This window comes from Allotabrizicola aquatica (SeqCode) (assembly GCF_965194375.1).
In the GTDB taxonomy this organism is placed as follows: domain Bacteria; phylum Pseudomonadota; class Alphaproteobacteria; order Rhodobacterales; family Rhodobacteraceae; genus Tabrizicola_A; species Tabrizicola_A aquatica.
In genome coordinates this window covers 1-109,891 of record NZ_CBDAEL010000008.1, presented here as the reverse complement: position 1 = coordinate 109,891, position 109,891 = coordinate 1, and the positions used below count along the sequence as shown (strand labels likewise).

At 61.4% G+C, this 109,891-nt stretch carries 98 protein-coding genes, 1 tRNA gene, 3 pseudogenes and 1 riboswitch; of the genes and pseudogenes, 45 read left to right on the top strand and 57 right to left on the bottom strand.

Going from position 1 to position 109,891, the window contains the following annotated elements:
* Nucleotides 1-757: 757 nt before the first annotated feature.
* The gene (locus AC72UB_RS11190; RefSeq protein WP_505189847.1) at nt 758-1,042 is read right to left on the bottom strand and encodes a hypothetical protein; all 285 of its coding nucleotides are present in this window, start codon (nt 1,040-1,042) and stop codon (nt 758-760) included.
* A 299-nt stretch (nt 1,043-1,341) separates the two neighbouring features.
* Between AC72UB_RS11190 and AC72UB_RS11185 the strand changes: the two genes are divergently transcribed.
* Entirely contained in the window at nt 1,342-1,578 is a 237-nt protein-coding gene (locus AC72UB_RS11185) for a hypothetical protein (RefSeq protein ID WP_505189846.1), read from the top strand.
* Between the two features lie 272 nt (nt 1,579-1,850).
* On the opposite strand, the gene AC72UB_RS11180 is transcribed toward AC72UB_RS11185, so the two are convergent.
* The 3 genes from AC72UB_RS11180 to AC72UB_RS11170 form a co-directional block, all read right to left on the bottom strand.
* On the bottom strand, nt 1,851-7,448 hold the full coding sequence (locus AC72UB_RS11180) for a beta strand repeat-containing protein (protein ID WP_505189845.1): 5,598 nt from the start codon (nt 7,446-7,448) through the stop codon (nt 1,851-1,853).
* A 263-nt stretch (nt 7,449-7,711) separates the two neighbouring features.
* Nucleotides 7,712-7,786, bottom strand: a tRNA-Asn gene (locus AC72UB_RS11175).
* A 114-nt stretch (nt 7,787-7,900) separates the two neighbouring features.
* The gene (locus AC72UB_RS11170; protein WP_505189844.1) at nt 7,901-8,776 is read right to left on the bottom strand and encodes an MBL fold metallo-hydrolase; all 876 of its coding nucleotides are present in this window, start codon (nt 8,774-8,776) and stop codon (nt 7,901-7,903) included.
* A 46-nt stretch (nt 8,777-8,822) separates the two neighbouring features.
* On the opposite strand from AC72UB_RS11170, the gene AC72UB_RS11165 reads away from it, so the two are divergent.
* The gene (locus tag AC72UB_RS11165; RefSeq protein ID WP_505189854.1) at nt 8,823-10,145 is read left to right on the top strand and encodes an ATP-binding protein; all 1,323 of its coding nucleotides are present in this window, start codon (nt 8,823-8,825) and stop codon (nt 10,143-10,145) included.
* A 45-nt stretch (nt 10,146-10,190) separates the two neighbouring features.
* Here the strand turns inward: AC72UB_RS11165 and AC72UB_RS11160 are convergent, their stop codons facing one another.
* Genes AC72UB_RS11160 through AC72UB_RS11150 form a run of 3 tightly spaced genes read right to left on the bottom strand, consistent with a single transcriptional unit; the run spans nt 10,191 to nt 13,668 of the window.
* Nucleotides 10,191-10,817 carry an ATP-binding cassette domain-containing protein gene (locus AC72UB_RS11160; RefSeq protein WP_505189843.1) on the bottom strand — a complete coding sequence of 209 codons (627 nt, stop codon included), beginning with the start codon at nt 10,815-10,817 and terminating at the stop codon, nt 10,191-10,193.
* Nucleotides 10,817-12,448, bottom strand: coding sequence for an ABC transporter permease (locus AC72UB_RS11155; RefSeq protein WP_505189853.1), 1,632 nt, complete (start codon nt 12,446-12,448; stop codon nt 10,817-10,819). The genes AC72UB_RS11160 and AC72UB_RS11155 overlap by 1 nt, the downstream gene beginning before the upstream one ends.
* Nucleotides 12,449-12,501: 53 nt before the next feature.
* Nucleotides 12,502-13,668, bottom strand: a complete 1,167-nt coding sequence (locus AC72UB_RS11150) for an ABC transporter substrate-binding protein (protein WP_505189852.1) — start codon at nt 13,666-13,668, stop codon at nt 12,502-12,504.
* 139 nt (nt 13,669-13,807) lie between these two features.
* Here AC72UB_RS11150 and AC72UB_RS11145 point away from each other — a divergent pair, with 139 nt between their 5' ends.
* The 6 genes from AC72UB_RS11145 to AC72UB_RS11120 all read left to right on the top strand — a co-directional run bounded on the left by AC72UB_RS11145 (nt 13,808) and on the right by AC72UB_RS11120 (nt 17,998).
* The gene (locus tag AC72UB_RS11145) at nt 13,808-14,413 is read left to right on the top strand and encodes a CDP-alcohol phosphatidyltransferase family protein (RefSeq protein WP_505189842.1); all 606 of its coding nucleotides are present in this window, start codon (nt 13,808-13,810) and stop codon (nt 14,411-14,413) included.
* Between the two features lie 133 nt (nt 14,414-14,546).
* Complete coding sequence (locus AC72UB_RS11140; protein ID WP_505189841.1) at nt 14,547-15,176, top strand: ATP-dependent Clp protease proteolytic subunit; 630 nt, start codon at nt 14,547-14,549, stop codon at nt 15,174-15,176.
* A gap of 116 nt (nt 15,177-15,292) precedes the next feature.
* Nucleotides 15,293-16,558 carry an ATP-dependent Clp protease ATP-binding subunit ClpX gene (clpX, locus tag AC72UB_RS11135; RefSeq protein ID WP_463290672.1) on the top strand — a complete coding sequence of 422 codons (1,266 nt, stop codon included), beginning with the start codon at nt 15,293-15,295 and terminating at the stop codon, nt 16,556-16,558.
* Nucleotides 16,559-16,704: 146 nt separating this feature from the next.
* Entirely contained in the window at nt 16,705-17,079 is a 375-nt protein-coding gene (locus tag AC72UB_RS11130; protein WP_505189840.1) for an NADH:ubiquinone oxidoreductase subunit NDUFA12, read from the top strand.
* A complete protein-coding gene (gene mlaD, locus AC72UB_RS11125; protein ID WP_505189839.1) occupies nt 17,079-17,549 on the top strand; it encodes an outer membrane lipid asymmetry maintenance protein MlaD in 471 nt (156 codons plus the stop codon). The genes AC72UB_RS11130 and mlaD overlap by 1 nt, the downstream gene beginning before the upstream one ends.
* Nucleotides 17,546-17,998 (top strand): DUF2155 domain-containing protein, encoded by a 453-nt coding sequence (locus tag AC72UB_RS11120; protein WP_505189838.1) that lies wholly within the window; start codon nt 17,546-17,548, stop codon nt 17,996-17,998. Before mlaD ends, AC72UB_RS11120 begins: the two co-directional genes overlap by 4 nt.
* On the opposite strand, the gene aat is transcribed toward AC72UB_RS11120, so the two are convergent.
* From aat to accB, 3 genes are read right to left on the bottom strand one after another with little or no spacing between them, the layout of a single operon-like run.
* Nucleotides 17,929-18,591, bottom strand: a complete 663-nt coding sequence (gene aat / locus AC72UB_RS11115; RefSeq protein WP_505189837.1) for a leucyl/phenylalanyl-tRNA--protein transferase — start codon at nt 18,589-18,591, stop codon at nt 17,929-17,931. The two genes, AC72UB_RS11120 and aat, sit on opposite strands and share 70 nt — an antisense overlap.
* A gap of 46 nt (nt 18,592-18,637) precedes the next feature.
* Entirely contained in the window at nt 18,638-19,984 is a 1,347-nt protein-coding gene (gene accC, locus AC72UB_RS11110; protein WP_463290667.1) for an acetyl-CoA carboxylase biotin carboxylase subunit, read from the bottom strand.
* Between the two features lie 6 nt (nt 19,985-19,990).
* Complete coding sequence (gene accB / locus AC72UB_RS11105) at nt 19,991-20,479, bottom strand: acetyl-CoA carboxylase biotin carboxyl carrier protein (RefSeq protein WP_505189836.1); 489 nt, start codon at nt 20,477-20,479, stop codon at nt 19,991-19,993.
* A 214-nt stretch (nt 20,480-20,693) separates the two neighbouring features.
* Between accB and AC72UB_RS11100 the strand changes: the two genes are divergently transcribed.
* Nucleotides 20,694-22,031, top strand: coding sequence for an NAD(P)-dependent oxidoreductase (locus AC72UB_RS11100; protein WP_505189835.1), 1,338 nt, complete (start codon nt 20,694-20,696; stop codon nt 22,029-22,031).
* A gap of 11 nt (nt 22,032-22,042) precedes the next feature.
* Nucleotides 22,043-23,341, top strand: coding sequence for an NAD-dependent dihydropyrimidine dehydrogenase subunit PreA (gene preA / locus AC72UB_RS11095; RefSeq protein ID WP_463290664.1), 1,299 nt, complete (start codon nt 22,043-22,045; stop codon nt 23,339-23,341).
* A gap of 46 nt (nt 23,342-23,387) precedes the next feature.
* On the opposite strand, the gene AC72UB_RS11090 is transcribed toward preA, so the two are convergent.
* The 11 genes from AC72UB_RS11090 to alr form a co-directional block, all read right to left on the bottom strand.
* Nucleotides 23,388-23,651: a hypothetical protein gene (locus AC72UB_RS11090; protein ID WP_505189834.1), complete on the bottom strand. Its 264-nt coding sequence runs from the start codon at nt 23,649-23,651 to the stop codon at nt 23,388-23,390.
* 107 nt (nt 23,652-23,758) lie between these two features.
* Nucleotides 23,759-24,415, bottom strand: coding sequence for an SDR family oxidoreductase (locus AC72UB_RS11085; protein WP_463290662.1), 657 nt, complete (start codon nt 24,413-24,415; stop codon nt 23,759-23,761).
* 88 nt (nt 24,416-24,503) lie between these two features.
* Entirely contained in the window at nt 24,504-24,872 is a 369-nt protein-coding gene (locus AC72UB_RS11080) for an iron chaperone (RefSeq protein WP_505189833.1), read from the bottom strand.
* Entirely contained in the window at nt 24,869-26,344 is a 1,476-nt protein-coding gene (purF, locus tag AC72UB_RS11075; RefSeq protein WP_463289436.1) for an amidophosphoribosyltransferase, read from the bottom strand. The genes AC72UB_RS11080 and purF overlap by 4 nt, the downstream gene beginning before the upstream one ends.
* A 102-nt stretch (nt 26,345-26,446) precedes the next feature.
* Nucleotides 26,447-27,058 carry a CvpA family protein gene (locus tag AC72UB_RS11070; RefSeq protein ID WP_505189832.1) on the bottom strand — a complete coding sequence of 204 codons (612 nt, stop codon included), beginning with the start codon at nt 27,056-27,058 and terminating at the stop codon, nt 26,447-26,449.
* 18 nt (nt 27,059-27,076) lie between these two features.
* On the bottom strand, nt 27,077-28,435 hold the full coding sequence (gene radA / locus AC72UB_RS11065) for a DNA repair protein RadA (protein ID WP_505189831.1): 1,359 nt from the start codon (nt 28,433-28,435) through the stop codon (nt 27,077-27,079).
* An 88-nt stretch (nt 28,436-28,523) separates the two neighbouring features.
* Nucleotides 28,524-28,961, bottom strand: a complete 438-nt coding sequence (locus AC72UB_RS11060) for a paraquat-inducible protein A (protein ID WP_505189830.1) — start codon at nt 28,959-28,961, stop codon at nt 28,524-28,526.
* A gap of 42 nt (nt 28,962-29,003) precedes the next feature.
* The gene (locus AC72UB_RS11055; protein ID WP_505189829.1) at nt 29,004-29,771 is read right to left on the bottom strand and encodes a DNA repair protein; all 768 of its coding nucleotides are present in this window, start codon (nt 29,769-29,771) and stop codon (nt 29,004-29,006) included.
* A gap of 214 nt (nt 29,772-29,985) precedes the next feature.
* On the bottom strand, nt 29,986-30,732 hold the full coding sequence (locus AC72UB_RS11050; RefSeq protein WP_505189828.1) for an ABC transporter ATP-binding protein: 747 nt from the start codon (nt 30,730-30,732) through the stop codon (nt 29,986-29,988).
* Nucleotides 30,729-31,505, bottom strand: a complete 777-nt coding sequence (locus tag AC72UB_RS11045; protein WP_505189851.1) for an MlaE family ABC transporter permease — start codon at nt 31,503-31,505, stop codon at nt 30,729-30,731. Before AC72UB_RS11045 ends, AC72UB_RS11050 begins: the two co-directional genes overlap by 4 nt.
* Nucleotides 31,506-31,516: 11 nt before the next feature.
* Complete coding sequence (gene alr, locus AC72UB_RS11040) at nt 31,517-32,566, bottom strand: alanine racemase (RefSeq protein WP_463289442.1); 1,050 nt, start codon at nt 32,564-32,566, stop codon at nt 31,517-31,519.
* Between the two features lie 227 nt (nt 32,567-32,793).
* Between alr and AC72UB_RS11035 the strand changes: the two genes are divergently transcribed.
* Both AC72UB_RS11035 and AC72UB_RS11030 read left to right on the top strand, forming a co-directional pair.
* Nucleotides 32,794-34,854 carry a hydantoinase/oxoprolinase family protein gene (locus AC72UB_RS11035; protein ID WP_505189827.1) on the top strand — a complete coding sequence of 687 codons (2,061 nt, stop codon included), beginning with the start codon at nt 32,794-32,796 and terminating at the stop codon, nt 34,852-34,854.
* A complete protein-coding gene (locus AC72UB_RS11030) occupies nt 34,851-36,446 on the top strand; it encodes a hydantoinase B/oxoprolinase family protein (RefSeq protein WP_505189826.1) in 1,596 nt (531 codons plus the stop codon). Before AC72UB_RS11035 ends, AC72UB_RS11030 begins: the two co-directional genes overlap by 4 nt.
* A 106-nt stretch (nt 36,447-36,552) precedes the next feature.
* Here the strand turns inward: AC72UB_RS11030 and AC72UB_RS11025 are convergent, their stop codons facing one another.
* The 7 genes from AC72UB_RS11025 to pyrC form a co-directional block, all read right to left on the bottom strand.
* The gene (locus AC72UB_RS11025; protein ID WP_505189825.1) at nt 36,553-37,503 is read right to left on the bottom strand and encodes a sugar phosphate isomerase/epimerase family protein; all 951 of its coding nucleotides are present in this window, start codon (nt 37,501-37,503) and stop codon (nt 36,553-36,555) included.
* Nucleotides 37,493-38,347, bottom strand: coding sequence for a phosphotransferase (locus AC72UB_RS11020; RefSeq protein WP_505189824.1), 855 nt, complete (start codon nt 38,345-38,347; stop codon nt 37,493-37,495). Before AC72UB_RS11020 ends, AC72UB_RS11025 begins: the two co-directional genes overlap by 11 nt.
* Entirely contained in the window at nt 38,344-39,342 is a 999-nt protein-coding gene (locus AC72UB_RS11015; RefSeq protein WP_505189823.1) for an Ldh family oxidoreductase, read from the bottom strand. The genes AC72UB_RS11020 and AC72UB_RS11015 overlap by 4 nt, the downstream gene beginning before the upstream one ends.
* Nucleotides 39,343-39,571: 229 nt before the next feature.
* On the bottom strand, nt 39,572-40,711 hold the full coding sequence (locus tag AC72UB_RS11010; protein ID WP_505189822.1) for a serine hydrolase domain-containing protein: 1,140 nt from the start codon (nt 40,709-40,711) through the stop codon (nt 39,572-39,574).
* Nucleotides 40,712-40,840: 129 nt separating this feature from the next.
* Nucleotides 40,841-42,337 carry a replicative DNA helicase gene (locus tag AC72UB_RS11005; RefSeq protein ID WP_505189821.1) on the bottom strand — a complete coding sequence of 499 codons (1,497 nt, stop codon included), beginning with the start codon at nt 42,335-42,337 and terminating at the stop codon, nt 40,841-40,843.
* Nucleotides 42,338-42,652: 315 nt separating this feature from the next.
* Nucleotides 42,653-43,330 carry an orotate phosphoribosyltransferase gene (locus AC72UB_RS11000; RefSeq protein ID WP_505189820.1) on the bottom strand — a complete coding sequence of 226 codons (678 nt, stop codon included), beginning with the start codon at nt 43,328-43,330 and terminating at the stop codon, nt 42,653-42,655.
* A gap of 76 nt (nt 43,331-43,406) precedes the next feature.
* Entirely contained in the window at nt 43,407-44,450 is a 1,044-nt protein-coding gene (gene pyrC, locus AC72UB_RS10995) for a dihydroorotase (RefSeq protein WP_505189819.1), read from the bottom strand.
* Nucleotides 44,451-44,574: 124 nt separating this feature from the next.
* Here pyrC and AC72UB_RS10990 point away from each other — a divergent pair, with 124 nt between their 5' ends.
* Nucleotides 44,575-44,886: an antifreeze protein gene (locus AC72UB_RS10990; RefSeq protein WP_505189818.1), complete on the top strand. Its 312-nt coding sequence runs from the start codon at nt 44,575-44,577 to the stop codon at nt 44,884-44,886.
* Here AC72UB_RS10990 and AC72UB_RS10985 read toward each other — a convergent pair.
* Nucleotides 44,883-45,824 (bottom strand): phosphoadenosine phosphosulfate reductase, encoded by a 942-nt coding sequence (locus AC72UB_RS10985; RefSeq protein ID WP_505189817.1) that lies wholly within the window; start codon nt 45,822-45,824, stop codon nt 44,883-44,885. The genes AC72UB_RS10990 and AC72UB_RS10985 overlap by 4 nt on opposite strands.
* 170 nt (nt 45,825-45,994) lie before the next feature.
* Nucleotides 45,995-47,026: a glycosyltransferase family 2 protein gene (locus AC72UB_RS10980; protein WP_505189816.1), complete on the bottom strand. Its 1,032-nt coding sequence runs from the start codon at nt 47,024-47,026 to the stop codon at nt 45,995-45,997.
* 227 nt (nt 47,027-47,253) lie between these two features.
* On the opposite strand from AC72UB_RS10980, the gene AC72UB_RS10975 reads away from it, so the two are divergent.
* From AC72UB_RS10975 to AC72UB_RS10965, 3 genes are all read left to right on the top strand, one after another.
* Nucleotides 47,254-48,138: an AAA family ATPase gene (locus AC72UB_RS10975; protein WP_505189815.1), complete on the top strand. Its 885-nt coding sequence runs from the start codon at nt 47,254-47,256 to the stop codon at nt 48,136-48,138.
* Nucleotides 48,139-48,208: 70 nt separating this feature from the next.
* A complete protein-coding gene (locus tag AC72UB_RS10970; protein WP_505189814.1) occupies nt 48,209-49,468 on the top strand; it encodes a vWA domain-containing protein in 1,260 nt (419 codons plus the stop codon).
* 117 nt (nt 49,469-49,585) lie between these two features.
* Entirely contained in the window at nt 49,586-51,646 is a 2,061-nt protein-coding gene (locus AC72UB_RS10965) for an OmpA family protein (RefSeq protein WP_505189813.1), read from the top strand.
* A gap of 99 nt (nt 51,647-51,745) precedes the next feature.
* Here the strand turns inward: AC72UB_RS10965 and AC72UB_RS10960 are convergent, their stop codons facing one another.
* Nucleotides 51,746-52,384, bottom strand: coding sequence for an HD domain-containing protein (locus AC72UB_RS10960; RefSeq protein ID WP_505189812.1), 639 nt, complete (start codon nt 52,382-52,384; stop codon nt 51,746-51,748).
* Nucleotides 52,381-52,929, bottom strand: a complete 549-nt coding sequence (locus tag AC72UB_RS10955) for a peptidoglycan-binding domain-containing protein (RefSeq protein ID WP_505189811.1) — start codon at nt 52,927-52,929, stop codon at nt 52,381-52,383. Before AC72UB_RS10955 ends, AC72UB_RS10960 begins: the two co-directional genes overlap by 4 nt.
* Before the next feature lie 231 nt (nt 52,930-53,160).
* Between AC72UB_RS10955 and AC72UB_RS10950 the strand changes: the two genes are divergently transcribed.
* Nucleotides 53,161-53,484 (top strand): 2Fe-2S iron-sulfur cluster-binding protein, encoded by a 324-nt coding sequence (locus AC72UB_RS10950; protein ID WP_463289460.1) that lies wholly within the window; start codon nt 53,161-53,163, stop codon nt 53,482-53,484.
* Nucleotides 53,484-54,161: an FG-GAP repeat domain-containing protein gene (locus AC72UB_RS10945; RefSeq protein WP_505189810.1), complete on the top strand. Its 678-nt coding sequence runs from the start codon at nt 53,484-53,486 to the stop codon at nt 54,159-54,161. The genes AC72UB_RS10950 and AC72UB_RS10945 overlap by 1 nt, the downstream gene beginning before the upstream one ends.
* Nucleotides 54,162-54,183: 22 nt before the next feature.
* Here AC72UB_RS10945 and AC72UB_RS10940 read toward each other — a convergent pair whose 3' ends face one another.
* Both AC72UB_RS10940 and AC72UB_RS10935 read right to left on the bottom strand, forming a co-directional pair.
* On the bottom strand, nt 54,184-54,609 hold the full coding sequence (locus AC72UB_RS10940; RefSeq protein WP_505189809.1) for a DUF1178 family protein: 426 nt from the start codon (nt 54,607-54,609) through the stop codon (nt 54,184-54,186).
* A 79-nt stretch (nt 54,610-54,688) separates the two neighbouring features.
* On the bottom strand, nt 54,689-55,174 hold the full coding sequence (locus AC72UB_RS10935) for an NUDIX hydrolase (protein WP_505189808.1): 486 nt from the start codon (nt 55,172-55,174) through the stop codon (nt 54,689-54,691).
* Nucleotides 55,175-55,319: 145 nt separating this feature from the next.
* Here AC72UB_RS10935 and AC72UB_RS10930 point away from each other — a divergent pair, with 145 nt between their 5' ends.
* The gene (locus AC72UB_RS10930) at nt 55,320-56,453 is read left to right on the top strand and encodes an acetoin utilization protein AcuC (RefSeq protein ID WP_505189807.1); all 1,134 of its coding nucleotides are present in this window, start codon (nt 55,320-55,322) and stop codon (nt 56,451-56,453) included.
* Between the two features lie 270 nt (nt 56,454-56,723).
* Here the strand turns inward: AC72UB_RS10930 and AC72UB_RS10925 are convergent, their stop codons facing one another.
* The 7 genes from AC72UB_RS10925 to AC72UB_RS10895 all read right to left on the bottom strand — a co-directional run bounded on the left by AC72UB_RS10925 (nt 56,724) and on the right by AC72UB_RS10895 (nt 64,991).
* Complete coding sequence (locus AC72UB_RS10925; RefSeq protein ID WP_505189806.1) at nt 56,724-57,944, bottom strand: 3-deoxy-D-manno-octulosonic acid transferase; 1,221 nt, start codon at nt 57,942-57,944, stop codon at nt 56,724-56,726.
* A 27-nt stretch (nt 57,945-57,971) separates the two neighbouring features.
* The gene (locus AC72UB_RS10920; protein ID WP_505189805.1) at nt 57,972-59,387 is read right to left on the bottom strand and encodes an amidase; all 1,416 of its coding nucleotides are present in this window, start codon (nt 59,385-59,387) and stop codon (nt 57,972-57,974) included.
* 130 nt (nt 59,388-59,517) lie between these two features.
* Entirely contained in the window at nt 59,518-60,543 is a 1,026-nt protein-coding gene (locus AC72UB_RS10915; RefSeq protein WP_505189804.1) for an extracellular solute-binding protein, read from the bottom strand.
* Nucleotides 60,544-60,585: 42 nt separating this feature from the next.
* Complete coding sequence (locus tag AC72UB_RS10910; RefSeq protein ID WP_505189803.1) at nt 60,586-61,395, bottom strand: ABC transporter permease; 810 nt, start codon at nt 61,393-61,395, stop codon at nt 60,586-60,588.
* Entirely contained in the window at nt 61,388-62,296 is a 909-nt protein-coding gene (locus AC72UB_RS10905) for an ABC transporter permease (RefSeq protein WP_505189850.1), read from the bottom strand. Before AC72UB_RS10905 ends, AC72UB_RS10910 begins: the two co-directional genes overlap by 8 nt.
* 2 nt (nt 62,297-62,298) lie before the next feature.
* Nucleotides 62,299-63,363, bottom strand: a complete 1,065-nt coding sequence (locus AC72UB_RS10900) for an ABC transporter ATP-binding protein (RefSeq protein WP_505189802.1) — start codon at nt 63,361-63,363, stop codon at nt 62,299-62,301.
* Nucleotides 63,364-63,434: 71 nt separating this feature from the next.
* Nucleotides 63,435-64,991 carry an amidase gene (locus AC72UB_RS10895; RefSeq protein ID WP_505189801.1) on the bottom strand — a complete coding sequence of 519 codons (1,557 nt, stop codon included), beginning with the start codon at nt 64,989-64,991 and terminating at the stop codon, nt 63,435-63,437.
* 50 nt (nt 64,992-65,041) lie between these two features.
* A riboswitch (cobalamin riboswitch) is annotated at nt 65,042-65,229 on the top strand.
* Between the two features lie 139 nt (nt 65,230-65,368).
* Between AC72UB_RS10895 and AC72UB_RS10890 the strand changes: the two genes are divergently transcribed.
* Genes AC72UB_RS10890 through AC72UB_RS10865 form a run of 6 tightly spaced genes read left to right on the top strand, consistent with a single transcriptional unit; the run spans nt 65,369 to nt 71,284 of the window.
* Complete coding sequence (locus tag AC72UB_RS10890; RefSeq protein ID WP_505189800.1) at nt 65,369-67,267, top strand: TonB-dependent receptor plug domain-containing protein; 1,899 nt, start codon at nt 65,369-65,371, stop codon at nt 67,265-67,267.
* A 1-nt stretch (nt 67,268) separates the two neighbouring features.
* A complete protein-coding gene (locus AC72UB_RS10885) occupies nt 67,269-68,117 on the top strand; it encodes an ABC transporter substrate-binding protein (protein ID WP_505189799.1) in 849 nt (282 codons plus the stop codon).
* Complete coding sequence (locus AC72UB_RS10880) at nt 68,114-69,094, top strand: FecCD family ABC transporter permease (RefSeq protein ID WP_505189798.1); 981 nt, start codon at nt 68,114-68,116, stop codon at nt 69,092-69,094. Before AC72UB_RS10885 ends, AC72UB_RS10880 begins: the two co-directional genes overlap by 4 nt.
* A complete protein-coding gene (locus AC72UB_RS10875; protein ID WP_505189797.1) occupies nt 69,091-69,840 on the top strand; it encodes an ABC transporter ATP-binding protein in 750 nt (249 codons plus the stop codon). Before AC72UB_RS10880 ends, AC72UB_RS10875 begins: the two co-directional genes overlap by 4 nt.
* A complete protein-coding gene (locus AC72UB_RS10870; protein ID WP_505189796.1) occupies nt 69,837-70,496 on the top strand; it encodes an adenosylcobinamide amidohydrolase in 660 nt (219 codons plus the stop codon). The genes AC72UB_RS10875 and AC72UB_RS10870 overlap by 4 nt, the downstream gene beginning before the upstream one ends.
* The gene (locus AC72UB_RS10865; protein ID WP_505189795.1) at nt 70,493-71,284 is read left to right on the top strand and encodes a cobalamin-binding protein; all 792 of its coding nucleotides are present in this window, start codon (nt 70,493-70,495) and stop codon (nt 71,282-71,284) included. Before AC72UB_RS10870 ends, AC72UB_RS10865 begins: the two co-directional genes overlap by 4 nt.
* Here AC72UB_RS10865 and AC72UB_RS10860 read toward each other — a convergent pair.
* Nucleotides 71,263-72,987, bottom strand: coding sequence for a response regulator (locus AC72UB_RS10860; protein ID WP_505189794.1), 1,725 nt, complete (start codon nt 72,985-72,987; stop codon nt 71,263-71,265). The two genes, AC72UB_RS10865 and AC72UB_RS10860, sit on opposite strands and share 22 nt — an antisense overlap.
* Before the next feature lie 94 nt (nt 72,988-73,081).
* Nucleotides 73,082-73,402: a DUF6476 family protein gene (locus tag AC72UB_RS10855; protein WP_505189793.1), complete on the bottom strand. Its 321-nt coding sequence runs from the start codon at nt 73,400-73,402 to the stop codon at nt 73,082-73,084.
* On the opposite strand from AC72UB_RS10855, the gene AC72UB_RS10850 reads away from it, so the two are divergent.
* From AC72UB_RS10850 to AC72UB_RS10820, 7 genes are all read left to right on the top strand, one after another.
* A complete protein-coding gene (locus tag AC72UB_RS10850) occupies nt 73,401-74,435 on the top strand; it encodes an RluA family pseudouridine synthase (protein WP_505189792.1) in 1,035 nt (344 codons plus the stop codon). The genes AC72UB_RS10855 and AC72UB_RS10850 overlap by 2 nt on opposite strands.
* A gap of 197 nt (nt 74,436-74,632) precedes the next feature.
* Entirely contained in the window at nt 74,633-76,618 is a 1,986-nt protein-coding gene (locus tag AC72UB_RS10845; protein WP_505189791.1) for a potassium transporter Kup, read from the top strand.
* 175 nt (nt 76,619-76,793) lie between these two features.
* Nucleotides 76,794-77,690 carry an RNA polymerase sigma factor RpoH gene (rpoH, locus tag AC72UB_RS10840; RefSeq protein ID WP_505189790.1) on the top strand — a complete coding sequence of 299 codons (897 nt, stop codon included), beginning with the start codon at nt 76,794-76,796 and terminating at the stop codon, nt 77,688-77,690.
* Between the two features lie 78 nt (nt 77,691-77,768).
* Nucleotides 77,769-78,461, top strand: a complete 693-nt coding sequence (locus AC72UB_RS10835; protein ID WP_463289482.1) for a phosphatidylserine decarboxylase — start codon at nt 77,769-77,771, stop codon at nt 78,459-78,461.
* Between the two features lies 1 nt (nt 78,462).
* Entirely contained in the window at nt 78,463-79,260 is a 798-nt protein-coding gene (locus AC72UB_RS10830) for a CDP-alcohol phosphatidyltransferase family protein (RefSeq protein ID WP_505189789.1), read from the top strand.
* Between the two features lie 70 nt (nt 79,261-79,330).
* Nucleotides 79,331-80,320: a Gfo/Idh/MocA family protein gene (locus AC72UB_RS10825; protein WP_505189788.1), complete on the top strand. Its 990-nt coding sequence runs from the start codon at nt 79,331-79,333 to the stop codon at nt 80,318-80,320.
* A 21-nt stretch (nt 80,321-80,341) separates the two neighbouring features.
* Entirely contained in the window at nt 80,342-81,280 is a 939-nt protein-coding gene (locus AC72UB_RS10820) for a capsular polysaccharide export protein, LipB/KpsS family (RefSeq protein ID WP_505189787.1), read from the top strand.
* Between the two features lie 85 nt (nt 81,281-81,365).
* Here AC72UB_RS10820 and AC72UB_RS10815 read toward each other — a convergent pair whose 3' ends face one another.
* Nucleotides 81,366-83,204 (bottom strand): M3 family oligoendopeptidase, encoded by a 1,839-nt coding sequence (locus AC72UB_RS10815; RefSeq protein WP_505189786.1) that lies wholly within the window; start codon nt 83,202-83,204, stop codon nt 81,366-81,368.
* 180 nt (nt 83,205-83,384) lie between these two features.
* On the opposite strand from AC72UB_RS10815, the gene AC72UB_RS10810 reads away from it, so the two are divergent.
* From AC72UB_RS10810 to AC72UB_RS10795, 4 genes are read left to right on the top strand one after another with little or no spacing between them, the layout of a single operon-like run.
* A complete protein-coding gene (locus AC72UB_RS10810; protein WP_505189785.1) occupies nt 83,385-84,797 on the top strand; it encodes a circularly permuted type 2 ATP-grasp protein in 1,413 nt (470 codons plus the stop codon).
* 6 nt (nt 84,798-84,803) lie between these two features.
* Entirely contained in the window at nt 84,804-85,748 is a 945-nt protein-coding gene (locus AC72UB_RS10805; protein WP_505189784.1) for an alpha-E domain-containing protein, read from the top strand.
* Complete coding sequence (locus AC72UB_RS10800) at nt 85,748-86,554, top strand: transglutaminase family protein (protein ID WP_505189783.1); 807 nt, start codon at nt 85,748-85,750, stop codon at nt 86,552-86,554. The genes AC72UB_RS10805 and AC72UB_RS10800 overlap by 1 nt, the downstream gene beginning before the upstream one ends.
* 29 nt (nt 86,555-86,583) lie before the next feature.
* On the top strand, nt 86,584-87,315 hold the full coding sequence (locus AC72UB_RS10795) for a proteasome-type protease (RefSeq protein WP_505189782.1): 732 nt from the start codon (nt 86,584-86,586) through the stop codon (nt 87,313-87,315).
* 55 nt (nt 87,316-87,370) lie between these two features.
* On the opposite strand, the gene AC72UB_RS10790 is transcribed toward AC72UB_RS10795, so the two are convergent.
* Together AC72UB_RS10790 and AC72UB_RS10785 are read right to left on the bottom strand one after the other, a co-directional pair.
* On the bottom strand, nt 87,371-88,306 hold the full coding sequence (locus tag AC72UB_RS10790; RefSeq protein WP_505189781.1) for an alpha/beta fold hydrolase: 936 nt from the start codon (nt 88,304-88,306) through the stop codon (nt 87,371-87,373).
* Nucleotides 88,303-88,593 carry an SCP2 sterol-binding domain-containing protein gene (locus AC72UB_RS10785; protein ID WP_505189780.1) on the bottom strand — a complete coding sequence of 97 codons (291 nt, stop codon included), beginning with the start codon at nt 88,591-88,593 and terminating at the stop codon, nt 88,303-88,305. The genes AC72UB_RS10790 and AC72UB_RS10785 overlap by 4 nt, the downstream gene beginning before the upstream one ends.
* Nucleotides 88,594-88,682: 89 nt before the next feature.
* Here AC72UB_RS10785 and AC72UB_RS10780 point away from each other — a divergent pair, with 89 nt between their 5' ends.
* The 5 genes from AC72UB_RS10780 to AC72UB_RS10760 all read left to right on the top strand — a co-directional run bounded on the left by AC72UB_RS10780 (nt 88,683) and on the right by AC72UB_RS10760 (nt 93,696).
* Entirely contained in the window at nt 88,683-89,216 is a 534-nt protein-coding gene (locus tag AC72UB_RS10780) for a tetratricopeptide repeat protein (RefSeq protein WP_463289493.1), read from the top strand.
* A gap of 27 nt (nt 89,217-89,243) precedes the next feature.
* Nucleotides 89,244-92,207, top strand: coding sequence for a helicase-related protein (locus tag AC72UB_RS10775; RefSeq protein WP_505189849.1), 2,964 nt, complete (start codon nt 89,244-89,246; stop codon nt 92,205-92,207).
* Nucleotides 92,208-92,525, top strand: coding sequence for an RNA-binding S4 domain-containing protein (locus AC72UB_RS10770; protein ID WP_463289494.1), 318 nt, complete (start codon nt 92,208-92,210; stop codon nt 92,523-92,525).
* A gap of 56 nt (nt 92,526-92,581) precedes the next feature.
* Complete coding sequence (gene fdxA / locus AC72UB_RS10765) at nt 92,582-92,920, top strand: ferredoxin FdxA (protein ID WP_463289495.1); 339 nt, start codon at nt 92,582-92,584, stop codon at nt 92,918-92,920.
* A 266-nt stretch (nt 92,921-93,186) separates the two neighbouring features.
* On the top strand, nt 93,187-93,696 hold the full coding sequence (locus tag AC72UB_RS10760; RefSeq protein ID WP_463289496.1) for a CarD family transcriptional regulator: 510 nt from the start codon (nt 93,187-93,189) through the stop codon (nt 93,694-93,696).
* 48 nt (nt 93,697-93,744) lie between these two features.
* Here AC72UB_RS10760 and AC72UB_RS10755 read toward each other — a convergent pair whose 3' ends face one another.
* Complete coding sequence (locus AC72UB_RS10755; RefSeq protein WP_505189779.1) at nt 93,745-94,503, bottom strand: adenosylcobinamide-GDP ribazoletransferase; 759 nt, start codon at nt 94,501-94,503, stop codon at nt 93,745-93,747.
* Nucleotides 94,504-94,574: 71 nt separating this feature from the next.
* Here AC72UB_RS10755 and cobT point away from each other — a divergent pair, with 71 nt between their 5' ends.
* Nucleotides 94,575-95,582, top strand: coding sequence for a nicotinate-nucleotide--dimethylbenzimidazole phosphoribosyltransferase (gene cobT, locus AC72UB_RS10750; RefSeq protein ID WP_505189778.1), 1,008 nt, complete (start codon nt 94,575-94,577; stop codon nt 95,580-95,582).
* A 9-nt stretch (nt 95,583-95,591) separates the two neighbouring features.
* Here cobT and AC72UB_RS10745 read toward each other — a convergent pair whose 3' ends face one another.
* Complete coding sequence (locus AC72UB_RS10745) at nt 95,592-96,053, bottom strand: Lrp/AsnC family transcriptional regulator (RefSeq protein WP_505189777.1); 462 nt, start codon at nt 96,051-96,053, stop codon at nt 95,592-95,594.
* Between the two features lie 132 nt (nt 96,054-96,185).
* Here AC72UB_RS10745 and hppD point away from each other — a divergent pair.
* A pseudogene (gene hppD / locus AC72UB_RS10740) lies at nt 96,186-97,279 on the top strand (4-hydroxyphenylpyruvate dioxygenase).
* A gap of 12 nt (nt 97,280-97,291) precedes the next feature.
* Here hppD and AC72UB_RS10735 read toward each other — a convergent pair.
* Nucleotides 97,292-100,300, bottom strand: coding sequence for a hypothetical protein (locus AC72UB_RS10735; RefSeq protein ID WP_505189776.1), 3,009 nt, complete (start codon nt 100,298-100,300; stop codon nt 97,292-97,294).
* A gap of 258 nt (nt 100,301-100,558) precedes the next feature.
* Here AC72UB_RS10735 and AC72UB_RS10730 point away from each other — a divergent pair, with 258 nt between their 5' ends.
* Complete coding sequence (locus tag AC72UB_RS10730) at nt 100,559-101,257, top strand: SIMPL domain-containing protein (RefSeq protein ID WP_505189775.1); 699 nt, start codon at nt 100,559-100,561, stop codon at nt 101,255-101,257.
* Nucleotides 101,258-101,310: 53 nt separating this feature from the next.
* Here AC72UB_RS10730 and AC72UB_RS10725 read toward each other — a convergent pair whose 3' ends face one another.
* From AC72UB_RS10725 to AC72UB_RS10700, 6 genes and pseudogenes are all read right to left on the bottom strand, one after another.
* Nucleotides 101,311-102,600 (bottom strand): O-acetylhomoserine aminocarboxypropyltransferase/cysteine synthase family protein, encoded by a 1,290-nt coding sequence (locus AC72UB_RS10725; RefSeq protein WP_463289063.1) that lies wholly within the window; start codon nt 102,598-102,600, stop codon nt 101,311-101,313.
* Nucleotides 102,601-102,718: 118 nt separating this feature from the next.
* Nucleotides 102,719-103,561: a calcium-binding protein gene (locus AC72UB_RS10720; RefSeq protein WP_505189774.1), complete on the bottom strand. Its 843-nt coding sequence runs from the start codon at nt 103,559-103,561 to the stop codon at nt 102,719-102,721.
* A gap of 321 nt (nt 103,562-103,882) precedes the next feature.
* The gene (locus AC72UB_RS10715; RefSeq protein ID WP_505189773.1) at nt 103,883-104,365 is read right to left on the bottom strand and encodes a recombinase family protein; all 483 of its coding nucleotides are present in this window, start codon (nt 104,363-104,365) and stop codon (nt 103,883-103,885) included.
* Nucleotides 104,287-104,709 (bottom strand): annotated as a pseudogene (locus tag AC72UB_RS10710) (DDE-type integrase/transposase/recombinase); the annotation flags it as partial. The gene AC72UB_RS10715 and the pseudogene AC72UB_RS10710, both read right to left, overlap by 79 nt.
* An 18-nt stretch (nt 104,710-104,727) precedes the next feature.
* Nucleotides 104,728-104,865: pseudogene (locus tag AC72UB_RS10705) on the bottom strand (IS3 family transposase); the annotation flags it as partial.
* 125 nt (nt 104,866-104,990) lie between these two features.
* Nucleotides 104,991-105,284, bottom strand: a complete 294-nt coding sequence (locus AC72UB_RS10700) for a transposase (RefSeq protein WP_505189772.1) — start codon at nt 105,282-105,284, stop codon at nt 104,991-104,993.
* A gap of 550 nt (nt 105,285-105,834) precedes the next feature.
* On the opposite strand from AC72UB_RS10700, the gene AC72UB_RS10695 reads away from it, so the two are divergent.
* Entirely contained in the window at nt 105,835-108,651 is a 2,817-nt protein-coding gene (locus tag AC72UB_RS10695; protein WP_505189771.1) for a calcium-binding protein, read from the top strand.
* A gap of 278 nt (nt 108,652-108,929) precedes the next feature.
* On the opposite strand, the gene AC72UB_RS10690 is transcribed toward AC72UB_RS10695, so the two are convergent.
* Nucleotides 108,930-109,544 (bottom strand): tyrosine-type recombinase/integrase, encoded by a 615-nt coding sequence (locus AC72UB_RS10690; protein ID WP_505189848.1) that lies wholly within the window; start codon nt 109,542-109,544, stop codon nt 108,930-108,932.
* 13 nt (nt 109,545-109,557) lie between these two features.
* Nucleotides 109,558-109,891, bottom strand: a 334-nt coding sequence (locus AC72UB_RS10685) for a transposase (RefSeq protein ID WP_505189770.1), incomplete at its 5' end; no start/stop codon positions are given.

Here is a 109,891-nt window from a genome sequence, read left to right as displayed (position 1 = left end):
ACCAACGCCCTCACACTGCCCATGGCGGCCAACCGCCCGCCGTGGTCTACTTTAACCGCATTGAAACCGATCAGCAGGTGCAGGCAGTAGCTTAAACAACCCGGAAAGCTGTCCAAGAGTTGGGGAGTAGCTCAACCTTCAAGAACTTTGCATGAGCCTTGACCGCATCAACGTGATACTTCTTCCCAAAGCGCTTCTGGTTAGCAACGTATGCGCTTAGAGCCCTCAACGTTCTGAAACGTTTCAAGTCTGACGTATCCGACATGTAGCACCTGCTTGGTTTGACAGTCTTAAACTGTCAGCACCTTAGCAGCCTGTCTAGGTCCTATGGATGCCCTAGCCGACCTTGGACCTCACACTTGTCATCAACTGTTGGTCCTTCGTGCTGACAGCGATCCCTAACCCGTTAAGGTACGCTAGGAGCTTGTTCTGTTGACCTATCAACTGGTTTTGCTTGGCTGGGTCACGTTCACGCTCGATCTGGTTGGATAGGTTTCGAACCTTTAGCACCAGACCTGCTGTCACAGCCTTCGTCCACAAAGGGTAGCTACCCTCGTTCAGGAATGTCTTGAACGTCTTCATGACCGTATCACAATCACGGACAACGACCCTTGGCGACTGTAACGGTCTAATGCCTTGTTAACGGTCTTGACATCTTCTGCTGTCAGCACCTCAAACACTTCTAGCTTTGGGTTCTGTAACGCTATGATCGACCTTGCTAACGAATGCTTGTTAGATGGCTTTTGAATGTTTGAAATCATATCTTGAACCTCTCTTCCCAATCGTATTCATCGTCAAACAATATGCTAACAGGCTGATCGAACTCTTGAATAGGTTTGGTACCTGTTACGGGCTTTGATTGCATTCTAATCAGCTCTTGAATACGTTTAGTGTCCTCAAGGTTCTTTAGCTCTTGTCTGCAATACAGGTCTAGAAGTCTGTTCAGGATGGATGTTCTAGAAATATGTTTGTAGGTGGCGATCAGGTCTAGGTTTCGTTTGAGATGTGTTGGGATGTTAAAGTTCATCAGCTGATATTCCATGGTTGCTCCTAATGTTGGCTTCGCAATGGGCTTGAGTAAGGCTTGGAGTATTGTGTTTAGCTATTCAATTATCTCCAAGTACCGTTAGAAAATACTTTAAATTAAAGGTCCAGACATGCTGGGACCAATGTGGGGCAGTTTGAATGCTGATTGGGCTTACTTGGAGTCTATACTCAACGAAGTTCGAAGCACGTGGAGTTCGACCAATCAATACAACTTGAATATTCTGTCTTGGTTCTTGTTTTCAGGCAATAATCAATCCAACCGAGCTCACGTTGCTCGGTTGTGGGAAGTTCGAAGTGGCTTTGCTGGTACCCGTAACGGGTGGAAGTCCAGCATTGCTGGGTAAGTATGATGAAGTCTGGGGCAGAGATGTGCTTTGGACGTTCGATCACACAATGGATGTGATGACGATGTATCTGGTCCTGCTCTCGGACGACGAACATCGACAGCTTGGTGCCGTAACGCTTGAACTTGGTGCCAAGGCACTTGGTGTTCAGGATGTTGGCGAAGTGGCGGAAGTTCTGTTCGGATAGAGTGTCCGTGATCCACTGCCCATCGACCACTTGGCGTTGGGTAAGCGTAATGTTCACAGGGTTGGGGACCCTGTGTTCGAGGTAGTAGGATTTGAAATCTGTGGGGGAGAGCATGGGTTAAGGTATTGTTGTTAATGGGACATACCTATTTATACGAACTTTACCTGATCTTGGGCTGCGTTTTGGGAAAAATGTGAAAAATAGTAAATGTTTATCCACTACACCCGTACCTAACTTTTACCATTTTTCAAAAAGGTCTGGGGTAGTTGGGCTTACAGGATGAAGTCTGATGCTGTGAGCGTATAGAGCCCGGTCAGACGGATCGCCATTTCGACGGCAGTGTCAGCATCGTTGTCGATCCAGATCATGGTGTAGTCGTTGGCGGTGCCAGTGTTGTTGAACTGTTGGTATCGAACTTCGCCTTGGGTTGTGCTGCTGAATGCCGCAGTATCCTTCCAAATGAAGGTGTCGTTCGCTCCAGCGGCAGCAAAGGCATCAATGGCACTCAGGTCGATCTTGTCCTGACCAATGATAAAATCAGTGATGACATCGGTTGCAGTGGCGGTAGTGCCAGATTCAGTAATCGTGTTGAAAATGAAGGTGTCATTGCCGTTGCCGCCTGTCATCGTGTCATTACCAGTTCCGGCAGTGATAAGGTTTTCACTACCATTTCCAACGATGACGTTTTTGAGCGTGTTTCCAGTCCCATTAATGGATGATGAGCCCGTCAAGGTTAAGTTCTCAAGGTTTGTACCGAGCGTGTAGGTAACCGACGATTGAACGGTATCAGTGCCGGCAGATGCAGCCTCAGTTATCGTATCCCCGCCATCTGTGACGTAGGTGTCGTTACCAGCACCACCGATCAAAGTATCTTCGCCAGTGATGCCGTCCAAGATGTTTGCGCCAGTGTTACCGGTGATGGTGTTGTTGCCAGAATTGCCTGAGCCGTTGATTGCCGACGAACCGGTCAAGGTCAGGTTTTCAAGATTTTCACCCAGCGTGAAGGATGCGGATGATTGGACGATATCGGTTCCAGCGCTTGCAGCCTCCGTAATCGTGTCACCACCATCGGTGATGTACGTGTCATTGCCCAGACCACCGATGAGCGTGTCTGTACCTGTGCCACCGCTGAGGGTGTTGTTCCCGCTGTTGCCGGTGATGACGTTGTTTAGCGTGTTGCCGGTGCCATTGATCGCTGATGTTCCTGTCAGAGACAGGTTCTCAAGGTTTGTGCCAAGGGTATAAGTGACCGAGGATTGAACAGTATCCGTTCCTGCAGAAGCAGCCTCAGTAATCGTGTCACCACCATCGGTGACGTAGATGTCATTTCCAGCACCGCCGATCAGTCTGTCAGTCCCAGTGCCGCCGTTGAGCGTGTTCGCAGCGCTATTGCCATTGATGACGTTGTTGAGCGTGTTGCCTGTGCCGTTGATTGCAACCGATCCCGTCAAGGTTAGGTTTTCAAGGTTTGTGCCGAGCGTGTAAGTTACCGACGATTGAACGCTATCAGTGCCTGCAGATGCAGCCTCCGTAATCGTATCGTCCCCGTCGGTCACGTATGTGTCATTGCCAGCACCGCCGATCAGCGTGTCAGTCCCAGTGCCGCCGTTGAGCGTGTTCGTAGCGCTATTGCCAGTCAAAACGTTGTTAAGTGAATTGCCGGTGCCGTTGATTGCCGACGAGCCTGTCAAAGTCAGGTTTTCAAGGTTTTCACCCAGCGTAAAGGATGCGGATGATTGGACGCTATCGGTGCCAGCACTTGCAGCCTCTGTAATCGTGTCACCACCATCGGTGATGTAGGTATCATTGCCCAGACCCCCGATGAGCGTGTCTGTACCCGTGCCACCGCTGAGGGTGTTGTCCCCGCTGTTGCCGGTGATGACGTTGTTCGCCGAGTTTCCAGTGCCGTTTATTGGCGCCGAGCCGGTTAGGGTGAGATTCTCGAGATTCGTTGAAAGAGTATAGGTCAGCGATGACTCTACCGTATCGGTTCCGGCATTGGGCGCCTCGGTGATCGTGTCGCTACCATCTGTGACGTAGGCGTCATTACCGCCCCCGCCAATCAGTGTGTCGGTGCCCGTACCACCGTTCAGCGTGTCGTTGCCGGCATCACCGGTGAGGGTGTTGTTGCCACTATTACCAGAGATGACGTTGTTCAGCGTGTTGCCCGTGCCATTGATGGCACCAGACCCGGTTAGTGTCAGGTTCTCAAGGTTTGCAGCCAAAGTAATCGTTGCAGAGGACTGGACCGTATCTGTCCCGGCACTTGCCGCCTCTGTGATCGTGTCACTGCCATCTGTGGCGTACGTATCATCGCCCAGACCACCAATAAGCGTATCGGTGCCCGTGCCACCGTTCAAAGTGTCGTTTCCATCTCCACCATTGAGGGTGTTGTTGCCGCCATTCCCGGTGATGACGTTGTTGAGGGTGTTTCCGGTCCCATTGATGGCACCAGACCCGGTTAGTGTCAGGTTCTCAAGGTTGGTACCCAAAGTGATGGTTGCAGAGGACTGAACCGTATCTGTCCCGGCACTTGCCGCCTCTGTGATCGTGTCGGATAGGCTGTCGACCACATAGGTGTCATCGCCCAAACCCCCAATGAGGGTATCGGTGCCATCGCCACCGTTGAGGGTGTTGCCGCCGCCATTACCGGTGATGACGTTGTTGAGGGTGTTACCAGTGCCATTGATGGCACCAGATCCCGTCAGTGTCAGGTTTTCAAGGTTGGTTCCAAGAGTATAAGCCACAGAGGACTGGACCGTATCTGTCCCGGCACTTGCCGCCTCTGTGATCGTGTCGGATAGGCTGTCGACCACATAGGTGTCATCGCCCGTACCCCCAATGAGGGTATCGGTGCCATCTCCACCGTTGAGGGTGTTGTTGCCGCTATTGCCGGTGATGACGTTGTTGAGGGTGTTTCCAGTGCCGTTGACGGCACCAGACCCCGTCAGTGTCAGGTTCTCAAGGTTGGCTCCAAGAGTGTAAGTCGCAGAGGACTGAACGGTATCTGTGCCTGCGTTGGTAGCCTCTGTGATCGTGTCGGATAGGCTGTCGACCACATAGGTGTCATCGCCCAAACCCCCAATGAGGGTATCGGTGCCATCGCCACCGTTGAGGGTGTTGCCGCCGCCATTACCGGTGATGACGTTGTTGAGGGTGTTACCAGTGCCATTGATGGCACCAGATCCCGTCAGCGTCAGGTTCTCAAGATTTGCAGCCAAGGTAATCGTTGCAGAGGACTGAACGGTATCTGTGCCTGCGTTGGTAGCCTCTGTGATCGTGTCGGATAGGCTGTCGACCACATAGGTGTCATCGCCCAAACCCCCAATGAGGGTATCGGTGCCATCTCCACCGTTGAGGGTGTTGTTGCCGCCATTACCGGTGATGACGTTGTTGAGGGTGTTTCCAGTGCCGTTGACGGCACCAGACCCCGTCAGTGTCAGGTTCTCAAGGTTGGCTCCAAGAGTGTAAGTCGCAGAGGACTGAACGGTATCTGTGCCTGCGTTGGTAGCCTCTGTGATCGTGTCGGATAGGTTGTCGACCACATAGGTGTCATCGCCCGTACCCCCAATGAGGGTATCGGTGCCATCTCCACCGTTGAGGGTGTTGCCGCCGCCATTACCGGTGATGACGTTGTTGAGGGTGTTACCAGTGCCATTGATGGCACCAGATCCCGTCAGTGTCAGGTTTTCAAGGTTGGTTCCAAGAGTATAAGCCACAGAGGACTGGACCGTATCTGTCCCGGCACTTGCCGCCTCTGTGATCGTGTCGGATAGGCTGTCGACCACATAGGTGTCATCGCCCAAACCCCCAATGAGGGTATCGGTGCCATCTCCACCGTTGAGGGTGTTGCCGCCGCCATTACCGGTGATGACGTTGTTGAGGGTGTTACCAGTGCCATTGATGGCACCAGATCCCGTCAGCGTCAGGTTCTCAAGATTTGCAGCCAAGGTAATCGTTGCAGAGGACTGAACGGTATCTGTGCCTGCGTTGGTAGCCTCTGTGATCGTGTCGGATAGGCTGTCGACCACATAGGTGTCATCGCCCAAACCCCCAATGAGGGTGTCAGTCCCCGTGCCGCCATCGAGCGTATTCGCAGCGCCATTGCCGGTGATGACGTTGTTCAGCGCATTGCCCGTGCCATTGATCGTTGACGAACCCGTCAGGGTCAGGTTCTCAACGTTAGCCGCTAGCGTATAAGTCACTGAGGACTGGACTGTATCAATGCCCTCATTCACCGCCTCGGTGATCGTGTCAACGCCATCGGTGACGTAGGTGTCATCCCCGCTGCCGCCGACTAGAGAGTCGTTACCACTCCCGCCGTCGATTGTATCGTTGCCATCACCGGAAAGGATTGTGTCATTACCTCCTTCACCTTTTACATGATCACCGCCACCTCGGGATATAATGTAATTTCCAAAATTAGAACCAGTTACTGTATCGCCTAAATTACCCAAATCAACATTCTCAATATTAATAAGTTTCGCTGAAAATCCGCTAAATTCCTGCAAGGAACCAGATGCCAAGTCGATTTGAATTGAGCGAGTACTATCAAACAACACCCAATCAGATCCATCTCCGCCATCTATCAAGTTTGATCCAGAGTTTAGCCATATTCGATCATCACCCGCCCCCGCATCGATCTCATTCGAGCCTGAGCCTGCATCTACTAAATCGTTCCCACCCTTAGAAAATACAACATCATTTCCAGTGAACGTGAAAATAGTGTTAACATCATCTGTACCAAATAAGCGATCATTTTCTGGCGTTCCGAAAAGTTGAGAAAGCAAAACGGATACTGTAACATAAGAGGAGCCATGCGAAACACTGATTACTCCCCCATCAGAATCTACATTTAATGTTCCGTTGAGGCTTATCATTGTGTCGTGGAGAAGATTACCAGCACTGTCATATCTTACAATTACTTGTTCTCTATAGTAATCCCCCCCATACTTTTGATCCGAGTAATAAAAAGAAAGTAAGAATCCACCATCTGGCGTGGCGATAGCATGAGGCGCTCGGAAATACACACCGCTAGGAAAATTCAAATTGCTAACTAGAAGTTGACCATCAGATGCAAAAATTGCACCCTTCAAAAAATTAAAAAAAGTATCACGATACACAACTAAAGTTGAGTCATTTGAAAGAGATGCATGCGTGAAATCCACGTATTTGCTGTCGCTGCTGTTCGGATTATTTTTTGTGTCAAAATATATTTCACGTGATAGGGGGTTTCCATCTAGATCAAAAAATTGAATATGAAGGTTATCTTGTATTCCGGCTGTGTAATAAGATGAATGCCCAACCCCGACAACCGAAATGGATTTGGATGTTGCGCTGATGCTTTGAATCTGAAAATCTAAATCTAGAAAATCCTCATATGTTCCATTATTCAAATTTATTCTGAGGAGATTGCTGCGATTTGCATCATTAAATTCAGCACCTACAAGCAGGTATCCTTCAATCAATGAAGCCACTGAATAATCTTTCATATCGAAAATAGATCCAGTGTAAGGATTAATGCCGTGCTGAAAAACTTTAGAAACTGCAAATGTTGTTAAATCGATTTCTAGAACATGCAGGTCTCCGCCTTGATAGGTGATGTATAGCTTGTCTTCATTAATTCCAACTGCTTGAATGTGGTTCACCCAAGACCCCACTCCCTCGTCAATCGCTAAGTGAGATGAGATTATCTCTCCGTAACTATCCAAAATGTATAGGTCTTTAGTTGCTCCCTGAATGTAGATATACTTGTCTGACCCCCAAGCGATAACTGCTTGTGATGTTGCGGATGTAAAGCTTCCGTCCAGAAAAAATTCAATTTCTGAAACAAAAGTGGGTATGATCGGAACGTAGCTAAACTCTGTCATGCGCCCGAACCCCAACTTATCCTTTGCGAGTTTTTGTCATTTTATCTTCAGTGTAGCAACTTAACAACAAAGCCAAGCTTTAAGTAAAAAATAGATACCACGCAGTTCAAGCATGTCACGCAAAATTCGGACTAGTGAGGACCCTGAAGCTTTGACTCTATCAAGCCCCACCCCCAAAATCACTTTATAACACGTTATAACTTTTCGTGAACAAAACAAAAGGCGCCCTAGGGCGCCTAAGTGTCTGATCTGTGATGGAAATTTGGCTCCGGCGGTAGGGATCGAACCTACGACCAATTGATTAACAGTCAACTGCTCTACCGCTGAGCTACGCCGGAACACGTGGGGGTCTATAGCAATGGCTCTGGGTGGCGGCAAGGGGGGATGGGGGCCGAAACCGGAAAAACTTTCCCGTGTTGGAAGCGTAGGTGTTGAGGCGCGTCTTTTCGCGTTCAGTGCGCAGAAAACTGCGTGGCGGCGGTGATCGGGCCTTCTGGGATGGCCATGTTTCTGTCTGAAAGATCAATGAGATGCGCCAAAACATTTCGGCTTGCAGCTGGCAGAAGGGCGGCCGGTGTGGTGGTGTAGATGCGCTGGGCCAGCTGGGCTGACGTGCCGGGCGCGCGGGCGAGTTCGGCCAAGACCTCGCCCTCGCGCGTTCGGCGGTGGCGCACGAGTTCGGTGAGCCGCGCGGCCGGATCTGGCACCGTATCGCCATGGCCGGGCAGCATCTGCTGCCAGCGCCTTTGCAGCAGGCGGTCAAGCGAGCGCATATAGGCGCCCATGTCGCCGTCGGGCGGCGAGACAAGTGAGGTGGCCCAGCCCATCGCGTGATCGCCGGAAAAGAGGTGCTCCTCGCAGGCAAAGCACAGATGCCCGCCCATATGGCCAGGGGTATGAATCGCCTCGACGCTCAGCGCGCCGACCATCAGGTGGTCGCCATCGGTCAGGGTGACATCGGGCGCAAAACCGTGGTCAATCCCCTCGCCGCCGCCTGCAAGGCCGGCTGCGGCAAGAGCTTGCATCGTGGCCGAGCGTCCATCCTCGGCTTTGCCATAGGCATAGACGCTTGCACCGGTGATCTGGGCCAGCTTTGGCGCCAGTGCGGAATGGTCCAAATGGGCGTGCGTGACGAGAATGGCCGTCACGTCCTCGCCGGGGGCAAGCGCGGCAAAGATGGCCGCCAGCTGCGCTGGATCGTCGGGGCCGGGGTCAATAACCGCAACCTGACCTTTGCCCAGCACATAGGTATTGGTGCCGCTGCCGGTCATGGCCGAGGCGTTCGCCGCCCGCACCCGCCGCACCATGGCCTTGATCGATTGGTTCATATCGCGCCCCTTTCGCCCCCGGCCTGATGCCGCTAATCTGTGCCGCATGCGCCAGTACCTCAAGTCCCTTTTGCCACGCGGCCTGTTTGGCCGGGCCGCCCTGATCCTTGTGGTGCCGGTGGTGACGATCCAGTTGATCGTGTCGGTGGTCTTTATCCAGCGCCATTTCGAGCGAGTCACGCAGCAGATGACCACCTCGATCCAGATCGAGATCAGCCATCTCGTGTCGGTGGTGAAATCCGCACCTGATCTGGCCACGGCGCGGGCGCGGGCCGAGGAGATTGGGGCGGCGTTGAAACTTGTGGTGATCTTGCCAAGCGACGATGCGCCCGATGCCGACCGGCGCGAGTTTATTGACTGGTCGGGTCGTGAGGTCATCTTGACGCTGCGCAGCCGGATGCCCGAACTGATTTCAGTCGATCTTGTGTCGGGGAATGCGCAGGTCTGGGCGTGGTTTCAAACGCAGCACGGGGTGCTGCGGGTCGCCGTCGGCCGAGGGCGAATGTCGGCGTCAAACCCGCATCAGCTTTTGGTGCTGATGGTGTTCACCTCGATCCTGATGACCGGTGTGGCTTATACCTTTCTGCGCAACCAGTTGACGCCCATTGCGCGCATGGCGCAGGCGGCTGAGGCCTTTGGTAAGGGCGAGATCGTGCCCTTCCGGCCTCGGGGCGCGACCGAGGTGCGTGCCGCCGGGCAGGCGTTTTTGGACATGCGCCTGCGGATCGAGCGGCAGATCGAGGCGCGCACGCAGATGCTGTCCGGGGTCAGCCATGATCTGCGCACACCTTTGACGCGGCTTAAGCTGGGGCTGTCCTTCTTGCCCGAGGAGGAGGAGGTCGAGGCGCTGAAGCGCGATGTCCAGCAGATGGAGCGGATGGTCGACGAGTTTCTGGCCTTTGCCCGAGGCGATGCGATGGAGGCCGCCGAGGAGGTGGATCCGACCGCGCTCTTGGTGCTGGTGGTGGCCGATGCGGTGCGGGCAGGGCAGGCGGTACGCCTCGGGGCGATGGACTGGCCGGGCGGCACGATGCGGCTGCGGCCCCAAGCGGTGCGGCGGGCGCTTGAAAACTTGTTGGGCAATGCCGCGCGCCATGCGAACCGGGCGGTCGTGAGCCTGTCGACCAATGACCGGCTGGTGCGCTTGGTTGTGGAAGACGACGGTCCTGGCATCCCCGAGGCTGCGCGAGAGGCCGCGATGGAACCGTTCCAGCGGCTGGATGCGGCGCGGGATCCGAACCGCGGCGGCGGTAGTGGTCTGGGTCTGGCGATTGCCGCCGATATCGCACGCAGCCACGGCGGGGCCTTACGGCTGGGCCAAAGCGAAGCACTGGGCGGCCTGCGCGCCGAGTTGACGCTGGCGCGATAACGCGCTGGACGACGACGAGCGGCGCAAGCCGACGAGGAGGAGTGCTTAGATCGGGTTGACAACCGGGCCGCCTGCAGCGCGGGCGTCTTCGGGGTCATGGGTGACCAAAATCACCGGCAAATTGCGGGTCTCGGCAAAGACCAGATCGCGAATTTGCGCCCGCAAGGTCTGATCCAGCTTGGAAAACGGCTCGTCCAGCAAGAGAGCGAGCGGCTCGGCCAGAAGCGTGCGCGCCAGTGCCACACGGGCACGTTGTCCGCCCGACAGGCTGGCCGGATCGCGCGGGCCAAAGCCGGAAAGGCCCATGCGGTCCAAGGCGGCTTCGACCCGCGCTTGCCGGTCTGCGCGGCTGCCGCCGGGGCGCAGGCCAAAGCCAAGGTTTTGCGCCACAGAGAGATGGGGAAACAGCACATCATCTTGAAACAAAATCCCAATCCGACGCTGGGCGGTGGGCAGGGTGGTGATGTCTTGATCGTTCAAGAGAACCCGGCCTGACAGGGTAAAGGCCGCAGGCAGCGCGCCGATCAGCGCAGCCAGAAGTGTGGATTTGCCGCTGCCCGAGGGGCCCATGACTGTCAGCACCTGACCGGGGGTCACGTGGGCGCTCAGCCGCACCAGAGGCGTGCCAGCAGGGTCGATCTGCAGGGCGTCCAACGTCAGGCCCGTCGCCATCAAGCGGCACTCCGTTCGGCCAGCATTGCGCGGCGGTGGCGAAAGATCAGGCGTGGCAGGCCCATTGCAAGGGCAAAGCCCAAGGCTGGCAGCGCCATTTGTAAAAGCGCCGTGGCCCCGATCAGGCGGCGATCACCGCCCGAGGACAGCGCGACGGCCTCGGTCGTCAGGGTTTCCACCCGCCCCCCGCCCAGCATCAGGGTGGGCAGGTATTGGCCGACCGACACCGCCACCCCGACGGATAGCGCGGTCAAAACGGGGGCCAGTAGCATGGGCAGGCGCAGCCGCCAGAAGATGCGTGCAGGCTTTGTGCCCATGGCGGCGGCGGTCAGGCCGATGCGCCCATCCCAACCGCGAAACGCTGGGGCCAGCGACAGCCAGACATAGGGCAGCACAAAGATCAGATGTGCAGCGGCCACGGTGGCCGCACTCCCTTTGGCACCCAGATGCAGCGCCATGACCTGAAGCCCCGGCAGAAAGGCCACTTGCGGCATGATGAGGGGCAGATAGATCAGCCATACGGCACCAATCGGTCGACCTTGGCGAGCCTCGGCCTCCAATGCCGCCAAGGCCAGCGCCAGCGCGCCAAGGCTGGCGGCAAGCGCAATGGCAAGGGTGGTGGCGCTTTGCTGTGCAAGGTCGGGCGCGGCCTTTGTCCATGTTTTCAAACTGAGGGTCTCGGGCAGGGCATCGGGAAACTGCCAGAGCCCGGCGAAAGACCACAAGGCCAGTCCCGTCATGCCTGCGAAAAGGCCAAGGGCGATCAGGCCTGCCATCAGCCCGGCCAACACGGCCATCGGCGCATCCAGCGCGCGGGCGCGCAGGCCCGCAGCGGCCAGTACCGGGATCAGGGGGGCAAGTACCACTTCGGCCCCAAGCCAAAGCGCCAGCGTGGCCGCGACAAGGGCCAGTTGCACCAAGGACCCTGCGGCGGCGGTGGACAGATGCTGCAAGCTGGGCGCACCCATCCAGTCGGTGATCTGCACCGCCAAACTGGGTGGCAGCGTTGGCCCAAGGATCATCGCCATATCGACATTGGTCATGCCATAGGCGAGCACGGCAAAGACGGGCAGCCGCAGGCCCCTGTAAAGCGCTGGCAGGGTCGACAGCACAAATCCCATGACCCGGCCATAGCCCAAACTGGCCGCGATCTGGCCGCGCTGGGCGATGTCGGTTTGCGGCAAGATTGCCAGCGCCATCAGCATCAGGAATGGCACTTCCTTGGCAACGAGTCCCAGCGTCAGGGCGATGCCCATGGGGTCGTTCAGGATCAAGAGATCAGGCGGGGTGTTCCAGCCGGTGGCCCAAGGCGAGATCAGCCGCACGAGCCAGCCCGAGGGCGCCACCAGAAAGGCCAGCCCCAGTGCGGCGGCGGCATGGGGCAGCGCCAACAGGGGCGACAGGACCCGGCGAAAGGCCACAAAGCCCGGCCGATCATGCAAGGCGGCAATCATCAGGACCGTAATCGCCAGCGCCGCCAGCGTCGAAATCAGACCCGTGCCGACCGACAAGGAGAGCGCGCGGGGCAGGCCGGGCCATTGGCCAAGCGTTGCAAACCCGTGGCCGGACACGGCTGGGGCCAACGTCCCGGCCAGCCCGGCTGCGATGGGCAGCGCCAGACCGGCCAGCATCAGGCCGGGCGCAAGGGCCAGCAACCCCACACCATGGGACCGGCCCGCAAAGCTCACTGCGCGACACCGTAGCGCTGCGCCCAATCCTCGGCGATCTTGACCATCCAGCTGGCATGCGGCTCGAGCAGCACCGGGCCCAGATCGGCGGGCGACAGCGTGGCCGGGCCAAGCGTCAGCGCATCAAAGGGCGCGCGATCCTCGGCGGTAAGGGCGTTGAGGTTCAGCACGGTCTGAAAGCCCGAGGTCGCGGGGTCTTGGGCTGCGGCCTGAATGGCCGGATCAAGGATCAGATTGGCGATCACCTGTGCGCCTGCCTGATGGGCGGCGTTGAAGGGAATGGCCACAAAGCTCGCATTGCCGATGGTGCCACCGTCCAGCACGAAGGTGCGGATGGTGTCAGGCAGGGTGCCCGCCGCGATCTCGGCGCTGGCCCGGCCGGGGTTGAAGGCAAACGAGATGCCAATCTCACCATCCGCCAAAAGCTGGCCCAAGGCCGGTTCACCCTCGGGGAAGGCCTGTGCCTGACGCCAGAGGCTGGGGTGGATGTCATCAAGGAAGGCCCAAAGCGGGGCCACGGTTGCCTCATAGGTGGCTGCGTCCAGCGGGGCCTGCAAAATCGCTGGATCTGCAAGCGTGCCGTAAAGCACCTGCTTGAGAAAGGTCACGCCCAGATAGTCGGGCGGTTGGGGATAGGTGAACCGGCCCGGGTTGGCCTTGATCCAGTCTTGCAGCGCGGCAAGGGTTTTGGGTGGGGTGGGCAGCGTCGCGCTGTCATGTTCAAAGACCAGTTGCGCCATCGCCCAAGGGGATTCGTAACCTTCGGTCGGCAGTGTGAAATCTGTGACCGTTGCAGGTTTGCCTAGAGTGTCGACCAAAGGCCAGTTCGGCAGCGCTTTGGCAAAGGGGCCAAACAACAGACCCTGCGCCTTCATGGCGGCAAAATTCTCACCGTTGATCCAGATCAGATCGACCGCGCCGCCGGTGGTCTGACCCGCATCGCGCTCCGCCAACACACGCGCCACCGCATCGGCGGTGGAGGCGAGTTTGACATGCTCCAGCATGACCCCATGGCGCGCCTGCGCCTCGGCCCCGATGAAAGCGATGAAATCGTTGATCTTCGGATCTCCGCCCCAGGCGTGCCAATAGACCGTCTGGCCCTTTGCCTCGGACAGAATCGCGTCCCAATCACCGGCAAAGGCGATGCGGGGGCCAACGGCCATCAGAGCCAATGTGGAAAGCGCGGTCTTGCCAAAGGAGCGGCGGTTCATGGTAACCCCTGTCAGAACTGTGATCGGCAAAGGGATAGGCGGCGCGCGCCGGTGCTGGCAAGCTGTCATACGCAAACGTGAGAGGTTCGTAATGTTTGATGCGAAAGTCAGGCCATGGATCGATGGCCCCTTGAACCGGGCAGGTCAGATGCTGGCCGAGCGCGGTATCTCGGCCCATGAGGTGACGCTGTTTGGCCTCTTCATGGGGCTCATCGCCGCAGCCTTGCTGGCGACGGGCCTGCCCGGCGTTCTGGCGCTGGTGCCGCTGATGATCGGGCGGCTGGCTGATGGAATTGATGGCGCCGTGGCGCGGGCCACAGAGAAGACCGATTTCGGCGGGCTGTTGGATATTGTCTGCGATTTCGTCTTTTATGCCGCCATTCCCTTGGCCTTCGCGCTGCGCGACGACGGAACCGCGCTGGCCGCGGCCTTTCTTTTAGCCGCCTTCTACATCAACGGGGCTTCATTTCTGGGCTATGCGATCATGGCCGAAAAGCGCGGGATCGAGACGCGGGAGCAAGGGGAAAAGTCGCTATACTATTCGGCGGGGTTGCTTGAGGGCACGGAAACCATTGGGTTTTTCGTGATCCTATGCCTTTGGCCCGATGCGTTTGTGCCCCTTGCGGTGATCTTCGGGGTCTTGTGTCTTTTCACCACCGGGGCGCGGATTGCCTTGGCGCGGCGGGTGTTCAGCTAATGGGCGCTCCCCAATGAACAGGGCCGCCCGGGGTGCAAAAAACCGCGTGCCCTTGCAGCCCCCGGCGCGCGACACTAAGACTCTGGCAAGCATCCGGCGATAAAGCTTCGAACACGAGACAGGCAGGTTTGACATGAGAGATCCGGTTTCCACCTTTTACAACTTCATCATCCCAACCGTTGAAGAGACCAGCGCGCGCGGATCGATCCGTTACGACATCTTCTCGCGCCTGCTGAAAGAGCGGATCATCTTCGTTTCGGGCCCTGTGCATGACGAGATGGCGACGGTGATCGTGGCGCAGCTTTTGTTCCTTGAGGCGGAAAATCCGTCGAAGGAAATCTCGATGTACATCAACTCGCCCGGCGGCGTGGTAACATCGGGCATGTCGATCTATGACACGATGCAGTACATCAAGCCCAAGGTCTCGACCGTGTGCATCGGTCAGGCGGCGTCGATGGGCAGCCTTCTGTTGACCGCTGGCGAAAAGGGCATGCGCTTTAGCCTGCCGAACAGCCGCATCATGGTGCACCAGCCCTCGGGCGGCTATCAGGGGCAGGCGACCGACATCCTGATTCACGCGCGTGAGACGGAGCGGCTGAAAAAGCGGCTGAACGAAGTTTATGTCAAGCACACTGGCAACGATTATGAGGCTGTGGTGGCCGCTTTGGAGCGTGATAATTTCATGTCCGCCGAAGAGGCCAAGGATTGGGGCCTGATCGATGAAATCGTGGCCCCGCGCGACAAATCTGACGCCCCATTGTAACTTAAGTGCTTTCCCCCCGATGGCCCAGCCTTGGGGGGTTTTCTGGTTGTGGAGGTCTGGGGGTTATCCTAGACTTCCCGTGACAGCCCGGTGACGGGGATTGGCAGAGGATACCCATGGCAACGAACTCGGGCAGCGACAGCAAGAACACGCTTTATTGCTCCTTCTGCGGCAAAAGCCAGCATGAGGTCCGCAAGCTGATCGCAGGGCCGACGGTGTTCATCTGCGATGAATGTGTCGAGCTGTGCATGGACATCATCCGCGAGGAGACAAAGACCACGGGGCTGAAGGCCACCGATGGTGTTCCGACCCCGCGCGACATCTGCAAAGTGCTGGATGACTATGTGATCGGGCAGGAACACGCCAAGCGCGTGCTGTCGGTTGCGGTGCACAACCACTACAAGCGGCTGAACCATTCCTCCAAGACAGATATCGAACTGTCGAAGTCGAACATCCTCTTGATCGGCCCCACCGGCTGCGGCAAGACGCTTTTGGCCCAGACGCTGGCGCGGATCTTGGACGTGCCCTTTACCATGGCCGATGCAACCACCCTGACCGAAGCCGGTTACGTGGGTGAGGATGTGGAAAACATCATCCTCAAGCTGTTGCAGGCATCCGAATACAACGTCGAGCGCGCGCAGCGCGGCATCGTCTATATCGACGAGGTCGACAAGATCACCCGCAAGTCGGACAATCCCAGTATCACGCGGGACGTGTCGGGCGAGGGCGTGCAGCAGGCGCTTTTGAAGATCATGGAAGGCACCGTGGCATCGGTGCCGCCGCAGGGTGGGCGCAAGCATCCGCAGCAAGAATTCCTGCAGGTGGATACGACCAATATCCTGTTCATCTGTGGCGGGGCCTTTGCCGGCCTTGAAAAGATCATCGCGCACCGCAACAAGGGTTCAGGCATCGGCTTTGGCGCCGATGTGAAAGACCCTGATGCGCGCGGCGTGGGCGAGCTTTTCAAAGAGCTGGAGCCGGAAGATCTGTTGAAGTTCGGCCTGATCCCCGAATTCGTCGGCCGTCTGCCGGTGATCGCGACGCTGACCGATCTCGACGAGGCTGCGCTGATCATCATCTTGACCGAGCCGAAGAATGCGCTGGTCAAGCAATACCAGCGTCTGTTTGAGATCGAAGGCGTCAAGCTGACCTTCACCACCGATGCGCTGTCGGCCATCGCCAAGCGCGCCATCAAGCGCAAGACCGGTGCGCGCGGCCTGCGGTCGATCATGGAAGACATCCTTCTGGACACCATGTTCGAATTGCCGGGCTTGGAGGGCGTCGAAGAGGTGGTGGTCAACGAAGAGGCTGTGAACAATGGCGCAAAGCCCTTGATCGTGCACACCGAGGCCAAGGCCAAGGAACCCGCTGCGGCAGGCTGATCGGGACGGTAAGCGAACCCAAAAAGCGGGCCTTTGGCCCGCTTTTTTCATAGGTTTTCCAGCGACTCTTTGCCATTCGCCGCCAACTCCTCTGGACCTTGGCCTGCCTTTCGGCCATATCAGGGCAAACGACCCCGGAGGCCATGATGAACTTCCTTCTTCGCCTGTTGACTTGGTGGAACGGCCAGACGCTGGGCACCCAGATCTTCACTGCCCGCAAGGGCGTGCGTGTGGGCGAGGATGATCAGGGCAATATCTTCTACCAAACCCGCGACGCGAAACGCCGCTGGGTGATCTACCACGGCGAATCCGAGGCGTCTCGCGTGTCGCCCGATTGGCATGGCTGGCTGCATTTCACGTGGGATCAACCGCCGACCAAGGCACCGCTTAAGCACAAATCATGGGAAAAGCCGCATCAGGAAAACTTGACCGGCACGGCGGCTGCCTATGCGCCGACCGGCTCGATCCGTGCTGGCGCGCCCACGGCGCGCGCCGATTACGAGGCGTGGCAGCCCGAATAATGGCTGAAAATCGCGCAGAGGTCTTGGCAGGTGCGGCGGTCTTGGCCGCAGCGATCGGGTTTTTGGCCTGGTCGGTTGGCGGTGGCACGCTCTCTGGCGGGCCGGAGCGTTACAGCCTGAGCGCCTCGTTCCGGTCGGCCGAGGGGATTCGCACCGGGTCTGATGTGCGGCTGGCCGGGGTTAAAGTGGGCACCATCACCGCGCTGACGCTGAACCCCGAAACCTATTACGCCGACGCCGTGATCGAGGTGGATGCGGCGGTGCAGCTGCCAACGGACTCCGCGATTTTGATTTCGTCCGAAGGGCTTTTGGGCGGCAACTTCGTGGAGCTTGTTCCGGGCGGCGCTGAAGAGCTGCTGGTTTCGGGCGATGAGATCGAAGACACCCAAGGGGCGGTCAGCCTGCTGACGCTCTTGATGAAATGGGTTGGCAGCAGTGGCGAGGATGACGCCGCCGGGGCTGCGCCATGAGATTGCTCGCCTTGGCGCTTCTCTGTTTGGCGGGGCCGTTGCAGGCCCAAGAGCTGGCAGAGGCGCCGGGTGCCAAGCTGCGTATTTTGGATAAGCTGACTGGCGAGGTGCAAGATGTCACCTTGGCGCGCGGTCAGGCGGTGGTCACCGGTCGGCTGACCGTGCAACTCGACTCTTGCCGCTCGCCTGCGGACAACACCGTGGCCGAGGCTGACGCTCATCTGACCATTCTCGATGCGGCCTCAACCGCGCCGGTCTTTGCGGGTTGGATGCTGGCCACGGCGCCCGCGCTTTCAGCGCTCGATCATCCGCGCTATGACGTTTGGGTTTTGGGCTGTGATGTGCCCGAACTCGCACTGCCCGTGGTGGAGGATGCGGTTCAGGAGGAGGGGGCCGATGCCCCAGCCGAAGCGACCACCGATCCCGCAACTGCTGACAGCGACGGCTGATAGCCGGGCGGGTCAAACTGGGCGGTTTGCGACAGCGCAGCGCGCAGCATCCGGTGATACTCCCCGCGTGACACCTCGATTGCGCCAAGGCTGGCCAGATGTGGGGTCCGGAACTGGGTGTCAAACAGCTGAAATCCCCCCGCCCGCAGCCGATGGCACAAAAAGGCCAGAGCGATCTTGGACCCGCTCGTCACCCGCGAGAACATGGATTCGCCAAAGAACGCCGCCCCAAGCGTCACGCCATAGACGCCGCCAACCAGCTGACCCTCGACCCGGACTTCAAGGCTATGGGCTTGGCCCATCTGGTGAAGCTCGCCATACAGTCGGAATATCTCGTCATTGATCCAAGTTTCCGGCCGGTCAGCACAGGCGCGCACCACGCCGTCGAAAGCGGTGTCAACGGTGATGGCAAAACCGCCGCGCCGAATGGTGCGGGCCAGGCTGCGCGAGATGTGGAATTGCTCGAGCGGAAAGATCCCGCGTCGCCGCGGGTCCACCCAATGGATTTCGGCGCTGTCGCGGGTCGCGGCCATCGGAAAGATGCCTGCGGCATAGGCGGCCAACAGGCGCTTGGGGGTCAGCACGCCCGTCATGTGGGCCTGTGCGTGACAGTCAAAGGGCGCCCGCAGGCGCCCTTGTTCAGCTGAACTTTGCTTCCAGCCATTTTTCCAACCAGTGAATGTTGTAGTCGCCGTTCTGGATCTCGGGCTCGGCCAAGAGCATGTGGAACAGCGGGATCGACGTATCCACCCCGTCGATGATCAACTCACCCAAGGCGCGCTTCAACCGTGCCAGCGCCTCGGGCCGGTCGCGGCCGTGGACGATCAGCTTGCCGATCAGGCTGTCGTAATAGGGCGGGATGCGGTAGCCATCATAAAGCGCGCTGTCGATCCGCACGCCAAGGCCCCCCGGCGCGTGATATTGCGTTACCTTGCCGGGGCAGGGCGAGAAGTTCGGGATCTTTTCAGCGTTGATCCGCACTTCGATCGAATGGCCGTTGATTTCCAGATCCTCTTGACCGAAGGACATCTCCATTCCCGAGGCCACGCGGATCTGCTCGCGCACAAGGTCCACGCCGAAGATGCTTTCGGTGACCGGGTGTTCCACCTGCAGGCGGGTGTTCATTTCAATGAAATAGAACTCGCCATCCTCATACAGGAACTCGATGGTGCCCGCCCCGATATAGTTGATCTTGGCCACGGCATCGGCGCAAACCTTGCCGATTGTCGCGCGCATCTCAGGGGTGATGCAGGGGCCTGGAGCCTCTTCGAACACTTTTTGGTGGCGGCGCTGCAGCGAGCAATCCCGCTCACCCAGATGGACCGCCTTGCCCTTGCCATCGCCAAAGACCTGAATCTCGATATGGCGGGGCTTTTGCAGATATTTCTCGATATAGACTTCGTCATTGCCAAAGGCCGACTTCGCCTCAGCCCGGGCGGTGCGGAAGGCGATTTCCAGCTCTTCGGCGTTCTTGGCAACCTTCATCCCGCGCCCGCCGCCGCCGGCGGTGGCCTTGATGATCACCGGAAAGCCAATCCCTGCCGCCACGCCAATCGCGGTTTCGAAGTCTGGCACGCCCCCTTCGGACCCCGGCACAACCGGAATCCCCAGCGCCTTGGCGGTTTCCTTGGCGGTGATCTTGTCGCCCATGATGCGGATATGCTCCGCCGACGGGCCGATAAAGGTGATGCCGTGATCTTCCAACGCTTGGGCGAAGCTCGCGTTCTCGCTCAAAAACCCATAGCCCGGATGCACCGCTTGCGCGCCCGTGATCTCACAGGCTGAGATGATGGCAGCCTTGGACAGGTAGCTTGCCGAAGAGGGCGCAGGCCCGATGCAGACCGATTCATCGGCCATCCGCACATGCATCGCATCGGTATCTGCCGTGGAATGCACGGCGACCGATTTGATCCCCATCTCGCGGCAGGCACGGATCACGCGAAGGGCGATCTCGCCCCGGTTGGCGATCAGGATTTTATCGAACATGGGGCGTCACTCGATGATCATCAGGGGCGCGCCGTATTCCACCGGATGCCCGTCGGTGACCAGAATGCGCTTCACCGTGCCCGACTTGGTGGCCGGGATATGGTTCATGGTTTTCATCGCTTCGATGATGAGAACGGTCTGCCCTTCGGTCACAGCCGAACCGACGGTGACAAACGGGGCAGCACCGGGTTCAGCGGCCATATAGCAGGTGCCGACCATGGGCGAAGTGATGGCGCCGGGGTGCTGCGCGGGGTCGTCATTTGCGACCACAGCGGCGGGGGCCGGGGCGGCTGCCACGGGGGCGGCGACATGCGCAGCCTGCATCACAGGGGCGGCCATCTGCACCACGTTGGCCTGCTTGACCACGCGCACGTCCAGACTGTCGTCTTCGCCATACTCGCGCTTGACAGACAGTTCAGTCAGTTCGTTCTTGTTCAGCAGTTCTGCCAGTGCCGAGATAAAGGCAACATCGGCCTCGGTGGTGTTCTTGCTCATTCCGTCCTCATCTGACGTATCGGGCCAATTCGGCCGCACCTTGGATCACGCGTCTGTATAAAGCCTTGGGGCAGGGGAAGGAAGCCCTGAATAGGGCGTTCGGGGGTGCCCAGCAGGCGCTTTGCGGGGTTCACAAAAAATGCAACCCAACTGATTTTACCGTTTGATAAAAAAATGAACCTATGGCAGCCTGATCTTAGAAAAAGCAAAGCCAATGGGAGGTTCCACCTTGTCCAACAGCCCGCTGACCAACGGCATTGTCGCCGCGCGTCTGCCCCAAAGCGCCTATCAATCCAACTTCGCGGATCACGAACCCGCGCTTGACCGGCACGAGGCCCGGGTGGCGGCAGATCGCTGCTATTTCTGCCACGATGCGCCCTGCATGACGGCCTGCCCGACGACCATCGACATTCCCTTGTTCATCCGCCAGATCGCGACCGGCACGCCCGAGGCGGCGGCCAAGACGATCTTTGACCAAAATATTCTGGGCGGCATGTGCGCTCGCGTTTGCCCGACAGAACAGCTTTGCGAAGAGGCCTGCGTGCGCGAGGCTGCTGAGGGCAAGCCGGTGGAAATCGGCCGCTTGCAGCGCTTTGCCACCGACACGGTGATGTCCAAGGGCGTCCATCCCTTCAAGCGCGCCAAGGCGACGGGCAAATCCGTGGCCGTGGTGGGGGCAGGGCCTGCGGGTCTGGCCTGTGCACACCGTCTGGCGATGAAGGGCCATGATGTGGTGGTCTATGACGCCCGTCCCAAGGCGGGTGGCCTGAACGAATATGGGATCGCGAGCTACAAATCGACCAATGACTTCGCCGCGCGTGAGGTGGATTGGCTCTTGAAGATCGGCGGCATCCGCATTGAAACTGGCAAGGCCTTGGGCCGCAATCTGGCTTTGGCCGATGTGCAAAAGGCCCATGATGCTGTGTTTCTGGGCATGGGCCTTGGCGGCGTGAACGCCTTGAGGGCGCCGGGTGAGGACATGAAGAACGTCCGGAACGCTGTTGATTTTATTTCAGAGTTGCGCCAGACAGGTGACAAGTCCACCCTACCAATCGGCCGCGATGTGGTGGTGATTGGCGGCGGCATGACGGCGGTCGATGCCGCCGTGCAGTCCAAGCTTTTGGGCGCGGAAAACGTCACCATCGTTTACCGTCGCGGCCAAGACAAGATGAGCGCCTCGGGCTATGAACAAGACCACGCCGCCAGTGCGGGCGTGCGCATTGTCACCCACGCCGCCCCGGTGGCGGTGCATGACGGCGCGGTCGAGTTTGCCTATACCGAAGAAGGCCCCAAGGGTCTGACCGTGACCGCGCAGACCTTCACGCTGAAGGCCGATCAGGTGTTCAAAGCCATTGGCCAAACCCTGGCCGGTGCGCCCGAGGGGCTGGCACTTGAGGGCGGCAAGATCGCCGTGGACGCGATGGGCCGCACTTCGGTCAAGGGCATCTGGGCCGGGGGCGACTGTGCCGCAGGTGGCGATGACCTGACGGTGACAGCTGTGAAAGAGGGCCGCGATGCGGCCGAAGACATCCATGCAAGCTTGATGGCGTAAGGGGAAAGATCATGGCAGACCTGACATCCAACTTCATCGGCATCAAATCCCCCAACCCGTTCTGGCTGGCATCCGCCCCGCCGACGGACAAGAAATACAACGTCGAGCGCGCGTTTGAAGCGGGCTGGGGCGGGGTGGTGTGGAAGACCTTGGGCTCGGAAGGGCCGCCCATCGTCAACGTCTCGGGCCCGCGCTATGGCGCGATCTGGGGCGCGGACCGGCGGCTTTTGGGGCTGAACAACATTGAGTTGATCACCGACCGCCCGTTGGAGGTGAACCTTCAGGAAATCAAAGAGGTCAAGCGCAAGTGGAAAGACCGCGCGATGATCATCAGCCTGATGGTGCCCTGCGAGGAGGACAGCTGGAAAGCCATCCTCAAGCAGATTGAAGATACCGAAGCCGATGGGGTGGAGCTGAACTTCGGCTGCCCGCATGGCATGGCTGAACGTGGCATGGGATCGGCCGTCGGGCAGGTTCCGGAATACATCGAGATGGTCACGCGCTGGGTGAAGAAATACAGCCGCATGCCCTGTATCGTAAAGCTGACGCCCAACGTCACCTCGATCCTGCCGCCCGCTATGGCGGCCAACAAGGGCGGGGCTGATGCGGTGTCCCTGATCAACACCATCAAATCGATCACCAATGTCGATCTGGATGCCTTCTCACCCTTCCCGATGATCGACGGCAAGGGCAGCCATGGCGGCTATTGCGGCCCGGCCGTGAAGCCGATCGCGCTGAACATGGTGGCCGAGATTGCCCGGCATGAGGAAACCCGCGGCTTGCCGATTTCTGGCATCGGCGGGGTGACGACATGGCGGGATGCGGCAGAATTCCTCGCACTGGGGGCGGGCAATGTGCAGGTCTGCACGGCGGCCATGACCTATGGGTTCAAGATCGTGCAGGAAATGATCTCGGGCCTGTCGCAATATCTGGACGAAAAAGAGATGGGGCTGAATGATCTCGTCGGTCGCGCCATTCCGAACTTTGTGGAATGGCAGCATCTGAACCTGAACCATGTCACCAAGGCGGTGATCAATCAGGATGATTGCATCAAATGCGGGCGTTGCTATGCGGCCTGCGAAGACACCAGCCATCAGGCCATCGCGATGTCCGAGGATCGGGTGTTCACCGTCAAGGACGATGAATGCGTGGCCTGCAACCTCTGTGTCAACGTCTGCCCGGTGGACAATTGTATCACCATGAAAACGCTGCCGCACGGCGCCTTGGATGAGCGCACGGGACGTAAGGTCGGCGATTACGCCAACTGGACGACGCATCCGAACAACCCCGGCGCGGTGGCGGCGGAGTAAGGGGCGGCTTTGTAAGCGATGGAAGGGCGGGCCATGTGCCCGCCCTTTAACTTTGTGATTGCCGCCGCTCGGCCAGATAGGCCGCGCGCGCGGCTTCGGCTGCGGCGCGACCGGCTTCAAAATCGGCGGTCAGCGCGGTGACAACCGGCGGCATCGCGACGGGCTGGGTCGGCACGATTTCGGTGGTAACCGGGCGGCTTGCCTCTTTGGCGGGGCCGGGTTGGGGTGGCTCGCGCAGCACATGGGGCTGCGGGGCCGGGGTATGGAAGGGCTGCACAGCGGCAACCGTCAGTGCTGGCGAGATAGTCATCTGCACCCTCAATCAACATGAACGCCCCCACAGTGTAGAATATCACACCGCGTCCTGGGCTTCACGCCAAGATTAGGAAAAACCTTAACGGTCGGGCCAAGAAGGCGTCAGAGCGCGTCCAAAAGGCGGGCAGCCTCGACCCGAATGTCGATCAGCGGGCTGCGGTCCTCGCCGGGGAAGAACCGGGCGCGGGTGGCGGTGGGCATGGGCCGCGGGACGGCAATAACCACGCGGGGGCCATGCTTGGCCGTCTCAAGCGCCCAAGACTGCGCCAGCGCGATTTGAGCGGCTTTGGTCGCGCCATAAGCGCCAAAGAACTTCTCGCCACCGCGCGGATCATCCAGAAACAGCGCCGTGCCGTTTCCTTCGATCAGCAAAGGTTCCACCAGCGGAATGAGGCTGCCAGTGGCGCGGACATTGGTCGCAATGGATTTGTCCCAATCCTTCATGTCCAAGGACCCTGCCGGCGCCAAAGGCGCCACATGGACTGCCGGATGCACCCAAAGCTGTACCCCGCCCCAGCGGTCATGGATGGAGCGGCAGAGGTGGCGCATCGCGTCCTCGTTCGTGACATCCATCGGGGCGAGCGTCAGGTTGCCCGCGCCGGGCAGGCCAAGGGATTTCACCCGGTCATCCAGCTCTTCCAAGGCCCCGACAGTCCGGGCGACAGCGACCACGTCCCAGCCCTTGACGGCCAGATGTTCAGCCATGGCCGCGCCAAGACCGCGCGAGGCTCCGGTGACGAGGGCGAGTTTTCTGGACATGGGGCGCTCCGTGGCTGGCCCCGGGGGTTTCACACCCCCGGACCCCCGTGGGATATTTGAGAACAGATGAAGGGGCAAGGGCCGGGGATCAGGCTTTGCGGCCGAAACCTGCGGCAATTTCGGCTTGGCGCGCTGCAAGAATGGCTTGGAGGAGCGCATCGGGCAGGGGAGTGTCGGGGGTGAAGAGGACACCGGATTTCGAGGTCTTGAAGGGCGTGCAGTCGATCTGCGGGATGACACGGCCGGAATGGGGGTAGAGGCCAAGGTGATGGGTGAAGGCCGCATAGCCGACGACCATCTTGCCCTTTGGGCCCGGCTGGCGAAGCCCCGGCATGGCGTAGGACATGACCTCGACATGGTCGGGCAGCAGCGCCAGAAGGCGCGCGCGCAGGGTGGTCAGGGCTTTCGCAAAGGCAGGCGTTTGCGCGTCGATATAGCGATCGACCTCAGCGCTCACTCAGCCGCCTTCATTTGGAAGCCTTCTTCGATCTTGTCCGAAGGGGCCACCGGGTAATCACCCGAGAAGCAGGCGTCGCAGAATTTTGGGGCTTTCGCATCGCGGCCCGCCGCTTCGCCTGCGGCGCGGTACAGACCGTCGAGCGAGATGAATTTGAGGCTGTTGACCCCGATCCAGTCGCGCATCTCATCCTCGGTCATCGTGGCGGCCAAGAGTTTTGCGCGTTCCGGCGTGTCGACGCCGTAAAAGCAGGGCCATGCGGTGGGCGGGCTTGCGATGCGGAAGTGAACCTCGGCGGCACCCGCATCAAGGATCATATCCTTGATCTTGCGGCTGGTGGTGCCGCGCACGACAGAGTCATCCACCAAGATCACCCGCTTGCCCTTGATCAGCGCGCGGTTGACGTTCAGTTTCAGGCGCACACCCATGTTGCGGATCTGTTCGGTCGGTTCAATGAAGGTGCGGCCCATGTACTGGTTGCGGATGATGCCCATGCCATAGGGGATGCCGCTTTCATGGGAATAGCCAATCGCCGCAGGCGTGCCGCTGTCGGGCACCGGGCAGACCAGATCGGCCTCAACCGGGGCTTCGCGGGCCAGTTCCACGCCAATTTGACGGCGGGTCTCATAGACCGAGCGGCCGCCGATAATGCTGTCAGGGCGGCTGAAGTAAACGTGTTCGAACAGGCAAAACCGGCTGGCGGCCGGGGCAAAGGGGCGGGTCGAGATGATCTTGCCATCTTCAATCACCACCATTTCGCCCGGCTCGATCTCACGGATAAACTCCGCCCCGACTATATCCAAGGCGCAGGTTTCTGAGGACAACGCCCACGCGTTGTCACCCAAGCGGCCCAGAACCAAGGGGCGCACGCCCAAAGGATCGCGCACCCCGATCAGCTTGGTGCGCGTCATGGCCACGATGGAAAACGCACCCTCAACCCGGCGCAGCGCATCTTTGATGCGCTCGGCGATGGTTGTCTGGATCGAGCGCGCCATCAGATGGATGATGCATTCACTGTCCGAGGAGGACTGAAAGATCGAGCCGCGTTCAATGAGTTCACGGCGCAGCGCGCTTGCATTGGTCAAGTTGCCATTATGGGCAATGGCCGCGCCGCCCATGGAGAACTCACCAAAGAAGGGCTGCACATCGCGGATGGCGGTAGAACCCTTTGATCCGGCGGTGGAATAGCGCACATGGCCAATGGCAAGCGAGCCCGGCAGGTCTTGCATCACCTCGGCTTTGGTAAAGTTGTCGCGCACGTAGCCAAAGCGGCGGACCGAGTTGAACCCTTGTTCGGCGTCATGGGCCACGATGCCGCCGGCCTCTTGCCCGCGATGCTGTAGCGCATGGAGACCAAGGGCCACGAAATTGGCGGCGTCGTTCACGCCGACCACGCCAAAGATGCCGCACTCTTCCTTCAGCTTGTCGCCGTCATCGAGGGGCAAAAACGGGTGGGCGGGGAAGCGGCGCATGGGCTCTCCGAATCCTGAGGGTGGGCTGGCCTTCGTTTAGGCGGAATGCGCCGCCCTGTCACCCCCAAAGCCGACGTGACATCGTCTTGCCGCGGCGCAAGATCAGTTCGACGGCGCCGTCGGGGTGGCCGGGGCTACCTCAGGGGGAGCGGCTTCCTCGGGTGCCGCGCAGGCCTTGGTCAGCGTGTTATAGCGCGACAGGATCCAGCCCGGCGCATCATCGGGCACAGCCGCGTCAATATTGGCTTGGAAGGACGCGAAAACCTTGGCCGAGCGCGACTCGTCCACCAGCGGCACGGTGTTCGAGGCCACCGCCCGATCATAAACCAAAAGCGCCACGCCGACCAAGACGATCCCGCGCAAGACGCCAAAAACAAAGCCAAGACCCTGATCGATGCCCCCAAGCGCCGAGCGCTGCACGATCGAGGAAAACAGCGGTGTGAAGAGCGAAGCCAAGATGAGACCAATCGCCAGAACCAAACCGAAGGCCACGATGATCGAAAGCTCACAACTGTCTTTCAGAAAATCGCCCAGAACCGGGATTTCCTTGACCAAGGGCTGGGCGCTTTCGGCAAAGACAAAGGCCAAGACCGCCGCCCCGACCCAGCCTGCGATGGCCATCGCCTCGCGCACCAGGCCACGCGAATAGGCGAGGATCGCCGAAAGCACGATGACGAGCGCAACCAGGCCGTCGATCAGGGTAAAGCCTTCCATCCAACTCTCCTTCGCGCGTCAGCCCGCGCCAAACATATCCCCGACAAAGGCGGTGAGATCGGGCATTTCCCGCACGCTCATCCCCTCGACGGCCACCAGCTTTGAGCGGCTTGGCGCAATCGCTTGTGAGAAACCAAGTTTTGCCGCTTCTTTCAACCGGTTTTCCGTCTGACCCACTGGGCGCAGGGCGCCAGAGAGGGAAATTTCGCCAAAAAGCACAGTTTCGGCGGGGATCGCAACATCCTCGCGCGCCGAGACAAGGGCTGCGGCCACGGCAAGATCGGCGGCGGGCTCGGTCACGCGCATGCCACCGGCCACGTTCAAGAACACATCAAGCCCGGTAAACGGGATGCCGCAGCGTGCCTCAAGCACGGCCAGAATGGTCGAGAGGCGCCCCGAATCCAACCCCACCACAGTGCGGCGTGGGGTGCCAAGCGGTGAGGGGGCGACAAGGGCCTGAATTTCGGTCAGCACGGGCCTTGTGCCTTCGATCCCGGCAAAGACAGCGCTGCCGGGGCTGGCCTGTCCGCGTTCGGACAAAAACAGCGCCGAAGGGTTCAAGACCTGCGACAGCCCGCCGCCCGTCATCTCAAAGACGCCAATCTCATCGGCGGGGCCAAAGCGGTTTTTTACCGCGCGCAGGATGCGGAACTGATGGCCCCGCTCGCCCTCGAAATAAAGGACCGTGTCCACCATGTGCTCCACCACGCGCGGTCCGGCAATCTGGCCGTCCTTGGTGACATGGCCGACCAGAATGATCGCCACGCCGCGCTTTTTGGCAAAGGTGACCAACTCATGCGCGGCGGCGCGCACTTGGCTGACCGAGCCGGGGGCGGCTTCGACTGTATCAAGCCACATAGTTTGGATGGAATCGATGATCGCCAAGCCGGGGCGTTCGGCATCCAGCGTCGTCAGAATGTCGCGCAGGTTGGTTTCGGCCCCCAAGGCCACCGGCGCATCGGTCAGCCCCAAGCGCTGGGCGCGCATGCGGACCTGCGCCGATGCCTCTTCGCCCGAGATATAGAGGCATTTCACGCCGTGGCGGGCAAAGGAGGCTGCGGCTTGCAAGAGAAGCGTCGATTTGCCAATGCCCGGATCACCGCCGACCAGAATGGCACTCGCAGGCACCAGCCCACCGCCAAGCACGCGGTCGAACTCCTCGATCCCGGACGAGGCGCGTGGCGGGGGGGCCTCTTCGGTCGCCAGATCGGTCAGGGCAATGGTGCGGCCCTTGGCGCCAAGCGCCTTTGGCCCGGCCGAGAGGGGGGCCTCCTCGACAATTGAATTCCACGCGCCACACGCATCACAGCGACCGGCCCATTTGCGATGGGCAGCGCCGCAGGACGAACAGGTGAACGATTGGGACGATTTGCTCATACGTCTTGTTGCCTTGAAACGCGCCCCTCCTCAAGCCCATACGGGCATTCGTCGGAAGAACGGCACCGGTTGCGCGCGAAGAGTGCCGTCAGGCTCGATGAGCCGCCCCGGAAGGTCCGCGATGCGACAGCACGAGCGAGGCCAGAATGCAGCCGGTGAACAGATAAAGCCCCCAAGCGGTTTCCACCGTCACCAGCCCCGCCCCTTTGATGAGAACGATGTAAATCGCCAACAAAAACACATCCGCCATCGCAAGTTTGCCCATCACCTGCAAGACCGGCATCACGCGCGGCGCCAGAAGCCCGAAATCCACCAAGGCGACGCCCACCACCTTGGCCATCGGCGCAAAGACGGCCAGAAACGTCACCACCAGCGCCAAGACCGCATCGGTGGCCCAAAGCGCTTGCAACCCGGTAATGATCGAGATTTCGTCCATGCCAAAGATCGGCAGCACGGCCGCGCGCATCAGGGGCGCGAACCACGCAATCGGGAACAGGACCAAAAGGCACAGGTTCAGGTATCTCATCCCCTGACCTCGCCGTGGGGCGGGCGCAATGTCAAGCGCGGGTTACTTGCCGGGTTTCGGCAGTTGCACCACGTTTTGCTCTCGGTGATCTTCAAGATCGAAATCATAACCAAGCGTGGGCAGGATTTCCTTAAGGTCAGCCTCCAGCCGCTTGATCTGGGTCTGGGCCTGCCGCTCTTCGGCCTCGACATCCTGCAACCAGCGGCGAAGCTCGGCGCAGGTGGTGCGGGCCGCCGCCAGACGGTCGGTCAGGGCTTGCACCTCTTGCTGGCGTTGGCGCAGAAAGTCCTTGGCGCGACTGACCTTTTCATTGGAATAGGTCTGCGCAAGCTCGCGCGTCTCAAAGCTCATTTGCGCCGCGAGCTGCAAAAGCTCGGGCTCCAGATGACGCAGGTCCGGGTGTTCGCGCAGATGCTGGAGCCGCGCCTTCATGCCCTCAAACTCGGACGACAGGCCAAACACGCCCTTGCGGTCAGAGGCATGGGCATGGGCATAGGCGCGCGCCACGTCATGCATATCCATGGCAAAGCTGCGGTGGCTGCGTTCCAGCCGGGAAATCCGCAGATTGGCGGGCAGATAGAACAGCAACAGGAGCATCAACCCCGTTAGGCCCAGCTGCAGCCACATGCCCGCTTGCGGCACCGCCTGCCCACCGAAAAAGAGGGCAATCTGCGGCCAAGGGATCACCTCGAAGGCGGCCAAAAGGCTGGCCACCACCAGCGCCGACGCCACGATCCCAACCAGTGACACGGACACAGCGTTCAAAACCGCGTGCGCAGCGCGCAAACGTCCGACGATCTTCCAAACCATTCCACACAAACCCCAAAATCTGGCCCAATAACAGGCCTGTTCCCGGCCCAAAATTCTTAGCGTGAGCATTGCGAATTAAGGAAAATTTGCAACGAAAATGGGGCAGGGCCTTGAAATCCTGCGACAAATTCCTGTGGAGAAGCTGCGTTGTTTCCGGCCTGGCAACAGTTGCGCAACCGGGGCGGGTAACGGCCATGCAACCCACAGAATCGCCCTAGCGCACCGCCGCAATCGGCCCTGTCGCCCGGCCATGGATGAACTGCTGCACATAGGGGTCAGGCGTGCTGTCCATCTCGCCCACGGGCCCGTTCCAGCGGATCAGCCCGTCATGCAGCATGGCCACCCGGTCGGCAATGGCGCGCACCGAGGTCATGTCATGGGTGATGGTGATGGCCGTCGCGCCCATCTCAGTCACGATCTCGCGGATCAAGGCGTTGATGACGCCCGCCATGATCGGATCAAGCCCGGTGGTGGGTTCATCGAAGAAAATGATCTCGGGCTCGGCCGCAATGGCGCGGGCCAGTCCGACGCGCTTTTGCATGCCGCCCGACAATTCGGCAGGGAACAGATCGGCGGTTTCGGGGCCGAGACCCACCCGGCGTAGCTTTTCAACGGCAATCTCGCGCGCTTCGTCTTTGGGCTGCTTCAAAGGCCCACGCATCAGGCGAAACGCCACGTTTTCCCAAACCCGAAGGCTGTCAAACAGCGCGCCGCCCTGAAACAGCATGCCAAACCGCGCCAGAAACGCCTCACGTTCGGCGGTCAGCACGTTCTGCCCCTCCAGCGTGATCAGCCCCTCATCGGGTCGCACAAGGCCCAGAATGCACTTCAACAGCACCGATTTCCCGGTGCCCGACCCGCCGATCACCACCAGCGACTGGCCCTTGTCCAGCCGCAGATCGATGCCGCGCAGAACCTGTTTTGACCCGAAGGATTTGGTGACACCCGAGAGTTCGATCATGGCGTGAACATCACCGATGTCAGAAGGAAATTCGCGGCCAAGATCAGGATCGAGGCGGCCGCCACAGCGGTTTTCGTGGCCCCACCGACCCCCATCGCCCCGCGTCCCGAGGCCATGCCGTGATAGCAGCCGATCAGGGTGGCGATAAAGCCAAAGACCGCGCCCTTGGCCAAAGACGAGATCACGTCGGCACTTTCCAGAAAGTCGAGCGTGGTCTGAATATAGGTGGCCTTGTTAAACCCAAGCTGACCGGTGGCGACCAGAAAGCCGCCCATGATGCCAATCACATCGCCCACCGCCACCAGCAAAGGCACTGTCAAAGTGCCAGCCAGAACGCGCGGAACTGTGAGATATTTCATCGGGTTGGTGGACAAAGTTACCAAAGCATCGATCTGTTCGGTCACCTTCATCGTGGCAATTTCAGCCGCGATGGATGAGGTCACGCGCGCGGCAATCATCAGGCCCACCAACACCGGACCCAACTCGCGCACCATGCCGATGGCGACGATCTGCGGCACCACAGCTTCAGCGTTGAAGCGCTGACCGCCGGCATAGATCTGCAAGGCGAGCGCCCCGCCGGTGAAGATCGCCGTCAGCCCAACCACGGGCAAGGACAGCCAGCCGACATGCAACAGCGCCGACAAGAACTCGCGCGTGTAAAACGGCGGGCGGACAAGATGGCTGATGGTCTGGGCAGCATAGATCGCCACCCGGCCAAAGGCCGCCAAGGCGGCCAGCACCGGACGACCAAGCGCGGCGAGCGCCCCGGTCACGACCGCCCCCGTCACGCGCGCCCCTCAAGATACCGGCGCGAATAGCGCGCGCCAAAATGGGTCAGGATCTCATAGCTGATGGTCTTGGCCATATCGGCCAGATCATCCACGCCCTGATGCGGGCCCAAGATATCCAGATAGCGCGGAACCTCGCGCAGATGGGTGATGTCGACGGTGATCAGATCCATCGAGACACGGCCGACCAAGGGGCAGGGCGTGTCGCCATCCCAGAGCACGGCCGTGTTGGACAGGGTGCGCATCAGCCCATCGGCATAGCCGGCCGCGAGTGTCGCGATGACAGAGGGCTGTTCGGCCACCCAAGCGCAGGAATAACCCACCGGCTGACCGGCCGCGATCTCGCGCGTTTGCACCACAGGGATCGACAGGGTCACCACTGGCAAGGCCGCTTCATAGGGCCAGCCGCCATAAAGGCCGATGCCCGGGCGCGTCAGATCAAAGTGATAGCGCGGCCCCATCAGAATTCCGCCCGTTGCCGCCAAAGACCGAGGCACCGCTGCGCCGTCGGTCATGGCATGAAAGCGCGCAAGCTGGGTTTCGTTCAACGGATGATCCGGCTCATCGGCGCAGGCCAGATGCGACATCAACAACTCGGGGCCTGCGTCCAGCAGATAGGGGGCCACGGCCTCCCATTCCATCTCGTCCATGCCCAGCCGGTTCATGCCGGTGTTGAGCTGCACGCCAAAGGCATGGCCGGGCAGCGATTCCAGATGACGCGTCACCTGATCCAGACTGTTGAGCATTGGTGTCAGGTCCAGATCGGCGATCATGTCGGTGTCGCCCGCCATGTGGCCTGACAGGATGTTGATCTGCGGTCCCGGTCCCAAGGCCTGCCGCACCGCGGCGCCTTCTTCGGCGGCCGCCACGAAAAACCGCCGCGCTCCGGCGCGCGCCAGCGCCTGCGACACCCGCTTGACACCAAGGCCATAGGCATCGGCCTTGACCACGGCGGCGGTTTGCACGCCCGAAGCCGAGGCGCGGTCAAGCGCGCGCCAGTTGGTGACGATTGCGTCAAGATCGATGGTCAGATGAGCTGTGGACATGGGCAGGGGTTTTGACTGGCGGGGCTCTGGGGTCAAGGGGGAATTTTGTATCAGCCTCGCCGTGGCGGCCCGCTTGTCAAGCCACAAGCCCCGGCGGGGCGGTCGCGGCAGAGGGCCGTCGTGGTCCGCCGCTGTCTTGAGTGCCCGCGACAGCTTTACACCCGGTGACGCCATGGTTACGAGTTTCATGCCAAGCGGATAGGGACACAAGGCGCAAAGGGCTCACCATGATCACGCTGGCCGCCGATGTTGGCGGAACCTTTACCGATCTGATCCTCACGATTGGGGCGGGCTCAGGTCGCCCTGCCGCCACCCATGTTGATAAAGTCTCGACAGGTGCGCGCGGCAGCACGGCGGGCATTGAGGCGGGTATTGCCAAGATCACCCAAGCTGCGGGTCTGTCGGTTGGGGATGTTGATCTTTTCGTCCATGGCTTCACGGTTGGCATCAACGCGCTTTTGACGCGGGCCGGTGCGCGCGCGGCGTTGATCGTGCCGCAGGGCCAAGGCGATGTGCTGGAAATCGGCAATCAAATCCGCCCCCGCACCTATGCCCTGTTCCAAGACAAACCCGCCCCTGTCATCCCCAAAACACAGGTCATCGAGATCGCTGAAGGCAGCGACGCCTTCGGCACGGTCACGCGCGCGCTGACGCAAGCGGCGATCATGGGCTGTTTGGACGACATCGACCGCCTAAAGCCCGAAGCTGTGGCGATTTCACTGAGCTTTTCGTTTCTGAACCCCTGCCACGAACAGGCACTTGCCGAAGGCATTAAGTCCAGATTTCCTGATCTGCCAATTTTCCTGTCGCATGAAACCGACCCCCGCCCCGAAGAGTGGCGCCGAGCCTCGACCACGGCAACGGTGGCCTATATCGGCCCGATCGTGTCGCGCTATGTCACGGGGCTTGAGGCCGCGCTGCAGCGCATGGGGTTTCGGGGCCGGTTTTTGTTGATGCGCTCCGACGGGGGCGTCGCGACCTTTGAGGCCGCGCAACGCAACCCCGGGCATTTGCTGACCTCGGGCCTCTCTGGCGGGGTGATTGCCGCCGAAGCGCTCTTGCAACGGGCGGGGCTCAAGGCCGCCGTGGCGTTGGATGTGGGCGGCACCTCGGCGGATCTGGCGGCGGTCAAGGCCGGGCGCACGGGCATCCGGCGCGAGCGGGTGATGGATGGCCAGCCTATCCGCCTGCCGACGATTGATGTTGAAACCGTCTCGAACGGTGGCGGATCCATCGCGTGGGTGGATGCGGGCGGCGCCTTGCGGGTGGGGCCTGCCTCGGCTGGGGCGGTTCCGGGGCCCGCCTGTTACGGCATGGGCGGAACCCGCCCGACGGTGACAGATGCGGCGGTGGTGTTGGGCTGGCTGGCGCCCAAAGACTATCTGGGCGGCGACATGACCCTTGATGAGGGCCTTGCGCGTCAGGCCTTATCAGAACATGTCGCGGCACCTCTTAAGATCGCAGTCGAGGCGGCGGCCTTTGGTGTCATCCGCGTTGCCAATGCCGCTCTTGTGCAGGCCGTGCGCAAGCTTGCTGTTGAGCGTGGGTTGGATTTGCGTCGCCATTACCTCATTCCGGCCGGAGGGGCTGGGCCGCTTTACGGCGCAATGATTGCGCGCGATCTCAAGATGGCGGGGCTCCTCGTGCCGCGCTATCCCGGCATCTTTGCGGCCGAAGGCCTGTTGGCCGCCGATCTTTGCCATCGCGATCAGATGCACTTTCACCACCCTTTGGCCACTGTCGCGGACGCGTTGGTGCTTGATGGCTTTGACACCCTGCAACGGCGCACCGCGGCGCTGTTAGACGCAGACGGCGTGCCGCGCCGTGACCAAGGCTTCCGCCTCAAGGCCGATATGCGCCACATTGGGCAATGGCACGATCTGGCGGTCGACATTCCGCGGCGTTTGCTGAAGGGCGGGGTGAACCGAGAGGGCCTTGCCACGCTGTTCCACCGCCAGCACCGCGAGCTTTACGGTCATTCTGACCCCTCCGCTCCGATTGAATTTCGCGGCCTGTCGATCGAGGCGACGGGCAAGCTGTCGCGCGCGGCACCAGCGCCAGTCGAGGTGGCATCTGCGTCGAACGTCCGCAGTCGGTCGATCATCTTGGAGGATCCGCTGCACCCTACGACCGTCTCTGTAAATGACCGCGCCAGCCTTGCGCCGGGTCAAAGGCTGAACGGCCCGCTTCTCATTTCCCAAAAAGACAGCACCACGGTCGTGTTCCCCGGCCAATTTCTGCAGGTCTTGGACGATGGGGCGCTTTTGGTTTTGGAGGGTCGCGCATGACTTTGTCGCCCATCGACCGCGATGTCTTTCAGCATGAGATTGCCTCAATCGCCGAGGAAATGTCCTCGACCCTGCGCCGCGCGGCCTATTCGCCCATCATCTGGGACATGATCGATTATGCCTGCGGGCTTTTGGACAGCGAAGGCCAACTGATCGCCCAAGCCCCCACGATCCCGGCGCAGCTTGGCATCATGTCCACCGCCTTTCGCCACATCACTCAAACGATCCCAATCAGCGGCTGGCGGGCTGGTGACATCATCATCTGCAACGATCCTTTTGCGGGCTGTTCGCACACGCCCGACATCGTGCTGTTCTCGCCTGTGGTCGTTGGGGGGCGTTTGGTCGCCGTGACCTCGACTGTCGCGCATCATGTCGATGTCGGCGGCCCGGTACCCGGAACCGAAAATGCCACGGCGCTTGAGGTCTTTGGCGAAGGGCTGATCCTGCCGCCGATGAAGCTGTATGACCGGGGCAGGCCCGATCGCAATCTTTTGGCGGTGATCGCGCGCAACCTGCGCGATCCGGCGGCGACCACGGGGGATTTGAACGCCCAGATTGCGGCCTGCCGCACCGGTGAGCGCCGGATCGCAGATTTGGTCGAGAAGTACGGGGTCGAGGGGTTCCTTGCCCGCAAATCAGCCGTCCTTGACCACAGCCACACTTTCATTCGCGCCGCGCTTTCCCCCTATCGGGGCAAGTCATGCCGTGCCGAAATCCTGATCGAGGATGATGCGGCTAGCGCCGAACCCATGCGTTTGGCGGTCGAGGTGACGATCGGCGACGGCACGCTGACCGCCAATTTCACTGGGACCGAGCCGCAGCGGGCGAATGGGTTGAATTGCCCTGTCGCCTCAACGATTTCGATGGCGCATTACGCGGTGCAGGCGGTTTTTGCCCCGGATCAGTTGCTGAATGACGGGTTCAACCGAGCGATTGAGCTGGTCTTGCCCAAAGACAGCCTCATCAATCCGCGCGCGCCGGCCGCTGTATCCTGTCGCCATCTGACCGAACAGGCGGTGGCAGATGTGGTGCTGAAGGCGCTGGCCCAGATCGCGCCAGATCTCTCGACGGCGGGAAGCCAGATTTCCTTTCCTACCTTTGGCATCGGCGGCTTTGACCACCGCCGCGCGGGCGAGCCGCGCTATTTCGTGACCGGCGACATTTTGGGCGGCGGCATGGGCGCAGGGCGTGGGTCGGCAGGTGCCAGCGGTGTCGATTGCCACGGATCGAACTGCGCGCTGATCTCGGGCGAGATTATGGAGATGACCGGCCCGGTGCGCGTGGTCGGCACCCGGCTTGTGCCGGGATCGGGCGGGGAGGGGGCCACGGCGGGCGGGTTGGCCATTGAGCGGGTCTATGAGGTCTTGGCCGATGGGTTGACCGTTTCGGGCTATTTGCAACAGACACGGCCAGAAACCGTGCCTTGGGGCATGGACGGCGGTGGCGCGGGTGCCCCGGCGGCTGTTTGGATCGAACGCGCTGGCGGCGGGTCTGAACCCTTGGTCAGCAAGTTTATCGGTGTGACCATGAACCGAGGGGACAGGCTTTACCTGCGCTCAGCCGGGGGCGCGGGCTGGGGGCGTGCGTCGTAGCGGAACGCGCCGCTTGATCGGCTATAGGCCGTTCACAGAGCATGATCACATCGCGCTTCGCGACATGGCTTGCCTTAAGCCCCGACCGACACCAGCCACCAAACCCTCAACTGGGAAGCACACATCCCAAATCGGTCAAGACCTTACGGAATGCGGCGGTCCCGCGCAGCAAGGCCTGATGCTCAAGATCGACCAACTGCTCCGGCGAGAGCCGCGATTGGTCAAGCACAAGAAAGGCCGGATCAAACGGCGGATCGGCGAAAGCAAACGCCCCTTCGCCCAGCGTCACGCCTGCCAACGGCACGCGGCTTGCGCGGATCGGTGCCGTGTAGGCCCAGACATTCTCAAACGTGATCCGCCGCAGACCTTGGTCCAGCAGGCGTTTGGTCAGGCGTGTCAGGGGCAGGGCCCCATCACCAACCGGCACGCCCGCCACCCTAAGCTGTCCCGCATCTTCGGGGCGCACCATCACGTGGTCCTTAAAATGGACGGAATACACATGGGGCAAGACCGCCTCTAACGCGGCTTCGGGATCTTCCAGCACCATCTGCGAGTTGCCATAGTCATAGAGGATCTTCAGCGCGGGATGCCCCACCGCCTCAACAATCTGGGCCAATTCCGGACCGGTGAAATCCTCGTGGTTTTCCAACACGATAACGATGCCAAGATCGCTTGCAACCGGGGCAACCGCGGCCAGATCGCGGATCGTCGCCGCCATCATCTCATTGGGGGTGCCCGCGTGGCGGGTATAGGTGCGCAGCGACGTGGCCCCCATGCGATGCGCCACCCCCAGAAGCTCGGTCATATGGGCGGGGTCTGTCCCCGAAGTGTCCACTTCCAGACTGAAGCCAAGCCCCTGTAGATGCGCCCGCAGGCGGTCCATCCGCCAAGGCTCTCGGCCGCCAAGGTGGCGATAACTGGCGTTGTTCAAAGATAGGCTGATGCCTTTGAACCCAAGCGCTGCGGTGAGATCCGCATAGGCGACGCAGTCAAAGCCGGGCTTATGGGCAAAGTGATGCCAGAGCCCAAAGCTGTGAATCGTGGGTTCAACCTGCATCCTGTGCATCCAGTTCTGTGAGTTCGGCGGCATAGGCCACCTTATAGCGGTCTCGAACCTCGGCCTCGGGCCGGGTTTCGGCGCGCCACAGGCAGTAGGCCGCCATACGCCACGCATAGAACGGGCGCAGGGCGAGATAGCGGGCCTTCAGGTCGGGGCGGGCAAGGGCGTGCCAGAACGCGTCCTGTTGGGACAGGGTCAGCTCCGCGTGTTCGCTTAAGATTTGGAAGGCGGGCGAAAGAAAGCTGTAGATATCCTCGGCCAAGTCCCCAGCCGCGGGGCATTGCCAGTCAATGATCCGCAAACCTGTGCCGTGGCCAATCAGATTGCCCGGTCCAAGATCGGTATGGATCAAGGACAGCCGCGCGGGGGGCGCCAGATCGCGCGGGGCGGGTCGCGGCGGAGGTGGCGCGTTGCAACGCGCAAAAAGCACGTCGCCCTCGGCCATGATATCGGCCGGGCTCAGCGGCACGTGACGAAACCCGTCGGGGTCTGCGGCCTCTTTGCGCAGCAAAAGCCGCGCAACATCGGCTGTGCCCGACTGCCAAGGGCTGCCCTCGACGTACTCGTAGATCATCATCGAGGCATCGGCCCAGAACCCCAAAAGGCGCGGCGCGACATCTAGCCCCTCCAGCCGCTTTAGGGCGCGCGCCTCATCTTCGGGGCGGTTGGGAAACAGGGTTCCCGTGGTCTCAGGCGCAAAGCGCTTTAGCACCAGCTTTGCCGCCCCGGTTTGGACCAAGATCACCTCGTTCAGATACCCGCCTTTAAGCGGGCGAAGCGTGACCGGGCCCTGCCAATGCCCGGCCTCTTGCAACAGGGTCTCTATGGAACTGTTGGTCATGCGAAGGCCTGCAACCGGGCCAAGAGCCCTGCCTCAATCTCCAACCCCTCAACCGCCAAACGCCGCTTGTTTGCGTCGCGCCGGGCATTGGGCAATCGCGCGCCCTCTTGTTCGGTGATCGAGGTCATCAACTGCTGAATGGTGGCGTCGAACCCACCGCCAGAAAACCCCTGCGGGTCGATGGCAATGAAGAACTGGCCATTGTCGATGGGCTGGCCGTCATTGTCGGTGAACGAGCCTTGCTGCAGCCCAAGCCTGCCCCCGGCAAGCGCGGCACACAGGACTTCGACCAGAAGGCCGATGGAGAACCCCTTCACCCCGCCCGCTGGAGCCATAGAGCCGGCCAGCCCTGCCTCGGCGTCGGTGGTTGGGGCGCCCGTGGCGTCCAAAGCCCAGCCCAAGGGAATGGCCTGCCCTTGATCTGCGGCGCGCTTGACGGCTGTCCATGCCACGGCCGTGGCCGATTGATCGACCAAGAACGCAATCTCGCCCTGAGGTGCAGGCACGGCATAAGAAATTGGGTTGGTGCCAATGATCGGGCGATGCCCGCCCACAGGCGCAACCGTCGGCACCGCATTCGTGGCCCCAATCGCCAAAAGACCCGCCCGCGCCAAGGTGCCGGTGTGAAACCCAAGTGTCGCGGCATTGTAAGAGTTGAAAACCCCCATCGCCGCAATCCCTTGGGCTTTGGCAGCTGGGATGAGTTGGGCAAAGCCCGCCTCAATCGCTGGATGGGCAAAGCCGTGGCGCGCGTCGACGCGGAAACTGCTCGCTGAAAAGGCGGTGACCTCGGGGTCTACTGTTCCCTTGACCTTGCCGCTGCGCAGGTGCTGGCAATAGTAGTCAAGCCAATAGAACCCGTGACCCTCAAGCCCTGAAAGCTCGGTGTCCAGAATGGCCTCGGTGAAATAGGGCGCGTGGCGCGGTGCAAGGCCGCTACCGGTCAAGGCGGATCGGATCAGATCGCGCGCAGCAGGGACAGTCAGAACCGGCATGAAGCGGCCTTTGCGGCTAGAGAGGCGTCGTCGCGTAAACAACGTTGCACCAGTCAGCCGTTTTCCCAAAGGCTCCGTCTATCCAGCAAACGACGAAGACCTTTAAAATCCGACCAGCCCGATGAATTGGCTTGGCTAAGCGGTGCCCAAGCCGCGCATTGGCATAGAGCCGCAGCTCACATCACCAGACGTTCGTTCGGCGGCACGCTATCTGCCCGCCTGACTGCCCCTAACGTGTGGCGCAGATCTCGGACAGCATGGAAATGATCGGGGGGTAGTAGCCAGACTCATATCCGTTCTCGTCATCCAGCACCGACAGGAACGCGGCGACCCGGCCGGTTTCGGGATTGGCCACCAGATACTGCCCGCCATAGCCGCCATGCCCAAACCAAACGCCATTGGTGTTCGTCTGGTTCGAATAGCGCAGATGCTGGCGCGGGGCGGCCATCGGGATGCCGCCGGCTTGGGTTTGCTGCAGGAAGGGGGCCGAACCAAAGGGTCGGCCATCTATGCCCTGACCCCGTCGGGCAAGCACAGCGCCATAGCGGCACAGATCCCGCGCAGTCAGGCAGATGCCGCCGTTCAGCAAAGGAAATCCCTGCCGATCCGTCGCAATGTGCAGCGCGCCTTCAAGACCGGCGGCATCGGCCAGATCGGCCATCCACTGCCCCATCGGCCGCCCCCCCCGTGCCTCGGCCACAAAGGCCAAGACATCGGTATTGGCGCTTTTGTACAGATAGCTGCCGGTGTCATTCCGGTTGTCGCGCGCGCCCACGGCCAGATTGATGCCCGCAAGGAAAGACCGGTTTGTCGGTTCTGCCCCTATGGGCAGGCGCATGCCGGTTGCGGCCTCATGCTGAAAGACCGAAGCCTCGGCATTGGCATAGTCTTCGTCATAGTCGTTCTGGACGTTCATGTTCAAAACGTCTTGCAGGCTTGCGCCAAAGTAGCCCGGCCCAATCCATGGCAAGATCGCGCCAATCGTCTCTGCCAGATCAAGTTTGCCGTCTTCCCACAGCCGCCCAATGAGCAGATTGGCCGACATCTTAGAAATCGACATGATCGAATGCGGGCGGTCGGGGCCGAAATCCGGGGCATAGCGTTCATACAAAACCCGGTTGCCCTCAATCACGGCCATCGCCGAAAACCAAGGCAGACTGGCCAGCCGCCGAACATCATCCCGCATCGCGATCGAGATTTCGCTGGATGGGCGCAAATCCATGACCTGCGCGGCGCGATAGCTTTGGGCATAGCGGGTCAAAAGATGCAGGTTGTGAAACCCCTGCCGCCGGAATGGTGCTGAATTCCAACGGGGGCGGTGGTCCTCACCCACCAAGAGGTCAGGGTTTGGATGGGCGTGCGGCGTCATGACGGGGTTCCCTTTTGCCGCAAGGATAGCCCTTTGACATCAAATGCAGCAAGGGTTTCGGAAAATGGCGTGGGCTGGCTGAAGCGCGATCAATGGCCCATAGGCAGGCGTGACGCGAACCCCGCCGCCTCAGAACCCAACGTCGCGGTTGGCCTGATAGCTTTGCACCAGATTGCCAAAGCGCGTGAACCGACCCTCGAACGACAGTTCAACCGACCCGATCGGCCCATGGCGCTGTTTGCCGATGATCACCTCGGCCTTACCATGCACCTGTTCCATGATCACCTGCCAAGCGGCCATTTTCTCCAGCTCATGATCGCCCGGCTTTTCGCGTTCTTTGTAGTATTCGTCCCGATAGACGAACATCACAACGTCGGCGTCCTGCTCGATGGACCCGGATTCGCGCAGGTCTGACAGCTGCGGGCGCTTGTCCTCGCGGCTTTCGACCTGACGCGACAGCTGTGATAGGGCGATGACGGGGATGTTCAGTTCCTTGGCAATCGCCTTCAGGCCTTGGGTGATCTCGGACACTTCCTGCACCCGGTTGTCCCCCTTCGACGATGAGCCTTTCAAAAGCTGCAAATAGTCGATCATCAAGACATCCAGCCCATGGGTGCGCTTCAACCGCCGCGCGCGGGCGGCGACTTGGCTGATGGGCAGGGCAGGGGTATCGTCAATGTACAAGGGGCAGCTTTCCAGCGCCTTGGCGGCATCGACAAAGCGGCGGAATTCGCCCTCGGTCATGTCCCCCCGGCGGATTTGTTCCGACGGCACTTCCGAAGCTTCTGACAAAATACGCGCGGCCAATTGCTCCGCGCTCATTTCCAAGGAAAAGAACCCGACGACCCCGCCTTCCACCGCGCCTTCGTTGCCATCATGCATCCGGCCCCGCTTGTAGGCCTTGGCGATGTTGAAGGCGATGTTGGTGGCAAGCGAGGTTTTGCCCATCGACGGACGGCCCGCAAGGATCAAAAGGTCAGACGGGTGCAAGCCGCCGAGCTTCTTGTCCAGATCAATCAGCCCGGTTGAGATGCCCGACAGACCCCCGCCGCGCTGATAAGCGGCATTGGCGATGTTCACAGCCTCAACCGCGGCCTTCAGAAAGGACTGAAACCCCCGCTCGGCCACGCCCTGTTCGCCCAGCTTGTAAAGCTGCTGCTCGGCCTCGGTGATCTGCTCGCGCGGCTCGGAGGCAAGGTCAACCTTGGCCGCCTTCGCTGAAATCTCACGCCCCAGCGCAATCAGCTCACGCCGCACCGCAAGGTCATAGATCATCTGCGCGTAATCGCGCGCGGCAAAGGCGCTGATGGCGGCCCCGGCCAGACGCACCAGATAGGACGGCCCGCCCAGCTCTTTCAGGCCCTCGTCATCCTCAAAAAACGGCTTCAAGGTCACGGGGCTGGCCAGCGCGTTCTTTTGGATGCGCGCCGAGGCCTTTTCAAAGATGCGCTGATGCACGGGGTCAAAGAAATGCTCGGCCTTCACCAAAGTCGTGATGCGGTCAAAGACATCATTGTTGGTCAGGATCGCGCCCAAAAGCTGCTGTTCGGCTTCGATGTTGTGGGGCAGAGCATCGGGTTCGGCGCTCGGGGCAGCGGCAATCGGCAGGCGGGCGACTTCGTTCATGATGATCCTCTTGACCGGACCCTGTTAGCCCATCCGCGCCAGACCGGGCAATCTGGGAATGTCTGGGGATAACTCCACCTCAGCCGCAATCGGCTGGTGGTGCCCACGCCTCACACTACCACATCTTGCGGCCATGTTGCAAAGCTTCAAGGCCCGGCGCGCCCGGGCCCAGACTTGTCCCCAATCCATCCACAGCCTGATCCCCAGCTGATTTCGCAGGCTCTGGATTTGCGCCTTTCGAAATACTCCGCGGGGGAAGCGGGATTGGCACAATCCCGCGCAGGGGGCGCGAAGCCCCCTTGTGACGCGCCGACCTTACTTGGCGCGGGCTGCCTGCCACGCGCGGGGATCGTGCAGGAAACTTTCGACCTCGGCCAAGGTCTTGGCATCAAAGGCGCCTTGCGCGCGCGCCTCGGCCAGCACGTCCCACCAAGTGCACAAATGGTGCAAGGCCACGCCGTGATCGGCCAGCCGCTGGGTGGTTTCGGGGAAGATGCCGTAGTAGAAAATCACCGCCGTATGGGCGCAACTCGCTCCGGTCTCGCGGATCGCATCGACGAAGGACAGCTTTGATCCGCCATCGGTTGTCAGGTCTTCCACCAAAAGCACCCGCTGCCCCTCGCTCATCGCGCCTTCAATGCGGGCGTTGCGGCCGTAACCTTTTGGTTTCTTGCGCACATAGGTCATCGGCAGCGCCATACGTTCGGCCACAAGGGCGGCAAAGGGGATGCCCGCCGTCTCGCCACCGGCGATGTTGTCAAAGGCCTCAAAGCCAGCGTTGCGCATGATCGTGATGGTCAGAAAATCCATCAAGGTCGATCGGATGCGCGGGTAAGAGATCAGCTTGCGGCAATCGATATAGGTGGGCGAGGGCAGGCCCGAGGCCAGCGTAAAGGGCGTCTCGGCATTGAAATGCACCGCCTTGATTTCCAAGAGCGCCCGCGCCGTCAGGCGGGCGATTTCTTCGGCGGGCGGAAAGGAGGTCGGGATCATCTGGGGCCTCGGGCAGGGTGGCGAGTTTTCGGTGCAAACTCGAATGAAGGGGCGGTGTCTTAGCGAAACAACAGGGTCAGTTTTCGACGTGCCAATGCACGGGGAAACCGGGATTGAACACAGTGACCGGACCAACCTCGGTCATGATCTTGTCCGGGAAAGCCTGCGGCATCTCGTGCTTGACCAACCGCAACTGGCCCTCATTGACTGGAAGGCGATAGAAGGCGGGTCCGTGAAGGCTGGCAAAGCCCTCCAACCGGTCCAAAGCGCCCTCTTCTTCAAAGACATGCGCCAAAAGCGGCATGGTGTTGGTGGCGGTGAAACAACCTGCACAGCCGCAGGAGTGTTCCTTCAGCGCGTCGGTATGCGGCGCGGAATCAGTGCCAAGGAAAAAGCACGTCTCGCCCCCGGTCGCGGCGCGGCGCAGGGCAAGGCGGTGATGTTCGCGCTTGGCCACCGGCAGGCAATAGTAATGCGGCTTGATCCCGCCCACGAGGATGTGGTTGCGGTTGATGATCAGGTGATGGGTCGTAATCGTCGCCCCCAGATTGGGGCCGCCCGCGCGGGCATAGTCCGCGCCTTCGACGGTGGTGATATGTTCCATCACGATGCGCAACTCGGGCAGGCGACGGCGCAGGCCGTCAAGGACGGTGTCGATGAACACCGCCTCGCGGTCAAAGATGTCGACATCATGGTCGACCACTTCGCCATGGGTGCAGAGCGGCAGGCCGATCTCGGCCATCTTTTCCAAAACCGGCATGACGCGGGCAATGTCGCGCACGCCGCCATGGCTGTTGGTGGTGGCCCCCGCCGGGTACAGCTTGACCGCCTTGATCAGGCCCGAGGCATGGGCGGCAGCCACATCGGCGGGATCAGTGGTTTCGGTCAGATAGAGCGTCATCAACGGCTCAAACACCGCACCTTCGGGCAGGGCGGCAAGAATCCGCTCGCGGTAGGCCGCCGCGTGATCGCCGGTCACCACCGGTGGCACAAGGTTCGGCATGATGATCGCGCGGGCGAAATGCCGGGTGGTTTCGGGCAAAACGGCCCGCAGCATCGCGCCGTCGCGCAGATGCAGGTGCCAGTCATCGGGGCGACGGAGCGTGAGGGTTTGGGTCATGGCGAAATCTCGTAACGCAAAGGTGTCTGGGTTTCCAGCCTTGTGCGCGAAGTCCCGCGGAATTCCCCTTTCTGCGGCGCAGCATTTGCGTCATGGTGGCATGAGTCTTTTGAAAGGTTGCCCGATGTTGCCCCTGACCCCACACGGCTACTGGCGCATTGTGCTGCAAGCCAGCCAGATCCTCACCGAATCACATACGGTCATTGCGCTGCGCCTGTCTGGTATGGCGGGGCTTTGGCCGATGGCGGAGGTGGAAAACCAACGGATGATCTCTGAAAAGTTGACCGCCGCCACCCAAGCCACCCATGCCGCGATCCGAACTGGGGCCGCAGGGGGCAGCCTGTCAGACATCGCCATGGCCGCGATGAGGCCGGTCGGACGGCGCACCAAAGCCAACGCCAAACGCCTGACCAAGGCCGCCCGCAAAACGCCCTAGCGCTGCGGCTCTTTCTCGCCCGTCAGCTTGGCCAAGCGGCGCGCGAAATGTGGGGCCTTCAACCGCCGGGTGACCGAGCGGCAAATCGCAATCGCAAGGCTGCGCCGTTTGGCACTTTCCACCTTGTCCAACAATGCTTTGAGATAGGGCGAGAAGGCCCGCCGCTTGCGCCATTCGCGCGCGAAAAGGTCAGGGGTCAGCCGCCCCTCCATCGCCGCCTCGATCAGGGTCGGCAAGACGCCCATATGGCGCAGCGCCCATTCAATCCGCTCCCCCATCAAGGGGGCCGAAAGCCGCGTGACCCAAGGCGCGCGGAACAGGGCGGACTGCATCGCCTCGTCGCGCAGGCTTAAATCATGGATCACCACAACCTTGCCTGCACCTTCCAACATCGCAGGCGCATAGCCATAACGGCTGGTGAAATCCAACCGCCGCGCCGCCAGATTGCGCCGATCCCAAGCCACGTCGCGCCCTGCAAGGCTGGCGCGTGGGTTCAAAGCCAAGACCTGCGCGCCGGGCGCCGTGACGGCATAGGCGCAGGCCGCATGGGCGCCGTGGCCATGGCCATAAAACAGCACCCGGTCGAAATCTTCGAAAAAGGCATCGTCCACCAGCCGGTCGAAATGGCGATAAATTGCGGTGTCGCGGAAATGGGTCTCACCCTCGGCGATCAGGCACAGATGCGACCAACCCCGGTCTTGGGCAAAGGCGTGACCCCAAGGCATGCCCGCCTCGCTGGCCACGATCGTATCAAGCTGATCGAATGTCACGATCAACGTCGTGCCCGCATCCTCAAAAAGCGCCCAATGACGCGCGCCGAGTGCCTCGAAATGCCCCTCATCGGCGGTCAAATCCTCCAACCGCTGCAGCAACGCCGCGCGTGCCGCCTCGCGCCCGGTGTCGGGAGGGGCGTCGTTGGAAGTTTCGACCTCAGTCATCGCCAACCTGCTTTCGTTGCCCGCCGCAAAGGGCAGACCGCAATGCTTTCAAGAATATCGCGTCAGTGTCCTGCGCGGGAACGTTGGAAGCAAGGCAAGATCAAGGCCTATTGTCGCGTCGGCAAAAACAACCCCGCGCGATTGTTTCGCATCTCGCTCATTTGGGGGCTTTAGCCCGCTTTGGGCGGCGCAGACCTTTGATAGGCGGTTAGGGCCGCAGCCATCTGCGGGGTCAGCGCGCGCGACGGTGGGGTCATCAACAGCCGACCAAACAGCGCGCGCCACGGCTCCTCTTGCATCAATTGCGCAAAACGGTCCTTGCGCCATTGAGCGGCGGCGGCATGCAAAGGGCCAAGCACAGGGTCGGCCAACAACTCCGCGCGCAGGGCCGAGCTGTCCAGCGCAAGAATGCTGCGATCTTCCACCTCGCTGAGGTTGCGCTCAACCCAATAGCCCATGTCCAACCCCGCCGCGGCACGGTTCGCCCGGCCCCGATCGCATTTGACCACATAGCTTTCCATCGCCCCCAAGGCGTAATGGTTCAACTGTACCAGCGCGTAATTGGGCCTTGTATAGTCGGAAAAGCTGCGCGTGCCCTCGGCCAGATCGGGCACCTCGCGGCCCGACCCGTCAAACCAGCGCGCGGCCTGGCCTGGCACGGCACTGCGAGGACGATGCACGCCCAGCTTGCGCCAAGGGCCTGCGGCGCGAAACAGCGTCTTGAACTGCTGGGCCCGCCATGGCCAAGCCAGTGTTTCGGGCGCCGCCCGGGTGAAGGTCTCGGTCACCGGGCGGTCGTCATAACCGACGACACCCGCATTGCCGAACATCCGCCATGTCAGGGCTATCGCGTCGGCCTGCGGCAGGGCGGCGAAAAGGTCGGGCAGGGTGCGGTTGCCGACATGGATGTTCACAAACTCATCAATATCGCAAAAGAGGACCCAATCGGCGGCGCCCTTCAAAGGGTGACGGTCCGCGGCCTTGAGCATGGCCCATTGCGGCCCTTCCTCATGCGGACCATCGTTGCGGACATGGGTGAGCCAGCCAAGCGCCTGTAACCGGTCCAGCATGGCATCGGTGCCATCACTGCACTCATTGGAAAAAACCAGCACATCGGTGAACCCCACGGCGCGGTGATGGGCCAGCCACTGGACCAGAAACGCGCCCTCATTCTTGACCCCCAAAATAGCCAGCGCCCGCATCGGAATCCCTTTCACCTGCTGCCGGCCTCAGACATCCAAGGCCCGCGCGCATCTCAAATATCTGTCAGCAAAATCCAAACCGCGCTTTCATGAGTATTTGGGCCAAGATGAATGGCCAAGGGAAGCGCAAATCGCACCCCCGCCTTTGGTCGCAAGCGGCACCGGTGCGGGTTGACCACGGCGGGGTGGGCCGCCAACGTGGGCCAGGCTTTGAGGGAGGCTGCAGAATGACCGAAGGTCCAGGCTCGATCGACGCGGTCGAGGCGCTGCTGGAAGGCCAAGGCTATGTCGCCGCACGGTCGCTGGCCACGGTGGTGTTTTTGTCCCTGCGCCTTGGCAAACCCTTGTTTCTCGAGGGCGAGGCGGGTGTGGGTAAGACCGAGATCGCAAAGGTGCTGGCGGCCGGTCTCGGTCGGCGGTTGATCCGACTGCAATGCCATGAAGGGCTGGATGCCAGCTCGGCCGTTTCGGAATGGAACTTTGCCGCCCAGATGATCGCCATCCGCGCCGGCGAGGCTGCAGGCCGCGCGGGTGTGTTTTCCGAAGATTTCCTCATCGAACGCCCGCTTCTGGCTGCCATGCGCCCCCAGCCGGGTGGCGCGCCGGTCTTGCTGATCGATGAGCTTGACCGCGCCGATGAACCCTTCGAGGCCTTCCTTCTCGAAGCCTTGTCGGATTTTCAGGTCACCATCCCCGAACTTGGCACCGTCAAAGCCCCCGAGCCACCCATCGTCATCCTCACCTCAAACCGCACCCGCGAAGTGCATGACGCGCTCAAACGCCGCTGCCTCTATCACTGGGTCGACTACCCCGCCTTCGACCGCGAGCTGGCCATTCTGCGCGCCCGCGTGCCCGAAGCCTCCGCCCAACTCAGCCGTGAGGTTGTGGCCTTCGTGCATGCGCTGCGCGGCGAGGATCTCTTCAAGCGCCCCGGTGTGGCCGAAACCATCGACTGGGCCAAATGCCTCATCGCGCTGGATGTCGTCTCGCTGTCGCCCGAGGTGATCGCCGACACGTTGGGCGCCATCCTGAAATACCAAGACGATATCCAGAAACTGCAAGGTCTCGAGACCACCAAGATCCTTGCCGAGGTCAAGAAGGCGCTGGTGTGACCTTGCGCCTTTCATCTTGGCCAAAATACTCCACGGGGGTCCGGGGGTGTGAAACCCCCGGGGCGCGGGCATGATCGCGCCCGCGCCAGATGAGGGCCGTCTGGCCGAAAACATCGCCCATTTCGCCCGCGCTTTGCGCCGCGCCGGGCTGCCGGTCGGCCCGGGGCGCGTGGCTGATGCCATCCGCGCCGTCGCGGCCGCCGGCTTTACCCAGCGTGAGGATTTCTACTGGACGCTCCACGCCGTCTTTGTCGCCCGCCCCGAACAGCGGGTGATCTTCCACCAATGCTTTCGCCTCTTTTGGCGCGACCCGCAGTTCTTGGAACATATGATGTCCTTCATGCTGCCTCAGATCAAAGGCACGCAGGAAGACCGCCGTGCTGAGGCGGGGGAAAAGCGCGCGGCCCAGGCGCTCCTGGGGGACGCCCGCCCTGAACCGCCTCCCGTGCCCGAAGGCCTCAACGAGGCCGACCCGCAGATCGAGATTGACGCCACCGCCACGCAATCCGCCGAAGAGCGGCTGAAAACGCTCGATTTCGAACAGATGTCGGTTGAGGAGGTGGCCGAGGCCAAACGCATGCTGACGCGCCTGTCGCTGCCGGTCACCCCTTTGCAATCGCGTCGCCTGCAGGCCGCGCCCCACGGTGCGCGCATCGACCCCCGCGCCACCATCCGCGCTGCCCTGCGCCACGGCGGCGAGGTGATGGCGCTGCACCACCGCAAGCCCCGCATCCGCTGGCCGAACCTTGTGGTGATCTGCGACATCTCGGGCTCGATGAGCCAGTATTCCCGCATGGTCCTGCATTTCCTGCATGCGGTTGCCAATGCGCGCGGGCAAGGTTGCGCCAAGGTTCACGGCTTCACCTTTGGCACCCGGCTGACCAACATCACCCGCCACCTTGCCACCCGCGATGTCGACGCCGCACTGCGCGCCGCCGGGGCCGAGGCGCAGGACTGGGCCGGTGGCACTCGCATCGGCACCTCACTCGCCGCCTTCAACCGTGATTGGTCGCGCCGTGTCTTGGGACAGGGGGCGGTGGTCTTGCTCATCACCGATGGGCTGGACCGCGACGATACCGGCACCCTCTCGCGCGAGATGGAGCGCCTGCACCTGTCGTGTCGCCGTCTGATCTGGCTTAACCCGCTTTTGCGCTGGGAAGGCTTCGCCCCCAAGGCCTCTGGCATTCGCACCATGTTGCCCCATGTCGACAGCTTTCGCGCGGGCCATTCCGTGGCCTCACTCGAGGCGCTGGCCGCCGTGATTTCTGACCCCACCGACCACGGCGACAAGGCCCGACTGATGCGCTTGATTTCGCCTATCAACGGCTGATCTGCGCCATGTTATCGTCTAGCAGGCCAGCTTTGGCCTAAATGGGGCTGACCGGTCGTGCTGACTGGCCCTGACGGGATTCGGTGTCGGCCCCTCGTGCCGCGTGAAAGGATTGCTATGAGACGTTTGCTCACCACGACCACGGCGCTGTCAATCGCGCTTGCCCCGGTCAACCCATGGCCTCTGCTGGCCCAGACCCTGACGGAAACCGGGTCCATTGTGGCCGAAGATGGCACGGTCTTGTGCGAACCCACCGCCGAGGCGCCCTGCCTGCTGGAAAACTATGGTCCCGAGGGTCTTTTGGTGCCAGAGGTCGATCTTGAAGTGATCCCCGAGACTGCCCCGAGCGAAGCGGAAGCCGCTGCGGCCCTGGAAGCAGAGGCCGCGGCTGCTGCTGCGGCCGAAGCCGCTGCTGCTGCCGAAGCGGACGCCGCTGCTGCCGCTGTCGCCGAAGCTGCCGCCGCCGAAGCAGAAGCCGCCGCAGCCGCAGAAGCAGAAGCCGCCGCGGCCGCAGAAGCAGAAGCCGCCGCGGCCGCAGAGGTAGAGGCTGCCGCCGCCGCAGAAGCAGACGCCGCTGTCGCCGCTGAAGAAGACGCTGCGGCCGCCGCCGAAGCCGAAGCAGCCGCCGTAGTTGAAGCCGAAGCCGCTGCTGCCGCTGCTAAAGCAGAAGCCGCGAGCGCCGCAGAGGCTGAAGCCGCTGCTGCCGCTGAAGCTGAAGCCGCCGCTGTCGCTGAAGCCGCTACCGCTGCCGAAGCGGAAGCCGCCGCCGCCGCGGACGAGGCCGAAGCAGCCGCTGCTATTGCCGAAACAGAAGCCACCGCGACCGCCGAGGCGGACGCTGCTGCCGAGGCTGCGGCCATCGCAGCTGCCCAAGAAGAACTCATCCTCGACCCCGCCGGAGTTATGGTTGACCCCAGCGCCGGGCTCGCGGCCGAGGTGGTCGAGATTGATCCCGACGCCGTTCCGGTCGAAGTGCCCGTCGTTACTGAAGCCGAGGTGGAAACCCTGGGCGAGCTTTTGGCCACGCCCGACGTCCTCGACCCCACCGCACTGGGGGCCGCCGCCACGATTGTGCCGGACGCGGGCCAAGAGGCTGAAGCGGGTACAAGCTCTGCCGAGCCCCCGTCAGACCCGCTGCCGCTGGCTGATCTCCCGACATCACCCGATGCGGTGACCAGCGTCATTACGGTCTTGGGCGAAGAAGATACCCGCTCTTCTTCAGAAGAGTTTTCGGCGGCCCCCGTCGCCGTCGCACCGGGCAAGAAGGATCGGCTGTCAGATCTTGAAAAGGTGGGACTTTTCGCGCTGGGCGCGCTGGCCATTGGTGCCATCATCAAAGGGGCCAATGACCGCGAGGACCGTCAGGTCGTCTCCAACACGGGCGACCGCGTGGTGGTCTTGAACCCTGATGGCAGCTATTCGGTCTATAAGGACGATGACACTGTCCTTCGCCGCCCCGGATCCACCGTGCGCACCGAGACCTTCTCCGACGGCTCGACCCGCACCATCGTCGAACGCGCCGATGGCACGCAGGTGGTGACAATCCGCGATGCCACCGGTCGCGTGCTGCGCCGCGCCACCTATGACGCCACGGGCCGTGAGATTGTGCTGATCGACGATCTTGAGCGTGAGGTTCCGGTCGTGATCAGCGAACTTCCCGAGCCGCGCCCAAGTCGCACGCAGATTTCGGCCAAGGATGAAGATGCCCGGCTCAAGGCACGGCTGGCCGCGATTGAGGTCTCCCGCAGTGGCCGCACCTTCAGCCTTCGCCAAGTGCGCGAAATCCCACAGGTACGCGCGCTGGCAGCCACCATCGACGCCGGCAATGTCACCTTCGACAGCGGATCGGCCGCGATCCGCGCCTCCGAGGCCGATGAACTGGCCGATCTGGGCATCTTGATGCAGGATCTTCTGGCTGAAAACCCGGCTGAGATGTTCTTGATCGAAGGCCACACTGATGCCGTGGGGCGTGCCGCGATGAACCTTGCGCTGTCCGACCGACGCGCGGAATCGGTTGCGCTGGCGCTCAGCGAGTATTTCGAAATCCCGCCGGAAAACATGGTGATCCAAGGCTATGGCGAAGCCGAGCTTTTGATCGACACTGAGGCCAACGAGCGGCGCAACCGCCGCGTGGCCGTGCGGGTCATCACGCCGCTTTTGCATGCGTCTGCCAATTAGGGCAGGGGATTGCCGGAACTCGCAAGGCACTTGCCCAAACGACAAAACCCGAAAAGCCCCGGATCACTCCGGGGCTTTTTTCAGGTCTGCGGCCCGATCTCAGCCAATCTCGGCCAAAAGGCGGCTGCGGAACGACATCATCCATTCGGCCCGCTCCTCGGCCATCAGGCGTCCGGTCCGGGTTTGCATCGTGGCGGGCAGACCCAAGAGCTTGACCTCCAGATGATCCAGCGCAAAGGCCTTATCGTCCAAGGGACGGTGCAGCGCCATCGGGTCGTCCATATCGACAATCCCGCCGCCCATCCGGCCCGAAATCAGGAACATCCGCGCCAGCCCAATCGCACCCAAAGCCTCCAGCCGGTCGGCATCTTGCAAGATGCGCGCCTCGGGGGTTTCGGGGGCAATGCCGGCTGAAAAGCTGTGCGCGGCAATGGCATGGGCCACGGCGGGCAATTTTTCGGCTGGAAAGCCGTCGGAGCGCAAGAAGGCCACCGCAGCGTCAGCCGACAGCGTCGAGGCGCGGGCGCGGTCGGGGCTGTTCTTAGGCAGGTTCACCAGATCATGAAACCAGACCGCAGCCTCCAACACTTGACCGTCCACCTCTGGCTCATCCAGCGCGATCTTGCGGGCATTGGCCCAGACGCGGACAAGATGGCCCAGATCATGCGCGCCATCGGACGGTCCCGCCGCCCAAACCGCGGCCACATGGGCGCGGTAGCGTGCAGCGGCCAGGCTCACAGCGCGTCCAAACTGGTGGCTGCCAGCCCCAACTCGCGCGCGGCACCCAAGGACAAGACGGGGCTGTCCAGCCCACGCTCCGCCTGAAAGCGGCGCACCGCCTCGGCGGTCTCGGGGTTCATCTCGCCGGTGACGGCCACCACATAGAGCCCCCGCGCTTTGAGAGCGCGTTGCAAGCTGGCGATGAATTGCACTGTCTGGGCCTCGGGGCAGGGTGCGCGGAACCAGATCTCCTCGCGGTCCTGCACCATGCGCTGCCGGGTGCGGGTGCGGAAGGTGGCCGGCTGGAGCACCACGCCCGAGGCATCGCGCAACTCTTCGCTGACCAGCACCTGTTCGCTGACCGTTTCGATCACCGCGGGCGAGACGGACGAGGCCCAGCATTCACCCTGCGGTGACGGCGGCGGACCTTCGCCTTTCAGTCGCACCACCTCACCTGCAAGGGGCGTCTGGCTTGGGGCCTTGACGGAAACCGGCTGACAGGCGGCAAGCAGGCTGCCAAGACCAAGGGCCAGCGCAACGCCAAGAAAAAGGGAAACCCGCATACACCGCCCGCCTGTCGCCAAACTTCGCCTTTGGCCGTTGTTCAGCGGGTAATCTAGCGGCATTCCCGGCGGTTGCCTAGTCTGGGCCACCCCGCCTTTATCCGGGCAGCCTTTATCCAGCCCGGCTTCATCTCTGCGTGTCCATCTCTTGCCCCCTCTGGCCATTCGCGCGTTCATCGCTTATTTCAGGGCAATCCCCAAAGGGCGACATTTCAGGCAGGATCAGGAACGATGGCAAAGATCACTTACGTGGAACATGGCGGCAAAGAACATGTGGTCGATGTGGCCCCCGGGCTGACCGTGATGGAAGGCGCGCGCGACAACGGAATTCCGGGCATCGAGGCCGATTGCGGCGGCGCCTGCGCCTGTTCCACCTGCCATGTCTATATCGATCCGGCTTGGGTTGGTCGGCTGCCGAAGAAAGAGTCGATGGAAGAGGACATGCTGGATTTCGCATGGAACCCCGATGCCACGACCTCGCGCCTGACCTGCCAGATCAAGGTCACCGCCGAGATGGACGGCCTTCGGGTGCAAATGCCCGAAAAGCAAATCTGATGCTGCGCGCTTGTGCGGTCTGGTTGGCCCTTTGCGGGCCAGTCGCCGCACAAGACATCACGCGGGCCGAACTGGCAGAGCCGACAGCACGCTATGACCATGCGGTCTTGGGCGACGCGCTGGAATGGGGCGCGTTGCATTTGTGGCTGGAAGGCGGGGAACGGCGCACGATCCGGCTTCCCGAAACCCGGGTCTTCGAAGATATCGAGGCCCGGCTGGCCGATCTGGACGGCGACGGCACCCGCGAAGTGGTGCTGGTTGAGGCCGACCTCGCGCGCGGGGCGGCGTTGGCGATCTATGATGCGCAGGGCTTGCGCGCGGCTACCCCCTTTATCGGACAACCCCACCGCTGGCTGGCCCCCGCCGCGATTGGCGATCTGGACGGCGATGGACGGGTCGAGATCGCCTATGTCGACCGTCCCCATCTGCGGCGCGAGCTGGTCTTTGTCCGGGTGGAGGGCGACAGGGTGGTGGAAATCGCCCGCCAAGCCGGGCTGACCAATCACCGGATCGGCGAGGACTTCATCACATCAGGGCTGCGAGACTGTGGTGCCGGGGCTGAGGTGGTGCTGGCCAATGCCGACTGGACACGACTTATGGCTGCAACTCCCACGGACCAGCGTGATCTGGGGCCGTTCAGCGCGGCGGCTTTTGCGGCGGCATTAGAGTGCCGCTAGAGCAAGCGACCTTCGCTTCGGCTCAATTTGCCTGACGTTTCGGCATGAACGGAAGGGGAGCGACGGGAATCCCATCCTCCAAAAGCGCGCGGGCTTCATCAGGCTTGGCCTCGCCATAGATCGAGCGTTCGTCGATCGTGCCCTCATGCATCGCCCGCGCCTCGGCGGCGAAGTTCAGCCCGACATATTCCGAGTTTTCTTCGATCTTGCGGCGCATCTCGGCCATGGCGGCTTGGATGTCGTTTTGCGGCTCAGTCAGCTTTGGCTTTTCACCAAGGCTGCGCGCCGGGCGCACGGCGGGCGCCATGATGCGCTTTTCGACATCCGCCACGCCGCAGATCGTGCAGGTGACATGGCCAGCCTTCGACAGGCTGTCAAAGGCCTCGGCAGATTTAAACCAGCCGTCAAAGTCATGGCCCTTGGTGCATTTTAGGTCATAGCGGATCATGACGGCAATCTGGGGGGAAACGGGGCCCTCGGCAAGGGGGGCTGTGGTCGCAGTTGGGAAGCCTGACGTGCCAGCCCGATTACGCCACGGCCAAGCGCGCAGGCAAAGCCAGCAACAGCGCACGCAGTTCAGGTTCGATGACCTTGCGCGCGGCTTTGTCGAAATCAAACCACTTGCGGCGGCGCTCTTTGCGCTCGGGGAATTTTCCCTTCAACTCGGCCACGCGCAGGCCGAACACTTGGACAGAACAGGGAATGGACCCCTTCAGGCCAAGGCTTTTATCATAATCAAACGCGCCAAGCCCCTGATCGGCGATGTCGCCTTCGACGCCCGCCTCTTCCCACGCTTCGCGTGCAGCGGTCTGTGCCGGCGCAAGCCCGTCAATCGGCCAGCCTTTGGGGATGACCCACCGGCCCGTGTCGCGGCTAGTGATGAGCAGAACCTCAACCTTGCCCCGATGCATACGCCAGCACAGCGCGCCATATTGCGTGCGCGCGTCGATGGGGGGGGCCGCCGTAGCATCCGCCCCATCCATGCTGGCATGGTCAAACTTGCCTAGGGTCATGCTGCTTGCCTGTTCGTGTATAGACGGGTGTTTCCCCGTTTTTCCTGTATTTCTTTGAGCATTTCATGAATCCGTCCCAAGGAAAAGGGACTTTAAAGCCCCATCACGCTCTTGTTTGCCTTCGGGCCTGCCTTATGCTTCCGCTATGATCCGACCTGACCCAGCCGCGCCCCTGACGCCGATTTTTGTCGGGTCCGAGATTTATCGTGGCTCCAGCTATGGCGCGCAGCACCCCCTGCGGGTGCCTCGCGTCTCGACGGTGATGGATCTGTGCCGCGCGCTCGGGCTTTTGCCGGCGGAGCGCTATCGCACCAGTCCGCGTGCAAAACCAGCGGCGCTGCGGCTCTGGCATGATCCAGATTACATAACCGCCCTGCAAACCGCCGAGGCCGAGGGCGCGGTGTCGCCCGAGGTCACCGCGCGTCACGGGCTGGGCACACTGTCGAACCCGGTCTTTGCCGAGATGTTTCGCCGCCCGGCGACCGGGGCAGGGGGTGTAATGTGGGCCGCCGAGACGCTCGCTGCTGCGCCGTCAGGGGCCGTGCATGTGCCGGGGGGGGGCACGCATCATGGCCTGCAAGACCGGGCAAACGGGTTTTGCTATTTGAACGATCCGGTTCTGGGCATCCTGACCGCCCGTCGGGCTGGCCTCGCACGGGTGGCCTATATCGACATTGACGCCCACCATGCCGACGGGGTCGAGGCCGGATTGGCCGGGGATCCTTCGGTGCTCCTTATCTCGGTGCATGAGGAAAACCGCTGGCCGTTCACGGGGCTCTTGACCGATGAGGGGGGTGGCAATGTCTTTAACCTGCCGGTGCCGCGCGGGTTTAACGACAGCGAGATGCGGGCGGTTGTGGATGGGTTGATCCTGCCAAGGGTGGCGGCGTTCAAGCCCGATCTGATCGTGCTACAGGCCGGGGCAGACGCGCTGCTTGAGGATCCCTTGTCGCGGCTGGCGCTGTCAAACAACGCCCATCGCGACGTACTGGCCGGATTGCGACCGCTATCGCCGCGGTTTCTGCTGCTGGGTGGCGGCGGCTACAACCCGTTGACCGTCGCTCGGCTTTGGACGCTGTTGTGGGCCGATCTGTCGGGTGTGCCTGTGCCAGATGCCTTGCCCGATGCGGCAAGCGCGGTGCTCGCCGCTCTTGGTTGGCAGGGTGGCAACCGACCACCGCCGTCTCGGGATTTGCTAACACAGTTGCGCGACGCCCCGCGCGAAGGTCCGGTGCGACCCGAGATTTGGGACCGGCTTGCACGACTGGCGGCCAGATGAAGCGGGTCTTTCTGGCGCCTGACTCGCCCGCAAGGTTGCAGGCAGCGCTGATGGTGCGGCTCCAGATCCTCCCGTCGACCGGCGCGATGGTTTCATCCCGATATGCCACTGGACCGCTTCAAACCGCTCAAACTGGAACAGGCATTTCGGCTCGGACGAGCGGTCGTAGCCGGTCTAGGCTTTTGGCGCAGCGCCCTTCACAGCCCGTTAGATGGGGCTTTCTGAAAGCCACCTTCGCCGTGCCGGGTCACGTTCTGATGTTCCGGCCCGCTACCCCTTGAGCGTCTGAAGCAGCGTCGCCACCACCTCGGACCCGTCGCCCTGCGGCGCCAGAACCTGCGAAGCGATCTTGGCCAATCGCGCCTGTGTCGAGGCATCCATCGCCTCAAGCGCCTTGGTGAGGGCGTCGCCATCGCTCACCGCAATCGCGCCGCCCGCCTGATCCAGCGCGGCAAAAGGCGCTGCGAAATTGTGCAGCGACGGCCCGTGCAAGATGGCCGAGTGCTGGCGCGCCGGCTCCCAAGGCGTGTGGCCACCTTTGGCCGCAAAGCTGCCGCCAATGACCGTAGCCCCGGCCATGGCATACCAAAGCGCCATTTCGCCCATGGTGTCGGCCAGATGAACTTGGGTGTCAGCGCCCGGCACCTCGCCCGTCGCGCGGCGCGCAAAGCGCAGGCCCCGAGCGGCCAGCATTGCCGCCAGCGCCTCGCCGCGTTGCGGGTGTCGAGGGGCAAGAATCAGATGGCGGAACTGACCTGAGGCCAGAAAGGCGTCAAGCACCAGCGCCTCTTCCCCCTCATGCGTTGAGGCGGCCAAGAGCGTTGCTGTGCGCGGCGCGGGCGGTGCAAAGGGCAGGTCAACGGGTTCGGTCTGGGCCGCGCCAATGGACTTCAGTGCCATGATCGGCCCGGCGGCCTCGTCGTGCAAGCCCAGCGCCTTCAGCCGCGCCAGACTGTCGCTGTCCTGCGCCGAAAGCCAGTCGATCCGCTCCAGCATGGGCCGCATCATCCCGCCCACCCAGCGCCAGCGCCGCGCGCTGCGGGCCGACATCCGCGCGCCGATGACCAAGACTGGCACGCCGCGATTGTCGGCCGCGCGCAACCGCGCGGGCCATAGCTCATTCTCCACGATCACCAGCGCCTGTGGCCGCCAGCGGTCCAAGACCCGGCCCGCCGCCCCGGCGCTGTCAACTGGGGCAAGGCCCGCCGTCACGCCCGGCAAAGCCCAGGCCTGCACTTGCGCCCGCCCCGTGGCCGTGTTGGTGGTCACCAAGACCTGCAAACCCGGTCGCGCGGCCAAAAGCGCCTCGATCACCCAACGCGCCGAGGTGACCTCACCCACCGAGGCCGCATGCAGCCACAGCCGCACTCCCGGCCCCGGCGCAGGCAAAAGGCCCAGCCGCTCCGCCACGGCCCCACGCAGGCCAAAGACCGCCTGATGGGCCAGAACCACGGGCGAGGCCAAGGCCATGAGAAACTGATAAAAGATCATGCGCCAGCCATACGGCGGCTTGGCGCGTCAGGCAAGTTTCAGCGGCCGCTGGCCCGGCCAATCGGTGGCCTCATGCCAAGCCTGCCCCATCGCAAGGATCGCCGCATCCGCCCCGACCGGCCCCGCCAGCTGCATCCCCATCGGCAGGCCCTGCGGGCCAAAGCCCACCGGCAGCGACAAGGCGGGCAGACCGATCAGGCTGACCGGGATCACCACCTCCATCCAGCGGTGATAGGTGTCCATCGCCTGACCGTTGATCTCTTGCGGCCAGCGCCAATCAGTCGGGAAGGGCCAGACCTGCGCCGAGGGCAGGGCAATCGCGTCATAGGTCTCAAACAGCCGCGCCATATGGGCGTAATAGCGGCTGCGGATCACGCTCGCCTCATAAACCGCCTGCGCCGACAGGGTGCGACCCTGCTCGATCTCCCACAGGGTCTCAACCTTCAACTGGGCGCGCTTGTCGGGCTGGTCATATATCGCCTTGAAGCCGCCTGCGTTCAGCATGGCGCGCAGGGTGGTCCAGGACGACCACAGCTTTTCGGCCGGGAAGGGGGGGGGCAGAACCTCGACGATTGCGCCCATCGCCTCCATCTTGGCCAGCGCGGCGGCGCAAAGATCCATAATGCCAGGCTCCATCGCATAGGCCCCGCCCCAATCGGCCAGCCAGCCAATCCGCTTGCCCTTCAGGCTCGCGCCTTGCAGACCCGCCAGAAAATCGCCCGGCGTGCGGCCAAAGGGCACCTCGGGGTTGATCCCGGCCTGCACCTGCAACAGCCGCGCGACATCCTCCACCGTGCGCCCCATGGGTCCTTCGGTGGCCAAGGTCGCCAAATGCGTGTCGCCTTCGGCATCTGCCGGGACAAGGCCCCAAGACGGGCGAAAGCCATAAACGTTGCAAAAGGCTGCCGGGTTGCGCAGGCTGCCCATCATATCGCTGCCATCCGCGACCGGCAGCATACGCGCCGCAAGACCCGCAGCCGCCCCACCGGACGACCCACCCGCGGTGCGGCTCAGGTCGTAGGGGTTGCGCGTCACGCCAAAAACCGGGTTGAAGCTGTGGCTGCCATGGCCCCATTCGGGCGTGTTGGTCTTGCCGATGAAGATCGCGCCTGCGGCCCGCATTCGGGCTGCCAGCAGGTCATCAGAGGTCGGCACGAAATCCTTGAAAAGTGGGCTGCCCCAAGTGGTGCGCAAGCCCTTGGTCGCACACAAGTCCTTCACCGCAAAGGGCAGGCCATGCAGCCAGCCTTGCCGAGGCGCATCGTCGGCTGCCCGCGCCTCTGCCATCAGCGCCTCGCGGTCGCGCAGCGAGATCACCGCATTCACCGCGCCATTCACGGCCTCGATCCGGTCCAGATGTGCCGCCATCACTTCGGACGGGGCCACCTCGCGCGCCGCGATCATGCGCGACAGCTCCGAGGCCGAGTGTTCCCACAAAGCCATTTGCGCCTTTCCAAATACTCTCAGGGGGTGAGCCGCGTGCGGCGAGGGGGCGGAACGCCCCCTGCACCTGCGCGTCAGCGCTCATAGGGCGTGATGCGGGGGCATCTTCTGCCCCCGCATCGCCGCAAGATCACTTCATCAGTTCCGTCCAGATCGCGGTCATGTATTCGCGCGACTTTTCATTACAGGTCGGCATGAAGAAGCCTGCAGCCTTGTGCTCTTCGGGGATCACCACTTCCGGGGCGGTTGCCATTTCGGGGTCCATGAAGGCCTCCGATCCGGCAATCCCGTTGGCATAGCGCGCGAAGTTGGAAATCATCGCCGCATTTTCCGGCTTCATGATAAAGTCCATGAAGGCATAGGCGTTGTCGACGTTCTGCGCGTCCTTCAAGAGCATGACCGAGTCCATCCACAACGGATAGCCTTCCTTCGGATAGCCGTAGGCCACGGTGTCTTTGTCCAAACGGATACGCATGGACGAGCCGTTCCAGTTCACCGAAGCGGCCCAATCGCCGTTGGCCATCTTCTCGGTGGCGCCGTAATCCATCGAGATCCAGTTCGGCTTGGCCGCCATCAGGCTGTCACGCACCTTCTTGAGAACCTCAAGATCCTCGCTGCAGGGCTCGCCGCCGTGGTATTTGGTGGCCAGGGTGACGATGTCCATCATTTCGGGGACGACGTTCAGCTTGCCCTTCAGCTCGTCCGGCACTTCCAGCCAGACGGCGGAGGTGTTGATGTCGCCGCCATAGATCGCGGTGTCCACCGCGATGCCGACGGTGCCCCACTGCCACGGAATCGAGGTGGTGCGGCCTGCATCCCAAGCAACGTCTTTCCATTCCGGGGCGATATTGGCGTGGTTCGGCAGCTTGGCCAGATCCAACGGGACCGTCAGGCCCTTTTCGTTGAAGATCGACACATAGTTGGCCGAGGGCACCACAAGGTCAAAGCCATGGCCACCGGCCTCGATCTTGGCCAGCGCGGTGTCGTTGCTGTCATAGTCGGTCACTGTCACGGTGATACCGGTCTCAGCCGTGAACTTCTCCAGAAGCTCGGGCGAGGTGTAGTTGCCCCAGTTGTACAGCTGCAGCGAGCCTTCGGCGCTGGCAAGCCCCGTGGTGGCCATCAGCAGGGCGGTTGCGGTCAGGACTCTTTTCATGTTCGTCTCCCGTGTTGGTTTTGGCAGTTTGGTTATGGGTATCTAAGTTTTTTCTTTCTCGCGCGTCAGCAAGAAAAATGCAGTCAACAGCACGACGGTGAGCACCAAAAGCCCGGTTGAGATGGCGTTGATCTCGGGCGTCAGCTGGCGGCGCATCTGGCCCAGCATATAGGTGGGCAAGGTGTCTTGCCCCGCCGATTTCACAAACTCGGTGATGACAACATCATCCAAGCTGACCACAAAGGCCAGCATCATCCCGGCTATCACCCCCGGCATTAGGATCGGCAGCGTCACCCGACGAAAGGTCAACCAAGGTGTTGCGTAAAGATCCGCCGCGGCGGTTTCCAGCGTCAGGTCCATCCCTTCCAATCGTGCGCGGATCGGCAGATAGGCAAAGGGGATGCAAAAGGCGGTATGGGCCAAGATCAAATAGCCCAGCCCTTGAATGCCAGTAAGGGTTTTGATGAGACCAAACAGGATCATCAGCGCCACGGCGGTCACGATCTCGGGCACCATCAGGGGCTGGTTGATCATCACATAGATAAAGGTCTGTCCCTTGAAGGCGCGGCGGCGGGTGGTGCCCAATGCGGCCATAGTGGCCAGCATGGTCGAGAACACTGCAGCAAAACTTGCGATCACCAATGAGCGCAGTGTGGCATCCTTGACCGCCTGATTGTCCCAAGCCTTCACATACCACTGCCACGAGAACTCACCCCAGTTGCCGAGGGTGGTCTCAGAGTTGAAAGAATACACCACCAAAGTGAAGATCGGGATGTAAAGCGCCATAAACGCAAGCATCGCCATGGTGGCAAAGCCGGGCAGGCGGGCGACCTGAAAGCTGGACTTAGCCATGCTTCTTCTCCCCGTTTGCCACGCGGACATAGTACAGGAGCGCAACCGTTACGATCAGCAACAGCGTCAGCGACAAGGCCGCGCCCAATGGCCAGTTCTTGCCTTGGCCAAACTGCAACTCGATCAGGTTGCCGATCATCATCTGCTTGCCGCCCCCCAGCACGCGCGGCGTCACATAGGCACCGAGCGAAGGCACGAACACAAGGATCGAACCCGCGATGATCCCCGGTTTGACGATGGGCAGGATGATCTTGCGCAAGATCTGCCAGCGGCTGGCGTAAAGGTCATAGCCCGCCTCCAAAAGCCGCATGTCAAAGCGGTCAATCGCGGCAAACAAGGGCAGCACCATCAGCGGCAGATAGACATAGGTCATGCCGATAAAGATGGCGATGTCGGTGTAGATCAGCATCAAAGGCTCTGAAATCACGCCGATGCTCATCAGGAAGAGGTTCAGCAGACCTTCGGCCCGGATCACCTCGTTGATCGCATAGGTGCGGATCAGAAGGTTGGTCCAGAACGGAATGGTGATGAGAAAGAGCCAAAGCGCACGTTGGCTGGCGGGGCGGGTGGCGATGAACCACGCAGTCGGAAAGCCCACCACAAAGGTAAAGAGCGTGGTCATCAGCGACAGCTTCACCGACCGCCAAAAGATCGCCAGATGCGCGTCGGCCAGAACATAGCTGTCGGTGAAGATGTCCTTGGTCCACAGGAGCGACGTCCAGCCCTCGGTTGAGAAAGCCCAGACCACGTTGCCGTGGGTGCCCGCCTCAAGAAAGGAGTAAAGCAGGATGATGAACAAGGGACCGACAGCCGAGACGGCCAAAACCACCAGCGCCGGTGTCGACAACAGCCAGCCATTGCGGGCCGATTGCTTGATCTGGGCCTCTTCGGCGGGGCTCATGGTCATTCCCCCAGCGCCTGCAAGGCGCCCGGCGCAAAACGCACCCCAATGCGGCTGCCACGCTCAAACCCGGCGTCGCCTGTAGCCGGGCTTTGCACCCGCGCCATAATCTCGGTGCGGTCAGCGAGTTCCAGATGCACATGGGTATCGGTGCCGAAATAGACGAGGTTCGAGATCACCGCCGGAATTGCCCCCGCCTCACCCGCAGGCACAAGGCGCAGCTGTTCAGGGCGGATCGTGAGGGTCATGTCGCCTGTCACCGGCGTCTCGAACTCAACCACATCACCCGAGGCGAGGCGAACTTTGCCACCTTCGGCGCGGGCTTCAAGGAAGTTGGTCTCGCCAATGAAGCTTGCCACAAAGCGGTTCTTCGGCCGGGTGTAGATCTCTTTGGCGGTGCCCACCTGTTGCAACTTGCCCTGCGACATCACCCCGATGCGGTCCGACATAGTCAGGGCTTCTTCCTGATCATGGGTCACAAACACAAAGGTGATGCCGGTTTCCATCTGCAACCGCTTCAATTCGATCTGCATCGCCTGACGCAGTTTCAGATCCAAGGCTGACAAGGGTTCATCCAACAACAGCACTTTGGGCTGCGGGGCCAAGGCGCGCGCCAGCGCCACGCGCTGTTGCTGGCCGCCCGAAAGCTGGCTGGTCTTGCGGTCTGCCATCGTATCGAGCTTGACCAGTGCCAGCATCTCGGCGGTGCGCGATTTCACCTCGGCCGCAGGTTTGCCCAGCATCTCAAGGCCAAAGGAAATGTTTTGCGCCACGGTCAGATGCGGAAAGAGCGCATAGGATTGGAACACCGTATTCACTGGCCGCTTGTTGGGCGGCAAATAGGTGATGTCCTGCCCATCCAGCAAGATCACCCCATCGGTGGGCATCTCAAACCCGGCAATCAGGCGCAACAGCGTGGTCTTGCCACAGCCGGACGGGCCAAGCAGCGTAAAGAACTCACCCTCGCGAATCTCGACCGAGACATCGTCCAATGCCCGCACGGCGGCGTCGCCTTGGCCAAAGGCTTTCACGACATTCCGGGCCTCAATGGCGTTACGCTCGGTCACTGTGACTCGCTCCTGGTTGTTTTGATCATATCTGGACCACGTTTTTCATAGGGTGCAACAGAAACCTGCATTCAGCCCGCAATCGGTGCCCGCCGCTCTGCCCAGGGTTGTGCCTGCTCAATTTCCGCGCAGAGGCTGATGAGCGGTTCATCATCGCCATAAGCCCCCGCAAGGTGGATGCCAATGGGCAAGCCATCAGACGACATGGCCAATGGCAGACTGGCGGCGGGTTGGCCGCTGGCGTTGAACACCGCGCAGAAGGGCGAATAGGCGAAAATGCCCTTCGGACCGATGCGGTAATCCACATAATCCTCGGTGTCGTGGTTGAACCGGCCAATGCGGGCCGGGGGTTCGGCCAAGGTGGCACACAAGAGGATATCTGGGCCTGCGTCGAAAAATCCGGCCATCTGGCGGCCAAAGGCGTGAATTTCGCCCACCGCTTCAAGGTATCGCGTGGGGTGAAGCGTATCGGCATGCGCGCAGGCACCCCGGCTGACGCCTTCGACCAGATCCGGCGTCATCGGACGGCCTTTCAGCGCCTTTTTCACCCCCAAAGCGGTGCCAACGCCGACGATATCGGTCCAAGCGCGCATCATCATCGGCACATCCGCGGTGACCTTTGCGGGTTCGATGTGGTGGCCCATCGCCTCAAGCAGTCGGGCCGTCACGCGCACGGCCTCGGCCACCTCAGGGTGGATCGGCTCGCCGGTCAGAGTGGTGTCGCAGACCGCCACGCGCAGGCGGCGCGGCGGGCGTGAGATGGCGTCCGCATGGCTTTTGGCCAAGGGCGGGGCCGCGTAGGGCGCGCCAAGGTCAGGGCCGTGGCAGGCGTCCAGCATCCGCGCCGTGTCGCGGACCGAGCGGGTTAGGAACCCGTCAATCGCCATCCCCGCCCAGCCTTCGCCGACATAAGGCCCATCGGGCAGCCGCGCCCGGGTGGGTTTGTATCCGAAGAGACCGCAGCTTGCCGCCGGGATCCGCACTGACCCGCCGCCGTCCGAGCCATGGGCAAAGGCCACGATCCCCGCCGCCACCGCAGCCCCGGCCCCCCCTGACGATCCGCCGGGCGTATGGTCAAGGTTCCACGGGTTGCGGGTGGGGCCGCCATAGACAGCGGCTTCGGTCGCCGCCCCAATGCCGCCCTCGGGACTGGTGGTGCGGCCAAAGGTGACGACGCCAGTCGCCCGAATGCGTTCGTAAATCGCCGAATCGCGCCGATAGCGGGTGCCCGCCAAAAGGCGGCTGCCATTGTGGCCGGGAAAATCCACCGCTTCGCAGCCCAAGTCCTTCAGAAGGAACGGCACGCCGCGAAATGGGCCTTGGGGTAGGCCATCCGCAATCGCCTTGCGCGCAACGCCTTCTTGCATCTGCACCACCGCGTTCAGCGCCGGATTGCGCGCCTCGACTGCGGCAAGTGCAGCATCCAAAAGCTCGGTCGGGCTGACCTCGCGCCGCGCCACCCGCTCGGCCAGATCCGTTGCGTCCTTGGCCCCAAGATCGCCGATGATCTGCATCTTCCCCTCATGGTTTCGTGCAGCCTGACCGTAGCACGCCCCCGCTTCCACCCCATGCGCGTCGTGGCCCATGTCGGTTTCGGACCGCGCAATCTGTTTGCGACCTTTCCGCAATACCACACGACATCGGGCTAAAGCGGCGCTTGACAGCGAACACGGCTAAGTTATGCAGGGTCTACCTTCGGTTCCGGTTAGCCCCGGATGAAAAGGGAATGTGGTGGAAATCCACAGCTGCCCCCGCAACTGTAAGCGGCGAGCGATGACGGCATATGCCACTGGGGACCAACCCCGGGAAGGCCCGTCAAAGCCCCGACCCGCAAGCCAGGAGACCTGCCAAGGTGATCACCCTTACCAGGGCGCGGGGCGCGCTTTGGCAGGCGACCTATCGCCAGTGGTGACGTTTTCACCGTCGGCGGAGGGTCATTGGCCTTTCCCAAGACAGACGCATACCAAATCCCCACGACCATGGGGAATGTCAAAGGATTAAGGCCATGAAACGGCTTAATGTTTCTATTGTTGCGTTGGTTTCTGCGCTGGCCGTGCCGGCGCAGGCGCAGGATTTCGAACTGGATGAGATTGTGGTGACCGCCAACCGCACCGCAACCAAAGCCAGTCGGACCGGCGTTTCTGTTTCAGTGGTTGCCAAGGCTGAACTTGACCGTTCGGGCGTGGCGGTTGTCGAAACGCTGGCCCGACAGCCGGGCTTTTCCACCGCCACCCAAGGCCCGTTTGGCAATACCGCGAACCTAAACTTGCGTGGTGCGCAGGGTCGTTATGTGGCGGTGTTTGTGGATGGCATTCGTGTGGATGACCCGTCCTCAACCACCACCAGCTATGAATTTGGTGGCCTGATGTCGTCTGGTATTGGTCGGCTTGAGGTGCTGCGCGGGTCGCAGTCTGCCCTTTGGGGCGGGTCGGCGGTGGCGGGAGTGGTGTCGATCGACAGCCCGCGCGCCACCGAAGAGGGCACAGAGCAAACGGTTGAGCTTGAGGCAGGCAGCATGGGCACCGCCAAGCTGAGCTATGGTCTGTCGCAAAAAACTGGAGCGCTTGGGTTGACGTTGAACGCCAGCCATTTGCAGACCGACGGCTTTTCCGCCGCGGCTGCCGGGACCGAGGCCGATGGTGCATCTGCGCAGCGCTTGTCCTTTGGCCTGCGATATGCAGTCAATGACGCTTTGACGCTGGGGGCCAATGCTTTCGGCCAGACGGTGGATCAGGACTATGACGGTTTTGCCGGCGTGCCGGCCGATGCTGCCAACAACCAAAAGCGCGATGAGATTGGCGGGCGGGTGTTTGCTGAACTGTCGATCGGCGCCACTGACCACGTTTTCAGTCTTTCGACCTTCAAGATCGGCCGCGATTTCTATGCACGAGGTGTTGCGGATGGCAGTTTTGAGGGCACCCGGCAACGCTTGGACTGGACCGCAACGACCGAAGTCAGCCCGGCGCTGACGCTGGTTTACGGGGCCGATCTCACGCGTGAAGGGGCAACAGTGAACTCGGTCGTTCCCGTGACCTTTCTCACCTCGACAGTGATTGAAACCACAACCACCAAGGGTGTTTTCGCCCAAGGCTTGTGGGCCGTGCGCGATGATCTGGACCTGTCCGCGACGCTGCGCTGGGATGATACTGACAGCTTTGGCGGCTTTACCACAGGCCGGGTTGCGATGGCTTTGCGCCCGGCGACTGATCTGACGCTGCGCGCTGCCTATGCCACCGGTTTTCGCGCCCCGTCGTTGAACGAACTTTACGCTGATTACTCAGCCTATGGCTATGCCAACAACCCAGCTTTGCAGCCCGAAACCAGCACATCGGCTGAAATCGGGTTGGAGAAAGCCTTTGGCAATGGCGCGACCCTATCGGCCACGCTGTTCAAACTGGAAATTGACAATCGCATCGACAATCGTATCACTAATCGCTGCGCCGTCGCCGTGCCCGATGGTGACCCATGCCCCAGCTTTATCTATATCCTTGATAACTTTTCCGGAACTTCGCAGCGCAAAGGTCTGGAGGTGGCCGCAAGCCTACCTTTGGGCGACACGATCGACCTGTCTCTGGCCTATGCCTACATCGACGCAAAGACCGCCGACAACACACCTATCAATGGCGTTGCCCGTCATAATCTGACCGTGGGGCTGGACAAAGAGTTTACCGACCGCCTGTCGGCAAACGCTACGTTGCGCCATGTAGCCGGGCGCACTGACCTATTCTCGGGTGCGGCGATGGCAGATTACACCACAGTAGATCTGGGGGGCAGCTACAAGGTCAGCGACACCGCCAGCGCCTACCTGCGAGTGCAAAACGCCTTTGATACCAATTATCAGGAGGCGAAAGATTACGCGACCGCTGGGCGTACGGTGTTTTTGGGCTTGAAGGCGTCTTTCTAAGATGCGCGCGCGGGGCATGATCGCCTTTGGGCTGGCGGCCTTAGTCGCCAGTCTTTCCATCGCCTGGGCTGAAACACCGGGGCGTCCCCCCGCACGGGTTGTCTCGATGAACCTGTGCACCGACCAACTGGCCATGATGCTGGCGGCACCCGGTCAGTTGGTGAGCGTCAGCCATTTGGCCAGCGAAGTGCAATCCTCGTCGATGGTCGAGGAGGCGCGGGCCTATCCCATGAACCGGGGGCAGGTGGAGCAGGTGTTTCTGATGCGCCCCGATCTGGTGTTGGCGGGCACCTATACGCAGGTTTCCACCGTAGACCTTTTGCGCCGCCTTGGGGTTGAGGTGGTGCAGGTGCCCCCCGCTTCGTCCTTTGTGGATGCGGTGGAGCAGGTGCGCCTCGTTGGCCGTGCTTTGGGGCAAGAGGCCAAGGCCGATGCCATGGCTGATGCCTTTGCCGCCGAGATCGAGGCTGCGCGGTTCAGCGGCACGCCCCGGACGGCGGCATTCTACTATCCCAACGGCTACACCACCGGGTCGGGCACCCTAGCCAATGAGGTTTTGGAGTTGACCGGGTTCACCAATATCGGGGCCACATCGGGCGTGACGGGGGGGGGCATTCTGCCCCTCGAACGGCTGGTCATGGCGGGACCTGAGTTGATCGTCACATCCGAGCGGTATCCCGGCGCCTCGCGGTCTGAGGACATCCTGGTGCATCCTGCCTTGCGCGCCGTGCAGGCGCGGGCTGGGGTGGAATTGACGTCAGACGCCGATTGGGTCTGTGGGACGCCGCATCTGATGCGCGCGATTGGTCGGATGCAGGCGGCACGGGCCGCATTGGAGGCAGGCGAATGAATGTGCTTTTGGCCTTGGGGGCGGTGGTGGCCGCGTTGTTCTTCGGCTCGCTCCTGATCGGGCCGGCGGGCTTGGGCTTTGGTGAAAGTCTGGCGGCGCTGGTCAGTGGCCAGGGTGGCCCTGTCGTGCTGGTGATGCAGGAAATCCGCTTGCCGCGCGCGCTGTTGGGCCTGATGACGGGGGCCGCTTTGGGCCTGTCGGGGGCGGCGATGCAGGGCTATCTGCGCAACCCCTTGGCCGAGCCGGGGCTGATCGGTGTGTCGGCAAGCGCCGCGCTGGGCGCGGTTCTGGCGCTGCAAACCGGGCTTGCGGGGCTCTTTGCGCTGGCCTTGCCGCTGTCGGCTTTGGCGGGGGCAGGTGTTGCGGTGCTCTTGATCCTTGGCCTTGCCGGTCCGCGTGGCGGGGCCTTGGCGCTGATCCTTGCGGGGGTGGCGATTTCGGCCTTGGCGGCGGCGCTGACCAGCCTTGTCTTGAACCTCTCGCCCAACCCCTTTGCCGCGATGGAGATCGTGTATTGGATGATGGGCTCGCTCGCCGATCGGTCGATGGACCATGTCTGGCTGGCCGCCCCCTTCATGGTCCTTGGCCTTGCGATGCTGTTGTCGCTGGGTCGCAGCTTTGATGCGCTGACCTTGGGCGAGGATGCGGCGGCCTCGATGGGCGTGAACCTTGCGCGGCTGCGGCTGGTGCTGATTGGCGGCACGGCGCTGGCGGTGGGGGCGAGTGTGTCGGTGGCTGGCTCTATCGGCTTTGTCGGCCTTGTGGTGCCGCATGTCCTGCGCCCCCTCGTCGGTGCTCAGCCGTCCCGGCTGCTGCCTGCCTCGGCGCTTGGCGGGGCGGCGGTGGTTTTGGCGGCCGATATCGCGGTACGATTGATCGCGCCGGATCAGGATTTGAAGCTGGGCGTCCTAACCGCCCTGATTGGTGCACCCTTCTTCCTGCACCTGATCTGGCGACTGCGGGGGACCGAGGCATGACCTTACTGTCCATCGAAAACCTGACCGTGCGCCGGGGCCTTAGCCCCGTGGTCGAAGATGTCAGCCTAACGGTCAATGAGGGTGAGTTTGTCGGCCTGATCGGCCCGAATGGCGCAGGCAAGACCAGCCTTCTGCGCGCCGCACTTGGCCTGTTGCCGCATGAGGGGCGATCGTCGCTTACCGCTCTGTCCCCGCGTCTCCGTGCTCAGGCTGCAGCCTTCCTGCCGCAGGGGCGCGAGATTGCATGGCCTGTCTCAGTCGAGGCGCTGGTGGCTTTGGGGCGCGGCGCACATCTGGGTGCCGGTTCTGACGCCGACCGCCGCGCCGTGGATCAAGCGCTGGAGCGGATGGGGTTGCAAGGCTACCGCGCCCGCACCGCCACGGCCCTGTCAGGTGGCGAACAGGCGCGCGTCCTGATCGCGCGGGCTTTGGCGCAGGACACGCCTCTTCTGTTGGCCGACGAGCCAGTGGCAGGGCTTGATCCTGAAGCCCAGTTGAAGACCATGGAGGTCTTTGCCGCCCTTGCCCGCGAAGGGCGCGGGGTGGTCGCCTCGATCCATGATCTGGGCCTTGCAGCACGGTCCTGCTCGCGGCTTGTGATGATGCAGGCGGGCCGCGTGGTGGCCGATGGTCCCCCGCGCGATGTGCTGTCAGACGACAATCTGGCGCGGGTCTTCGGGGTGCGTGGCTTTCACGCGGAAACCGCCGATGGTCCGGTCTTCCAACCCATGGGGGTGGTGCGATGAGGGCGACGGTGACGCTGGACCGCCCTTGGTTGCGAATGGACCTGCCGCGCGAAATGCGGGTTCTGAGTTGGGCACCGCATGGCGCGGGCTATACGCCGGCCAATTCAATCCTGTGGCGTGAAGTGCGCAATGCTGACCTGACGCCCGAGTTTGACGCCGAGGCTTGGTTGTCCCAGCAGATGCCGGTTCGCTCCGTGGGTATGCTGACCTCGCGCGATGTCGGCACTTGGGCTGAGGCCTTTGCCGAGGTGGAGGGGATCACGGCGCACTGTGTTGCGACCGTCGGTCTGTCGAACGCTGAGGCCGTGGGGCGTCGGTTGCCCTATCACAGCGCCGATTATGGCACGATCAACATCGGCCTTTCGACCAATGCCACGCTGACCGAGGCGGCGCAGTTGGAGGCGATGAGCATCGCAGTCCAGGCCCGCACGGCAGGGGTTATGGCAGCGGGGCTGGAACTGGCCACTGGGCTTGCCACCGGCACCGGTACCGATTGCGTGGCGCTGGCCTGTCTGCCCGGAAAAGACCGCTATGCAGGGCTGCATACGCCGGTGGGCGAGGCGGTCGGCGCAGCCGTGCGCGACTGCCTGACACGGGCGGCGCAAGGCTGGGTCGTCTGGCGTGACGCCGAGCGGGCCAAAAGGGCCAAGACATGAGCTTTCACCGGATCGTTTGTCTCACCGAAGAAACTGTCGAGACGCTGTATCTTCTTGGCCAAGACCACCGGATTGTCGGGGTCACCGGCTATGCCATCCGTCCCGCCCGTGTTCGGCGCGAAAAGCCGCGGGTAGGGGCGTTCACCAGTGCTGATCTGGAGAAGATCAAGGCGCTGAATCCTGATCTTGTGCTGACCTTCTCGGACCTGCAGGCCGACATTGCCGCCGGGCTGATCCGAGCGGGGATCGAGGTGCATGCCTTCAATCACCGCGATGTGGCGGGCATCTTGCGGATGATCCGCACACTCGGGGCGCTTTTGGGCTGCATCGAACAGGCTGAGGTGCTGATTGCAGGCTATGAAGCGCGGATTGCCGCACTGCGTGCCACACTGCACCCGCACCGGCCGCGTGTGTTCTTTGAAGAATGGGATGAGCCGATTATCTCGGGCATCAAATGGGTCAGTGAATTGGTCGACATCGCAGGCGGGCAAGACATCTTTCCCGAACTGGCCGCTGAGCCTTTGGCCAAGAACCGCATCCTTTTGCCCGAGGCCATTCCGCCGCGCGCGCCGGACGTAATTCTCGCCTCATGGTGCGGCAAGAAGGTGGTCGCCTCGCGCATTGCAGGGCGCGCGGGCTGGCAAGATGTGCCTGCGGTCGTAGCCGGGCGGATCCATGAAATCAAGTCGCCCTTGATCCTGCAGCCGGGGCCTGCGGCCCTGACCGATGGGCTGGATGCCATTGTGGCGGCGCTTTGGCCGGGCGATCAGCGCGCGGCGGGCGCATAGCGCGCCAGCATTTCGGCCACGGATTCGGGTGTCAGCGGTTTGGCCAGATAGCCGTCCATCCCGGCGGCGAGATAGCGGCGCCGATGCGCTTCGGTGGCGTCTGCGGTCATCGCAATGACCGGAAGGCGGATGCGGCCCGGCATGGCGCGGATGCGCTGCAAGGTCTCGGTGCCGTCCATGCCGGGCATGTTCATGTCCAAGAGCACCAGATCAATGCCGTCCTCTTGCAATCGCGCCAAAGCCTCGGCGCCCGAAGCTGCCTCATCGACCGTGATGCCGTGCAAATGCAGATGTGCCTTTGCGACCAACCGGTTGGTGGCGATATCGTCAACCACCAGCACAGAAAGCTCGCTGGGCAGGACGCTTGTTGTGCTGGAAGGCTCTTTGTCTATCTCCAAGGCCGACGGAACTCTTGGCATCACCTGAAGGGCGAGCCGAAGGCTAAACTCTGCGCCGGTCGGGCTGGGCATCAGTTGAAGGTCGCCGCCCATGGAACGCGCCAAAGCTCGGGTGATCGACAGCCCAAGTCCTGTTCCGGGCTGATCGCCCGCCCCACGATGGAAGGGCTCAAAAAGCCGCTCGGCCTCGGCCTGCGGGATGCCGGGGCCGGTGTCGGCAAAACTGATCACAAGATCGCCGTTGGCCGCGACTTCGGCGCGCAGCGTCACGCCGCCCGTCTTGGTGTGTTTCAGGGCGTTGGAAAACAAGTTTGACAGGCATTGCCGCAGGCGTTGGGAATCCAAGGCGGCATAGGCCGGCAGATGGCTGGACAGGTTCAGAGACACGCTGAGACCCTCGGCCTCGAACAGCGGCCGATACAGGGCCGCGGCGGTGGTGATCTCTTGGGCCGGGTTGCAGGGGGTTGGTCGGATGGGCAGATGTCCCGCCTCAATGGCCGACATGTCCAAGATATCGTCCAGAATAACCGCAAGCCCGCGGGCCGCGTCGGTCATCAGCCGCAAGCGTTCTTGCGAGGCGGGATCGGTGGCTTGGGCAAGCTCGGCATGGCCAAGACCCAAGATGGCATTTAGCGGAGTGCGCAGCTCATGGCTCATCTGCGCCAGAAACCGCGACTTGGCCTGATCGGCCATCCGGGCGCTGGCCCCTTCGCGGGCGATGCCGGCGTGCAGGCCGTGATTGCCCCGCACAATCGCGGCGATGAAATAGGCCGCCGCCCAAAGCGCAACAAGGCTCATGATAAGCCCGGTCACGCCGGTCCGGCTTTCCCAATCGTACAGCACCGCGCCGATGCCAACAGCAAAGGTCACCGTCAGGCCCGAGATGGCATAGGGCAAGTGAATGATGCGGATCGAGGCCATTTGCAGCATCGTCAGCGTGAGCACCCCGGCGGCGAAAGGTTGGGCCAGGGGCATGGTGGATTGATAGGCAAAGGCCAAGACCATCGCATAGGCCAGCTGCGACAGCATGCTGACCGCGATCGTGGCCAGATAGCGCCGCGGGGCGCGCGCGGCGTCTAGCCCCTTCATCCAATGCAGGCTGAGCCGTTCGCTGGCGAAATCCACCGCTGCACAAAACAGAACCACGGGCAGGGCGACAAAGAAAGCCGCCAGCGCATAGACAAGCCCTGTCAACATCGACCTCAGACCAGCGCCATCGGTCAAAAGCCGATGCTGCCGTGCCAGCTCGTCTGGGGGTATTTTCGCGAGTTTGGCGGCGAGATCCGCCAAGGACGGCAGTGGCATCATGGTCCTTCAAGAAATGGGGCGTTGACGCAGGGCAGCCCTAGTAGGGCAATTGCGATGTCGGGCGTCAAGCAAAGAGCTTCGGAGCGATGCGTTAAGGGGCCGGTGTCAGCTGCAGGTCGATCCGCTGCAGCAAGCCGCCGGCCGGATCGAAGATCAGGATCTCTTGGCTGTTCGTGACCACGGCGATCCAGCCCTTGCCAAGTGTCACGGCCTCAGCCTTTAGGCCCTCGGGCAGGGTCAGAGTTTCGGGCACCTGCGGGGCGGCAGAGCTTGCATCGGGCATGCGGGTGACAAGCAGCCAAACCACCGTTATGACACCGACGATCATGGTGATCATCAAGGTGATCACCAGCCCTTTCAGAAAACGCAGGCTCGGCGGCAGGTCGGGTTCGTGCGCAGGAGTGTTCGTCATGGCAATGCCTTCTTCCCCGGGGTGGTTGCACCTGACCATTGGCGAGGAGGCCCCGAACCGCCTTGATAAGGCGCTTGCGGCGCTCGTGCCAGAGGAAGCGGCGCTGTCGCGGTCGCGTCTGATGAAGATGATCGATGAGGGCGATGTGCTTTTGGACGGTCAAGTGGTGACCAACCCCAAGGCCAAGGTGGCCGAGGGGCAGGTCTATGCCCTGCGTCTGGCCCCGGCGGTGGAATTGGAACATCTGCTGGCCGAGGACATTCCCCTCACGGTCATCTGGGAAGATGCCGACTTGATCGTGATCGACAAACCCGCAGGCATGGTGGTGCATCCCGCCCCCGGCACGCCTTCCGGCACGCTGGTCAATGCGCTTTTGGCCCATTGCGGCGATACGCTGTCGGGGATTGGCGGCGAGCGGCGGCCGGGCATCGTCCACCGCATCGACAAGGATACAACGGGGCTTTTGGTGGTCGCGAAATCCGACCGCGCCCATCACGGCTTGGCCGCACAGTTCGAGGATCACTCGGTCAACCGCCGCTATCTGGCGGTCGTCCACGGCCAGCCCGATGCCTATGACCCCCGCCTGCGGGGGCTGCGCGGGATCAGCTTTGAGGCAGGCGGCATTCTGAAGATCGCTACCCACCTTGCCCGCCACAAAACCGACCGTCAGCGGCAGGCTGTGGTTTGGAACGATGGCCGCCACGCCGTGACCCGCGCGCGGGTTGTCGAGGACTTTAAGGGGGCTGCCAGCCTGATGGAATGCTGGCTTGAAACCGGCCGCACCCATCAGATCCGCGTGCATATGTCCTATGCGGGCCACGGGCTTTTGGGTGACCAGACCTATGGCGGCAAGCGACTCTTGCCTGAAAAGCTGTTTGGGCCTTCAGCGGAGCTAGCCAACAGCTTCCCCCGCCAAGCGCTGCACGCCGCCACTTTAGGCTTTGTGCATCCTGTGACGGGCCAGGAGTTGGAGTTCGAAAGTCCGTTGCCCAAGGATATGGCGGGTCTGTTGGATGCGCTACGGGGGCATTGAGCGACGCCTCGCTCACGCATGTGTTGCTGCTTGTGACCAACTTGTGAGAGGCGTAGCTTGGAACGACACCGATAGAATCGGTTCATGCGTTGGAGTTATCGCAGGGGCGTCTGCCAGACACCCGGACATTTAAGGCTGATCTCGGCCCGCCTTGGGCCTGTCATCCACCAACTCACCCCAACTCAAAGCTGGATATCATGATCCGTGATCCCGTCCGCCCAGCGGACAATGAACAATTGCCTTTGTTTGACGAAGAAGCTCTGGATATCGCCGATTACCTGCGCGCCGAGGCTGAGGCTGAAGCCGATATTCACCAGCCCAGCCACGACAAACAAAGCCTGTCAGCCTTGGTCATCGGCGCGGTGGGCGTCGTTTACGGCGATATTGGCACTTCGCCCATCTATGCATTCCGCGAGGCGCTGCATGCCACTGGTGCGGCTAGCGCGGTCGGAAGGGCCGAAGTCTTGGGCCTTTTGTCGCTTTTGGTCTGGACCTTGGTGATGATCGTTACGATCAAATACGTCTTTGCGCTTTTGCGCGCCGACAACCGGGGCGAAGGGGGCGTGCTCGCACTTTATACGCTGGTGCGGCTGGCCATGGGGCGGCGGTCGCTGCCCATCATTGCGCTTGCCGTGGCGGCCGCCGCGCTATTTGCCGGTGATGCTGTCATCACCCCGGCGATTTCCGTTCTTTCGGCGGTCGAGGGAATGGAACTGGTCATGCCAGCGCTCCACGCTTGGATTTTGCCCGTGGCCATGGGCATTCTGTTGGCGCTGTTTTTGCTTCAAAAGCGTGGGACAGCGCGGATCGCGCGTTGGTTTGGACCGATCACGGCGATTTGGTTTCTTGCACTGGGCGGGCTTGGCATCTGGCACATGTTGGCCAATCCGGGCGTATTGGCGGCCTTAAACCCGGTCTGGGCCGTAAGCTTCCTGACACAGCATTCGACCGTCGCCTTCGTTGTTCTAGGCGCAGTCTTTCTGGCCGTCACCGGGGGCGAGGCGCTGTACGCAGACCTTGGCCATTTTGGCCGTCGCCCCATCGTCATCGCGTGGTTCGCGCTGGTGTTCCCGGCATTGCTGCTGAACTACATGGGGCAGGGGGCATTGGTCCTTGCGAACCCCGAAACCCTGTCAAACCCATTTTTCTCGATGGCTTCGGGCCATGCTTTGCCAGTCCTTGTGGTGCTGGCCACGGCCGCCACCGTCATTGCTTCGCAAGCAGTGATCTCGGGGGCATTTTCAATGGCACGTGCGGCTATTCAGCTTGGCTTTCTGCCCCGCCTTGCCATCCGCCACACCGCCGAAAGCCAAAGTGGCCAGATCTATATCGCCGCGGTCAATTGGATGTTGTTGTTAGGGGTTTTGTGGCTTGTCCTGTCCTTCCAGACCTCCGCGGCCTTGGCCTCGGCCTATGGCATCGCGGTGACCGGCACCATGGTGCTGACCACCATTCTGGGAGCCCTTTACCTGCACAAGGCGCGTCGAATGGCGCTGCCGTTGGTGTTGCTGATCGTGACGCCGTTTCTTGCGGTCGAACTGGCCTTCTTGGCCTCGAATCTGATGAAGATCGCAGATGGCGGCTATGTGCCAGCCATAATCGCTGCCGTGCTGTGTCTTGTCATGGTCGCTTGGTGGCGCGGCACACAACGGGTTTCCGCGCGGCTGCACAAACAGGCCGTTCCGCTGGCCAGCTTTGTGCGCTCGATGCGCCGTTCCTCGGTTCATGTTATCCCCGGCACGGCGTTCTTTCTGACGCCGGATGCCGACGTCGTGCCCTCGGCCCTTTTGCACAATCTCAAACACAACCGGGTCTTGCACGATCAGACCGTGCTCCTGACGGTCGAAACCCTGCGCGTGCCCTATGCGACAATGGAGGAACGGGCCGAATATCAGGTGTTGGACGGCCATTTCGCCGTTCTGACGCTGCGTTTTGGGTTCATGGAGACCCCGAATGTCAGCCGTGCTATGGTTCACGCCCGCCGCGCTGGGCTGAAGTTTGATGTGATGGCATCGACGTTTTTCCTCGGCCGTCGTCGGCCGGTGGCTTCGGGTCCATCAGGGCTGGGACTTATGCTTGACCGAATTTATGCCGCGCTGTCTAGGATTTCTGCCGATCCAACGGATTTTTTCCACTTGCCGCGCGACCGGGTGGTCGAACTTGGCGAGCGGGTCGCCATCTGACAGCTTCTGACAAAAGCGTGAGGCCTTTGTTACACTCCTTTTTTCATGACCTTGGAATGCACAACTGACGTTCATCAATGCGTGATGGCCCAGCACTTGAACATGCTTTGCGGCGGACATAGATCACGCGACTTCGGGGGCCGAAATCGGACCCGATCACATAAAGGGGGCACGAATGAGCACCTATGCAAATCTACCTGCACCCAGCCCAGAACAGGGGCTGAACCGCTATATGCAGGAAATCCGCAAGTTCCCGATGTTGGAACTGGAAGAAGAATACATGCTCGCCAAGGCTTGGGCTGAACGGCAGGATTCGGAGGCCGCGCATCGGCTGGTGACCAGCCATCTGCGCTTGGCCGCGAAACTGGCGATGGGCTATCGCGGCTATGGTTTGCCGCAGGCCGAGGTGATCTCTGAGGCCAACGTTGGCTTGATGCAGGCGGTCAAGCGGTTTGATCCGGAAAAGGGCTTTCGTCTGGCCACCTATGCGATGTGGTGGATCCGCGCTTCGATTCAGGAATACATCCTGCGCTCGTGGAGCCTTGTGAAGCTCGGCACGACCTCTGCGCAGAAAAAGCTGTTTTTCAACCTGCGCAAGGCCAAGGCCAAGTTGGGTGCGCTGGAAGAGGGCGATCTAAGGCCGGAAACCGTGGCGCGAATCGCCAAGGATCTGAGCGTGACCGAGACCGAGGTCATCGACATGAACCGCCGTCTGGCCGGGTCGGATGCCAGCCTGAATGTGCAGGTGGGCAATGATGGCGAGGGCGGCAGTCAGTGGCAAGACTGGCTGGAGGACGAGCACAGCGATCAAGCCGGGGCCTATGCCGAGAAAGACGAGATGGAGATGCGCCTGTCGCTTCTGTCTCAGGCGATGGACGCGCTGAACGATCGTGAGCGCGATGTCTTGGTCAAACGCCGCCTATCGGATGATCCGGTCACGCTTGAGGATCTCTCTGAAAGCTATGGCGTCAGCCGAGAGCGGATTCGCCAAATTGAGGTGCGCGCCTTTGAAAAACTTCAAGCCCGCATGCGCGAGCTTGCCAAGACCAAGGGGATGGTGGTTCCGGCCTAGGCCGCGCTGCGCGGGGTTTTCCTTGCCCCGCGCGCCGTTCACCGCTAGGACCGCGCCTGACATGCGAGGTTTAGTGCGATGAATATGCTGGACACCTTTATCAAGCCGATGCACCCCGAGGGCTGGCGCTTTGTCGCCATCTTTGGCGCCATCACGGCGGTGCTGTTTTTTGTCTGGGACCCGCTGGGCTGGATCGGACTGGGTTTGACGGTCTGGTGCTATTATTTCTTCCGCGATCCCATTCGTTCGGTCCCGCTGGATGAGGGACTGATCGTGTCGCCCGCTGATGGGGTGATCTCGTTGATCGAACGCGCAGTGCCGCCGGAAGAGCTGGGCATGGGTCCCGAAGCGTTGCTGCGGGTGTCGGTGTTCATGAATGTGTTCAACTGCCATGTGAACCGCATGCCGGTTGCAGGCCAGATTGATGCGATTGCGTATCGGCCGGGCAAGTTCCTCAATGCCTCGTTGGACAAGGCAAGCTCGGACAATGAGCGCAATTCGCTGGCCATTCGCATGGCCGATGGGCGCAAAGTGGCGGTGGTGCAGATCGCGGGCCTCGTGGCGCGGCGGATCGTGTGCTTTACCCGCGTGGGCCAGACCCTGCGGATGGGTGATCGCTTTGGCCTGATCCGCTTTGGCTCGCGTCTGGATGTCTATCTGCCCGAAGGGGTGGAGCCGCAGGTTGCGCTGGGCCAAACCATGGTGGCCGGTGAGACGGTGATCGCCGATCTGACGCGCGCGCTTCCGGCGCGTCTGGCGCGGAGCGAGTGAGATGATCGACCTGCCGCCCAACGAAGACAAGCGTGCCGAGGACACCCCTGTGCTGCGCAGTCGTTGGACAGGCAAGCCGCGCCGCGACATGTCCTTGGTGCAGTTGTTGCCCAATATGCTGACCGTCGCGGCCATCTGTGCGGGCCTCGCCTCGATCCGCTTTTCGGCGGCCGAGGCGTTTTCGGCGGCGGTGGTGATGATCTTGTTGGCGGCGGTCCTGGATGGGCTTGATGGCCGACTTGCGCGGTTCTTGCGCAGCGAAAGCCCGCTTGGGGCCGAGCTTGATTCGTTGGCCGATTTCCTGAACTTCGGCGTCGCGCCGGGTATGCTCATGTATTACTGGGCGTTTCCTGCCGGGAATGACTTTGGCTGGGGCGCGGTGTTGATCTATGTGGTCTGCACCTGCCTGCGACTTGCACGGTTCAACATCGGCAATGAGGCGGCGGCGGGTCTGGCGCGGATGGGCAAGTTTCAGGGCGTTCCCTCACCCGCAGGCGCGATGCTGGCCATGGCACCCTTGTATATCTCCTGGCAATTTCCGCAACTTCCCATGGCCCCTTGGCCGGTTCTGGCGGGCTGGATGGTCATTGTAGGGCTGTTGATGATCTCAAAACTGCCGACACCCTCGCTGAAATCGGTGCGGGTGCCGACCGACCGGGCCGCTTTTGTGGTGATTGCGGGCATCGCGCTGGTGGTCTTGTTGCTGCGCTATCCTTGGGCGGTGATGTCGGCTGTGACGGTCGGCTATGCCATTGTGCTGCTTTGGGCCTATGGCAAATCGTTGATCTTGCGGCGCTAAGCGCGCGGTCACAGTTGTCTGGCCCCGCGCGCTGCCTTAGTCTGATCCAAACAGGGCAGGAGAACGCGCGATGGCATCGGTCAAATGGGGTATTCTGGGGGCGTCGAATTTCGCGCTGCACCGCATGGGGCCTGCGATCCATGCCGCCCATGGGGCGGAATTGGTGGCTGTCGCCTCCTCGAGCGCCGAAAAGGTGGCAGAGTTTCAGGCCTATGCCCCGGCCGCGCGCCATATCACGAGCTACGAGGCGCTTTTGGCCGATCCTGGGGTGGATGTGGTCTATATCCCCTTGCCGAACCATATGCATGTCGATTGGACGCTGAAGGCCCTGGCGGCGGGCAAGCATGTGCTGACCGAAAAGCCCATCGCCATGCAGGCGGGTGAGATCGACGCGCTGATTGCCGCGCGCGATGCCAGCGGGCTCCTGGCCGCCGAGGCCTATATGATCGTGCATCACCCCCAGTGGCAGCGCGCCCGCGAATGGGTTGCCGCCGGTGAGATCGGCACGTTGCGTCATGTCGATGCGCAGTTTTCCTTCTATCAGGACGACAAGGCCAATATCCGCAACCGCCCGGAAACTGGCGGTGGCTCTTTGCGCGACATCGGGGTTTATACCTTTGGCTCGGCCCGCTTTGTCACCGGGGCTGAGCCGGTGGATCTCTCCTCGCGCGTGGTGCGGGAAAACGACGTGGAGATCTGGGCGCAGGTCGCTGCCACGATGGAGGGGCCGCAGGGCCGCTATACCTATAACTCCATGACCACGATGCGCGCCTATAACCGGCAGGTCGTCACGTTCCAAGGCACCAAGGGGATGATCCGGCTGGAAGGCGGGCCGTTCAATGCGGGTGTGCATGACATGGCCGAGATCGAGCTGCATCAAGGCCCGAACCGGGTGCTGGTGGAACGCTTCCCGACCGTCGACCAATACCAAGTGCAGGTTGAGGCGTTTGGTGCCTCGGTCCGCACGGGCGCACCCTTCGCCTGGAGCCTTGAGAACGCCAAAGGCACGCAGGCGATGATCGACTGGGCCTACCGCGTGGCCGAGGAGGTTCGGCTTTAACGCCGCACCATGGTGGGTGTGGTGTTGCATGTGCCCAGCGCGGTTTTGGCTGGAAATGGTGGGGGAGAGCGGTTTTATCCGCCCTTCCAGCGCGCCTTGCGCGCGCGGGGCATCAAGACGCGCATGGTGCTCCACAACCGCGAAACAGCGCTGGCCGAGATTGCCGCCGATGACGCCTTTCATATCTTTGACCATGGCCGTATCCAGCACCCAAGGGCGCTGAATTCGGCCTCGGCCTATCTTTTGCCGTTTCGTTATCTCGACCCGCAGGGCGTGCGCGGGTTCTCCTCGCTTGGCGCGGCAAAGTTTGACGTGGCCCAACAAGATCTTACGCAGGCGGCGGCGTTCTTTGCCATGTTGCAAGGGCGGTTCGTGGCCGAGCGGCAGTCGCGCTATGATCAGCCGGACGAGGTTCTGGACATTCCCGAGCGCTGCATTGCCGTCTTTTTGCAAAGCGAAACCCACCGCAAGGTGGGCGAGACCTGCCATCTGACGATGCGGCACATGATCAAGGCGCTCTTGGCGCGCGATGATCCGCGCCCGATTGTGGTGAAACCCCATCCGCGCGACACCGATCTGGACACGTTCGGCTGGCTTGCGCGCAAGGCCAAGACAGACGCCCGCCTACAGATTCTGCCCGCCAATATCCATGACATTCTGGCGCGGGCCGATGTGGTGGTGACGATCAACTCGGCGGTCGGGATCGAGGCGATGCTGCACCGCGTGCCGGTCGTTCTGTGCGGGTCGGCCGATTTTCACCACATCTGCGAAACGGTCCAGTCCCGTGACGGGATGGAGGCTGGCATCCGGCGCGCCGAGGCGCGCAAGGCTGCGGGTGATTGGCCGTTTGAGGCCTATCTGCACTGGTTCTACGGCCAGATGTGCTTTGACCCCACCGCGCCCGATTTCATCGACCGCTTCATCGCAAGGGTCGCAGCGCAGGGGTATGACCTGCCTTAACCCGCTTCTCCTCGGGCGCCTTCGGCTTCTCGTCGAGGTTCCCCGACGAGCGCCGCAGGCGACGAGGAGGTGGGGCGGGGGAGGATCAGTCCTCCATCGCCTCCAACTCGTCGATGAAGCCTGCGATCATCGACAGGCCCTTGTCCCAGAATTTCGGGTCTGACGCGTCCAGCCCGAAAGGTGCCAGCAGTTCCTTGTGGTGCTTGGACCCGCCCGCCTTGAGCATGTCGAAGTATTTGGTCTGGAAATCGGGCAAGCCGCCCTCATAGGCGGCATAAAGCGCATTCACGAGGCCATCGCCGAAGGCGTAGGCATAGACGTAGAACGGGGAATGCACGAAGTGCGGGATATAGGCCCAGAAGGTTTCATATCCGTCCATGAACTCAAACGCGTCGCCCAGCGACTGGGCCTGCACCGACATCCAGAGCGCGTTGATGTCATCCGGGGTAAGCTCCCCTTCGCGGCGGGCGGCGTGGAGTTTGCATTCGAAGTCGTAAAACGCGATCTGGCGCACGACGGTGTTGATCATATCCTCGACCTTGCCCGCAAGCAGGGTCTTTTTCTCGGCCTTGGTCTTGGCATTGTCCAGCAGGCGGCGGAAGGTCAGCATCTCGCCAAAGACCGAGGCGGTTTCGGCCAAGGTCAGCGGGGTTGAGGACAAAAGTTCCCCCTGACCCGCCGCCAGAACCTGATGCACCCCATGGCCCAACTCATGCGCCAAGGTCATGACATCGCGGGGTTTCCCTAGATAGTTCAGCATGACGTAAGGGTGAACGGTGGTCACGGTCGGGTGGGCAAAGGCCCCCGGCGCTTTGCCGGGTTTGACGCCCGCATCAATCCAGCCATCGGTGAAGAAGTGCTTGGCGATCTCGGCCATCTGTGGGGCAAATTCGCCGTAGGCGGTCAGCACCATATCGGTCGCTTCGGTCCAGTTCACCAGCTTTGGCGCCTCAAGGTTCAAGGGCGCGTTGCGGTCCCAGACCTGCAGCTTGTCCAGCCCCAGCCATTTGGCTTTCAGCCGATAGTAGCGGTGCGAGAGCTTGGGGTAGGCCGCGACAACGGCATTGCGCAAGGCCTCCACCACCTCAGGCTCCACATGGTTGGCCAAATGGCGGCCATGCTGGGCCGAGGGCATTTTGCGCCAGCGGTCATCAATTTCCTTTTCCTTGGCCAGCGTGTTGTGCACGCGGGCAAAGAGCTTCACATGCTTGTCAAACACCGCCGCCAAGGCCCGCGCCGCCGCCTCACGCTTGGCGCGGTCGGCGTCGGTCAGAAGGTTCAGCGTCGCCTCAAGGTTCAGCTCTTCCGCCTCACCCTCGACGGTGAACAGCAGCCCTGCCATGGTCTCATCAAAAAGCTTGTTCCACGCGCTTGCCCCCACGACTGAGGCATCGTGCAGATAGGTTTCCAACTCGTCCGACAATTGGTGTGGACGCATCGCGCGCATGCGGTCAAAGACCGGCTTATAGCGCGCAAGATCGGCGTTTTCGGCCATGCGGTTCGTTAGAAGATCATCTTCCAAGCGATTGAACTCAAGGCTGAAAAACACCAGCGCGGTTGTGGCGTTGGTGATGCGGTCCTGCGCGTCGGCCATGAACTTTGCGCGCTCAGAATCCATCGTATTTTGATAATAGCGCAGCCCCGCGTAAGACATGAGCCGCCCTGCGATAATGTCGATGGCCTCATAGGCCTGCACGCAAGTCAGCAAGGCCGCCGCGTCCAAGCCAAAAAGCTTGCCCTTATAGGCCGCCTCAAACCGGGTCGTTTCACCCTCAAGCCACGCCATGTCGCGTTCGACCTCGGGCGCGTCGGGGGCGGGGTAAAGATCGCTCAGATCCCATTCCGGCAGATCACCAAAGGAATTGGACCCGGAGCGGGCGTCAAAAACCGGGCGCTTGTGGCCAAGGCGGGGCAGGGCGTGCATGGGGAACCTCATTTAACTTTGTCCCCATCTAGGGGTGGCGAGGGGGGAACGGCAAGGGGGCGGTGCGCCTGCCTCAATTTTAGGCAACTGCCACAGAAAATGCAGCCTCCCCGTGAGAAGCGCTTTACCATTGCGAAACCCCCGCCTTTACTGGGGGAAATCCGGGACAAGGTGCAGGCGATGACCAGCTACTTCAACGAGATGTATGACGGCGGTCAGGTCCGCGCACCCTATGCGCGGCTGTCGGATTGGATGGCCTCCATGCCCGCCGACCGGCGCTTGGAAAAACAGGCCGAGGCCGAGGCGCTGTTTCGCCGCATCGGCATCACCTTTGCCGTGTATGGCGAAGGGGGCGATCCGGACCGGCTGATCCCCTTCGACATGTTTCCGCGTGTCTTTACCCATTCGGAATGGGGCAAGCTGGAACGCGGCATCAAGCAGCGCGCGCGGGCGTTGAACGCCTTTCTGGTCGATGTATACGGGCGCGGCGAGATCGTGCGCGCGGGCCGTATTCCGGCGCATCTGGTATACCAAAACGAGGCGTTTGAGCGCGCTGTGGTCGGGTTCGTGCCGCCGAAGGGGGTCTACTCGCACATCGTCGGCATCGACATCGTCCGCACCGGGCCCACGGATTTCTATGTGCTGGAGGACAACTGCCGCACGCCGTCGGGTGTGTCCTATATGCTGGAATCCCGCGAGATGATGATGCGGATGTTCCCTGACCTGTTCCGCGAAAACCGGATCGAGCCGGTGGACCGCTACCACGAACTTCTGCGCCGCACGCTTGCCTCGGTCGCGCCTGCCAAATGCGAGCGTGACCCGACCATCGTGATTCTGACGCCGGGGCATTTCAACTCGGCCTATTATGAGCACAGCTTTCTGGCCGATCTGATGGGGGTTGAACTGGTCGAAGGGGCGGATCTCTTTGTCGATGGCGCCTTTGTCTACATGCGCACCACCCAAGGGCCAAAGCGCGTGGATGTGATCTACCGCCGCATCGATGATGCCTTTATCGACCCCTTGTGCTTTCGCCCCGACAGCATGTTGGGCGTGCCGGGGTTGATGGATGTCTACCGCTCGGGTGGGGTGACGATTTGCAGCGCACCGGGGGCAGGGGTCGCGGATGACAAGGCGGTCTACACCTATGTGCCCGAAATGATCCGGTTCTATCTGGGGGAAGAGCCGATCTTGAACAACGTGCCAACGTGGAAATGCGCTGTGGCAGATGATCTGGGCCATGTGCTGACCAATCTGGGCGATCTGGTGGTCAAAGAGGTTCATGGATCAGGCGGCTATGGCATGTTGGTTGGCCCGAAATCCACCAAGGCCGAGATTGAAGAGTTCCGTGCCCGCATCATCGCCGATCCGGGCAATTACATCGCGCAGCCCACGCTGGCGCTGTCCACCACGCCGACCTTTGTCGCGGAAGGCATCGCGCCGCGCCATGTGGATCTGCGGCCCTATTGCCTTGTGGGCGAGAAGATCGAGCTTGTCCCCGGCGGCATGACCCGGGTTGCGCTCAAGGACGGCTCGCTTGTGGTGAACTCGTCGCAGGGCGGCGGGGTCAAGGACACTTGGGTATTGGCGGAGTAAACGGGTATGCTGTCACGGACCGCCGACAATCTGTTTTGGATCGCCCGCTATATGGAGCGCGCCGAGACGGCAGCGCGCCTTTTGGAGGTTGGCGCGCGCATCGCGCTTTTGCCCACCGCTGTCGGCTATCGCAGCGATTGGGACAGCCTGTTGCGCGCTTCGGGTAATGCGACGGGCTACGCCGCCAAATACGGCGCCCCCGATCAGCGCACGATTGAAAGCTGGCTGTTTTTCGACCGCGACAATCCGAATTCGGTGGCAAGCTGCCTCACGGCGGCGCGGGAAAACGGCCGCATCGTGCGGACCGCTTTGACCCAACAGGTTTGGGACGCGCTGAACACCGCCTTTCAGGAATTGCGCCAGATCGAGGCCCAGCGTGACAAGGCAGAGCTGTCCCGGCTCACCGATTGGGTGATGAAACAGGCCGCCATGGTGCGCGGTGCGATTGACGGCACCATCCTGCGCAACGACGGGTTCAACTTTCTGAACATCGGCTATTATCTGGAACGCGGCGATGCCACGGCGCGTTTGATGGATGTGAAATACTATGTCCTCTTGCCGCGCGCCGACTATGTCGGCACAGGGCTGGACAATGAACAGTGGCTGATGCTCTTGCGCGCGCTGGGCGCGCATCGGGCGTTTCACTGGGCTTACGGCGGCGAGGTGACCTCGGCCAAGATTGCGCATTTCCTGATTCTGAACCCGCAAAGCCCGCGCAGTCTGATCACGTGTGTGGCGGGATTGAACAACCATCTGGGCCGTCTGGCCAAGGCATACGGGCGTGAGACGCCCGCGCAGGCGGCCTCGGCCCGGTTGCTGGCCGGGCTTGAGGGGTTAACACCCGACCATATCTTTGACGAAGGCCTGCACGAATTTCTGACCCGCTTTATCACCGAAAGTTCGGCCTTGGGCGCGGTGATCCATGACAGCTATCTCTCGGGGGATATGTGATGCTTTTGACCGTCGATCACAGCACCCTTTACCATTACGACCAGCCAGTGCGCGCGGTCATGCAAAGCCATCGCCTGACGCCTGCGCGCTTTGACGGCCAAAAGGTTGTGAATTGGACGATCACCGTCGCGGGCGGTGAAATGGGCGGCGGCTTTCGAGATGGGGCGGGTGATTGGGTGCAGGGCTGGACTGTGAAAGGGCCGGTCAGCACGGTCGAGGTGCGGGTGCAGGGGCAGGTGCAGACCACCGATCTGGCCGGTGTCTTGCGCGGACACCGTGAACTGGTGCCGCCCTTGGCCTATCTGCGCGCAACCCCGGCAACCGAAGCCGATGACGCCTTGCGCGCGCTGGCGGACAGCGCGGCGCAGGATGATCCCCTGTCGCACGCCCATGCGCTGGCCTTTGCGGTGGCGGGGGCGATCGCCTACCGCCCCGGCAGCACCCATTCGCATACCACCGCGGCCGAGGCGCTGGCCCAAGGCGAGGGGGTCTGCCAAGACCATGCCCAAGCCCTGATCGCCTGCGCGCGCCATGCCGGATTTCCGGCGCGCTATGTGGCGGGCTATCTCTTTTCTTCCGAGGACGGCACCCCGCATGAGGCGTCGCATGCTTGGGCGGAACTTCATGTGCCGGGCTATGGCTGGATCGGGTTTGATCCGGCCAACCGCTGCTGCCCGGATGAGCGTTATATCCGTCTGGGGTCTGGCCTTGATGCGGCCGAGGCCGCGCCCATCAAGGGCATTGCGCGCGGGCTTGGGGTGGAAAGCCTGTCGGTGACGGTTGCGATCCAGTCGCAAGCCCAATAGGTTACGCCGCGTAAAGGCCGGAGACGACGATGACCTACTGCGTGGGACTTCTTTTGAAAGAGGGCATGGTCTGCCTGTCAGACACCCGCACCAATGCGGGGTTGGACAATATCTCGACCTATCGCAAGATGTTCCACTTTGAACACCCCGGTGAGCGGGTGATCACCGTGATGACCGCTGGTTCGCTGTCGATCACCCAGACAACGCTTGCCCGCCTGCGCGAAGCGATTGACGATCCGGACGCGACCGAGGACACCTCGATCATGCTGGCCCCAACCATGTTGAAGGTGGCCTCGATCATCGGGCGCATGCTTTGCGCTGTGCGGCTGGAGATTGATGAAAAGCTGGCCACGATGAAACAGGCGGCCACGGCGTCGATGATCGTGGCGGGGCAACGCAAGGGCGGCGCGATGCGGCTGTTCCTGATCTATCCCGAGGGCAATTTCATTGAGGCGACCGAGGACACGCCGTTCTTGCAGATCGGCGAGCACAAATACGGCAAGCCGATCTTGGACCGCGTGGTGAAACCTGACACGCCTTTGGCCGATGCGGAAAAGGCGGTGCTTTTGTCGATGGATTCGACCCTGCGGTCCAACCTGTCGGTGGGCATGCCATTGGATCTGGCGGTCATCCGGCGCGACGAATGCGCCGTCAGCCGCCAGCGCCGCATCGAGGCGGGCGATCCAGCGTTTCGCGCAATGTCCGACGCATGGTCGCGTGCGCTGCGCGACGGGTTTACGCAGATCACTCTGGGGACCTGAGACCCGGATTATTGCCAATAATCCGGACCGGGGTTTTCAAAAATTCCGGGGCACCCTAAAGGTGCAGATCAAAAAGCGCGCAAGCCTCATCAAAGAACCGCGCGCGGGTGTCTGGGCGCTCCATCATCACCTCATGCTCGGCACCGGGATAAAGCGACAAGGTCCCCTTCGGCCAATGCGCCATCCGGGCATGGATCGGGCCGATATCCACAATCCGCTCTTGCAGGCCGAGGGCGGTTAAGGTGGCGATATCGGGCGAGGGCCGCACAGCCAAGGCGTTGCACTCGGCCAAGGCGGCCTGCAGCCAGCCCAAGGAAGGGCCGGCCAGCATCATCTCGGGGCAGGCCATCGCCTGCTGGCGCATGTAGTCCCACATCTCGGGGTCGGTGGTCAGCGTGTTGCCGACAAAGGGCACGGCCATGACATAGGTCGCCTCGCGGCTGCCCGGCACGATGCGGTGGTCAAAGCTGAACCAGCGCGAGGCGCGCGCCATGGCCACGGCCACGGGCCGCATCCAAGCCGAAATCAGGATGCCCCACATCGGGGCCGAAAAGGCCACCGCCTTGAACGGGTGGTTCCCCATCAGGCAGCGCAAGCCGATGCAGCCGCCCATTGAATGGGCGATCATGAACCACGGCTCTGGCAGGGCCTCGGCGCGGGCAAAGGCGATCACCGCCGCCATATCCAGCTGATATTCGTCGAAATCGGTGACATGACCGACCAAAGGATCGTCCAATGAACGGTCGGCAAGCCCCTGTCCGCGAAAATCCACCGTCAGCGTGGCATAGCCGCGCCGCGCCAAATCTTTGGCGGCGCGGCCGTATTTTTCAATGTATTCCGTGCGCCCCGGCAAGAGGAACACCGTGCCTTTGGCCGCATCTTTCGGCCAGACCCCCACGCGGATCTGCACGCCATCGGTGGCCTGCAGCCAGCGCGCAAAGGCCCCTTCGGGGCCATCGGCCATGACCGCATGGAACGGTGCCCCGCTCACGCGAGAGCCGCACCCAGCTGCATTGCCAAGCCCATCGACCCGTCCACCGTCAGCTTACCCGTCATGAAGGCGCTGGTGGCGTTCATCTCGCCCTCCAGAATGGCGCGGAACACGTCGGCCTCGGCGGTCAGCGTCACATCGGCCTCATCATCGCCCGCGCGCACGCCATCGTGGTCGATCATGATCGCGCCCTCGCCCGGAATCACGAACTTGGCCACGCCAGCGCTGAAGCCGCCGTTCATCTTGGTGGCAAGGGCTGCCACGGCTGCGTGGATCACGTCGCTCATCAGTCTCTCCATTCTGCGATCACGGGGCTGGATATTCGCCGCCGTTGAGTTACGTTCGTGTTATGAAAGTTTGGCAACGCCTTCACAACATGATCGTTGCGGCACTTGTGCCGATGATCTTGTGCGCCGGGATGGCCTTTGGCCAGACTGCGAAGCTTGACGATCTGTTCAACAAGCTGAAGGCAGCTGATCCGCAGGCGGCAGAGCGGATCGAGCAAGAGATCTGGATCGAATGGTCCAAGTCAGGATCGGCGGCGATGGATCTTCTGCTGGAGCGCGGTCGCCGCGCCATGAGCGCGGGCCAACTTGACCTTGCGGTTGAGCATTTTACAGCCCTTGTCGACCATGCCCCGGACTTTGCCGAAGGCTGGAACGCCCGTGCGACGGTGCTCTATCAGATGGGGCAGTTCGGCCCCTCAATGGCCGACATCGCCCAGACGCTGCAGCTGAACCCACGCCATTTTGGCGCTATGTCAGGGTTTGCGATGATCCTTGAAGATTTGGGCCGCCCAGAGCAGGCGCTTGAGGTGCATCAGGCCGTGAAGGCTATACATCCCAATGCCGCAGGGGTATCCGAAGCCATCGACCGGCTGACTGCCGATCTGCAAGGCAGCTCACTTTAAGGAAGCCCAGACATGGACGCCCGACAGATGGACGCCCGCGCCCGGGTCACGGCGGTCCTTGGGCCGACCAACACCGGCAAAACCCATTACGCGATTGAACGCATGCTGGCCCATCGCACCGGCGTTATCGGCCTGCCGCTGCGATTGCTGGCGCGCGAGGTTTATGATCGGATCGTCGCCCAGCGAGGGCCGTCTGTGGTGGGGCTGGTGACCGGCGAAGAGCGAATCGTGCCCGACCGCTGCCAGTATTGGGTCTGCACGGTTGAAGCCATGCCCTTGGACATTGGCGCCGATTTTGTGGCGGTCGATGAGATCCAGCTTTGCGCCGACCCCGACCGTGGCCATGTCTTCACCGACCGGCTTTTGCGCGCGCGCGGTTTGCATGAGACGCTGTTCTTGGGCGCAGAAACCATGCGCGGCGCGATTGCCGGGCTGGTGCCAGGGGTGACCTTCCTGAAACGCGAGCGGTTTTCGGAACTGACCTTTACCGGGTCCAAGAAGATCAGCCGGATGCCCGAACGCAGCGCCATCGTAGGGTTTTCGGTGGACAACGTCTATGCCATCGCCGAATTGATTCGGCGCACCAAGGGCGGATGCGCGGTGGTCATGGGGGCGTTGTCACCCCGCACCCGCAACGCGCAGGTGGCTTTGTATCAAAACGGCGATGTTGATTATTTGGTGGCCACTGACGCGATCGGCATGGGGCTCAATCTCGACATCAAGCACATCGCCTTTTCGGCCACTGCTAAGTTTGATGGCCACCGGATGCGCCAGCTTTATCCCCAAGAACTGGCCCAGATCGCTGGGCGTGCTGGGCGGCACACGGAAAACGGCACCTTTGGCGTCACCGGTGAGGCGCGGCCTTTTGACGAGACCGTTATCGAGGCGATTGAAGAACATCGCTTTGACCCGGTGCGCAAACTCCATTGGCGCAATCATGATCTGGAGTTTGGCAGCGCCGAGCGCCTGATCGCCAGCCTTGAGCGGCACACGCATGACCCATGGCTCACCCGGGCGCGGGATGCCGATGATGTCTTGGCGCTGAAAGCGCTGTTTGAGATGCCCGAGGTCAAGGACAAGCTGACCGGACCAAAACGCGTGCAACTTTTGTGGGACGTCTGCCGCATCCCCGATTTCCGCAATGCGGGCGGGGGGGAGCACACCAGCCTTCTGGCGCGGATTTTCGACTTTCTGGTCGGTCGCGGGCTGGGTGGTGGCAAAGTTCCGTCAGATTGGATGAAAAAAGCGGTCGAACGCATCGACAAACCCGGCGGTGACATTGACACCATCTCGAAACGACTGGCCTATATCCGCACCTGGACCTATGTCGCGCAGCGCAAAGGCTGGGTGGAAGACGAAAGCCATTGGCGCGAAGAAACGCGCGCTGTAGAAGACCGCTTGTCAGATGCGCTGCATGCAGCCCTGACCCAACGATTTGTAGATCGCCGCACCAGTGTTCTGATGCGGCGGTTGAAGCAGAAGGAGACCCTCGTGGCCGAGGTGAATGACAAAGGCGAAGTGACGGTCGAAGGCGAATTCGCCGGCCGTCTTGAGGGGTTCCGTTTCTCGCAGGATGCATCCGCCAGCCCCGATCAGGCGCGGGTTCTGCGGACGGCGGCGGTGCAAGCGCTGCGCCCAGAGTTCCATCTGCGTGCGGACAAGTTCTACAACGCCGCCGATACCGAGATGGACTTTACCGAACAGGGGGGCCTGATGTGGGGCACCTCTGCCATCGGTAAGCTGGTCAAGGGCGGTGAGATCACCAAACCCACGGTTGAGGCCTTTGTCGACGAAGAGGCTGGTGAAGAGGTGGCCGAAAAGGTCCGCCGCCGCCTGCAGCATTTCATCGACCGCAAGGTCGCCACCCAGTTCGAACCGCTTTTGGCCATGGGCCGCGACGAAACCCTGCAAGGCTTGGCCAAGGGCTTTGCCTTCCGGCTTGCCGAAGGCTTGGGCGTCTTGGATCGCGGTGTGATTGCCGCCGAGGTCAAGGAACTCGATCAAGAGGCCCGCAGCGCCCTTCGCAAGCATGGCGTGCGTTTTGGCCAATACACCATTTTCCAACCGGCCCTGTTGAAACCCGCGCCCACGCGGCTGCGGCTGGTGCTGTGGTCGCTGTGGAACGGGCTGAGCGAGTTCCCTGAAAGCCCGCCGCCCGGTCTGGTCACCATCCCCAATATCGCGGCGGTGCCAAAGCCCCATTACACGCTGGCCGGGTATCATCCGGCAGGCACCCGCGCGATCCGCATCGACATGCTGGAACGTCTGGCGGACATCCTGCGCCAGAAGGACACCAAGGCCGGGTTTGAAGCCACGCCCGACATGCTGTCGATCACCGGCATGACGCTGGAACAGTTCTCTGACCTGATGGGCGGTCTCGGCTATAAGGGCGACAAGGCAGAGCGGGTAAAGGTCAAGGCCGCAGCGGTTCTGGTGCCGGTTGAGGTGGATCCGAACGCACCTCTGAACCCGATCACCGAAGAAGAATCGGCCTTTGTGCGGGTGGAAGAGCCCGCAGCAGCGTCTGACGAGGCCGCCGCACCTGATATGGAGGTGTTCTACACCTTTACCTGGGCACCCAAGCCGCGCTTTCAGCGCCCGGAACGTGCACCCCGTCCCGAAGGTACCGCCGCCCGTGGCCCCCGCAAAGAAGGCGACGCCCCGCAAGGTGAGCGCAAGCCGCGCGGTGACCGTTCTGGCGACCGAGGTGCAGACCGTGGCCCCCGCAAAGAGGGGGACGCCCCGCAAGGCGACCGTCCTCAGGGCGAGCGCCGTCATGGCAAGCCGCAGGGTGAACGCTCGGGTGACCGCGCAGGCAAGCCGCAAGGTGATCGCGGTGACCGTGGGGACCGCGGTGGGGATCGCAAGGGCGGCAAGCCGAACCGCGACGATCGGCAAAAGTCCTTCGAGGCCCGTCCGCCGCGCGTTGAAAAGCCGGTTGATCCTGACAATCCCTTTGCCGCGCTGATGGCGCTGAAGGGCAAGCTCTGATTGGCGGGGCCTTCGGGCAAAGCTGATCCCGGCGTCCAGCCGAAACTCCGGCTGGACAAATGGCTGTTTCATGCCCGGTTCTTTAAATCGCGCGATTTGGCGCAGGACTGTGTGGAAAGTGGCCATCTGAGGCTGAACGCCCAGCGTTGTAAGAAGCCTGGCCATGGGGTTGCGGTGGGCGATGTGCTGACCTTTCCCCAAGGCGGGCAGATCCGGGTGGTGCGGGTTCTGGCGCTGGCCGAGAGGCGGGGTCCGGCGACCGTGGCGCAGGCGCTTTACTGTGATCTTGATGCACCGGGGGCCGATGCCAGTGCTTGAAACATCAACCCGCCTGACATAAACACCGGGCGGAACCAAATGGAACGGGGTGTCCCATGACCTATGTCGTGATCGACAACTGCATCGCCTGCAAATACACCGACTGCGTCGAAGTCTGTCCGGTGGACTGCTTTTACGAAGGCCTCAACGCGCTGGTGATCCACCCCGATGAGTGCATTGACTGCGGCGTTTGCGAGCCGGAGTGCCCGGCCGATGCCATCCGTCCGGATACCGAACCGGACATGGACAAATGGGTGGCCTTTAACCGCAAATATGCGCTTTTGTGGCCGGTCATCACCACCAAGCGTGATGCTTTGCCCGACCATGAAGAGCGCGACGGCGAAGAAAACAAGCTGGAGAAGTACTTCTCCGAAGAGCCAGGGAAGGGCGGCTGATTCGCCGCCTTGGCGCTTCCGAATCGCCTAAAAAGGTAGATTCGCATCAATATCAATGGCTTGTCTGTTTTTCTCCCTGTTTTACCGCAGTTGGAATTCCGTGATTTTTGTGTTACACAATGTCCACAAACAATCACGGATGCCTGTCTGACGCCTCAGGTCTGCTCGCCTGAGACGAAACTCCTGTCGACTGTAGGTCTGCATCCGGTAAATCCGGGCGGGCCGCTTTTGCCGGGACTGGCCTCCTGCCGAGGAAGCAACCAAGAATGACCAAATCGAAGAAGCCCGATTTCCGCCCGAACGAGTTCGTGGTGTATCCCGCGCATGGCGTGGGTAAGATCATTTCGATCGAGGAACAGGAAATCGCCGGGATTCATCTGGAACTGTTCGTGATCTCGTTCGAGAAGGACAAGATGACGCTGCGGGTTCCCACCCACAAGGCCACCGAAATCGGCATGCGCGCACTTTCGGCGCCGGATGTGGTGACAAAGGCGCTGGATACGCTGAAGGGCAAGGCCAAGGTCAAGCGGGCCATGTGGTCGCGCCGGGCGCAGGAGTATGAGCAGAAGATCAACTCGGGCGATCTGATGGCCATTGCCGAGGTTGTGCGCGATCTGCATCGCAGCGACGACCAGCGTGAGCAGTCCTATTCCGAGCGTCAGCTCTATGAGGCTGCGCTGGAGCGTTTGACCCGCGAAGTCGCCGCCGTCTCGGGCGTCGATGAGGCCGGGGCGCAGCGCAAGGTGGGCGATGTTCTGACCAGTCGCGCAGCCTAAGGCGTAAGTGGATTTATCTATGAACGGCGGCTCTTTGGCCGCCGTTTTTCATTCCAGATAGGCGGTTGCGACCGCCAGCGCAGTAACCTCGGCCAGCACTTGTGTCGCCCCAAGAACATCGCCGGTCTGCCCGCCGATCTTGGCCCGCGCCACCCCGGCAAGGCCCGCCGCCACCAGAACCACCGCCAGTGCCAGCCAAAGCGCTGCACTTCCGGCAGCAAAGGCACCCAGCAGCAGACCAAAGCCAACGCCGGCCCAAGCCGCCACCCAAGACGGCGCCCCGTGCTGGGCTGAAAGCCCGCCCGCGCGGGCATTGGGCAGGCCCGCCATCACCAGCCCCATCGCTGCGCGTGACAAGATCATGGCGGCCAGCGCAAACCCCCATGCGCCCGCGCTCATCAAGGCCGCCAAGGCCGACCAGCGCGCCAAAAGCGCCAGCATCAACGCAACCGCACCATAGCTGCCTATGCGGCTGTCTTTCATGATCTCCAGCCGCTGTTCCCGGGTATGGCCACCCCAGAACCCATCGGCACAATCCGCGAGCCCGTCCTCATGCAAGGCCCCGGTCAATGCAGCCTGCACTGCCATCACAAAAACCGCCGCAACCCCCACCGACACCCCTGCCCAAAGGCCAAGCGCGCCGAGGGCCAGCGCCGCGCCCCCGGTCACCAGCCCAACCAAAGGCCAAGCCCAGACCCCGGCCGGACGGGGCAGGGTAAATGGCACCGGAATTCGGCTCAGAAGACCAAACGCGGCGAGCATGTCGCGCGCCAAAAGCGGTAAGTGGTCGCGGATCGGGTGGCTCATGTCTGTTCCGGTCTGGTCATGGGGCTGTTCAAGGGCTAGCCAAGTGGGGCGTGACCTTCAAGGACTATGCCATGCCCGCCTTCTCCTCGCTTGCCGAATTTGCCCAGCTCTTGCGCGCGGCCCCAGCTGCAGATTCCGCCGCCCATCAGGCCGCTGCGGCGCACAACGGGCAATTGACCAAACCGCCCGGCGCTCTGGGTCGGTTGGAGGATCTGGCGCTTTGGGTGGCCGGTTGGCAGGGCACGGGCCGCCCGCGCATTGCAACGCCGCAGGTGCTGATCTTTGCCGGCAATCACGGGGTCTGCGCTCAAGGTGTGTCGGCCTTTCCCCCCGAAGTCACGGTGCAGATGGTTGCCAACTTTCAGGCCGGTGGCGCTGCCATCAACCAATTGTCAAAGACCTTTGGCGCCACGATGGCCGTGCATGCCTTGGATCTGGATCGCCCGACGGCAGATTTCACCCAAACCCCCGCGATGACCGAGGCCGAGGCGGTTGACGCCCTGCTGACCGGCTGGAACGCGGTGGATGCCAAGGCCGATCTGCTGGTCGTGGGCGAGATGGGGATTGGCAACACCACAGTGGCGGCGGCCATTGCGGCGGCGCTGCTGGGCGGCACCGGCGCGGAATGGGTTGGGCGTGGCACCGGGGTAGACAACGCGGGTCTTGCCCGTAAGGCGCGTGCGGTAGATGCCGGGCTTGCCCGCCATGCCGCGCGCGACCCGTTGCAGGTGCTGGCCTGCCTTGGCGGGCGCGAGATTGCGGCGATGGCGGGGGCGATGGCGCGGGCGCGGGTGGACCGTATCCCGCTGATCTTGGACGGGTTTATTGCCTGCTCGGCGGCTTTGGTGCTGCACAGCCTGACACCTGCCGCGCTGGATCATGCCGTGGCGGGTCATCTGTCAGCCGAAGGTGCCCATGGCCGATTGCTCGCGGCCTTGGGCAAAGAGCCCTTGTTGTCGTTGGGCTTGCGTCTGGGCGAGGGGTCGGGTGCGGCGCTGGCGCTGGGGGTGGTTCAGGCGGCGGTGGCCTGCCATTCCGGCATGGCGACCTTTGCCGAGGCTGGGGTGTCGGACGGCTAGAGCCGCCCCTCAGACCCGGATCGGCAGCGGCGCATCGGCCTTGAGCTGATCCATCACGATCTGGCTTTGCACGCGCGCCACCGCCGGATGCGGCAAAAGCCGCTCATGGATCAAGCGGTTCAACCCTGCCAGATCAGCGCACCAGACCCGCAACAGATAATCCGCCTCACCCGTCAGGGTCCAGGCCGAGATCACCTCGGGCAGGGTCGCGATCAGGGTGGCAAAGCTGCGTGCAAGCTCTGGATCATGGCGGGCGAACTGCACCTGAATAAAGGCCTGCACTGTCAGGCCCACCCGTGCCGGATCAATCCGCGCGGCATAGCCGGTGACAAACCCCTCAGCCTCCAGCCGCTGGCGGCGGCGCGCGGCCTGACTGGCCGAGAGGTTCAGTGCGGCCCCCAGATCTTGGGCTGTCAGCATGGCATTGGCCTGTACAAGCTGCAAAAGCCGCGTGTCTGTTGCATCCAGCATGCGAAAACTCCGCGTATAATGGACATTCTATGCGAGTATCACGCGGATATCCCACCGTTTCAATCCAAGAATGCGCGCAGCTCGCATGGCATCCGCGATAAACTGATCAGACAGCAACATGAAAGGGTCATCATGGGTCCGTTTCCGCATTCCGCCCCCAAGGCCACCATCACCCCGGCCAACCCGGCGGGCACCGATGGGTTCGAGTTTGTCGAATTCGCCCATCCCGAGCCGCAAGCGCTGCGGGATCTGTTCACCCGCATGGGCTATGCGCTGACCGCGCGCCACCGGACCCGTGACATCGAACTGTGGCAGCAGGGCGATGTGACCTATATCCTGAACAATGACCCCGAAAGCCACGCCGCGCGCTTTGCCGCCAAACACGGGCCCTGCGCGGCCTCGATGGGCTGGCGTGTGGTGGATGCCGCCCATGCCTTTGCCCATGCGGTGAGGATGGGGCAACGCCCTATGCGGGCGATAACAAGGCGCTGGACGTGCCTGCGATTCTTGGCATTGGCGGGAGCCTGATATATTTCGTTGAGGACTACGGTCCGGGACGCCACCCCTATAGCGCCTTCGACTTTGTAACCGCCCCTAAGCCTGCCGGTGTCGGCTTTCACTACTTGGACCACCTGACCCACAACGTCCACAAGGGCAACATGGACATTTGGTTCGACTTTTACAGCCGGATTTTCGGCTTCAAACAAATCCGCTTCTTTGACATTGAAGGCAAATTCACCGGGCTTTACAGCCGCGCCCTGACCAGCCCCTGCGGGCGCATCCGCATCCCGGTGAACGAAGATCGCGGTGAAACCGGGCAGATCGTGGAATACCTCAAGCGCTATAATGGCGAGGGGATTCAGCACATCGCGGTGGGCTGCGATGACATCTACAGCGCCACCGACGAGATCGCCGCGCGCGGGCTGACATTCATGCCAAAGCCGCCGATGGCCTATTACGAGCTGTCAAAGACCCGGGTCGTGGGCCACTGCGAGCCGATTGACCGGCTGGCCCGCCACGGCATCCTGATTGACGGCGAAGGCGTGGTCGAAGGGGGCGAGACGCGCATCTTGCTGCAGATCTTCTCGAAAACCGTGATCGGCCCAATCTTCTTTGAGTTCATTCAGCGCAAAGGTGATGACGGGTTCGGTGAAGGCAACTTCAAGGCGCTGTTTGAATCGATCGAACAGGATCAGATCGACCGTGGCGTCGTGGCCGCGCGCTAGTAAAGCCCGCGCTTAGCCTTTCGGCAAAGCCAGGGTCACAAGCCGTGAGCCTTTTTGATAGCGCACTTCGGTGGCGGTGATGGCCTGGATCTTCCCACCATCAATCCTGTCGCCGACCTTGACCTTCTTGTAGCGGCCATTGGTGTTGCGGATCATCGCATAGCGTTGGGAGGGCGTGCCATAAACGCCGATCAAGGCGGTCTTGTCCAAAGCCAAGGCATTGCGGAAAGTGGCTTGCTTGGCGACTGATGCGCTGGCGGTGCCGCGCGCGGATGCGCCGTCAGGCTCGGGCTCTTCGTAGATGTCCAGTTCGCCATCGCGGCCGCGCGCTGCGGTGCTGTCTTCTGAGCTTTCTGCCTCGGGCGCCGGGTCAGCTGGACGGGCTGAGGCAACCTGTTCTTCTTGCGAGTCCGGTGTCGGCTCAGGCGCACGAATTGCGGCGGCAACAGCGGCTTCGACAGCGCGGCTCAGGTCCTGCGGGCGGGGCTGGGGCTTGCGGCTGATCGCGACGGCAAGGGGACTTCCATTGGCGACGGCCGCGGCCGCTTGCTCGGCACTTGCGGCTTGTCCCATCGCATAAATGCTGCCCGAGTTTGCAGCCGAAGCTTTGGCACGTGCAGCTTCCCCGACGGCGAGAACCGCCTCCGGCCGCGCCAAGGGGCGCAGGCCTGCGAGGCGGCTGTCGGCGACGGGGGGCATGGCGGCGTCATCCAGAGGCACCGCGTCGGTCGCGCCGGGCTCTGCCGTGGGTGCGCTGGCTGGTGGCGTCAGCCCTGCGGGGCGCGCCTTGGGCCGAAAACCAGCCAAGGCCGGGTCAGAGACAACGGCAGAACCTTCCTCTGGCGCTGCCAAATCGGTGGGCGAAGGCGGGGTCAGGCCCGCGGGCCGTGCCTCGGGCAAGCGGGGCGGCTTGCCTGCGATAAGCAAAACGCCCTCGGGAGTGACAATCCCCTCGGGCGTCGGAACGACAAGGCCGTTCGCGTCGAACTGAAAGACCGTCCCAAAAGGCGGCGGCGGCGCTTGGGCATTGGGCAGCGGGTCACCTTGGGCCGAGACGGCGGCCAAATCTGTGGCTGCGGGTGTCACGGGCGCGATGTCTTTGGCGGCCAGATAGATTTCGTCGCCGCTGGCTGAGCCGGGATTGGTCTGTGCGCTGTTCAGTGTCCCGGCGTCGGTCTGCGCTGCCGCAGCCGTCTCGGGGGCGGCGCTTTGCGGGTCTGGGGTCGCTGCTTCCGCAGCCTGCTCAGAGGTCTGCCCAGCGGCCAGCGCGGGGGCCGTCTCGGCCGGCTGGGCCTCATCCGGGGCAGGCAATGCTGCCTCCAACTCCTCATCGGTCAACAAGTCTGGATCCTGACCGTCGGCCAGCATCTCGTCCTCGATCTCAGGAACGGCGGCTGTCTGGGCCGTGGTGGCGAGTTCGGTGGTTTCGGCGTCATTCGACCGGAACGCCAGACTGGTGGACCACGCCGCAATCACGGCCAGCGCCAAGAGCAAGAGCCCTGTCAGGATCAGCCCCAAATGACGCGGCTTGCCGCGTGCGGCGATGGGGCGGGCGCCAAACTTGCGGCCCAAGCCCTTTGTCGCGTCGGTCGCAGCGGCCATGGCGTTGGCCGTCGCGCTGGGTGCCGCTGCGGTTGGCCGGGTTACCGTGGCTTCGACCGGTTTCTTGCGCGTTCCGGGAATTCCGGGTGCCGTGACAAAGGCCCCCAGACTGCGCAGGCCCTTACTTTCCTTGGGCACAGCCGGGCGCGCGGCAGTGGGACGGTTCAGGGTCGGTCGCTCCACCTTGGGCGGCGGGGCGGCGATCAGCGGCCGCGCGGCGGTTGGGCGGTCAACGGTCGGCTTTGGCGGAGCGGCCTGCGGCTTGGCGGTCAGCGACGGATCGGCAGACGCCCGGCGGCTGGCAAAGCCAAGCGTGGCGCTGAAGCTCGAAGGGGGGGGCGTGGTGTCCAGCGCCGCCTCTGGCGCGCCCTTGGCCCGATCTACCTTGGCGTCCTCGGTCTCATCGACCTCGACATCGAGGGCCATCGGGGCTTCGTCGGTGTCTGGCGGCACGGGGTCAAGCGGGTCGCTCCCGGCGGGTGGCGGCGCGGCGCCGATGTCTGCGTCCAAAGCCGCCGCGGCGCTGTCCAATGTCGCGACTTCGGGTGTGACGGCGGGGTCGGCATCAGCCATGCTGCGGAACACGGCTGAGGGCGCGGGTTCGTCATCGGCCAAACCGAACAGCGACGGCACGCGCACCGGGCTTTGGGTCGCAGGGCTGTCAACCGGGTCGGGCTCGGTGGCTTGCAGGTTGTTGGGAGGGGAACCGACATCGTCCACCAGAGCCTCTGGGCCCGCTTCCGCGACGGTTGCGGCAGCGTCCACTTCAAGCGGCGCGGCCGGGGTCGTTTCAAGCTCAGGAACGGCCTCATCCGATGCGCCGGTCGCCGCTGTCGGCACGTCCACCGTTGCCGCTTCGGCTTCAACGCCACTTGCGCGCTCAATGATCACGGTGCGCTTTGCGTCCCGCTCGACGGTCTTACCTGCGGACAATATCGTCGCCGCCTGACCGGTCGGGCCGAAAAATGCCTCGCCTGCGTAGCCCTTCGCAGGAGCCGCGGCAAAAGACACCGGGTTGAATCGGTGCTCGGTCGCAAAGCTTTCGGCCTCGTCCAGCGTCTCGCGCGCCACCACGGCCACACGCACGTCGCCGTCCACGAGTTCCCAGTCAAAGACCAGATCCTCAACCGCATAGGGCGTCCGGCCTTCCAGCGCCGTGCGGATCTGGGCCAATCGGCTGGCTTCATCCGGGCCGGGCGCATCGACGGTGGTCACCAGCAACTGCTCATCCGGCAGGATCAGCTTGGTCGCAAGCCCGCGCGGGCTGAGACCCAGCGCTGTCGCCCTCAGATAAGACAGCGCTTCGGGAAGGTCAGGCGCATCGAGGGTGACACGACCAACCAGAAGCCAGCCCCCTGATGAGCGGTGCAAAAGGGCAATGGCATCATTGCGGAAGTCGAGGGCAAAAGCTGGTTTCATTCCACGCATCTAGCATAAGGGACTGTCGCGCAAAAACTGCACGCGCGCATTGTGCACTTCCTACAGCAGGTTTTTGCCGAATGAAAGAAAAGCCGGACCTTTTGCCCGGCGCTGAGCGGCCCTTGGCGCGCTTTTTTCGCATGAGGTCCCGCGACTTGTGGGGGGAGGCCCTTCGGCGAAATTCCCCCTTGGGCGCGGGTTGTGGCTTGGCTTGCGGAGGGACACCTATAGAATTGCGATCCAACGGAGGTTTTTCCCATGCGCGCATTTTCATATTTGCTGGTTTCGGCGGTCCTCGCCGTGCCATTTTCTCTGTCCGCAGCACTTCCGGCATTCGCCGAAGGCACGATCACGGTGACGGGCGAGGCAAGCATTCCCGCAACGCCCGACATGGCCACTGTGTCCTTGGGCGTGACCACGGAAGGCAAGACTGCCGCCGAGGCGATGTCGGCCAATTCTGAGGCTTTGGCAGGCGTAATCGCACGGCTCAAAGCTGCAGGCATTGCCGAGCAGGATCTGCAAACGACCAGCCTGTCGCTGAACCCCAATTGGGTTGGGTATGACGCGGGTCAGACACCGACGATCTCCAACTATATCGCCATGAACATGCTGAATGTTCGGGTGCGCGATCTTGCCGCTTTGGGCGGAGTGCTGGATGCCTCAATCGCGGATGGGGCCAATACCTTGAACGGCATCACCTTTGAGCTGGCCAGCCCGCGCCCAGTTCTGGATGAGGCGCGCAAGGCCGCCGTGGCGGATGCCGCGGCCAAAGCCGCGCTTTATGCCACTGCCGCTGGGGTGAGTTTGGGCAAGGTGATCGCGATCAGCGAGCAGCAAAACTACGGGGGGCCGATGCCGGTGTTCATGGAGGCCAAGGCCGCCTCGCCGGTGCCGGTGGCGACGGGGCAGATCGCGATGCAGACCTCGGTGTCGATCACTTATCAGATCGCCGAATAAGGCGTTGATATACGTAGAAAAAGGGCCGCCTCCAAAGAGGCGGCCCTTTGGCATTACTTTGTGGCGGCGGTCATCGCTTGATCAAGGTCTGCGATGATATCCTCGACGTTCTCAATCCCAATCGACAGGCGCACCACATTCGGCGGCGCACCGGCGGCCACCTGCTGGGCTTCGGAAAGCTGGCGGTGGGTGGTCGAGGCCGAATGGATGATCAGGCTGCGCGTGTCGCCAAGGTTCGCGACATGGCTGAACAGTTTCACATTGTCGATCAGCTTGACGCAGGCGTCATAGCCGCCCTTCAGCGCAAAGGTGAAGAGGGCCCCAGCCCCCTTCGGGACGATCTTCTTGGCCCGCTTGTTGTAGGGGCTGGATTTCAGCCCGGCATAGGTCACGTATTCAACACGCGGGTCTTTCTCGAGCCATTCGGCGACCTTTTGGGCATTGGCTACGTGACGCTCCATCCGCAGACCCAGCGTCTCAATCCCCATCAACGTGTAATGCGCGCCTTGGGGGTTCATCGTCATGCCCAAATCGCGCAGGCCGATGGCGATGGAGTGGAAGGTGAACGCCATGCCGCCCAAGGTGGGGTGGAAGGTCAGGCCATGATAGGCCGGTTCCGGTTGGCTGAGGCTCGGGAACTTGTCGTTCTGCGACCAGTTAAACTTGCCCGAATCCACCACGATGCCGCCGGTTACGGTGCCGTTACCGGTCAGGTATTTGGTGGCGGAATGCACGACCAGCGTCGCACCCAGCTCAATGGGGCGGCACAGGAATGGCGTGGCGGTGGTGTTGTCGACGATCAGGGGAATGCCCTTCTTGTCGGCGATCTTGGCCAAGGCCGGAATGTCGGTGACATAGCCGCCGGGGTTGGCGATTGTTTCGCAGAAAATCGCGCGGGTGTTTTTGTCGACGGCCTTCGACACCGCGCCCAGATCGTCGGTGTCCACAAACTTGGCCGACCAGCCAAAGCGCTTGATCGTCTGGCTGAACTGCGTGATGGTTCCGCCGTAAAGTCTTGAGGATGCGACGATATTCTTACCCGGCCCCATCAGCGGGAACAGCGCCATGATCTGCGCGGCATGGCCCGAGGAGCAGGCAATCGCACCCGCGCCGCCTTCAAGCGCGCAAACCCGGTTGGCCAGCGCCGACACCGTGGGGTTCGTCAGGCGCGAATAGATGTAGCCAACCTCTTGCAGGTTAAACAGCTTCGCCGCGTGATCGGCATCGCGGAACACATAAGCGGTGGTCTGGTAGATTGGCACCTGCCGCGCGCCAGTAGCCGGATCGGGGGCCGTGGCGGCATGAATGGCCAAGGTGTCAAAGCCCATCGGTCTGTCAGTCATGATGAAATCTCCCCTTTTGCGGCAAGAAGCCTAGGGCAGGGGCGGCGCGCTGTGAAGGGCTGAATATGCGAAAGGGCCGCCCCGGCTGGCGCGGCCCCTTGCCCGTTTTCCCCGGTGCTTACGAAATGATGCCGCCAAAGGGCGAGAACACGTCAACCGAAGCCGCGGTCAGCGCGATGCCGTCGTTCAGATCGGCGACCAGAATGGCCTGATGCTTGGTGCCGTTGCCGTCGCGGTCAAACCAGAGCGTGGCGTCGGTGGTGCGGAAGATCAGGCGGTCATGCGCATCGGCGGCCGTATTGCTGCTGCTGGAATGGAACTGCGCCGGATCCAGCCCGCCAAAATAGTTGCCAAGCCCCAGCGCACGGGCATCAAAGCGCAAGAAATCCTCGCCCACTGTGAAATCGGTGATCTGGTCGCGGAAATCACCTTGGGCGTTGAACACAAAGATATCTGCCCCTGCGCCGCCGGTCAGGATATCGCCGCCGGTACCGCCCACCAGCACATCCTGCCCACCATTGCCAAACAGCCGGTCTGAACCGTTGTTGCCATAGAGCGTGTTGTCCGCCGCATCGCCCCGGATGACATCGGCCTTGGTGCCGCCCTGCACGATTTCGATGTTGGCATAGCTGTCGCCCAAGGCGGGCAGCCCCCGGTTGTTCGCGCCGACGGCCAGATCGACCACCAGTGCCACGGTCGCGGCCGAGAAATCCAGCGTATCGACGCCAAAGCCGCCATCAACGCTGTCGGCGTTATTGCCCAACTCAAAGCGGTCATTGCCGTCACCGCCATGGATCAGGCCGACAACAGACCCGCCCAGCCCGACATAAACATCATCACCGCCATTCAGACGCACATCCCCAATGAAGGTGCCCGAATTGGTCAGAAGGTCGGTCGCGGCGCCGCCAAAGAAGGCGGCGTTGGGTGATTCGATTGTCCCCGAATTGGTGAAATCCAGCACCCCAATGCCGAATTTGTCCCAAATTGGAAATAGTTACAATAAACCTAGAAAAAAAGGAATTTTTGCAGCCATAGAAGAGAAGTAACCCACACATATTACCCATACACATAGTCCCCCGATGCTATCGTTTTCCAGCTACAGAAAAGGCAGAGAGCAGAGAAAAAATCACAGCCTCTGAACCAGACGGTGTGGTCGCTACACCAGAGTCTTGGCCCTTCATGCCGCCCAAAGCGGATTGAAAATTTTGTCTCGGATATGAGTAGGGCAACCAGCGGTAAGTGAATCCTCCACCAGCTTTTCCAAGGACCCCAAGGCTGCTAGTCATCCGTTCAGCGTACGATGGACGGTCATTCGGCTGATCCCCATCGCTTCTGCGATCTTGTAGGTTGAAAGCCCTTGGTCTCGCAGAGCAAGGATGCGGTCCTTGTTTATGGTAGGCTTACGACCCTTGTACACGCCTTTGGCCTTAGCCTTATCAATGCCTTCACGCTGGCGCTGCTTGATGATTGAGCGTTCAAACTCTGCTACGGCACCAAGGATGCTCAGATATAGCTTTGACGCACCGTCTGTGCCTTCCGGAGGAAACGTCAGATTATCCTTCAGGAACTGTATGCTGACGCCCTTGCCGTTCAACTGAGAGACAATGGACAGAAGGTCCTGAAGGTTTCTGGCAAGCCTGTCGATGCTATGGACAACAACCAAATCCCCTTCGCGGACCCAGCCGATCATGTCCAGAAGCGCAGGCCGATCAGACGCTGATGCACCAGATAGCTTTTCCTCAAACACCTTCTCGATATCACCCAAGTCTTGGCGGTCAAGCGATTGGTCAATGCTGCTAACGCGACGATACCCAACAACAGCCATGATGGCCCCCTTGCCCAGATAGTAACTCTTGCTTCTAGAGATATCTGATTCGTGGTCACTTTGCAACGGAAAAAGGCCAAATAGAAGTCGGCTTCCAGCGTGTTGGATATCCGCCAGGCCAGCACCTTGCGGGTATACCAGTCCATGATGGCGACCAGATAGAGGAAGCCACGGCGCATCGGGATGTAGGTGATGTCAGCACACCAGACCTGATTGGGCCGCTCCACCCGTAGCCCGCCCAGCAGATAGGGGTAGGTCTTGTGGCCCTTCGCTGGTCGGCTGGTATCAGGCTTCTGGTAGATCGGCATCAAGCGCATAAGCCGCATCAGTCGACGAATGCGCTTGGAGTTCACGACATGCCCATCGTTCCGCAAGTGCCATGTCATCTGCTGGACCCCATAAAACGGCGTCTCGAGGAACTGCTTGTCGATCTTCACCATGAGGTCGAGGTTCATGGCCGTCTCGCCCATCAGTTCGTAGTAAAACGACGACCGCGAGATCGACAGCAGGCGGCACTGCGCCCCGGCCGACAGACTTGGGTGGTTCTTGTCAATCATCCCGCGCCTCACTTGCCGATCCAAGGCTTGAGCTTTCGTGACAAAAAATCGTTGGCCACAGCCAGCTCCCCGATCTTTGCATGCAGCGACCGCACCGTGTCCTCGTCGATCTCGGGCGCTCTCTTGCCGCCCCGCTCGAAGATCTCCGCCGCGCCGTCCAACAGAGCCTTTTTCCACTGATGGATCATCGTCGGATGCACACCATATTCGGCTGCCAGCTCCGACACTGTGCGCTCGCCTTTCAGCGCCTCTAACGCAACACGCGCCTTGAACGCCGCGTCATGGTTCCTGCGCTTCTTCATGTTCTGATCTCCTCGTTCTTGGAGACCAGCAGACGTCAGATCGTAGCTTCCGTCACTGTCCGATTTTCGGGGAGTAGCTCAGTGCGACTTCCTTGACCTGTGTAGCCACGACAACAACCGACGAAGCAAACAGGCTAACCAATGCAAGCGATCTGAGGCCCATGTCCGTCCCTATCATCTGCGCGCTATGGGAAAGGTTGGCTGGGGCGCTAGGATGCCTTGAAGGGTCATGAGGTGGTGGAGGAAAAGCGAAACAAAACGGTGCTTAGAGCCTTTCTCTGGTCATGACGTCGACCTCGGTCGTGCAGCTGAACACTTTTCGCAATCTCAACGAATAGCGGCAAAAAGATTTATTGCTCTTCACAAAAAGACAATTTATATCTCCTTTGAGAAAAATCTGATTGAAATACCGGAAAGCAGATTGCTATGACAGAAACAAAAGAATTGACCCTAAATCTGGATGGCTACGCTCTTTACGAGGTTCTTTCAGGTAAGGCGGGTTTCAGAACTCGCGGGTTAAACTGGAATTCAGTGACCTGAGGAGGTTTCGATGGCAACGATCAATGGCACTGACGAAGATGATCGTGAAGATCAGGCACTGAGCGGCACCGTCGATAGTGATCTCTACCAGGGTCTTTCCGGCGATGATTGGTTCTATGTTGGTCTTGGAGACGATAGTATTCAGGGTGGCCAAGGATTTGATGTCGTAATTTACGAATGGGGCACCTTCGACTGGGTTAAGATTAACCTAACCAATATCAGCAGATACGGGTTGGCAGCGCAAACGGTCTTAAAATCCAACGGCCAGATCGACGAACTTTCATCGATCGAGGGCATTCATGGCACCGAAGGTATTGACCTCATCCTTTTGTCTGGTGGCGGTTACACCTTCGATGGTGGCGGTGACGATCTCATCTACGTATATGATGATTCTTCGGTCTACCTCGGACTTGGTAATGACCGAGTTATCGGTAGTGGATCTGCCTGGCTATACCTAGATAATCCTGCAGCCCCATATTCCGAAAACGGTGTGACAATCGCGTTCAGTAAGAACGGGGCGGGCCGTATCTTTGACGACAATGCAGGTACGGTGGATGCTTTCCGCGGTATATATGCCGTTTCGGGTACATTCTTGAATGACCGCGTTTTTGGTGCGTCCGGAAATGACCGAGTTCATGGATTAGGTGGTAGCGATTTCCTCTCTGGTGGCGCTGGAGCCGATTGGCTTGACGGAGGTGACGGTGACGACACTCTGGAAGGCGGATCGGGTGAAAATGTTTTGCTTGGTGGTGAGGGCGACGACACTTACATTTTTTCGTATGACGGTATGACCCAGATCGTGGATGCGTCGGGTTTGAATGTCCTTAGCATAGAAGGAACAAGCGATACTTTTTTCAAAGAACTTGTGCTGGATGGAGATTCTCTGATTCTGCGCAGTACGAATGGATTCGAATTGATCTATGAAGATATTTCCGGACTAGTGGGAATCAATTGGGTTCCACCATTCGATCAATTTGATGAGTATTTCATCGCAATTGAGGATCTTTATATCGGGACTAGTGAAGATGATGATCTGATTTCTCTTTCGCCGGGTTATTCAGAAATCTATGGTGGAGGTGGTAACGATCGTCTTAATGCCGAAAATGGTGGCGCTTGGATGACAGGTGACGGCGGGAATGACACGCTGAATGGCGGTGAGGGTAATGATGGCCTACATGGTGATTTTCGTGCCGATGATCACGGCGATGACGTTCTAGTTGGGAATGGCGGTAATGACCGTCTGCATGGTGAAGATGGTAATGACTCGCTTGACGGTGGATCTGGCGATGACTTTCTCTATGGCGGATGGGGCAATGATACCATAAATGACGGCACAGGAACGGATCAGATTGATGGTGGTGATGGAGTGGATACATTCCAACGTAACTTGTCAGATGAATATGAAGATTATTCCTTTGTTCCTGTAGTTAATCTCGCTTTGGGAAGGATGTATGCTGTTGGCTACGAGGATGACTTTGACACAATAATTAACATTGAGAACGTAGTTCTTACTGGAAGATTTAATTATATAGTTTTGGGGGACGGTGCAAATAACACGCTGAGCAGTGGTCAGGGAAGCGACACTTTGAATGGTGGGACCGGTGCAGATACTCTGATTGGGGGCGCGGGCAATGACACCTACGTCACTGATGGGGGTGACACGATCACCGAAGTGGCCAATGCCGGAACCGATACCGTCCAGTCATCTGCAACCATAACGCTTGGGCAACACATCGAGAATTTGACGCTGACGGACAGTGCTGAAATCAATGGGACGGGCAACACTGGCTCGAACATCTTGACGGGCAACTCGGCTGCCAACAGCATATCTGGGGGCGGCGGCGATGACACAATCATTGGTGGGGCGGGCAATGACACGCTGGATGGCGGAACCGGTAATGATAGCATGTCAGGTGGAGCGAATAACGACACCTACGTCGTGGATAGTTCCTCTGATGTTGTTGTTGAAGCGGCATCAGCAGGTACTGATCTCGTTCAATCTTCAGCGGCTAGCTACACCTTAACAGTCAACGTCGAAAACCTGACCCTAACGGGTAGTGCTGCGATCAATGGCACCGGAAATTCCGGCAATAACATTTTGACCGGCAACTCTGCTGCAAACAGCATTTCTGGCGGCGGTGGCAACGATACGATCATCGGTGGTGGTGGTAACGACACGCTTGAAGGTGCCGCAGGTAATGACAGCCTAACAGGTGGAGACGGCATTGATACGGCGTCTTACAACGGCTCTGCCGCCGCTGTTACGGTCAATTTGTCACTGACTTCGGCTCAAAACACCGTCGGCGCTGGAACTGATACTCTCACAACAACCGAAAATCTTGTTGGGTCTGCCCACAACGACACGCTGACAGGTAATGCCAATGCGAACAACCTCAGTGGCGGTTCCGGCAACGACAGGCTGACAGGTGGCGCGGGCAACGACAGTCTGATTGGAGGTGCGGGCAATGACACACTCAACGGTGACGCTGGAAATGATGCGTTCATTTTCAACAACGTGCAAGAATCTGGCACAACAGCAGACGCTTCAGACGTGATCACCGACTTTGTGAGGGGGCAGGACAAGATCGATCTGAGTGCCATCGATGCCTTTGCTTCGACATCAGCCAATGACACGTTTATCTGGCGCGGTACTGCGAACTTCAGTAGCAACACACAAGGTGAAGTAAGATTCCAGAGGTTTGATCTTGCCGGAACCGCTAATGACCACACGATGATCTGGATCGATAATGATGCTGACACTGGTGTTGAGATGGCGATCCGGTTGACGGGGCTTTACAATCTAACAGCGTCGGATTTCGTTCTATAGGGCAGGATCAACTGGCCTTCAGCATTGAAGCAAAAGGGACAGCAAGAGAATCTGGAACGGTCATCAACCATAGGCTCTTGGGCTGGGCTTTCCTGTTGGTTCGACGGGCTTGGTGACATTGGATGCTGTCAACGAGGCACATGTCCAATCATCAATAGGGGCGTCCTTGGAGGCCCAAAAGAAGGCGCTGGAGCATCAACTGCGCTTGTGGCTAGTCCAAGATTGGAAAACGATAGGTGGGCCTCTGGCGGCCTTCCTGCAGCCTTAATGAGCATATGCTACCACTTGAGGACATAGATGACCCCCCTGAGTGTCTCTAGGTTAGCACCACCAGAATAAAGGCCGTATGTCATCGTCTTTAGTTTGTGGCCCAGTATCCTTGCAGCCATGACTTCAGGTATTCCAGCACTTTCAAACTGTGTGGCCACACCCTTCCTGAACGAGTGAAAGACATGTTCCCTACCATAGCCAAGGGAAGTCTTTAGCCTGCCAAATAAGCCACCTAGGCTATCTGATCTGTCCTTGTGTCGGTTCTCTGTCAGTCCAGACATGATGAAGCCATCTGTTGATGTAGCTGCAAGGTGTTTTAGCAGTCCAAAGATGTCATCGTGGATGGGTACTTTCCTGTTTCCTGCTTGGGTTTTGGCATTTCTGACAGTGAAGAAGCCTTCTCGTAGGTTCACATCTTCCACTCTGAGGCTACAGATTTCCTCAATCCGACAGCCAGTGTAGGCACCCAACTGAATAAGGTTGTGTAGGGATTTCCCCCTTTTCCGCTTCATCTGAACACCAGCCAACAGCTTGTGATAGTCTTTAGGCTCGAAATGCTGCCTTTTGGACTGAAGCGTACCGCCAGTGTCGCTGTAGTGAGCTACTCCCCAACTCTTGGACAGCTTTCCGGGTTGTTTAAGCTACTGCCTGCACCTGCTGATCGGTTTCAATGCGGTTAAAGTAGACCACGGCGGGCGGTTGGCCGCCATGGGCAGTGTGAGGGCGTTGGTGGTTGTAGAAGGTGATCCAGCGCCCGATGCCGACCCGTGCCTGCGATCCGGTTTCCCAGGCGTGCAGATAGACGCATTCATACTTCAGGGACCGCCACAGGCGCTCGATGAAGATGTTGTCGATGCAGCGCCCTTTGCCGTCCATAGAGATCCGGGTGCCAACCCGTTTCAGCCTGTCAGTCCAGACGAAGGACGTGAACTGGCTGCCCTGATCCGTGTTCATGATCTCGGGCGGGCCG

Bases quoted from the DNA above. Each gene is read 5' to 3' on its own strand.
- AC72UB_RS10825 (WP_505189788.1), top strand. From the start codon at position 79,331: ATGGCATCGGTCAAATGGGGTATTCTGGGGGCGTCGAATTTCGCGCTG.
- AC72UB_RS10735 (WP_505189776.1), bottom strand. From the start codon at position 100,300: ATGAAACCAGCTTTTGCCCTCGACTTCCGCAATGATGCCATTGCCCTT.
- AC72UB_RS10845 (WP_505189791.1), top strand. From the start codon at position 74,633: ATGATCCGTGATCCCGTCCGCCCAGCGGACAATGAACAATTGCCTTTG.
- pyrC (WP_505189819.1), bottom strand. From the start codon at position 44,450: ATGACCCAAACCCTCACGCTCCGTCGCCCCGATGACTGGCACCTGCAT.
- AC72UB_RS10700 (WP_505189772.1), bottom strand. From the start codon at position 105,284: ATGAAGAAGCGCAGGAACCATGACGCGGCGTTCAAGGCGCGTGTTGCG.
- AC72UB_RS11140 (WP_505189841.1), top strand. From the start codon at position 14,547: ATGAGAGATCCGGTTTCCACCTTTTACAACTTCATCATCCCAACCGTT.
- AC72UB_RS10930 (WP_505189807.1), top strand. From the start codon at position 55,320: ATGATCCGACCTGACCCAGCCGCGCCCCTGACGCCGATTTTTGTCGGG.
- AC72UB_RS10805 (WP_505189784.1), top strand. From the start codon at position 84,804: ATGCTGTCACGGACCGCCGACAATCTGTTTTGGATCGCCCGCTATATG.
- AC72UB_RS11130 (WP_505189840.1), top strand. From the start codon at position 16,705: ATGAACTTCCTTCTTCGCCTGTTGACTTGGTGGAACGGCCAGACGCTG.
- AC72UB_RS10955 (WP_505189811.1), bottom strand. From the start codon at position 52,929: ATGCGGGTTTCCCTTTTTCTTGGCGTTGCGCTGGCCCTTGGTCTTGGC.
- AC72UB_RS11160 (WP_505189843.1), bottom strand. From the start codon at position 10,817: ATGGCGACGGGCCTGACGTTGGACGCCCTGCAGATCGACCCTGCTGGC.
- AC72UB_RS11145 (WP_505189842.1), top strand. From the start codon at position 13,808: ATGTTTGATGCGAAAGTCAGGCCATGGATCGATGGCCCCTTGAACCGG.
- AC72UB_RS10980 (WP_505189816.1), bottom strand. From the start codon at position 47,026: ATGCGGGCGCTGGCTATTTTGGGGGTCAAGAATGAGGGCGCGTTTCTG.
- accC (WP_463290667.1), bottom strand. From the start codon at position 19,984: ATGTTCGATAAAATCCTGATCGCCAACCGGGGCGAGATCGCCCTTCGC.
- AC72UB_RS10880 (WP_505189798.1), top strand. From the start codon at position 68,114: ATGAATGTGCTTTTGGCCTTGGGGGCGGTGGTGGCCGCGTTGTTCTTC.
- AC72UB_RS11100 (WP_505189835.1), top strand. From the start codon at position 20,694: ATGGGAGGTTCCACCTTGTCCAACAGCCCGCTGACCAACGGCATTGTC.
- AC72UB_RS10785 (WP_505189780.1), bottom strand. From the start codon at position 88,593: ATGAGCGACGTGATCCACGCAGCCGTGGCAGCCCTTGCCACCAAGATG.
- radA (WP_505189831.1), bottom strand. From the start codon at position 28,435: ATGAGCAAATCGTCCCAATCGTTCACCTGTTCGTCCTGCGGCGCTGCC.
- AC72UB_RS10905 (WP_505189850.1), bottom strand. From the start codon at position 62,296: ATGAGCCCCGCCGAAGAGGCCCAGATCAAGCAATCGGCCCGCAATGGC.
- AC72UB_RS11055 (WP_505189829.1), bottom strand. From the start codon at position 29,771: ATGGTTTGGAAGATCGTCGGACGTTTGCGCGCTGCGCACGCGGTTTTG.
- AC72UB_RS10835 (WP_463289482.1), top strand. From the start codon at position 77,769: ATGAATATGCTGGACACCTTTATCAAGCCGATGCACCCCGAGGGCTGG.
- AC72UB_RS10775 (WP_505189849.1), top strand. From the start codon at position 89,244: ATGGACGCCCGCGCCCGGGTCACGGCGGTCCTTGGGCCGACCAACACC.
- AC72UB_RS10890 (WP_505189800.1), top strand. From the start codon at position 65,369: ATGAAACGGCTTAATGTTTCTATTGTTGCGTTGGTTTCTGCGCTGGCC.
- AC72UB_RS10695 (WP_505189771.1), top strand. From the start codon at position 105,835: ATGGCAACGATCAATGGCACTGACGAAGATGATCGTGAAGATCAGGCA.
- AC72UB_RS10965 (WP_505189813.1), top strand. From the start codon at position 49,586: ATGAGACGTTTGCTCACCACGACCACGGCGCTGTCAATCGCGCTTGCC.
- AC72UB_RS10795 (WP_505189782.1), top strand. From the start codon at position 86,584: ATGACCTACTGCGTGGGACTTCTTTTGAAAGAGGGCATGGTCTGCCTG.
- clpX (WP_463290672.1), top strand. From the start codon at position 15,293: ATGGCAACGAACTCGGGCAGCGACAGCAAGAACACGCTTTATTGCTCC.
- AC72UB_RS10745 (WP_505189777.1), bottom strand. From the start codon at position 96,053: ATGCTGGATGCAACAGACACGCGGCTTTTGCAGCTTGTACAGGCCAAT.
- AC72UB_RS10855 (WP_505189793.1), bottom strand. From the start codon at position 73,402: ATGACGAACACTCCTGCGCACGAACCCGACCTGCCGCCGAGCCTGCGT.
- AC72UB_RS10725 (WP_463289063.1), bottom strand. From the start codon at position 102,600: ATGACTGACAGACCGATGGGCTTTGACACCTTGGCCATTCATGCCGCC.
- AC72UB_RS11020 (WP_505189824.1), bottom strand. From the start codon at position 38,347: ATGACCAACAGTTCCATAGAGACCCTGTTGCAAGAGGCCGGGCATTGG.
- AC72UB_RS11150 (WP_505189852.1), bottom strand. From the start codon at position 13,668: ATGGCCGTTGGCCCCCGCATCGCCTTTGCCGGTGATTGGGACGCGATT.
- AC72UB_RS10815 (WP_505189786.1), bottom strand. From the start codon at position 83,204: ATGCACGCCCTGCCCCGCCTTGGCCACAAGCGCCCGGTTTTTGACGCC.
- AC72UB_RS10945 (WP_505189810.1), top strand. From the start codon at position 53,484: ATGCTGCGCGCTTGTGCGGTCTGGTTGGCCCTTTGCGGGCCAGTCGCC.
- purF (WP_463289436.1), bottom strand. From the start codon at position 26,344: ATGCGCCGCTTCCCCGCCCACCCGTTTTTGCCCCTCGATGACGGCGAC.
- rpoH (WP_505189790.1), top strand. From the start codon at position 76,794: ATGAGCACCTATGCAAATCTACCTGCACCCAGCCCAGAACAGGGGCTG.
- AC72UB_RS11070 (WP_505189832.1), bottom strand. From the start codon at position 27,058: ATGGAAGGCTTTACCCTGATCGACGGCCTGGTTGCGCTCGTCATCGTG.
- AC72UB_RS10830 (WP_505189789.1), top strand. From the start codon at position 78,463: ATGATCGACCTGCCGCCCAACGAAGACAAGCGTGCCGAGGACACCCCT.
- AC72UB_RS10810 (WP_505189785.1), top strand. From the start codon at position 83,385: ATGACCAGCTACTTCAACGAGATGTATGACGGCGGTCAGGTCCGCGCA.
- AC72UB_RS11085 (WP_463290662.1), bottom strand. From the start codon at position 24,415: ATGTCCAGAAAACTCGCCCTCGTCACCGGAGCCTCGCGCGGTCTTGGC.
- AC72UB_RS11165 (WP_505189854.1), top strand. From the start codon at position 8,823: ATGCGCCAGTACCTCAAGTCCCTTTTGCCACGCGGCCTGTTTGGCCGG.
- AC72UB_RS11155 (WP_505189853.1), bottom strand. From the start codon at position 12,448: ATGCTGGCCGGTCTGGCGCTGCCCATCGCAGCCGGGCTGGCCGGGACG.
- AC72UB_RS10975 (WP_505189815.1), top strand. From the start codon at position 47,254: ATGACCGAAGGTCCAGGCTCGATCGACGCGGTCGAGGCGCTGCTGGAA.
- AC72UB_RS10940 (WP_505189809.1), bottom strand. From the start codon at position 54,609: ATGATCCGCTATGACCTAAAATGCACCAAGGGCCATGACTTTGACGGC.
- AC72UB_RS10860 (WP_505189794.1), bottom strand. From the start codon at position 72,987: ATGCCACTGCCGTCCTTGGCGGATCTCGCCGCCAAACTCGCGAAAATA.
- AC72UB_RS11170 (WP_505189844.1), bottom strand. From the start codon at position 8,776: ATGAACCAATCGATCAAGGCCATGGTGCGGCGGGTGCGGGCGGCGAAC.
- AC72UB_RS11050 (WP_505189828.1), bottom strand. From the start codon at position 30,732: ATGATCGAACTCTCGGGTGTCACCAAATCCTTCGGGTCAAAACAGGTT.
- AC72UB_RS10755 (WP_505189779.1), bottom strand. From the start codon at position 94,503: ATGAGCCACCCGATCCGCGACCACTTACCGCTTTTGGCGCGCGACATG.
- AC72UB_RS11005 (WP_505189821.1), bottom strand. From the start codon at position 42,337: ATGAACGAAGTCGCCCGCCTGCCGATTGCCGCTGCCCCGAGCGCCGAA.
- mlaD (WP_505189839.1), top strand. From the start codon at position 17,079: ATGGCTGAAAATCGCGCAGAGGTCTTGGCAGGTGCGGCGGTCTTGGCC.
- AC72UB_RS11000 (WP_505189820.1), bottom strand. From the start codon at position 43,330: ATGATCCCGACCTCCTTTCCGCCCGCCGAAGAAATCGCCCGCCTGACG.
- AC72UB_RS10885 (WP_505189799.1), top strand. From the start codon at position 67,269: ATGCGCGCGCGGGGCATGATCGCCTTTGGGCTGGCGGCCTTAGTCGCC.
- AC72UB_RS11010 (WP_505189822.1), bottom strand. From the start codon at position 40,711: ATGACGCCGCACGCCCATCCAAACCCTGACCTCTTGGTGGGTGAGGAC.
- AC72UB_RS10950 (WP_463289460.1), top strand. From the start codon at position 53,161: ATGGCAAAGATCACTTACGTGGAACATGGCGGCAAAGAACATGTGGTC.
- AC72UB_RS11090 (WP_505189834.1), bottom strand. From the start codon at position 23,651: ATGACTATCTCGCCAGCACTGACGGTTGCCGCTGTGCAGCCCTTCCAT.
- AC72UB_RS10925 (WP_505189806.1), bottom strand. From the start codon at position 57,944: ATGATCTTTTATCAGTTTCTCATGGCCTTGGCCTCGCCCGTGGTTCTG.
- AC72UB_RS11035 (WP_505189827.1), top strand. From the start codon at position 32,794: ATGATCACGCTGGCCGCCGATGTTGGCGGAACCTTTACCGATCTGATC.
- AC72UB_RS10935 (WP_505189808.1), bottom strand. From the start codon at position 55,174: ATGACCCTAGGCAAGTTTGACCATGCCAGCATGGATGGGGCGGATGCT.
- AC72UB_RS10970 (WP_505189814.1), top strand. From the start codon at position 48,209: ATGATCGCGCCCGCGCCAGATGAGGGCCGTCTGGCCGAAAACATCGCC.
- AC72UB_RS11025 (WP_505189825.1), bottom strand. From the start codon at position 37,503: ATGCAGGTTGAACCCACGATTCACAGCTTTGGGCTCTGGCATCACTTT.
- alr (WP_463289442.1), bottom strand. From the start codon at position 32,566: ATGTCCACAGCTCATCTGACCATCGATCTTGACGCAATCGTCACCAAC.
- AC72UB_RS11120 (WP_505189838.1), top strand. From the start codon at position 17,546: ATGAGATTGCTCGCCTTGGCGCTTCTCTGTTTGGCGGGGCCGTTGCAG.
- AC72UB_RS10850 (WP_505189792.1), top strand. From the start codon at position 73,401: ATGGCAATGCCTTCTTCCCCGGGGTGGTTGCACCTGACCATTGGCGAG.
- AC72UB_RS10780 (WP_463289493.1), top strand. From the start codon at position 88,683: ATGATCGTTGCGGCACTTGTGCCGATGATCTTGTGCGCCGGGATGGCC.
- aat (WP_505189837.1), bottom strand. From the start codon at position 18,591: ATGACGGGCGTGCTGACCCCCAAGCGCCTGTTGGCCGCCTATGCCGCA.
- AC72UB_RS11060 (WP_505189830.1), bottom strand. From the start codon at position 28,961: ATGAGATACCTGAACCTGTGCCTTTTGGTCCTGTTCCCGATTGCGTGG.
- AC72UB_RS10760 (WP_463289496.1), top strand. From the start codon at position 93,187: ATGACCAAATCGAAGAAGCCCGATTTCCGCCCGAACGAGTTCGTGGTG.
- AC72UB_RS10920 (WP_505189805.1), bottom strand. From the start codon at position 59,387: ATGGCTTTGTGGGAACACTCGGCCTCGGAGCTGTCGCGCATGATCGCG.
- preA (WP_463290664.1), top strand. From the start codon at position 22,043: ATGGCAGACCTGACATCCAACTTCATCGGCATCAAATCCCCCAACCCG.
- AC72UB_RS11190 (WP_505189847.1), bottom strand. From the start codon at position 1,042: ATGGAATATCAGCTGATGAACTTTAACATCCCAACACATCTCAAACGA.
- AC72UB_RS10915 (WP_505189804.1), bottom strand. From the start codon at position 60,543: ATGAAAAGAGTCCTGACCGCAACCGCCCTGCTGATGGCCACCACGGGG.
- AC72UB_RS10985 (WP_505189817.1), bottom strand. From the start codon at position 45,824: ATGACTGAGGTCGAAACTTCCAACGACGCCCCTCCCGACACCGGGCGC.
- AC72UB_RS11030 (WP_505189826.1), top strand. From the start codon at position 34,851: ATGACTTTGTCGCCCATCGACCGCGATGTCTTTCAGCATGAGATTGCC.
- AC72UB_RS10800 (WP_505189783.1), top strand. From the start codon at position 85,748: ATGCTTTTGACCGTCGATCACAGCACCCTTTACCATTACGACCAGCCA.
- fdxA (WP_463289495.1), top strand. From the start codon at position 92,582: ATGACCTATGTCGTGATCGACAACTGCATCGCCTGCAAATACACCGAC.
- AC72UB_RS11180 (WP_505189845.1), bottom strand. From the start codon at position 7,448: ATGACAGAGTTTAGCTACGTTCCGATCATACCCACTTTTGTTTCAGAA.
- AC72UB_RS10870 (WP_505189796.1), top strand. From the start codon at position 69,837: ATGAGGGCGACGGTGACGCTGGACCGCCCTTGGTTGCGAATGGACCTG.
- AC72UB_RS10730 (WP_505189775.1), top strand. From the start codon at position 100,559: ATGCGCGCATTTTCATATTTGCTGGTTTCGGCGGTCCTCGCCGTGCCA.
- cobT (WP_505189778.1), top strand. From the start codon at position 94,575: ATGCCCGCCTTCTCCTCGCTTGCCGAATTTGCCCAGCTCTTGCGCGCG.
- AC72UB_RS11015 (WP_505189823.1), bottom strand. From the start codon at position 39,342: ATGCCGGTTCTGACTGTCCCTGCTGCGCGCGATCTGATCCGATCCGCC.
- AC72UB_RS10990 (WP_505189818.1), top strand. From the start codon at position 44,575: ATGTTGCCCCTGACCCCACACGGCTACTGGCGCATTGTGCTGCAAGCC.
- AC72UB_RS10910 (WP_505189803.1), bottom strand. From the start codon at position 61,395: ATGGCTAAGTCCAGCTTTCAGGTCGCCCGCCTGCCCGGCTTTGCCACC.
- accB (WP_505189836.1), bottom strand. From the start codon at position 20,479: ATGAGCAAGAACACCACCGAGGCCGATGTTGCCTTTATCTCGGCACTG.
- AC72UB_RS10875 (WP_505189797.1), top strand. From the start codon at position 69,091: ATGACCTTACTGTCCATCGAAAACCTGACCGTGCGCCGGGGCCTTAGC.
- AC72UB_RS10865 (WP_505189795.1), top strand. From the start codon at position 70,493: ATGAGCTTTCACCGGATCGTTTGTCTCACCGAAGAAACTGTCGAGACG.